Annotated in this window: 79 protein-coding genes, 2 tRNA genes, 3 rRNA genes and 1 pseudogene (1 of these 85 running past the window's edge); 41 read left to right on the top strand and 44 right to left on the bottom strand. The window is 41.7% G+C overall.

What is annotated here, in order from left to right; genetic code table 11:
• Positions 1–52: 52 nt before the first annotated feature.
• From rrf to F612_RS0111195, 21 genes are all read right to left on the bottom strand, one after another.
• Positions 53–167 (bottom strand): 5S ribosomal RNA (rrf, locus tag F612_RS0111290).
• A 205-nt stretch (positions 168–372) separates the two neighbouring features.
• Positions 373–3,241: ribosomal RNA gene (locus F612_RS0111285) — 23S ribosomal RNA — on the bottom strand.
• 468 nt (positions 3,242–3,709) lie between these two features.
• Positions 3,710–3,785: transfer RNA gene (locus F612_RS0111280), tRNA-Ala, on the bottom strand.
• Positions 3,786–3,789: 4 nt separating this feature from the next.
• A tRNA-Ile gene (locus F612_RS0111275) sits at positions 3,790–3,866 on the bottom strand.
• Positions 3,867–3,939: 73 nt separating this feature from the next.
• Positions 3,940–5,485 (bottom strand): 16S ribosomal RNA (locus F612_RS12700).
• Together the 16S, 23S and 5S rRNA genes with 2 tRNA genes alongside form the textbook arrangement of a ribosomal RNA operon.
• Before the next feature lie 697 nt (positions 5,486–6,182).
• Complete coding sequence (locus F612_RS0111265) at positions 6,183–7,568, bottom strand: TolC family protein (protein ID WP_019557880.1); 1,386 nt, start codon at positions 7,566–7,568, stop codon at positions 6,183–6,185.
• On the bottom strand, positions 7,565–10,747 hold the full coding sequence (locus F612_RS0111260; protein ID WP_019557879.1) for an efflux RND transporter permease subunit: 3,183 nt from the start codon (positions 10,745–10,747) through the stop codon (positions 7,565–7,567). The genes F612_RS0111265 and F612_RS0111260 overlap by 4 nt, the downstream gene beginning before the upstream one ends.
• An 8-nt stretch (positions 10,748–10,755) precedes the next feature.
• Positions 10,756–12,102, bottom strand: coding sequence for an efflux RND transporter periplasmic adaptor subunit (locus tag F612_RS0111255; protein ID WP_019557878.1), 1,347 nt, complete (start codon positions 12,100–12,102; stop codon positions 10,756–10,758).
• Positions 12,103–12,240: 138 nt separating this feature from the next.
• Positions 12,241–12,618, bottom strand: a complete 378-nt coding sequence (locus F612_RS12695; protein ID WP_157760551.1) for a hypothetical protein — start codon at positions 12,616–12,618, stop codon at positions 12,241–12,243.
• A gap of 93 nt (positions 12,619–12,711) precedes the next feature.
• Complete coding sequence (locus tag F612_RS0111250) at positions 12,712–13,323, bottom strand: YigZ family protein (RefSeq protein WP_019557876.1); 612 nt, start codon at positions 13,321–13,323, stop codon at positions 12,712–12,714.
• Positions 13,320–16,412 (bottom strand): efflux RND transporter permease subunit, encoded by a 3,093-nt coding sequence (locus F612_RS0111245; protein ID WP_019557875.1) that lies wholly within the window; start codon positions 16,410–16,412, stop codon positions 13,320–13,322. The genes F612_RS0111250 and F612_RS0111245 overlap by 4 nt, the downstream gene beginning before the upstream one ends.
• Positions 16,409–17,506, bottom strand: coding sequence for an efflux RND transporter periplasmic adaptor subunit (locus F612_RS0111240; RefSeq protein ID WP_019557874.1), 1,098 nt, complete (start codon positions 17,504–17,506; stop codon positions 16,409–16,411). The genes F612_RS0111245 and F612_RS0111240 overlap by 4 nt, the downstream gene beginning before the upstream one ends.
• Positions 17,507–17,539: 33 nt before the next feature.
• Complete coding sequence (locus tag F612_RS0111235; RefSeq protein WP_019557873.1) at positions 17,540–17,767, bottom strand: hypothetical protein; 228 nt, start codon at positions 17,765–17,767, stop codon at positions 17,540–17,542.
• 6 nt (positions 17,768–17,773) lie between these two features.
• Positions 17,774–19,684 carry a putative bifunctional diguanylate cyclase/phosphodiesterase gene (locus F612_RS12690; RefSeq protein WP_019557872.1) on the bottom strand — a complete coding sequence of 637 codons (1,911 nt, stop codon included), beginning with the start codon at positions 19,682–19,684 and terminating at the stop codon, positions 17,774–17,776.
• A gap of 27 nt (positions 19,685–19,711) precedes the next feature.
• The gene (locus tag F612_RS0111225; protein ID WP_019557871.1) at positions 19,712–20,530 is read right to left on the bottom strand and encodes a substrate-binding domain-containing protein; all 819 of its coding nucleotides are present in this window, start codon (positions 20,528–20,530) and stop codon (positions 19,712–19,714) included.
• A 277-nt stretch (positions 20,531–20,807) separates the two neighbouring features.
• A complete protein-coding gene (gene mnmE, locus F612_RS0111220) occupies positions 20,808–22,169 on the bottom strand; it encodes a tRNA uridine-5-carboxymethylaminomethyl(34) synthesis GTPase MnmE (RefSeq protein ID WP_019557870.1) in 1,362 nt (453 codons plus the stop codon).
• A gap of 85 nt (positions 22,170–22,254) precedes the next feature.
• Positions 22,255–22,581 carry a hypothetical protein gene (locus F612_RS0111215; RefSeq protein WP_019557869.1) on the bottom strand — a complete coding sequence of 109 codons (327 nt, stop codon included), beginning with the start codon at positions 22,579–22,581 and terminating at the stop codon, positions 22,255–22,257.
• Positions 22,582–22,592: 11 nt separating this feature from the next.
• A complete protein-coding gene (gene yidC, locus F612_RS0111210) occupies positions 22,593–24,314 on the bottom strand; it encodes a membrane protein insertase YidC (protein ID WP_019557868.1) in 1,722 nt (573 codons plus the stop codon).
• Positions 24,315–24,512: 198 nt separating this feature from the next.
• A complete protein-coding gene (gene rnpA / locus F612_RS12685) occupies positions 24,513–24,941 on the bottom strand; it encodes a ribonuclease P protein component (RefSeq protein WP_019557867.1) in 429 nt (142 codons plus the stop codon).
• A 57-nt stretch (positions 24,942–24,998) separates the two neighbouring features.
• Positions 24,999–25,151 carry a 50S ribosomal protein L34 gene (rpmH, locus tag F612_RS0111200; protein WP_019557866.1) on the bottom strand — a complete coding sequence of 51 codons (153 nt, stop codon included), beginning with the start codon at positions 25,149–25,151 and terminating at the stop codon, positions 24,999–25,001.
• Between the two features lie 364 nt (positions 25,152–25,515).
• Entirely contained in the window at positions 25,516–25,950 is a 435-nt protein-coding gene (locus F612_RS0111195; protein WP_019557865.1) for a YqaA family protein, read from the bottom strand.
• A gap of 157 nt (positions 25,951–26,107) precedes the next feature.
• Here F612_RS0111195 and F612_RS0111190 point away from each other — a divergent pair, with 157 nt between their 5' ends.
• The 6 genes from F612_RS0111190 to F612_RS0111165 all read left to right on the top strand — a co-directional run bounded on the left by F612_RS0111190 (position 26,108) and on the right by F612_RS0111165 (position 32,593).
• Positions 26,108–26,914 (top strand): sulfite exporter TauE/SafE family protein, encoded by an 807-nt coding sequence (locus F612_RS0111190; RefSeq protein ID WP_019557864.1) that lies wholly within the window; start codon positions 26,108–26,110, stop codon positions 26,912–26,914.
• A 308-nt stretch (positions 26,915–27,222) separates the two neighbouring features.
• Positions 27,223–28,608 carry a chromosomal replication initiator protein DnaA gene (dnaA, locus tag F612_RS0111185; protein WP_019557863.1) on the top strand — a complete coding sequence of 462 codons (1,386 nt, stop codon included), beginning with the start codon at positions 27,223–27,225 and terminating at the stop codon, positions 28,606–28,608.
• A 50-nt stretch (positions 28,609–28,658) separates the two neighbouring features.
• Complete coding sequence (gene dnaN / locus F612_RS0111180) at positions 28,659–29,768, top strand: DNA polymerase III subunit beta (RefSeq protein WP_019557862.1); 1,110 nt, start codon at positions 28,659–28,661, stop codon at positions 29,766–29,768.
• Between the two features lie 208 nt (positions 29,769–29,976).
• On the top strand, positions 29,977–30,870 hold the full coding sequence (locus F612_RS0111175; RefSeq protein ID WP_019557861.1) for a cation diffusion facilitator family transporter: 894 nt from the start codon (positions 29,977–29,979) through the stop codon (positions 30,868–30,870).
• 9 nt (positions 30,871–30,879) lie between these two features.
• Positions 30,880–31,977 (top strand): DNA replication/repair protein RecF, encoded by a 1,098-nt coding sequence (recF, locus tag F612_RS0111170; protein ID WP_019557860.1) that lies wholly within the window; start codon positions 30,880–30,882, stop codon positions 31,975–31,977.
• A 214-nt stretch (positions 31,978–32,191) separates the two neighbouring features.
• A complete protein-coding gene (locus tag F612_RS0111165) occupies positions 32,192–32,593 on the top strand; it encodes a DUF4870 family protein (protein ID WP_019557859.1) in 402 nt (133 codons plus the stop codon).
• A gap of 71 nt (positions 32,594–32,664) precedes the next feature.
• Here F612_RS0111165 and F612_RS12790 read toward each other — a convergent pair whose 3' ends face one another.
• Entirely contained in the window at positions 32,665–32,982 is a 318-nt protein-coding gene (locus F612_RS12790; protein ID WP_245539541.1) for an Hsp20/alpha crystallin family protein, read from the bottom strand.
• A gap of 482 nt (positions 32,983–33,464) precedes the next feature.
• Between F612_RS12790 and gyrB the strand changes: the two genes are divergently transcribed.
• Both gyrB and F612_RS0111150 read left to right on the top strand, forming a co-directional pair.
• Positions 33,465–35,891, top strand: a complete 2,427-nt coding sequence (gyrB, locus tag F612_RS0111155; protein WP_019557856.1) for a DNA topoisomerase (ATP-hydrolyzing) subunit B — start codon at positions 33,465–33,467, stop codon at positions 35,889–35,891.
• 131 nt (positions 35,892–36,022) lie between these two features.
• On the top strand, positions 36,023–36,955 hold the full coding sequence (locus tag F612_RS0111150) for a phosphoribulokinase (protein ID WP_019557855.1): 933 nt from the start codon (positions 36,023–36,025) through the stop codon (positions 36,953–36,955).
• 106 nt (positions 36,956–37,061) lie between these two features.
• Here F612_RS0111150 and F612_RS0111145 read toward each other — a convergent pair whose 3' ends face one another.
• The 4 genes from F612_RS0111145 to hemF all read right to left on the bottom strand — a co-directional run bounded on the left by F612_RS0111145 (position 37,062) and on the right by hemF (position 41,090).
• Positions 37,062–37,721 (bottom strand): hypothetical protein, encoded by a 660-nt coding sequence (locus tag F612_RS0111145; RefSeq protein ID WP_019557854.1) that lies wholly within the window; start codon positions 37,719–37,721, stop codon positions 37,062–37,064.
• Between the two features lie 48 nt (positions 37,722–37,769).
• Positions 37,770–39,644: a TIGR00341 family protein gene (locus F612_RS0111140; protein ID WP_019557853.1), complete on the bottom strand. Its 1,875-nt coding sequence runs from the start codon at positions 39,642–39,644 to the stop codon at positions 37,770–37,772.
• 111 nt (positions 39,645–39,755) lie between these two features.
• Complete coding sequence (locus F612_RS0111135; RefSeq protein ID WP_019557852.1) at positions 39,756–40,130, bottom strand: RNA-binding S4 domain-containing protein; 375 nt, start codon at positions 40,128–40,130, stop codon at positions 39,756–39,758.
• A gap of 3 nt (positions 40,131–40,133) precedes the next feature.
• Positions 40,134–41,090, bottom strand: a complete 957-nt coding sequence (gene hemF, locus F612_RS0111130) for an oxygen-dependent coproporphyrinogen oxidase (RefSeq protein WP_019557851.1) — start codon at positions 41,088–41,090, stop codon at positions 40,134–40,136.
• A 270-nt stretch (positions 41,091–41,360) separates the two neighbouring features.
• Here hemF and F612_RS0111125 point away from each other — a divergent pair, with 270 nt between their 5' ends.
• A complete protein-coding gene (locus F612_RS0111125; RefSeq protein WP_019557850.1) occupies positions 41,361–41,606 on the top strand; it encodes a DUF6868 family protein in 246 nt (81 codons plus the stop codon).
• A gap of 212 nt (positions 41,607–41,818) precedes the next feature.
• Positions 41,819–42,748, top strand: a complete 930-nt coding sequence (locus F612_RS0111120; protein WP_019557849.1) for a DMT family transporter — start codon at positions 41,819–41,821, stop codon at positions 42,746–42,748.
• 77 nt (positions 42,749–42,825) lie between these two features.
• On the opposite strand, the gene F612_RS0111115 is transcribed toward F612_RS0111120, so the two are convergent.
• Complete coding sequence (locus tag F612_RS0111115) at positions 42,826–43,335, bottom strand: phosphate-starvation-inducible PsiE family protein (RefSeq protein WP_019557848.1); 510 nt, start codon at positions 43,333–43,335, stop codon at positions 42,826–42,828.
• A gap of 222 nt (positions 43,336–43,557) precedes the next feature.
• On the opposite strand from F612_RS0111115, the gene F612_RS0111110 reads away from it, so the two are divergent.
• The 3 genes from F612_RS0111110 to F612_RS0111100 all read left to right on the top strand — a co-directional run bounded on the left by F612_RS0111110 (position 43,558) and on the right by F612_RS0111100 (position 46,129).
• Entirely contained in the window at positions 43,558–44,349 is a 792-nt protein-coding gene (locus F612_RS0111110) for a DUF4197 domain-containing protein (RefSeq protein WP_019557847.1), read from the top strand.
• A 48-nt stretch (positions 44,350–44,397) separates the two neighbouring features.
• Positions 44,398–45,240, top strand: coding sequence for a M48 family metallopeptidase (locus tag F612_RS0111105; protein WP_019557846.1), 843 nt, complete (start codon positions 44,398–44,400; stop codon positions 45,238–45,240).
• 163 nt (positions 45,241–45,403) lie between these two features.
• A complete protein-coding gene (locus F612_RS0111100) occupies positions 45,404–46,129 on the top strand; it encodes a DUF3581 family protein (protein ID WP_019557845.1) in 726 nt (241 codons plus the stop codon).
• A gap of 113 nt (positions 46,130–46,242) precedes the next feature.
• On the opposite strand, the gene F612_RS0111095 is transcribed toward F612_RS0111100, so the two are convergent.
• Positions 46,243–46,797: an L-threonylcarbamoyladenylate synthase gene (locus tag F612_RS0111095; protein ID WP_019557844.1), complete on the bottom strand. Its 555-nt coding sequence runs from the start codon at positions 46,795–46,797 to the stop codon at positions 46,243–46,245.
• A 314-nt stretch (positions 46,798–47,111) separates the two neighbouring features.
• On the opposite strand from F612_RS0111095, the gene F612_RS0111090 reads away from it, so the two are divergent.
• Both F612_RS0111090 and fghA read left to right on the top strand, forming a co-directional pair.
• A complete protein-coding gene (locus tag F612_RS0111090; protein ID WP_019557843.1) occupies positions 47,112–48,227 on the top strand; it encodes an S-(hydroxymethyl)glutathione dehydrogenase/class III alcohol dehydrogenase in 1,116 nt (371 codons plus the stop codon).
• A gap of 14 nt (positions 48,228–48,241) precedes the next feature.
• Positions 48,242–49,078, top strand: coding sequence for an S-formylglutathione hydrolase (gene fghA / locus F612_RS0111085; RefSeq protein WP_019557842.1), 837 nt, complete (start codon positions 48,242–48,244; stop codon positions 49,076–49,078).
• A 75-nt stretch (positions 49,079–49,153) separates the two neighbouring features.
• Here fghA and F612_RS12675 read toward each other — a convergent pair whose 3' ends face one another.
• Together F612_RS12675 and F612_RS0111075 are read right to left on the bottom strand one after the other, a co-directional pair.
• A complete protein-coding gene (locus F612_RS12675) occupies positions 49,154–50,569 on the bottom strand; it encodes a PepSY-associated TM helix domain-containing protein (RefSeq protein ID WP_019557841.1) in 1,416 nt (471 codons plus the stop codon).
• Between the two features lie 4 nt (positions 50,570–50,573).
• Positions 50,574–52,610 carry a TonB-dependent receptor gene (locus tag F612_RS0111075; protein WP_019557840.1) on the bottom strand — a complete coding sequence of 679 codons (2,037 nt, stop codon included), beginning with the start codon at positions 52,608–52,610 and terminating at the stop codon, positions 50,574–50,576.
• A 226-nt stretch (positions 52,611–52,836) separates the two neighbouring features.
• On the opposite strand from F612_RS0111075, the gene F612_RS0111070 reads away from it, so the two are divergent.
• From F612_RS0111070 to F612_RS13070, 7 genes are all read left to right on the top strand, one after another.
• Entirely contained in the window at positions 52,837–53,481 is a 645-nt protein-coding gene (locus F612_RS0111070) for a 2OG-Fe(II) oxygenase (RefSeq protein WP_019557839.1), read from the top strand.
• Between the two features lie 268 nt (positions 53,482–53,749).
• A complete protein-coding gene (locus F612_RS0111065) occupies positions 53,750–54,466 on the top strand; it encodes a VIT1/CCC1 transporter family protein (RefSeq protein WP_019557838.1) in 717 nt (238 codons plus the stop codon).
• A gap of 49 nt (positions 54,467–54,515) precedes the next feature.
• On the top strand, positions 54,516–55,511 hold the full coding sequence (locus F612_RS0111060) for an HPP family protein (protein ID WP_019557837.1): 996 nt from the start codon (positions 54,516–54,518) through the stop codon (positions 55,509–55,511).
• A gap of 383 nt (positions 55,512–55,894) precedes the next feature.
• Positions 55,895–56,113: a hypothetical protein gene (locus F612_RS0111055; RefSeq protein ID WP_019557836.1), complete on the top strand. Its 219-nt coding sequence runs from the start codon at positions 55,895–55,897 to the stop codon at positions 56,111–56,113.
• Positions 56,114–56,572: 459 nt separating this feature from the next.
• Entirely contained in the window at positions 56,573–57,553 is a 981-nt protein-coding gene (rluF, locus tag F612_RS0111050) for a 23S rRNA pseudouridine(2604) synthase RluF (protein WP_019557835.1), read from the top strand.
• A 65-nt stretch (positions 57,554–57,618) separates the two neighbouring features.
• Positions 57,619–58,824 carry an MFS transporter gene (locus tag F612_RS0111045; RefSeq protein WP_019557834.1) on the top strand — a complete coding sequence of 402 codons (1,206 nt, stop codon included), beginning with the start codon at positions 57,619–57,621 and terminating at the stop codon, positions 58,822–58,824.
• A gap of 299 nt (positions 58,825–59,123) precedes the next feature.
• Positions 59,124–61,358 carry a diguanylate cyclase domain-containing protein gene (locus F612_RS13070; protein ID WP_019557833.1) on the top strand — a complete coding sequence of 745 codons (2,235 nt, stop codon included), beginning with the start codon at positions 59,124–59,126 and terminating at the stop codon, positions 61,356–61,358.
• 73 nt (positions 61,359–61,431) lie between these two features.
• On the opposite strand, the gene F612_RS0111035 is transcribed toward F612_RS13070, so the two are convergent.
• The gene (locus tag F612_RS0111035) at positions 61,432–62,385 is read right to left on the bottom strand and encodes a homoserine kinase (protein ID WP_019557832.1); all 954 of its coding nucleotides are present in this window, start codon (positions 62,383–62,385) and stop codon (positions 61,432–61,434) included.
• A gap of 93 nt (positions 62,386–62,478) precedes the next feature.
• Between F612_RS0111035 and polA the strand changes: the two genes are divergently transcribed.
• The 8 genes from polA (at position 62,479) to F612_RS12665 (ending at position 76,443) form a co-directional block, all read left to right on the top strand.
• Complete coding sequence (polA, locus tag F612_RS0111030) at positions 62,479–65,313, top strand: DNA polymerase I (RefSeq protein ID WP_019557831.1); 2,835 nt, start codon at positions 62,479–62,481, stop codon at positions 65,311–65,313.
• A 175-nt stretch (positions 65,314–65,488) separates the two neighbouring features.
• A complete protein-coding gene (recQ, locus tag F612_RS0111025) occupies positions 65,489–67,321 on the top strand; it encodes a DNA helicase RecQ (RefSeq protein WP_019557830.1) in 1,833 nt (610 codons plus the stop codon).
• Positions 67,322–67,455: 134 nt separating this feature from the next.
• Complete coding sequence (locus F612_RS0111020) at positions 67,456–68,043, top strand: hypothetical protein (protein ID WP_019557829.1); 588 nt, start codon at positions 67,456–67,458, stop codon at positions 68,041–68,043.
• 109 nt (positions 68,044–68,152) lie between these two features.
• Entirely contained in the window at positions 68,153–68,887 is a 735-nt protein-coding gene (locus tag F612_RS0111015; protein ID WP_019557828.1) for a DUF3187 family protein, read from the top strand.
• Between the two features lie 32 nt (positions 68,888–68,919).
• Positions 68,920–69,756 carry a DUF6502 family protein gene (locus F612_RS0111010; RefSeq protein ID WP_019557827.1) on the top strand — a complete coding sequence of 279 codons (837 nt, stop codon included), beginning with the start codon at positions 68,920–68,922 and terminating at the stop codon, positions 69,754–69,756.
• A complete protein-coding gene (locus F612_RS0111005) occupies positions 69,753–70,814 on the top strand; it encodes a DUF5666 domain-containing protein (protein WP_019557826.1) in 1,062 nt (353 codons plus the stop codon). Before F612_RS0111010 ends, F612_RS0111005 begins: the two co-directional genes overlap by 4 nt.
• Before the next feature lie 682 nt (positions 70,815–71,496).
• Positions 71,497–74,460, top strand: coding sequence for a chemotaxis protein CheB (locus F612_RS0111000; protein ID WP_051080328.1), 2,964 nt, complete (start codon positions 71,497–71,499; stop codon positions 74,458–74,460).
• 24 nt (positions 74,461–74,484) lie between these two features.
• Positions 74,485–76,443: a putative bifunctional diguanylate cyclase/phosphodiesterase gene (locus F612_RS12665; protein WP_019557824.1), complete on the top strand. Its 1,959-nt coding sequence runs from the start codon at positions 74,485–74,487 to the stop codon at positions 76,441–76,443.
• A gap of 119 nt (positions 76,444–76,562) precedes the next feature.
• Here F612_RS12665 and yihA read toward each other — a convergent pair whose 3' ends face one another.
• Entirely contained in the window at positions 76,563–77,255 is a 693-nt protein-coding gene (yihA, locus tag F612_RS12660; protein WP_019557823.1) for a ribosome biogenesis GTP-binding protein YihA/YsxC, read from the bottom strand.
• Positions 77,256–77,422: 167 nt separating this feature from the next.
• Between yihA and F612_RS0110985 the strand changes: the two genes are divergently transcribed.
• The 5 genes from F612_RS0110985 to F612_RS0110965 all read left to right on the top strand — a co-directional run bounded on the left by F612_RS0110985 (position 77,423) and on the right by F612_RS0110965 (position 83,586).
• Complete coding sequence (locus F612_RS0110985) at positions 77,423–79,495, top strand: cytochrome c biogenesis protein ResB (RefSeq protein WP_019557822.1); 2,073 nt, start codon at positions 77,423–77,425, stop codon at positions 79,493–79,495.
• Between the two features lie 16 nt (positions 79,496–79,511).
• Positions 79,512–80,690, top strand: coding sequence for a c-type cytochrome biogenesis protein CcsB (gene ccsB / locus F612_RS0110980; RefSeq protein ID WP_019557821.1), 1,179 nt, complete (start codon positions 79,512–79,514; stop codon positions 80,688–80,690).
• Positions 80,691–80,707: 17 nt separating this feature from the next.
• Positions 80,708–81,340: a thiol:disulfide interchange protein DsbA/DsbL gene (locus F612_RS0110975; protein WP_019557820.1), complete on the top strand. Its 633-nt coding sequence runs from the start codon at positions 80,708–80,710 to the stop codon at positions 81,338–81,340.
• A 168-nt stretch (positions 81,341–81,508) separates the two neighbouring features.
• Positions 81,509–83,152, top strand: a complete 1,644-nt coding sequence (locus tag F612_RS0110970; protein ID WP_019557819.1) for an acetolactate synthase large subunit — start codon at positions 81,509–81,511, stop codon at positions 83,150–83,152.
• Between the two features lie 95 nt (positions 83,153–83,247).
• Positions 83,248–83,586 carry a hypothetical protein gene (locus F612_RS0110965; protein WP_019557818.1) on the top strand — a complete coding sequence of 113 codons (339 nt, stop codon included), beginning with the start codon at positions 83,248–83,250 and terminating at the stop codon, positions 83,584–83,586.
• Positions 83,587–83,640: 54 nt separating this feature from the next.
• On the opposite strand, the gene F612_RS0110960 is transcribed toward F612_RS0110965, so the two are convergent.
• A complete protein-coding gene (locus F612_RS0110960; RefSeq protein ID WP_033394703.1) occupies positions 83,641–84,246 on the bottom strand; it encodes a nitroreductase family protein in 606 nt (201 codons plus the stop codon).
• A gap of 383 nt (positions 84,247–84,629) precedes the next feature.
• Here F612_RS0110960 and F612_RS0110955 point away from each other — a divergent pair, with 383 nt between their 5' ends.
• Complete coding sequence (locus tag F612_RS0110955) at positions 84,630–85,574, top strand: hydrogen peroxide-inducible genes activator (RefSeq protein WP_019557816.1); 945 nt, start codon at positions 84,630–84,632, stop codon at positions 85,572–85,574.
• The gene (locus F612_RS0110950; RefSeq protein WP_019557815.1) at positions 85,571–86,332 is read left to right on the top strand and encodes an MlaA family lipoprotein; all 762 of its coding nucleotides are present in this window, start codon (positions 85,571–85,573) and stop codon (positions 86,330–86,332) included. Before F612_RS0110955 ends, F612_RS0110950 begins: the two co-directional genes overlap by 4 nt.
• Positions 86,333–86,419: 87 nt before the next feature.
• Here F612_RS0110950 and F612_RS0110945 read toward each other — a convergent pair whose 3' ends face one another.
• From F612_RS0110945 to F612_RS0110915, 7 genes are all read right to left on the bottom strand, one after another.
• Complete coding sequence (locus F612_RS0110945) at positions 86,420–86,725, bottom strand: Na+/H+ antiporter subunit G (protein ID WP_019557814.1); 306 nt, start codon at positions 86,723–86,725, stop codon at positions 86,420–86,422.
• Positions 86,726–86,783: 58 nt separating this feature from the next.
• Entirely contained in the window at positions 86,784–87,053 is a 270-nt protein-coding gene (locus F612_RS0110940; protein WP_019557813.1) for a K+/H+ antiporter subunit F, read from the bottom strand.
• The gene (locus F612_RS0110935; RefSeq protein WP_019557812.1) at positions 87,047–87,541 is read right to left on the bottom strand and encodes a Na+/H+ antiporter subunit E; all 495 of its coding nucleotides are present in this window, start codon (positions 87,539–87,541) and stop codon (positions 87,047–87,049) included. Before F612_RS0110935 ends, F612_RS0110940 begins: the two co-directional genes overlap by 7 nt.
• Positions 87,542–87,548: 7 nt before the next feature.
• Entirely contained in the window at positions 87,549–89,075 is a 1,527-nt protein-coding gene (locus F612_RS0110930; RefSeq protein WP_019557811.1) for a monovalent cation/H+ antiporter subunit D, read from the bottom strand.
• The gene (locus F612_RS0110925) at positions 89,072–89,440 is read right to left on the bottom strand and encodes a Na+/H+ antiporter subunit C (protein ID WP_019557810.1); all 369 of its coding nucleotides are present in this window, start codon (positions 89,438–89,440) and stop codon (positions 89,072–89,074) included. Before F612_RS0110925 ends, F612_RS0110930 begins: the two co-directional genes overlap by 4 nt.
• A gap of 3 nt (positions 89,441–89,443) precedes the next feature.
• Positions 89,444–92,263 (bottom strand): monovalent cation/H+ antiporter subunit A, encoded by a 2,820-nt coding sequence (locus F612_RS0110920; RefSeq protein WP_019557809.1) that lies wholly within the window; start codon positions 92,261–92,263, stop codon positions 89,444–89,446.
• 271 nt (positions 92,264–92,534) lie between these two features.
• On the bottom strand, positions 92,535–92,738 hold the full coding sequence (locus tag F612_RS0110915) for a hypothetical protein (protein WP_019557808.1): 204 nt from the start codon (positions 92,736–92,738) through the stop codon (positions 92,535–92,537).
• Positions 92,739–92,899: 161 nt separating this feature from the next.
• Here F612_RS0110915 and F612_RS0110910 point away from each other — a divergent pair, with 161 nt between their 5' ends.
• A complete protein-coding gene (locus F612_RS0110910; RefSeq protein WP_019557807.1) occupies positions 92,900–93,169 on the top strand; it encodes a hypothetical protein in 270 nt (89 codons plus the stop codon).
• An 82-nt stretch (positions 93,170–93,251) separates the two neighbouring features.
• Here F612_RS0110910 and F612_RS0110905 read toward each other — a convergent pair whose 3' ends face one another.
• The gene (locus F612_RS0110905) at positions 93,252–94,745 is read right to left on the bottom strand and encodes a 7TM domain-containing protein (protein WP_019557806.1); all 1,494 of its coding nucleotides are present in this window, start codon (positions 94,743–94,745) and stop codon (positions 93,252–93,254) included.
• Between F612_RS0110905 and F612_RS12655 the strand changes: the two genes are divergently transcribed.
• The 3 genes from F612_RS12655 (at position 94,744) to F612_RS0110890 (ending at position 96,330) form a co-directional block, all read left to right on the top strand.
• Complete coding sequence (locus F612_RS12655; protein WP_019557805.1) at positions 94,744–95,232, top strand: ATP-dependent zinc protease family protein; 489 nt, start codon at positions 94,744–94,746, stop codon at positions 95,230–95,232. The two genes, F612_RS0110905 and F612_RS12655, sit on opposite strands and share 2 nt — an antisense overlap.
• Before the next feature lie 87 nt (positions 95,233–95,319).
• Positions 95,320–95,526: a lipopolysaccharide assembly protein LapA domain-containing protein gene (locus F612_RS0110895; protein ID WP_019557804.1), complete on the top strand. Its 207-nt coding sequence runs from the start codon at positions 95,320–95,322 to the stop codon at positions 95,524–95,526.
• 309 nt (positions 95,527–95,835) lie between these two features.
• The gene (locus tag F612_RS0110890) at positions 95,836–96,330 is read left to right on the top strand and encodes a hypothetical protein (RefSeq protein ID WP_019557803.1); all 495 of its coding nucleotides are present in this window, start codon (positions 95,836–95,838) and stop codon (positions 96,328–96,330) included.
• 97 nt (positions 96,331–96,427) lie between these two features.
• Here the strand turns inward: F612_RS0110890 and F612_RS0110885 are convergent, their stop codons facing one another.
• The 3 genes and pseudogenes from F612_RS0110885 to F612_RS0110875 all read right to left on the bottom strand — a co-directional run.
• Positions 96,428–96,889: an MBL fold metallo-hydrolase gene (locus F612_RS0110885; RefSeq protein ID WP_157760550.1), complete on the bottom strand. Its 462-nt coding sequence runs from the start codon at positions 96,887–96,889 to the stop codon at positions 96,428–96,430.
• 394 nt (positions 96,890–97,283) lie between these two features.
• Positions 97,284–97,664, bottom strand: a pseudogene (locus tag F612_RS12650) (response regulator); the annotation flags it as partial.
• Positions 97,665–97,781: 117 nt separating this feature from the next.
• Positions 97,782–98,218, bottom strand: partial view of an Lrp/AsnC family transcriptional regulator gene (locus tag F612_RS0110875; RefSeq protein ID WP_019557800.1) — the 3' portion only. It continues 46 nt past the right edge of the window; 437 of the gene's 483 nt are visible here — the last part of the coding sequence; its start codon lies off the right edge, out of view; the stop codon is at positions 97,782–97,784.

Below are 98,218 nucleotides of genomic sequence, written 5' to 3'. Positions count from 1 at the left end.
ACCCAAAAAAAAACCCGCGAAGCCTAAGGCAACACGGGTTTTTAGAATATAAGCTTGGCAATGACCTACTCTCACATGGGAACTCCCACACTACCATCGGCGCTAAGACGTTTCACTACTGAGTTCGGAATGGGATCAGGTGGTTCCATCTCGCTATTGTCACCAAGCAATTTGGTACTAAGAGCGCAATCAGATTAATAAATCATCCACTCTCAATGTTCTTTTCAAGCGGCGTATCTTAAGACACGTCGCTCTCATTTGCAATAGATCTTATCGCTTTGTATATAGGTTATACACTCTTATATATCGATACACTCAAGGTATATCATGACTTACTTTTAGTCACGTACTCAAAAGTTACTTTTGAGTTGTATAGTTAAGCCTCACGGGTAATTAGTACAAGTTAGCTTCAAACATTACTGCTCTTCCACACCTTGCCTATCAACGTCATAGTCTCTAACGGCCCTTCAGAAGACTTAAAGTCTAGGGAAATCTAATCTTGGGGCAGGTTTCCCGCTTAGATGCTTTCAGCGGTTATCCTTTCCGAACGTAGCTACCGGGCAATGCCATTGGCATGACAACCCGAACACCAGCGGTTCGTCCACTCCGGTCCTCTCGTACTAGGAGCAGCCCCCCTCAAATTTCCAACGCCCACGGCAGATAGGGACCGAACTGTCTCACGACGTTCTAAACCCAGCTCGCGTACCACTTTAAATGGCGAACAGCCATACCCTTGGGACCGACTTCAGCCCCAGGATGTGATGAGCCGACATCGAGGTGCCAAACACCGCCGTCGATATGAACTCTTGGGCGGTATCAGCCTGTTATCCCCGGAGTACCTTTTATCCGTTGAGCGATGGCCCTTCCACACAGAACCACCGGATCACTAGAACCTGCTTTCGCACCTGCTCGACGTGTCAGTCTCGCAGTCAAGCACCCTTTTACTCTTGCGCTCATTGCACGATGTCCGACCGTGCTGAGGGTACCTTCGCGCTCCTCCGTTACTCTTTAGGAGGAGACCGCCCCAGTCAAACTACCCACCATACACTGTCCCTGACCAGGATTCACTGGCCTAGGTTAGAACCTCAATAATATCAGGGTGGTATTTCAAGATTGGCTCCACTCTAACTAGCGTTAAAGTTTCATAGCCTCCCACCTATCCTACACAGATAGTATCAAAGTCCAGTGCAAAGCTGTAGTAAAGGTTCACGGGGTCTTTCCGTCTAGCCGCGGGTACGCAGCATCTTAACTGCGATTTCAATTTCGCTGAGTCTCGGGTGGAGACAGTGTGGCCATCATTACGCCATTCGTGCAGGTCGGAACTTACCCGACAAGGAATTTCGCTACCTTAGGACCGTTATAGTTACGGCCGCCGTTTACCGGGGCTTCGATCAAGAGCTTCGCCGAAGCTAACCCCATCAATTAACCTTCCGGCACCGGGCAGGCGTCACACCGTATACGTCATCTTTCGATTTTGCACAGTGCTATGTTTTTAGTAAACAGTTGCAGCCACCATTTTATTGCAACCCCTCCTAGCTTAGAGAGCAAGTCTCATCACCGAGCGGGGCGTACCTTCTCCCGAAGTTACGGTACCATTTTGCCTAGTTCCTTCACCCGAGTTCTCTCAAGCGCCTTAGAATTCTCATCCCGACCACCTGTGTTGGTTTGGGGTACGATTATTTATTACCTGAAGCTTAGAAGCTTTTCTTGGAAGCATGGCATCAATCACTTCACCCAAAAAAGGGCTCGTCATCAATTCTCAGCATTAACAAGAGACCGGATTTGCCTAATCTCTCTGCCTACAATCTTAAACCTGGACAACCATCGCCAGGCTGATTTAGCCTACTCCGTCCCTCCATCGCAGTAATAAATAGTGCAGGAATATTAACCTGCTTCCCATCGACTACGCCTCTCGGCCTCGTCTTAGGGGTCGACTAACCCTACGTCGATTAACGTTGCGTAGGAAACCTTGGTCTTTCGGCGAGGGAGCTTTTCACTCCCTTTATCGCTACTCATGTCAGCATTCGCACTCGTGATACCTCCAGGACACCTTACAGTGCCCCTTCGCAGGCTTACACGACGCTCCTCTACCATGCACTATGTGCATCCGCATCTTCGGTATATTACTTAGCCCCGTTAAATCTTCGGCGCAGGCCGACTCGATCAGTGAGCTATTACGCTTTCTTTAAAGGGTGGCTGCTTCTAAGCCAACCTCCTGACTGTCTGAGCCTTCCCACATCCTTTCCCACTGAGTAATATTTAGGGACCTTAGATGGCGGTCTGGGTTGTTTCCCTCTTGACAACGGACGTTAGCACCCGCAGTCTGTCTCCCATGATTGCACTTCTAGGTATTCGGAGTTTGCAATGGGCTGCTAATCCTTGACGGACCGCTAGACCATAACAGTGCTCTACCCCCTAGAGTGATACATGAGGCACTACCTAAATAGTTTTCGAGGAGAACCAGCTATCTCCGGGCTTGATTAGCCTTTCACTCCGATCCACAGCTCATCTCCGCATTTTTCAACATACGTGAGTTCGGTCCTCCAGTACCTGTTACGGCACCTTCAACCTGGCCATGGATAGATCGCCCGGTTTCGGGTCTACACCATGCAACTAAATCGCCCATTTAAGACTCGGTTTCCCTACGGCTCCCCTATTCGGTTAACCTCGCTACATAATGTAAGTCGCTGACCCATTATACAAAAGGTACGCAGTCACAGAACAAGTCTGCTCCTACTGCTTGTACGTACACGGTTTCAGGTTCTATTTCACTCCCCTTCAGGGGTTCTTTTCGCCTTTCCCTCACGGTACTGGTTCACTATCGGTCAGAAGAGAGTATTTAGCCTTGGAGGGTGGTCCCCCCATGTTCAAACAGGATTTCTCGTGTCCCGTCCTACTCGATTTCACTGATAAAAGAATTTCGCATACAGGACTATCACCTTGTATCGTTGGACTTTCCAGACCATTCTACTATTCTTATACCAGCTTAAGGGCTGGTCCCCGTTCGCTCGCCGCTACTTAGGGAATCTCGGTTGATTTCTTTTCCTCCGGGTACTTAGATGTTTCAGTTCCCCGGGTTAGCCTCCCACTAGGGGATATCCATAATTGGATGGGTTTTCCCATTCGGAAATCCAGGGATCAATGCATGTTTACTGACTCCCCCTGGCTTATCGCAAGTTACTACGTCCTTCATCGCCTTCTTCTGCCTAGGCATCCACCGTGTACGCTTAGTCACTTAACTATACAACTCAAAAATAACCTTGTGCCTTTTGATTACAAAGTCTATTGAGTGTACGTAACTAAAAGTTTCGCTGTCATGATATACGCTTGAGTGTTCTCAATATATATATATGTATTTACCTATACTTTCTAGCATCATCATTCTTTTAAAGTACGGTTTAAATACCTTTAAAGAACTCCACTAGAAGCTTTGGCCACATGCCATTGGAAGGTGGCATGTGACACCTGAGTCGACAAAAGTCGGCGTCGTCTCAGGCTCTTCAACGATCGTCTAATAATTAACACATTTAAAAATGATTAATCTAGATAATCGCTAAGATCTATTCCAAATTTTTAAAGAACTTTCAGTTATTCCGGCTATCTATGACTTGCAAAGCAAGCGAAAAATAACCATCAATACAACTGTTAATCAACTCTCAACCTGTCTCTAACTAAGTAGAGAAGGTAAAAAACAGATTAACAGTAATATTGGTGGAGCTATGCGGGATCGAACCGCAGACCTCCTGCGTGCAAGGCAGGCGCTCTCCCAGCTGAGCTATAGCCCCAATATGGTGGGTCTGGGTGGATTTGAACCACCGACCTCACCCTTATCAGGGGTGCGCTCTAACCAACTGAGCTACAGACCCGGGTCGTTCATTTCATGATAATTCAGAGACAATTTATGTGAAAACTCACTCAAGCTCGCGACTTTTTCGTCTTAAAGGAGGTGATCCAGCCCCAGCTTCCGCTAGGGCTACCTTGTTACGACTTCACCCCAGTCATGAACCACAAAGTGGTAAGCGCCCTCCCGAAGGTTAAGCTACCTACTTCTTTTGCAATCCACTCCCATGGTGTGACGGGCGGTGTGTACAAGGCCCGGGAACGTATTCACCGCGGCATTCTGATCCACGATTACTAGCGATTCCGACTTCACGGAGTCGAGTTGCAGACTCCGATCCGGACTACGAGAGGTTTTTTGAGATTCGCTCACTATTGCTAGTTGGCAGCTCTTTGTACCCCCCATTGTAGCACGTGTGTAGCCCATCCCATAAGGGCCATGATGACTTGACGTCGTCCCCACCTTCCTCCGGTTTATCACCGGCAGTCTCATTAGAGTTCTCAACTAAATGTTAGCAACTAATGATAAGGGTTGCGCTCGTTGCGGGACTTAACCCAACATCTCACGACACGAGCTGACGACAGCCATGCAGCACCTGTCACTGCGTTCCCGAAGGCACCAATCTATCTCTAGAAAGTTCGCAGGATGTCAAGGGATGGTAAGGTTCTTCGCGTTGCATCGAATTAAACCACATGCTCCACCGCTTGTGCGGGCCCCCGTCAATTCCTTTGAGTTTTAATCTTGCGACCGTACTCCCCAGGCGGTCAACTTATCGCGTTAGCTTCGTTACTAATCCTTTTAATAGGACCAACAACTAGTTGACATCGTTTACGGCGTGGACTACCGGGGTATCTAATCCCGTTCGCTACCCACGCTTTCGCACCTCAGCGTCAGTTTTAGGCCAGGAAGTCGCCTTCGCCACTGATGTTCCTCCAGATATCTACGCATTTCACTGCTACACCTGGAATTCCACTTCCCTCTCCTAAACTCTAGATTACCAGTATCAGATGCAGTTCCTAGGTTGAGCCCAGGGCTTTCACAACTGACTTAATAATCCGCCTACGCGCGCTTTACGCCCAGTAATTCCGAATAACGCTTGCACCCTCTGTATTACCGCGGCTGCTGGCACAGAGTTAGCCGGTGCTTCTTCTAAAGTTAACGTCAAACTAAGCAGGTATTAACTACTTAATCTTCCTCACAATTGAAAGTGCTTTACAACCCTCGGGCCTTCTTCACACACGCGGTATGGCTGCATCAGACTTTCGTCCATTGTGCAATATTCCCCACTGCTGCCTCCCGTAGGAGTCTGGGCCGTGTCTCAGTCCCAGTGTGGCTGATCATCCTCTCAAACCAGCTAGAGATCGTCGCCTTGGTGAGCCATTACCTCACCAACTAGCTAATCTCACGCGGGCTCATCCTATAGCGAAACCTTTCAAGAAGAGGGCTCCTTTACTCCGTAGAGCATATTCGGTATTAGCGTACGTTTCCATACGTTGTCCCCAACTATAGGGTAGATTCCCACGCGTTACTCACCCGTCCGCCACTCGACGCCTAGAAAAGCAAGCTTCTCTATCGTTTCCGTCCGACTTGCATGTGTTAAGCCTACCGCCAGCGTTCATTCTGAGCCAGGATCAAACTCTTCAGTTTAATCTTGCTTAGTATATTTATAACGAGCACTTCTGCTCTAACACTCGGAATTGACAAGATTTTGCATGGAAGGATTACTCCTACCTGATATTTGCATATCTACATAATTTTGTCGTTTTCGAGATTTTTTATATCGTCACTCACTTAAGGAGTTTCCACATAAATTATCTCTGAATTACCTGATTTTTAAAGAACTTAGGTCTCTTCGGGAAAGTGAAGCAACTACGTTGCTTTTCTCCCCGGTAAGCCGCTTATTATAAGGGGGTTTGAACTTCTTTGTCAATTATTATTTTCAAAGATTTTAAACCCGATCCGAAGATCTCTCATAACAAACGGGCCGGAACAAACGACTTAAAAGTGTGTTTGCTTCGGAACGGGGCGTATTCTATCGAATCTCGCAAACTACGCAAGTCTTTTTTGATTCTTTTTACTATTTTTTTACTTTTTAATGACATTTGAACTAAACACGCCACCGAGACCATCGGTCATAGACATTTTATCCACAGCTTTATTGACAAAATGATACGTTTACTTACTATGCGTTCAGTACTCTGAAACTCATTCAAAACTAAACCCTATCTCTACGACTAATAATAATGATGACCTATATTGTTTCAAAATTAATTGTATTGATCTTTATAAATCTGCTGCGGGATTGGCAAGAGTCAGTTGAGATGAAAAACCAAAACCCTCTAAACTACTGTGCTTGGGCAAGATGACCTGTCACCCATTGCAGTTGCCACCAATATTGCCATAACTTAGCTTTTAATATTGGAATGGTTTTTTCAGCTGTATGCAGATCACTGTATGCTTTTAGAAGATCCATCATATTTCTATTGCCAGTACTCATGCCGCTTTCAATCGCTTGAATGGCTTGCTTATTTGATTCAATGGCTTTCTGCAACAATGACAACTGCTGTATACCTAGGTCATATGAGACCTGAGCTTGTTGAGCAACCCTAATAATTTTATTTATCAGTATGTCTTTTTTCGTTTCGATCTGTTGCTTACTCGCTTTAGTTTTAGATATTTTGGCTTCGGTTCTCCCTGAAAGGTAAATTGGTATTCTAATTTGCACCCCCCCTTTTAAACCTTGCATATCATCATAATAATGTCCATTACTGTCATTGTAGATATAAGACGTAAACAACTCTACCTGCGGACCATCACTCAACTTTTCAACTTTAACTTGCTTACCGATCAGACTAATTTGATTATCAGCTTCCATAATGGCGGGATTATGACTGATTAAATCTGTCCAGGCCTGATCATTCTTACTGATGTTTTTACTCGGTAAATGAGTGAACCTTTTTGGTAAGGTATTCCGTCTAGTAAATCCACTCATATCAAATGAACTATTCACCAACTCCGTTAGTTTAAAATACACGTTCTCCATCTTCTGTTGAACTGCAATTTGGCGTGCTCTTATGTTGTCTATTTTGGCCTGTATTTCAGTCAGGTCATTTAAGTCTTGATAACCTAACTGAAAACGGCTTTTGGACTGTTCAAGTAGACCCAAATAGGTCTGTCGCTCCTTTCCTAAAAAATCCCACTCTGCTTGCTGTTGCCAGTATTCATAATACTGCATTGCAATCTCAAGCAGAATGTCTTGTTGGCTAATTTTAACGGCTTGTTTTGCAACTTCCAAAGCCTGTTTGGACACGTCAGTACGCGCTTTTATCTCCGGTTGATAGAGAGGATAACTTGCTCTAAGTTGATTAGCCGTTCGTCCAAACTCTTTTTCTTTGCCCCAAGAGTAACTTAATTCAGAAATAAGCTGTACGGTTGGACCCCCTTCACTTCGTGAAAGGTCGAATTGATACCCGTTTATATCAATGTCCGATTTAGCCATTTCTATATTAGGGTTGTGCGCAAGTGCGAGTGTAAAAAGCTCTTTCAGCTGAGGATCTATCGAGGACTCAGTCTCAGCCATTCCAAGCGCGGGAATGGCTAGAAAAGTCGCGAAACTTAATGCCCAAACCCCCTTTAAGAAAGAGCGACTATTGAGTATCGATCTCAATAAACATTGCTTTTTTGAATGACTCATCAACGTGTGTGTTGAACTATTGGCTAATTCCTTCATGATTTAACTCCTGCACTGTTTTCAGTTGGAACATTTTTGTTTGCCTTTGAAAATAGACGCCTGCTATAGACCAAGTAAATGAGGACGGGGATTAACACCATAGAGACAATAGGCGCAGTAATCATACCGCCAATCATTGGCACGGCAATGCGTTGCATGACTTCTGAACCTGTTCCTGAACCATACATAATAGGCAGTAAACCCACGACAATGACCAAGACGGTCATAGCCTTAGGGCGTACTCGTTGTACCGCTCCTTGCATAATGGCGGCTTTCAATTGCGTTTTAGTATTTAATCGATTTTCTTTCATTGCCAGTTGAATGGCTTGTTTTAAATACAGCATCATGACCACACCAAATTCGGCCGCTACACCGCCCAGAGCAATCATACCGACTGCCACAGCAACAGAGTAATCATAATTTAGCCACCAAATAGACCAAACCGAACCTAATAAGGCAAACGGTACCACGCCCAATATCAATATTGATTCCGTCACATCTTTAAATATCAAATACAGCAATACAAAAATAATCAACAAGGCAAACGGCACTATCTTTTGTAAGGTAGCCTGCGCTTTTAGAAGATACTCATACTGTCCCGTCCAATTGACGCTCACCCCAGGTGGAAAATCGATTTTATCTAACACAACTTGTTGTGCCGATTCGACATAACCTCCAAGATCAACGTTCGGTTTTAAATCGACAAATGTCCAACCATTTAAGCGGGCATTTTCTGATTTGATCATCGGCGGGCCCATCACGATAGAGACATCGGCAACTTGACCTAATTGAAGTTGTGTACCCTGTAGGGTCACAATCGGCAATAATTTGAGTTGCTGCACCGAATCACGCCACGTTTGCGGATAACGCAAGTTCATCGTGTAACGTTCTCGACCTTCAAGCGTGGTTTGCAAAACCTTCCCGCCCACAGAGGTGGAAATGACATCCGCTAATTCGCCCATATTCATGCCATAGCGTGCCATTTGATTACGATTTGGCACAATATCAATATAACGCCCACCTTTCGCTCTATCAGAATAGACAGAGGCTGTACCAGGGAGTTTCTTTAAAACCCCTTCAATATCTTGACCAACCTGTTGAATCTGGGCCAAGTTATCACCCGATACTTTAATGCCAATTGGCGTCTTTATCCCCGTAGACAACATATCAATACGTGTTTTAATTGGCTGGACCCAAGCATTAGTGAGTCCTGGAAAGTGTACCTTTTTGTCTAATTCGGCTATCACTTTTTCTAAGGTCATTCCAGGACGCCACTCGGATTTATCTTTAAATTGGATTGTGGTTTCAATCATGGTTAAAGGGGCTGGGTCCGTCGCGGTATCAGCATGTCCAATCTTGCCAAAAACAGATTTCACTTCAGGTAAGGTTTTAATCAGAGCATCCGTTTGTTGTAACAAAACTTGGGCTTGACCGATGGACAGGCCTGGTAGTGTGGTTGGCATATACAATAAATCACCCTCTTCCAACTCAGGCATAAACTCACTGCCTATCTGCTGCCAGGGATAAACAATAGTGACAAGCAACAACACAGCAAACAACAACACCATTTTGGGCCAATTTAAAAGCCGGCTCAATATCGGTTTATACCCAGCAATCAATACTCTGTTAATCGGGTTAGAAGACTCTTTTGGCAACTTACCTCTCACAAAGTAACCGATTAAAACGGGCACTAAACTAATCGCCAAACCCGCCGCCACTGCCATGGCTAAGGTTTTAGTCAAAGCCAACGGCGTGAAGAGACGACCGGCCTGCTCTTGCAGGGCAAAAATAGGCATAAAACTCACGGCAATGATTAACAGCGATAAAAACAGTGGCAAACCCACCTCTTTGGCTGAATTCAGGACTAAAGTCCAGTGCTCTTCACCTTGCGCGTATTTTCCCGTTTGTCGAAAGTGGGCTTCTAAATGTTTGTGCGCGTTCTCAATCATCACAATAGAGGCATCCACCATTGTTCCAATCGCGATAGCAATTCCACCTAAACTCATAATATTGGCCGAGACACCCATCTGTTCAATAATTATGAATGCCCCTAAAATGCCTAAAGGTAAGGAGATAACTGCAACCAGTGCAGAGCGTAAATGCATTAAAAACAGTAAAGAGATCAAAGCGACCACTAACATCTCTTCCATTAATTTACTGGTGAGCGTATCCACTGAACGATTGATTAAACCTGCACGATTATAGACCTCAACTAACTCGACACCTTTAGGCAGGCCAGGTTTTAAGAGCGCGATTTTTTGTTTTACGGCTTCAATCACCTTCAAAGCATTTTCACCGGAACGCATTACGACGATTCCGCCAACCACCTCTCCTTCACCATTCAAGTCAGCAATCCCACGCCTGGGTTTACTGCCTAACTTTACCGAGGCAATGTCTTTTAACAAAACAGGTGTAAGATTATCAGACATCAATCCCACGGGAACCGCTTGCAAATCCTCAATACTCGAGACATAACCTTTTAAAGCTACCATATACTCCGCTTCGGCTTGTTCAATGACCGAAGCACCCATTTCAATCGAGCTATTTTTAATTGCATTCTGAATCTGCTGTAACGGTAGGTTATATGCTCTTAATTTATTAGGATCCACCACGACTTGGTATTGCTTAACCATGCCACCGACAGACGCGACTTCCGACACACCAGGCACAGACTGCAATTCATACTTTAAAAACCAATCTTGCAGTGTTCTCAATTGTGCTAAATCTGTGTGGCCAGTACTGTCCTTCAATGCATATTGATATACCCACCCGACACCAGAAGCATCTGGCCCCAAGGTTGGTAACACCCCTGCCGGCAAATCGGCGGTTACTTGACTTAGATATTCCAATACTCTTGATCGAGCCCAATACGGATCGGTGCCGTCTTCAAATAAGACGTACACATAAGAGTCGCCAAAAAATGAGTACCCACGTACCGCTTTAGACTTAGGCACCGACATCATTAAATTGGAGATGGGGTACGTTACCTGATCTTCAATAACTTGCGGAGTTTGCCCTGCGAACGAAGTTTTAATAATGACTTGAACGTCCGATAAATCTGGAATGGCATCTAAAGGCGTCTTTTGAAAAGCCATCCAACCCCAAATGGCAATGGCAAGGCTCATCAATAAAATCAACACTCGGTTACGGATTGAGTAGGTTATTATGTGATTAATCATATGATCTCCTACTCTTTTTCGTCAGTTGAAAGCAGACGTCTTAAATTACTCTGTATCTGACTCTCAGAATCAATTAAAAACTGTCCCGACAAGACAATAGTTTGGCCGGCGTTTAAACCCGAGCTGACTTCTACGATATTATCACTTTGCATGCCAGTAGTAATTTCCACCGATTTAAAGGAACCAGAATCCGTTTTAACAACCACCCGTTTGTTCTTGCCATCGTCAATAATCGCCTCTAAAGGAATCGCCAGTACATTATGTTTTGGACCGGCATAAAGCTCAACATCCATAAACTGATTTGGTTTTAATAGTTGATCCTCATTAATAACAGGTAAACGAACGGTAAGCGCTTGTGTTTTTAGGTCAGTTTCAGGATAGATGTAACTAACCGCACTTTCCCAGCGACGTCCTGGTTGGGCATCTGTCGTTAGGTTAGAAGTCACTCCTGTTTTTATCCAGGCCTGCTGTAACGGCAAGATTTCTGCTTCGACCCAAACAGTGGAGAGATCGACAATACTCATTAATCTAGTGTTGGGCTGTATATACATTCCCTCTTGCACCGATAGACCGGTGATAATACCGGACTGAGGTGCGTAAATAGGGACTTTGTGAATAACCTTTCGCTGGCGTTTAATTTGTTGAATCACCGTTGCATTCAAACCCAGTAGTTCTAATCGTATCTTAGCTGATTTAATTAAAGTGGCTGCAGAATTGCCTAAACGCTTTCGACTCTGAATAACCTGCAAAAAATCTTGCTGTGCAGAGACGATTTCAGGAGAGTACAAACGGTAAAGCAAAGCCCCCTTCTCAATCGATTCACCATTGGCTCTCACCTGCAAATCACTCATCCAACCCGATGCACGTGGGTGAATATGAATTAATTTAGATTCATCCATAACGACTTTTCCGAACGTCGGAATGAATTTCCAGAGTGTGGTTTTTTGAACTTCCGTGGTACGAATGGCTAAACCTAAAGATAAGCCTTTAACGCCAGAAGCGGAATTAGAAATACTGATTTTCGGTGCGCCGCTCGACTGTTTAAACGTTTGCTTGACTAAGTCCATACCACAAATAGGGCAAACGCCTTCGTGGTCGCGAATAATCTGCGGATGCATCGGACAGACATACTTAAACTGAGCTGGCGCAGAGTCTATTGTGGATGCCTCCAGGCCGGGTAATTGAGCCGTTTCTTCTGTCGCAATAGGAGCATGTCCATCGTCTGCACTGTGAACCACCTCCTCAGCCGCGACCACTGGAGAAACAATAGATGAGAGCACAACCGTAGCCACGCTTATAAATAATACCAACAACAAAGCGGTTAAACGCTTTGGAACAAAAACAGAATACTGCATCGTAAATCCTTATAAATCTGCTGACTTCTTACTACTGGCTTTAGACTATAAACCAAAGCATTATTGAGAAGACAAATCAGTTTAAAACACACAAAAACACACAAGAGGCATTAATAAAAATACCTTACAAATAGGGCGTTAAAGGATTTTGGGAGGACGTTGCTCTTGCGCGAGAATAGCGCTGGTCAGGATAACGGACTTAACCGCGATAGACTGGCTGTGATGAATGGGAACCACAGTATTTGAATGGGGTAACATAGCGACTGAAAGGTGCATGTTGGCGCAGTGTCCATTATCACAATGACAATCACCAAAACAGTAGGGACAATAAGCGTGGTTAACAGCAGCTTGTGAAGCCTTAGGGGACAAAGAAGGACAGCACTCATGTGATGCCATCGTATGCATCATAGGGCTACCTAGTTCAGCAGGAATGGTATTTGAAACAGGCGTGACACCCGCCCACGCAGTCGCGAGGGAGGAAAACAGTAGAATGAGTGCCATTGAATAAAATTTCATAGTTATTATTATGGGCTTTTTGTAAAAACTTTGCAAGCTAACGACTCTTCAGTACCATGCCCAACCATCATACTCTTAGAGTTTTGAAGATTGCTATTCGTGAACTAACTTAAAAGAACACTGAATTGACTCAAGTTGTTCAATGAAATTTTGGGTTTTATCCTGCGGTATGCGTAGCTGCATCTGTACTTTTTGGGTGTAATTCACTTCATTTACGCTCCCTTCTACCTGGGTAGTCCAATGACGAACCTGCTGTTCTAAGGCAAAATCACATTCAATATGAATACCCTCCATTAGGACTTGTTGCTCTGTAGGCAAAATTTCCATCACCGCCTGCGCGGCTTGACTATAAGCTCGGGTTAATCCGCCCGCGCCTAACTTAATCCCCCCAAAATAACGCACTACGATAATCATGACATCCAAAATTCCCTTGTGATTAAGCACATTCAAGATTGGTTTACCGGCAGTACCCGATGGTTCGCCATCATCCCCCATACCAGCATTGGTGGCGCAATGGGGATGACCGACCATATAAGCCCAGCAGTGATGCCGAGCATCCGGGTATTCGGTCTTGATTTGCGTCAACCAAATCATGCCTGCTTCACGTGAAACGATATGCCGAGCATATGCAATGAAACGACTTTTTTTGATCATGATTTCAGTAAAAGCTTGTTCAGTGGGTACCGGATAGTTCATCTGGCTCATTGAGGCAGTTTCACTTTAAACCAAAGAGAATAGAGCGCGGGTAAAAACAGCAGCGTTAAAATGGTGCCCACACCGATACCCCCAATCAATACAAAGGCCATCGGCCCCCAGAAAGTCGAGGTTGTCAGTGGTATAAACGCTAACATCGCTGCAATGGCTGTTAAAAGGACTGGTCGAGCACGCCGAATAGTGGCATCAATTACCGCCTCACTTGGCTTAAAGCCTTGCTTTAGATGATCATCAATCTGCCCGGTAAGAATCAGCGTATTACGCATTAAAATGCCCGCTAAACCGATTAAGCCCAAGTTGGCCACAAACCCAAATGGTTGATTAAACAGGGTCATTGCCAATACCGCACCGATCAAACCTAAAGGCGCGGTGACAATCACCATAAAGAGGCTGCTAAAAGACTTCACCAATAACATAATGAGCAGAGTCATTCCCAAAATCATCAAGGGTACCTTTGCTTTAATCGAATCTTGTGCCTTGCTCGACTCTTCAACTGAACCTCCCACATCAACGCGGTAACCATAGGGCAAGGCATCCAGTAACGGCTGCATTTGCGCTTGAATCAATTGTGTTGCCACAGGCGGTTGCATCCCTGGAATGACATTGCTATTGACGGCAATAAACAGCTCTCGATTTCTGCGTTCAAGCAGGGGTTCTTCGTAAACGACATCAAGCTTGGCAACCTGTTCTAATGGTAAGCTTTTACCAAGCTTAGTCTTAATCAACAAGTTCCCTAACTCATCGACATTAAAACGACTGGCTTTATCGGCTCGCATGACCACACTCACCGTACGAATTTGCTCACGTACTTGTACAACTGGCACACCTTGTAACTGAGCTTGCAGTTGCCCAGTGACATCCTGTAGGGTTAAACCCAATTGCATCAAACGTGTTCTATCGACGTTCAGATTTATAGTTGGGACACGATCTCCCCATTGCAAGTGCGGATCAAGTGCAAAGTCCTGCTGGCCAATCAGCGTTTTTAATTGGTTGGCAATACGACGTAACTCATTGGCATCGGGTCCCACCACTCTAAAGGTAACAGGCCAAACGACGGGCGGTCCGAACAGTAATGAATGCACTCTGACACGTGCTTCAGGGAACATGCCTTCCTGCACCTGTTGTTGTAACTTAACCTGTAAACGATCACGAGCTGCCGCATCTTGGGTGACAATGATAATTTTGGCGAAGGCTGGATTCGGTAGCTCAGGGTTTAATGCTAAGAAGAATCGGGGAGCGCCGCGTCCTACATAAGATGAGAGCGACTTAACCTCTTTCTGCCCATTAATCAGTGCTTCAAACCGTTTGGTGACCGCATCGGTGACGTTAATGCCTGTGCCTTCAGGAAGATAGATATCGACCATCAGTTCAGGACGGTCTGAACTTGGAAAGAACTGTTTCACCACCACCTTATTCATGCCGATGACAGATATAATGAAAACGGCCAACGTTAACAAAACGACGAGCAATTTATGGCGAACACATCCCGTAATGACTTTTCTTAAAAAACGATAAAACCGTGTGTCATAAATGCTCGCAGCTGCCACTGAACTCTCAGACGTATTGTCAGCGGATTTGTGCGAGATGTTCTTCAATAACTTAACGCCAAGATAAGGCGTAAAGTAGACGGCAACAACCCAAGAGGAGATGAGCGCAATCCCTAAGACCCAAAAAATATTACCGGCATATTCGCCAACGCGAGATTCTGCTAAACCAATTGGCACAAACCCGACGACGGTGACTAAAGTACCGACTAACATCGGTGCAGCTGTCACGGTCCAAGAGTAAGCAGCGGCTTTGACTTTATCCATGCCCTCTTCCATTTTGACGAGCATCATCTCTATTGCAATAATCGCATCATCCACCAGTAAACCTAGGGAAATAATCAAGGCACCTAAGGTAATTCGGTCAAAGTTCAAACCTTGCAGGTACATAAACAGAAAAGTCATCGCTAACGTCAACGGCACGGCTAAAGCCACGATTAAACCGGCACGTAACCCCAGGGCGATAAGACTGACAAACAGTACCACAGCCAAAGCCGTGACAAACTTTACCTGAAAGGTGCTGACAGCACCATGAATGGCATCGGCCTGATTGGTAATCTTGTCTAAGGTCACACCCAAAGGCAGTTGATGTTGATAATCGGCTTCAAAAGCGATTAAATTTTTCTCTAATTCGAGACCATCAGTTGAGGGTGACATCACGACCCCTAAAATCAGTGCTTCTTGACCTTTATCTCTAACGAGAAAGCTTGGTGGGCTTTCATAACCGCGCGTCACTTTCGCCAGCTCTTGTAGAGCAACCACCTGGCCCCCCAGTAGAATTGGCAGTGTTTTAATGTGTTCAACAGTATCGGCAGAAAGCGATGATTCTCGTTTAGTGCGCAGATACAAACGCGGTCCTGCGGTTTCAATAAAACCTGCATCGGTCACACTTAATTGTGCGTTAATTGCTTTCTGAACACTTGCCAGGTCAAATCCTTGTAAAGCAAGGGAGTCTTGATTGATATCAATATAGATACGTTGTGGCCGTTCACCAATCAAAGTGACTTTTTTAACACCCTGTACCTGACGCAAAGCGATCTGCATTTTGTCCGCTTCCAGTACCAATTTTTCTTGCGGCCACTCGGGTGCGGTCAAACTATAAAGCGTAAAGAAAACATCTTCAAAATCGTCATTAAAGATGGGGCCTTGTACACCTTTTGGTAGAGACAAAGCCGCGTCACCTAAACGCTTACGCACTTGGTAATACAACTCTTGAGAGATACCTTTGGGTGTGTTTTCAGCAAAACTGACAATCATGTCTACTTGGCCCGCACGTGACTTGGTTTCTACGCGGTCAAAGTAGAGAATTTCTTCGAGTTTTTTCTCTAATGGGTCGGCGACTTGATCTTGCATTTCTTGCGCAGTCGCACCGGGCCAACTCGCACTGACTAGCATGGTATTTAAATTAAACGTTGGGTCTTCCGCACGTCCCATACTCAAAAAGGCATAGATGCCTGCAATGGCAATAATTAAAATAAAATACAGTGTCAAAGAACGTTCTTTCACCGCATAGGCAGAGACATTCCAACGATTCATTCTGCTGACTCCCGTACCCGCTGTCCTTCACTCAAAAGGTGCACGCCTAACGTAACAATGCTTTTCACCTTGCTAAAATCACCGTCCACGGCACTTATCCAAGCGAAAGATTCGGATAAAGAACTCACTTTAACGGCTTTTCTATAAACTTTACCTTGCTTGACGATCCAGACAGAGACAAAATCGCCCTGCTCATACAGTGCGCTGTTTGGCACTTTGACTAAATTAGATAACTCAGAAAAGGTAAGTTTGGCCGTCTGCCCCAAACTTAAATCGTCAATTCCCGATGAAGTTTTCATCGTGGCATCTTCAACAATAGAGTGCAATGTGTATCGAGCCTCCCAAGTACGACTCAGCGGATCAGCTTCCAGCGCCAACTCTCTTAACGTTGCCGTGAATGGTTGCGTTGAACCTGACACACTGACCTCTGCTTTTTCAGGCACATTCTGCAGACGACTCTCTGGAATCTGCACACTCACTTCACGATGCCCTGTCAATGCAATTTTGGCAACCGGTTGACCGGCTGCGACCACTTCACCGACTTCTGTTTGAATGCTTAATACCTTACCCAGGCCTGGTGACTTTAAAACGGTGTAATTCAATTGGTTTTGCGCTTGTTGAACTTGTAAACGTAGTGTACTTAATTTTGCCTCTAACACGGTCACCTGATTTTCGGCCTGATCAACCGCTTGCTGAGAGGTTAAGTGTCGTTTAATGAGTTTTTTGAGCCGGGAGAGTTCAGATATAGCGAATGCTATATCTGATTGAGTCGACTTTACATTCGTCATCGCGACATGACGTGTCAATTCAAAGTCGCGTGGCTCCAAACGATAGAGCACTTGATTCTTGGTGATGGTATCACCAAGATTAATCTCTCTTTGAATGACTTTACCATTCACTTGAAAGGCCAATTCAGATAAATAGCGTGCCGTTATCGTGCCGGTTAATTGCCATTGCTGTTGTTGCTCGGCCGTGGATAAGACCATTGTTTTGACAATCGGCACAATAGACGAGGATTCAGTAGGCGTTTTTTCACACCCTGTTAGGAGTACGCTCAGGAGAATTACTCCTGCTAACAACTGATCTAGCCTCATACCTCACCCCTTGTTTCTTTAAATGAACACTCTTCAATAAGCTTGAAGTATATAAGCAAGTTCTAAAATATCAAACTCTTTAGCGACGATTAAAGGTTTTGAAGCGAACCAGGCCTGGTCACTTTTATTTGAGAGATAGAAATCCAGACAAGCTGATTGACACTTATTTGAACTATGTTTAGCTAAAGAATCATGAAGAGGTTTTGGGAAGTCCATCAATAGGTTCAACTCTTGACAGAATTCATTTTGTTGTAAAGCCACACTGAATCAGGGTGATGGGTTCTCTTGTAGATCAAATTGTTGGAGCCAATCAAATATTGAATCACCCTTCATAGGCCTGCAGATATAATAACCCTGTCCATATTCACACCCTAGCGCTTGTAACAAGGTGATTACCTCAGCGACCTCAATCCCTTCCGCAACCACTTCCATTCCTAAACTATGCGCAAGATTAATGGTAGATTCGACAATGATTTTATCATCTGGTTCCGTCAGCATATTCATCGTAAACGAACGATCAATCTTCACTTGATCCACTGCAAGACGTTTCAAATAAGAGAGAGAAGAATAGCCTGTGCCAAAATCATCAATTGCAATTTTAATCCCTAAATCACTTAACCCCTGAATGACCAGGCGTGACTGCTCTGGGTCTTGCATCATCATCGTTTCTGTAATTTCTAACGTTAAAAATTCAGGGGCAATATCATATTCTGTTAATTTTTGTATCAACCCTGTAGAGAGGGTTGCATCTTGTAAATTTTTAGCGGAAATATTTACCGCCATTGACATCGATTCACTGTAAGTGCCGTGCCACTCTTTGAGTTGTTTTAATGCCGTCTCTATTAACCAAGTTGTCAAAGAGTTAATTAAGTTACTCTGTTCTGCCATCGGAATAAATACATCCGGCGCGATCATGCCAAACTCTGGATGTTGCCAACGCGCTAACGCCTCCATTGAGACTATTTTATGGGTTTTTAGACATAATTTTGGCTGGTAATGTAAAGTCAACTGCTGGTTTTCTAACGCAAAACGTAAGTCGGACACTAATCTGAGACGATCAGGGGTACTGACATCAAATTTTTGTTCATAGATTGACCAACTTAAGCCATGCGTCTTCGCATGGTACATAGCGATATCTGCATGCCGAACCAACTTTTCTCGGGTTGAGCCGTGCTTAGGATAACAAGACACCCCAACACTAGCATCAACCGACAAATGAAAGCCCTCAAGGTTGAAATGGAATTTCAACGCACTAAAAATACGTTCGAGCTGATCATTCAAACACCCTGCATCACAACGTCGGGTTAAGATGGCATACTCATCCCCTCCTAGCCGGGCAATTAATTCGGCTTCCGGCAAGACTTCGGTTAAACGATTTGCTAACTCGATAAGCACCAAATCCCCCAACTGATGTCCAAGTGAATCATTGATCTCTTTAAAGCGATCCAAATCAAGCAACATAACGCAAAAACGCTGTGCTTTAGAGCGTTGGTCATAATGCAATAACGCCCTCACCTTCTGATTAAACAACTTACGATTAGGCAACTTTGTAAGTGAGTCATGCAGCGATTGATACTCCATTTGTTCACTAATAAGTTGCTGTGCATTTAATGCAAGTTTTTTGGCTTCGACCTCTTCTCTGAGCAATTTGCGTGAATCGGACAGTTGCAGCATGGCCTTTTCTAAGTGTGCAAACGGTAACATACGTAACACATAATAAAGAGCACTGGCCGCGATTAACGCCACTAATGCCACCAAGAGTGTTTGCATAATGAGCGGGACCAAATCAAAGGAGATGGATAATGTGCCGACGGCATTGATACCATCGCTTAATTCAGCACTGACACTGTATAACCATGAATGACTCTGGATGACCGTTGTTTGGAGCACTTCTGCACCCGAACTATCTTGAACCTGATAATAGAGGGGGGTTGAATGGTATGCAGTATGATTTAAAATGTATTCGATATTATGGCTTCTATACTGCCAAGATTCAGGTGCAGTATAAATCAACTCAGAGAGTCGACTCGAAAGTGACTCCACCATATAAGTTAACCATTCAACTTTTTGATTAAAGGCTGTAATAAAATAGATAGCGGGAATGACAAACAATATAACCGCCGATACGGAATAGGCGGTCAGCGACGTAATTCTTTTTAAACGCAGGATCTCTTGCAATGTATTTACCTTAATTTCATGCCTCGTTTATTGTACCGATAAATGCCCAGTTTCCAATAAAATTCTCTGGGCAGTATCTGATTTCATGAACTCTATAAAGTGTTTTACATGCTCAGATGGATTAGTAGAAAAGACGAAATAAAGCGATTTTTTGAATTTATAACGTCCACTTTTCAAATTCTCCACACTGGGTTCAATGCCCTCAATCATCAACGGCATCAAATTCCTCTTTTCAGCTTTGATCAAACTTAAGCTGCTGGTTGTTACAGCACCAGACATGCGTTCCGCATAATCAGCGGCTTCTTGATCGGTAAAAGCAATAATTTTACCCTTTCTTTGATAGGCTTTTTGCAGCACGTTGGCGAAACCCTCTATGGAGTTTTTCAAAACTTTAATATCAGAATCACTAGAGGGTCGCAGTACAATTCGAGCCGCTCGGCCGTCCGGCCAGTAAGGAGATGAAGCATCGTAAATATTTTTCAGATTGATGAGCGAAACATTTTGCCTTGCATAATCAGGCGTAGCGACAAATATGAAAGGGGTGTAAGCATATAATTTGGATTGAATATTAGGTCGCTTTTCTTTGGGCTTTAAGTCTCGTGAGGTCAGAGCGATATCTAACCTAGAGGCGCCTAAGGCCTTAATGCCACCACTACTCCCCAAGGAAGGGAATATTTTTACCGTCACATCTGGGTAGCGTTTCGAAAAGGCCAGACCAATCTGTTGCATGGTGCCTAAATCCGTTCCTGAGCCTCCCATATAAAAATCTGTCGCGGCTTTCGCAGGCAACCATATAAGACATAAAGTAAAACCAAGCGCTTTTATACCCAATTTTTTTTTATTCACCAAAGTAATCCCAAAACATAAAATCTAGCATAGACACCAGAATACCCTACATAATCGTAGAGTCAATATGCATTAATAACGGCTTATAATTATGAGTAATACCTATTTAATTAGCACAACTTTGCATCAAAAATTAAGTTAGAATCCATCTCAAAACTGAGCGCATAACCCTTTTTAACTAAGCTGCTTAACAGCTAGTGCTTTATTAGAAGTTATCTGAGGATTGGGGTCTTCGATTTATGCAATAAGCGACCAGGCCTGGTCGCTTGGGATAAGATTATTTACCAATGCAAAAAGAGGTAAAGATACGGCCTAATAAGTCATCTGAAGTGAAACGACCTGTGATTTCAGATAAGGCTTGCTGCGCCAAGCGTAAATCTTCCGCCAGCAATTCACCTGCCGCAAAACCTTCTAGCTGTTGCTGACCATTTAAGGTCCAAGACAAGGCTAACTCTAATGCATCCAAATGGCGTTTACGTGCCATAAAGACTCCTTCGCCCGTTTGCTTATAGCCCATCTCGGTTTTGAGGTGGTTTCTTAATAACTCAAGACCTAATGCCTGTTTAGCCGACATCCACACGACGGTACGTTGAGTTTCTGACTCAATCTCCACCATCGGTGCATGATTGATTAAATCAATTTTATTGCGAATCAAGGTGACGGGGATATGGGCGGGTAGTCTATCGAGGATAATTTGGTCTTCAGCATGAATTGCTTCACCCGCTTGCAGCATCACCAATACGCGATCAGCACTGTCTAAAGCTTGCCAAGCGCGTTCAATACCGATTTGTTCGACTTGATCGGTCGCTTCGCGCACACCCGCGGTATCTAAGATATGTAATGGCATGCCGTCAATATTAATTTCTTCTTTGACAATGTCACGTGTGGTACCGGCAATATCGGTGACAATCGCACTCTCTCTACCTGACAACGCATTCAGTAAACTGGATTTACCCGCATTGGGACGTCCTAAAATCACCACCGACATACCTTCACGTAGTAAAGCACCCTGTTTGGCCGAAGCAAAAACAGAGTGCAATCTATCTAAAATGCCCTGTAGATCGCTTGCGACTTTTCCGTCCGAGAGGAAATCGATCTCTTCTTCCGGAAAATCAATGGCCGCTTCGACATAGATACGCAACCGAATAGTGGCCTCGACCAAGGCATTAACCTCACGTGAAAACTCTCCCTGTAACGAACGTAAGGCAGAACGTGCGGCTTGTTCCGATGAAGAGTCGATAAGATCTGCTATGGCCTCGGCTTGCGCTAAATCAAGTTTGTCGTTCATAAAGGCTTGTTTGGAAAATTCACCCGGCTCGGCTAACCGTGCGCCGAGCTCAACCACGCGATCCAATAACCATTGCAAAACGACGGAGCCACCGTGCGCTTGTAGCTCTAAGACATCCTCACCGGTAAAAGAGTGGGGGTTAGGGAAATATAAAGCGATGCCTTTGTCTAATACCTCACCTTCTTTACCCAGAAAATCACCATAAACGGCATAACGTGGTTTGGGCAGTTGTCCTAAGACGGCTTCGGTTATCTCCACTACTTTTTTGCCCGAGACCCTTACAATGCCAACCCCTCCTCTACCTGGGGCGGTGGCAATGGCTGCAATGGTATCTATATTGTCGTATTCCATTTTGAGTCTCGCTTAAGAAAGAATGAATGCAAAGGTATAAACAAAAAACGCCCATTAAAGGGCGTTTTTCAAAAGGTGATTTGGGTTAGACCACGGTTTTATAAGTGGTGGTTTTCAAATCGGTGATAAACGCTTTCTGTCCATAAAGTTCAAGGGTTCTATCCAGAGTCTTCTTGGACGTAAAGCTCATCTCTTCAGCTTCACCATTGACTTTAAAAGACAAGATATAAAGTGGTTTAGTGACCACCTCAGCCTTGGCTGCGATTAAAGCGGCACCAGGTGATGCCGCCTCTAAAGGAATATAGCCGTCTTTAGTTTTATAGCAGATTGGCTTCATCCCATCTGCTACCAAAAACTCTACTTTACCGAACATTGGGTGATCTTGCCCTAATTTTTGATAAGTTAACTGCATGCTATTATTCCTTACGCTTTACTTTTTTCAGGTGTATCATCGCCCGCTTCAATCTTCTTCGTGATATACCACTGCTGAGCAACGGATAGCATATTGTTGACGACCCAGTATAGAACCAATCCGGCAGGGAACCATAAGAAGAAGATGGTGAAAATAAACGGTAATAATTTCATCACTTTTTGCTGCATAGGGTCCATCATCGCTGAAGGGTTTAGCTTCTGCTGAATGAACATGGTAATCCCCATAATCACCGGTAAGATGAAATATGGATCTTGTGCAGATAGATCATCTATCCAGAGCATAAATGGCGCTTGGCGCATCTCCACTGAGTATAACAAGACCCAATAAAGTGAGATAAAGACCGGCATCTGAATGAAGATGGGCAAACAGCCACCCAGCGGATTAATCTTCTCCTCTTTATACAGTTTCATCATCTTCTGTTGGAAGAGCACTTTATCGTCACCATAGTTCTCTTTTAGTTGCTTCAGCTTAGGCTGAAACTTCTTCAAGCGTGCCATAGAACGGTAGCCCGCTTCTGATAACTTATAGAACAATAATTTTATCAAAACGGTTAACAGGATAATGGCCAGACCCCAGTTACCCACCACGCTGTGAATATGTTCAAGCAACCAGAAAAGCGGCTCTGCAATAATGGTTAAGATACCGTAATCGATGGTACGCTCAAGGCCCGGCGCAATATCAGACAAAAGATCTTGCTTCAAAGGGCCCATATAGATACTTGAGCTTAATAGACCTGATTGACCTGGCGCGACCTCAACCATAGGCTCCACCACGCCAACCGCATATCGACCTTCGGTTAAGGGTTTTGCATAATAGCTGTTCTGTGCATTTTGACTTGGAATCAATGCCGTTAAAAAGTACTGCTGGATCATGGCCGCCCAGCCACCCGTTACGGCTTTACCCGAAATCGCTTGGGTATCTAAATCCGTAAACTTATGCTTAACGTATTTATCCTCTGCATTACCATCATAAAGTACAGGCCCCGTGTAGGTGTACATCATGAAGTTATCATCAGGATTAAACGCATTGCGTACTAACTGAGAGTAAAGACTTCCTGACCAGGCCTTGTCCGTTGTGTTTTCAACTTTATAATTTACAGCAACCAGATACTTACCCTTTGTAAAGGTATAAGATTTGGTCACTGTGATACCATCTTGTGACCAAGTTAGCGGCACCGTCAAGGTATCTCCAGTCATTTTATAGTATGACTGAGATGACTGATAAACCGTCTTATGGGTGGGTGCGGGTAAAGCGGCATCTGCTTGGGTGGCAATCCCGTTTTGAGCCATATAGATCAAAGGCCCAGAGTCACTCATTAACTGATAAGGCTGAGAATGATCTGCTGACGCACCGTATTGCAATAAGTTCGCCACACGAATATCACCACCGACCGTGTCAATAACCAGATCCAATGTATCGGTTTTCACCGTAATACGTTGACCTTGAGAGATATCGTTTTGCAATATCGGCACCGCGCTATGACTGACGCTACCGGCATTTGCACCTGGCACATCTGCGGCACCGGTGTTTGCATTAGCCGCTGCCGAAACAGCTGCGCTCGCAGCTGTCGTACTATTTGCAACAGGCACCTCATGTACAGCACTGGCTGCCGCAGTGGACTCTACTTTAAGCGCAGTAAACTGTGTCCATTCAAGCCACATCCACGTTAGCGTAAACGCCAGCGCTAACCACCAAAACGATCTCATATTCATTGTGAAAACCTTTTAAAGCTATCTGAGACCATTGCACGAAATCATAAACGGATAAAAATGGCTAAAATATCACTGCTTTTCGTTGAAAAACTTGTCAATAGCTAGCTATTAACTTCATTTCCCCCCTTAATCAGTAAAATTTTATCTAATTTTTCTCACGTCCCTGACTCGTACAAAGGTCTCTATTCTTCAAACTAATTAAGCGCGATCTTTCAGATCACTCTTTTGAATTTTTCGTATCAGGTGTAAAAAACTCTTATGCAATGTCTCATTATCGATATCTTGCAGACCTTTTCGCCCTAAAACGACAATATCATACCCATTTAACTCTTTCTTATGTAAACGAAATGCTTCACGAGCCAGTCTTTTTACACGATTTCGCCATACGGCTCTCTGTAATTGCTTTTTTGCAATGGCTAAACCCAATCTTGGATAAGATTCGTTATTCGGACGAACAATAAAGGTCCAATTGCGATTGCCAAACTTTTCAGCTTTTGCAAATACGTGTTGAAAGTCTTTAGGAGCGAGAATACGAAGGGATTTCGAAAAACCAAGGTCTGGCTTTTGGAGAGCAAGAGAAGAAGAGGGGGATTCTGAGTGAGTTGATAACTCGTTATTGGAATTCATTAACTCACCAGAATTTTGGAATCAAGCATACTAGACAGCACGCTTAAAACTATAAAGTTAACCGACGATCTGGTCGCTGACTGTTAGGTTTTTACGACCTTTAGCACGACGTGCAGCTAAAATATTACGGCCGTTTTTTGTCGCCATACGAGCACGGAAACCGTGAGTACGAGCACGTTTAATAACGCTAGGTTGGAATGTACGTTTCATTTCAATGTTCCTTAAAAAATTCTATTCCGACATCCGGAAAAACGGGGATTATATAGAGTTATCAATAAGAAAACAACAATTCTGCGAAATTAAATTCTACGGAAAACTAAAACAGTAACGCCTTTCCACGACATAACATACTTTATTCAAACGATAACTTGTGCTGTCGACAACCTTATCTACTACAAATAGTATTTCAGGGTAATGAATCATTTCATTCTAGCCTTGTTATCAGCTTTAAATTGATGGCATTATGGTGACAACCTAATAATGATAAATGAAAACTTTTTACTTATGCAAGAGAATAAGCAGAATAACCTGGCCGGATCATCCTGCTTTTGACGTCTCAAAAATCAACCGATACTTACCCTAAAGTCACATAGGTTACGACCATATAACGACCTAACTTACCGATGGTCACCAATACAAAAAACACGAACAGATTGATTCGTAGCGCTCCAGCAATCAGTGTCAAAGGATCACCAATCACGGGCACCCAAGCAAAGAGCAAACTCCAAACACCATATTTTTTAAAGCGGTGTTTAGAGGATTTGAACTTCTCCTCTGACACTTTCAAGAGTTTGCGCACCACAAAAACACTGCCCCAAAAGCCAATGGCGTAATTCACAAAAGAACCGAGAACATTACCGACTGTCGCAACGGCCACCAATAGGTTTGGATTTAAGCCATTGACTAATAATAGCGTCAAAACCAGCTCGGAACTCAACGGTAAAATCGTGGCCGCTAAAAATGCCGATAAAAACAAGCCAATGTAACCTAACTCTGTAAAATATTCCATGGAAGCCACTTTAAGGCTTTTTGCAGCTCATTCATAGCCCACCTTACCCGCTTTAGCGAAAGCGTTAACTGTCATCTTTTCAGCTCCCATTAAAAACCGTAATGAAATATAATGTGGTCTAAAATACTGACACTTTATTTATAGGCCTCTAATACACATGACTGAACTCAGTTTTCTTTATGAATTTTTGACCTATCTTATTACAGGTGCCGTGGTCGGGGTTGCAGCCGGATTGCTCGGGATTGGTGGGGGACTGTTAATTGTGCCCGTACTTTCGACGGTGTTTTTGATTTTCTTAGACATCCAAGAAGTGGTTCACCTGGCAATTGGAACCTCTTTGGCGACCATATTAGTCACCTCCTACGCCTCAGTTAAAGCACACCACCAACATGCAGCCGTGCGTTGGGACATCTTTAAACTGTTGACCGGTGGCGTATTAATCGGTGCATTTGTTGGGGGGTGGAGTTCACAATTCATAGCATCAAATTGGTTAGCGAAGCTGTTTGGAATATTAGAGTTACTGATTGCGATTAATATGCTTTTGGCCCTTAAACCCAATCCACATCGACAGTTACCAGGCCTGGTCGGAAATACCAGTGCAGGTGTCATCATTGGCTGGTTCTCTTCATTAGTCGGCATTGGTGGCGGGACATTAACCACACCTTACTTGCAATGGAATAACATCAGTATGCATCAAGCCATCGCCACCTCCGCAGCGGTGAGTTTGCCCGTTGCTTTGGCGGGAACGATTGGTTTCCTCATCGCTGGCTTGGATGCGAGTAACTTACCTCGCTATGCAACCGGTTATATTTATTGGCCCGCGTTTTTTGGTATTGTCTTAGCCAGTTACTTTACGGCTCCTATTGGCGCACGCTGGGCACATCAACTGCCAGTCAAAACCCTTAAACGTTTTTTTGGCGTTTTCTTGATATTATTAGCCATAAAAATGCTATTTTTTATCTAACAATCCACAACCGCAAAATATTTAATGTTAACAATAACTTAGATAAAGGATAAAAGCAGTTATCCACACGTTTTATCCACACAGTTATCCACAGGCGACCCTCTTGTTTTAAAGTTATTCACAGGTATACTTGGCCTTATCAAACGAACCCGTACCAAGATAAAGCCATCATTGACGTTCTCCCTGAGACCTTACATTGACTCATGTGGAAGCAGCTCTCTATACGCGAAAATAAAATTGTAAAGGTAAACAAGTTTCTCTAACGACTTTCAAATTACCCAACTTTGCTACTTTTAAGGATATCTAATTTGTCAACACTCTGGGCCCAAAGTCTCAAGCATCTGGAAAATGATCTTAACGATCAGCAATTCTATACTTGGATCCTTCCTCTTCAAGCCATAGAAGAAGAAGCCGTTATTCGTCTATTAGCACCCTCCACTTTTATTCTGGACTGGGTGAATAAAAAACTGATGGGCAATATACGCCTAGCAGTCTCGATGGCGGCGCCAACCAATACGCCAGAAGTACGTTTAGAGATCGGAGACTACACCCGAGAAGCATTAGTAGAGCCAGAGCCAACCATTCCACAACCTTTGCAAGCCAGTCATAACAGAATAAAATCACCTGACAATCGCACCATTAAAGCCGCTGACAACACAAAAAAATCAGGCATCAAACACAACTTAAACACAAGTTTTACCTTTGACACCTTTGTGGAAGGTAAAGCCAACCAACTCGCGGCCGCGGCCGCACGTCAAGTTGCTGAAAATCCAGGCGGTAGTTACAATCCTTTCTTTATCTATGGGGGCGTGGGTTTAGGTAAAACACATTTAATGCATGCCATCGGTAATCAGTTAATGAAAGACAATCCGGACGCACGAGTGGTCTATTTGCATTCTGAGCGTTTTGTAGCCGATATGGTCAATGCCTTACGCCATAATAAAATTGATGAATTCAAACGTTTTTACCGCTCTTTAGATGCTTTATTAATTGATGATATCCAGTTCTTTGCGAATAAAGAGCAGTCCCAAGAAGAATTTTTTCATACGTTTAACACCTTGCTCGAAGGTAATAAGCAGGTCATTCTGACCAGTGATCGTTTTCCAAAAGAGGTGGACGGTCTAGAAGATCGTTTAAAGTCTCGTTTTGGCTGGGGATTGACGATTGGCGTTGAACCCCCTGAATTTGAAATGCGGGTCGCGATTTTGCTTAAAAAAGCCTCTGAATTTGGTGTCGCCTTACCCGATGAAGTGGCCTTTTTCATCGCTAAACGTTTACGTGGCAATGTACGTGACTTAGAGGGTGCGCTGAAGCGTGTCGGTGCTTATGCACAATTCACTCAGCAACTACTAACCGTTGAAGTCGTTAAAGATGCCTTAAAAGATTTGTTGGCATTGCAACAAAAAATGGTTACTTTAGATAATATTCAAAAAACGGTTGCCGACTATTACAAATTACGGGTTGCTGACCTTTTATCTAAAAGACGCACCCGTAACATTGCCCGACCAAGACAAATGGCGATGGGCATTGCAAAAGAACTGACCAACCACAGCTTGCCTGAAATTGGCGATGCTTTTGGAGGTCGTGATCATACAACCGTATTACACGCTGTACGAAAAATTAAAGAATTACGTGAAACGGATCACCATATTGATGATGACTTTAACAGCCTAATTCGTATCATTACCAATTAATTTACTTTACTCAAAATCCATTAAATTTAGAGATTAAAAAGGCGCTTGGCATGAAAATCACTTTAACCCGTGAAAACCTTTTAAAAGTACTACAAACTGTCGGTGGTGTCGTTGAAAAACGTCAAACCATGCCGATTTTAGGCAATATTTTATTTCAAGTCTCTGAAAACACTCTCACGGTGACCGCTTCCGATTTAGAGATCGAGACACGCGCTCAGACCGAGCTAGAATCTTCAGAACAGGGTCAATTCGCCATTACTTTACCGGCGATGAAATTAATTAATATTGTGCGTTCATTGCCAGACGGACTCACTATTGTGCTCGACTTTGATGGTTCACGCTGTACGCTGTCTGCCGGGCGTTCTCGCTTTAAATTATCAACCTTACCGGCTGACGATTTCCCGACCATCGATTTAACCCAATCTGATATCTCATTTTCATTATCGCAACATCAGCTAAAGCAGTTAATTCAACACTCTGCTTTTGCGATGGCGAGCCAAGATGTACGTTTCTATTTGAACGGCATGTTGTTCGATATCAGCAACCAGACATTGCGAGTGGTTGCCACTGACGGTCACCGTCTATCAACCTGTTCAACGGAGTTAGCGATTGAAGGCCTTGAACCGACTCAAGCTATTTTGCCAAGAAAAGGGGTGTTAGAGCTATCGAAACTGATGGGCGATGCAGATACCTTAATTGAGTTCTCTTTGGCGAAAAATTACCTGACCGTTCAGTTAGAAGAGACTGTTTTTACCTGTAAGTTAGTCGATGGCCGCTTCCCGGATTATCGTCGTGTTATTCCGACGAGTAACGACCAATTTATCCAAACTGATAAAGAGATGCTGCGCAGCTTGTTACAGCGTGCCTCAATTTTATCAAATGATAAATTCAAAGGTATTCGTCTGGTATTAAGCAATAATCTATTAGCGGTCAATGCCTCTAACAGTGAGCAAGATGAATCGCATGAAGACATGGCGATAGATTACAGCGGCTCCGCAATGGAAATCGGTTTTAACGTCAATTACATTATCGATGTGCTGAACTCGATGAATGAAGATTGCGTGACTCTCATCTTGAAAGACGCCAATAGCAGTTGCCTGATTGAAGCACAAACCGATGTGTGTCACTGTCAACACGTTATTATGCCAATGCGCCTCTAGATACGGATTATTTTGCCCATAGGGCAGGCCATTTCTGCGTTAGAAACGCTCGTGTACGATTTGTACATTCACTTTTTCTGCCTTGAACTGACCCACCCTATGAACAAACTAATCTCGTTCTAGTTTTTTCTTTCTGTTCAATATTTTTTATACTTTCTTGCCTTGCTACTTTAGGCCTTTCTCTTGACTCTACTTAGCCTGTTTTCTTATGAATAAAGCCAAACTTGTTCGCTTAGCCACCTATGCTTCGGTGTTTATCGCAACGACATTGTTTATCTTAAAAGTGATTGCCTGGTGGCAGACTGGCTCGCTAAGTATTTTGGCCTCGTTACTCGACTCTTTTGTTGATATTATCGCTTCGGTCATGATTGCGATTGCCGTGCAAATCGCGCAGACTCCTGCTGATACTGAACATCGTTTTGGACACGGTAAAGCCGAGCCTCTAGCGGCCTTAGCGCAGAGTGTATTTATCGTAGGTTCAGCAGGTTATTTAGTCCTTTATGCCCTCGACAGAATGCTGCACCCACAAGCGACTTTGGAGGTTGAAACGGGCTTAATCATTATGAGTTTTTCACTGTTGATGACACTGGGACTCATCGCATTTCAATACTATGTGATTAGGCACACTAATTCGACCGCTATTCGAGCTGACTCCCTCCATTATGTTTCTGATCTGTTGGCAAATATCCTGGTTATTTTGGGGTTATGGTTAAGTCACATTCAATGGCTTGATCCTTTACTGGCACTTGCGATTGCCCTATGGATATTTCGCAGTGCTGTACTCATTGCCAAAGAGGCCGCGAATCAACTGTTAGACCGTGAGCTACCTGATGAAATGCGTTTACAAATTCAGGCGATTATTTTGGAAACCCCCAATGTTAGAGGCTTTAACGATTTGCGTACTTACCAATCAGGGCCGAACCGTTTTATCCAGTTTGATTTAGAACTCGATGACGAACTGACTTTAGCAGAAAGCCATGAAATTACTGAACAAGTCACCTTGGCGCTTAAAGCCAGTTTTGAGCATATTGATGTGATGATCCATCAAGAACCGATTAGTTTAAAACATGTCGAAGCCCACCATACTTGGGGCCGTAGCTAAGGTCCTCCGATGACTCAAATTAACCAAATTTCCATTCAGAATTTTCGTAACTGTGGCCATCTTCACTGTGATCTCAGTGCGGGTCTGAATTTAATTATCGGTGATAATGCGGCTGGTAAAACCTCATTGATTGAAGCTATTTGGGTCCTCGCCACAGGTCGTTCTTTTAGAACAGCCAAAAGTCAGCATTTGATTCAGCGAGATTTTGAATCTTCCACCCTTTTTGCCGAAGTGACTTCCAGTCACTCTCGTCATAAAATGCACCGTTTAGGATTACAAAAAAGCCTGACGCAAACGTTATTACGTTTAGATGGTGAAACGCTTAAATCACAAGCGGCACTGGCGCAACTCCTCCCGGTACAACTGCTCACCCCTGAAAGTCATAAATTGCTAGAAGAGGGCCCAAAAGCCCGTCGTCAATTTATGGACTGGGGCTGCTTCCATCAGTCCCCAGAATTTATGCCCTTATGGCGTCATTATCAACGAGGCCTTAAACAGCGGAATTATGCGCTTAAAAGGCACTTGCCAAAAGTGCAAGTGCAACTGTGGGATCAAACCCTGGTTGAGAATGCCCTTAAGATTGATCTCATTCGTCAACGCTATCTGGAAAGGCTAACCCCATACTTAATCACGTTTTGCCAAGCCTTAATGCCCGAGATTAAAGAAGAGGTGGTGTGCCAATATCGTGCAGGCTGGCCAAAAGCCACCGAAGATTTGCTGGCATTATATGCCGACAGCTATCAAAAAGAGTCGCATTTAGGTCACACGCAATATGGCGCCCATCGTGCTGATATTCGCTTTAAGTTTGGAACACAAGAGGCTCTGAATACCTTGTCCCGCGGCCAGCAAAAATTATTTGTCTGTGCCTTACTGCTCGCCCAAGCTAGTTTGCATGAAAAGGTATTACAAGAACCGGTCATTATGTTGATTGACGACCTGCCTGCCGAGTTGGATGAAACCCATCGTCGAAAACTATTAGAACTGTTACAGATTCTCAATATCCAACACGTCATCACCAGCACCTCAGCGTCCTTAATTCCGATACTCAATCCTGAGACCACCAGAGTCTGGACGATTGATTCAGGCCAACTTAGCTTACAGTCCTAAAATCAGTTTTATCAACTGACCAGGCCTTGCATGCCCTGTGGCTTTATAAAATTATGTGAGCGCAGGGTCAGTTGATGAAATTTGATTCAATATCAATAATTTTGATGCGCGGGATGTACCTGATTCGCTATACTCATAAGCATTAGATTAAAAATCATGTTTCATTTTATTAAAAACAGATCTATCGCAACAAATACGATAATAGAGGATCGCTATGTCAGACCCAATAGAAAGTACACATCCACTACAACCATCACAAGCAGAGCCAGTAAAGCCAAGCGCACCCAAAGTTTCGACCACAGCTGCCACCATTATTTATGTCTTGTACCTACTGAACTTTATTATTCCATTTGGTGCTTTAATCGGCCTGATTATGGCTTATATCAATAAAAATGAAGAAGATAACTTTCTACAATCACACTATCAGTTCCAAATCCGTACCTTCTGGATTGGCTTGCTGTATATGTTCATTGGTGGGTTATTAACCATAATTTTAATTGGTTGGTTGATGATTTTATTCTATATCATTTGGTTGATTATTCGCTGTGTCAAAGGCTTGAAGTATCTGAATAAAAAACAACCAGTGCCTAATCCGACCAGTTGGATGTTTGGATAAACAACTGATTGATTACTCCCAATAAAAAAGACCGCAATGTAGCTTTTTTTATTGGGAATAATGAACATTATTTATGTCACTTTAATCTGCTTAGATTTCTTATTTTTATCCATCATCAGTTTGGGTAGAGTCACTTCTAAAACACCCTCTTCACAACTGGCTTTAACATTTTCACTGTCCACCCCTTCAGGTAAAGCAAAACCCCGTTCAAACTTGCCATAGCTGCTTTCTGAGCGATAATACCCCACCTCTTTAACCTCTTTTTTAGATTTACGCTCTCCAGAAATCATAAGACGATTATCTTTAACTTCCACATTGATATCTTTTTTCTGCACACCCGGTAAATCCACCTCAACATGATAGGCATAATCCCCTTCTCGTGTGTTCACCAAGGGTGAAAATCCTGCTACATTCGTCTCAAAAAAAACCATATATCAGGATATAAATATTGGAATTTTTTTTCCATCTCTCTTAGCTCTTTAAGCACCTCGACCGTCTTCATTAACATACCCATTTTGACTCTTCCTTTATGCCGTTATTTGGACATGTGCCCCCACACTTAAATTTTGAATACATGCCTCATCGCATTTTGATGTCATTAATTATCCTAATTCAGTATATCTTCGTACCTTATAAAACCTCTTATTTTAATTGAATTTTTATAAGTAAAAACAACACCCTTAAGCTGCCAAATCAACTGCTCTAAAAGCTGAGATTTTTAAGGCCTAGCCAAAAATTAAATAACACGGTTTTTTATGAATGTAACTATATGATTTAACAGGGTTATATTGTCTATATTTAGGACGTACATTTACCGTTAAATTATGGTAAAATCATCGGACTAATTTTGTAACTAAAAGAAACTAAATTTATGTCTGAAGAATCAACCTACGACTCCTCCTCCATCAAGGTTTTAAAAGGCCTGGATGCTGTTCGCAAACGCCCTGGTATGTACATTGGGGATACTGATGATGGTTCAGGTCTACACCACATGGTTTTCGAGGTGGTAGACAATGGTATCGATGAAGCTCTAGCCGGTCACTGTGACAAAGTGGTTGTCACAATCCATACTGACGGTTCTGTTTCTGTCACGGATAACGGCCGTGGTATTCCGGTCGGAATCCATGAAGAGGAAGGCGTTTCCGCGGCAGAAGTCATCATGACGGTACTGCATGCCGGCGGTAAGTTTGATGATAACTCGTATAAGGTTTCTGGTGGTTTACACGGTGTGGGGGTTTCAGTTGTTAATGCCCTCTCTTCCAAGCTTGATTTAATCATCAAACGTGAAGGCCATGTTTGGAAGCAGTCCTACACCCATGGTGTACCAGATGCGCCAATGCTCGCGGTAGAAGATACCGATGAAACCGGAACAGAAATTCGCTTCTTGCCGAGTACTGATACGTTTACTCAAGTTGAATTCAGTTTTGATTACCTGCTAAAGCGTTTAAGAGAGCTCTCTTTCTTGAACTCTGGCGTGCATATTGAATTAAACGATAAACGCGACGGTCGTAGTGAGACCTTCCAGTTTGAGGGTGGAATTAAAGCGTTCGTTGACTATATCAATACCAATAAGCCATTGATTCATGAAAAAGCCTTCTATTTCTCGACAGTGAAAGACGATATTACCGTTGAAGTAGCGATGCAATGGTCTGAAGCTTATAAAGAATCTATCTTCTGTTTTACCAATAATATTCCACAGCGTGATGGCGGAACTCATATGTCAGGTTTCCGTGCGGCTTTAACGCGCTCGATGAATGCCTATGCTGAAAGTTCTGGGTTGGCTAAAAAGTACAAAATCAATGTTTCCGGTGATGATGCGCGTGAAGGGTTAGCGGCCGTTATCTCCGTTAAAGTACCTGATCCTAAATTCTCTTCACAGACCAAAGATAAGTTGGTCTCATCTGAAGTGAAAACGGCGGTTGAAACCGCCATGAATGAGAAACTTTCGGAGTTCTTATTAGAAAACCCGAAAGATGCGCAAGCGGTTTTTGCAAAAATTGTTGATGCGGCACGTGCCCGTGAAGCAGCGCGTAAAGCCCGTGAAATGACACGTCGTAAAGGCGCTTTGGACATTGCAGGTCTGCCAGGTAAATTGGCGGATTGCCAAGAAAAAGATCCCGCGCTATCTGAACTGTACCTGGTGGAGGGTGACTCTGCGGGGGGCTCGGCCAAGCAGGGTCGTGATCGTCGCACACAGGCAATTTTGCCCTTAAAAGGTAAGATCCTCAACGTTGAAAAAGCTCGTTTTGATAAGATGCTAGCGTCTGCAGAAGTCGGTACTTTAATTACCGCTTTAGGGTGCGGAATTGCAGAAGAATATAATATTGAAAAACTACGTTACCATCGCATCATTATCATGACCGATGCCGATGTCGATGGTTCGCACATTCGTACGTTACTATTGACCTTCTTTTACCGTCAATACCCTGAACTCGTTGAAAAAGGCTATATCTACATTGCTCAACCGCCTTTATACAAAGTCAAAAAAGGCAAACAAGAAACCTATCTAAAGGATGATTCAGAATTAGAGAGTTATTTGCTACAAAGTGCCATTGATGGTGCAGCCTTGTGGACGGAAGATGGCGCACCTAGTATTCAAGGTGTCGCTTTAGAAAACCTTTCTAAAGATCACTTTAAAACTCAGCATGTCTTACGTCGATTGAGTCGTCGTTATAACCCAACTTTCTTAGAGATGATGATTGATCATCCTCCTATTACGCTTGAGTTATTGAATGATATTGATGGCTTAAATGCTTGGATCAAAGACTTTATGCCGCAACTTAATGCGCATGGTGAATTGCATAAAATTGAGTATCAATTAACAGCAGAACCTGCGGCGGAATTGGACAGTAAAGGTAAATTTCAAATTCGTCTACAACAACGTGAACATGGCACCTTAAGCGCTAAAGTGTTTGATGCAGATTTCTTTGAATCTAAAGATTTTGCACAAATCGCTTCTTTTGGCCAATCACTGCTCGGTTTATTAACTGCTTCTTCAGCGATTCAACGTGGCGAAAAAAGACAATCCGTTTCAACCTTTAAAGAAGCCATTGAGTGGTTATTTGGTGAAGCCAAACGCGGTCAAAATATTCAGCGTTATAAAGGTCTTGGGGAAATGAACCCAGAGCAACTCTGGGAAACCACGATGAATGCTGAAGCACGTCGTCTATTACAAGTGACGATTCGTGATGCGATTACCGCCGACCAAGTCTTCACCACTTTGATGGGAGATGAGGTTGAACCACGTCGTAACTTTATTGAATCGAATGCGCTGCAAGTAGAAAACCTAGACGTATAAATCACGGTTCTCACAACAAATTTTGAATTTTGGATGGTTTTAGTTTCTAATACCGTCCATTAAAACGTTTATTAAATTTAAATTATGAAAATGACCAGGCCTGGTTGTTTTAAAATTATTAGGAGACATTTATGTCAGTACAACACCCTATTGTTACCGTAACGGGCTCTTCTGGTGCCGGAACATCTTTTGTAAAACGTGCCGTAGAAAAAATCTTCGAGCGTGAAAACTTAAATGTTGCGATCGTTGAAGGGGATAGCTATCACAAGTACAGTCGTACAGAAATGAAAGCAAAAGTAGCCGCTTCTAAAGAAAACGGTGGCGCTGCACTGACTCATTTCTCTGAATACGCGAATGAATTTGATCAACTACAAGCTTTATTCAAAGAATATAAAGAAAAAGCTACCGGTAAACAACGTTATTACATCCATAGTGATGAAGAAGCTGATGAGCATAACGCTCGTTTAGGTACTAACTTCACTTCTGGTGAGTTCACGCCTTGGGAGCCTATTCCTGAAGGAACAGACGTTCTTTTCTACGAAGGTCTACACGGCATGGTTAAGCGTATGGATCACGGTCCAGCCGAAGGTATGCATAACGTTGCACAATATGTTGATTTAGGTATCGGTGTCGCCCCATCCATCAACATCGAGTGGATGCAAAAAATCTACCGTGATACTTCTGAACGCCCTTATTCAGTGCAGCAAGTTCGCGATACGATTCTTGAGCGTATGCCTGACTATATTGAAACCATCGTGCCTCAGTTCCACCGTACACACATCAACTTCCACCGTGTACCGTTAATTGATACCTCTGATCCGTTTTCAACGATGTCTGAAGATGCGCCTATGGGTCCTGCACCAGAAGATTCATTAATCATCTGTCATGTTCGTCACCAGGACGTTGACATGGAAGCCGTCAAAGCAAAAATTCCAGGGGCTTTCTTACAAAGACCTGATACTTTAGTTTGTGGTGGAGAACATATGGTAGAAGTAATGGATCTAATGATGACACCAATCATTCAAGCTCTCATTACTAAAAAACGTACAGCAATGGCGGAATAAGCCTTGTTTTGAAGGGATGAATATCCCATAAAAAAGCCCGCAATTGCGGGCTTTTTTATGTCTGTAAATCACGATGTTAAGTAACATCGTGATTTACAATCCTTCCTTAAAAACGGTAAGTCACACCCGCTTGTAAGACTGGCAGGAAATTGTAATTACCGACATCCTTTTCCAGTATGGCTTTTTCATCTTTCAAAGCGGCATCCAAACGATCATTTTGTCCGCCATTATAGGTACCGCTTAATGAGACTTTCGCCGTACCGGTGAAAATAGCGCCCACTTCAAACATCGCACCCCAACCTTCAGCCGGTGAGTTGCCCCAACCTAAAGACAACATCGGTGCGCTCTCCCACTCCATTGCCCCATTAACCTTTACTGTGCCCGCAAAGGTATCATTACCCACCTGAATTACGCCTGTTTTAGAGCCATTCGCTTTCAATTTAAAGTCATTAAAAGCATAACCTGCAGACATAAAGAAAGTCCCTGCAAATGGATGATAATCCATACTCAAACGGTGAATTCCACCATCGGCTTTAACATCATAAATAATGTCCGTATTGCTACTGGTTTCAGAAAGCCCCATGCCTCCTGATAAAGCGCCACGTATTTGAAACAAGTCGTTGATTGGGTAAGTCAGCTCTACAGCCGGTCCAGAAATCAAACCATAATTCACTGCAATGCCAACACCTTCAGCAGAACTTGCTAAAGCGATGGATGGCCCTGCCACCACTGATCCAATAATGGTTGATAAGACTAGTTTTTTCATATTGCGTTCTCTCATTGGTTATAGTTAAATTTGTTAATGTGTGCGATTTTACCTAACAACCACCGTCGTGGCTTCAAGGCGTATATTTTGACCGAGCAAGGTTTCCATCTGATGTTTGACTTGATCAATCTGTTCCGTCTGTAACGAAATATTTGAGAGCAGCTTAACGGAGACATAAGTGGGAGTGCCGCTACGGATTTTGACATCTTTAATCTCAATACCATTGGTTTTCCACCCTTCCAGTGTATGCACGATACGCTGTTCATCGACCATACTGGTAAAGGCCAAGACCAAAGGAATACTGACCACAAGTACAAAGGCTGTCGACAACACCATCCCCTTTTTGGCTAAGTGAAAAGGACTGAACCCCATGACCAGAAAAGTAGCAGAAGCGGCTAGGATGATACCAACCAAGTTGGTCATGAACAGGAGGAAAGCGCCTGAAAACACTTCCCAATCCAACCAGCCAATGCCCATGCCGGACACGGCCAACGGCGGGACCAATGCCACCGCAATTGCGACACCCGCTAAGCTTTTAGCCACTTCTGAACGAGCACTGGCATAAGCACCCGCAACCCCAGAAATAATCGCGACCCCTAGGTCTAAAATGGTCGGGCTGAGTCGAGCCCCAATCTCATGGTTAATGCTTTGCAGAGGGATCATTAAAGTGAGTAGCGTCCCAAAGAAAAGTGCCAAGGCAATGCCGATGACCAAGGTTTTACTACTTTGAGTCACAAGTTCACTGTTTTGTCGCAATACCCCCATAGAGAGTGAAATAATCGGTGCCATTAAGGGGGCTAAAATCATTGCGCCAATAATCACTGGTGCAGAATTAGCAAACAGACCAACCGTAGCCAGCAAGGTCGACAATACCATTAATACTAAATAGGCTTCTGAAGCACGTGCATTCTCTTTTAAAATAACAAATGTCTCTTTCACCTCATCTTGATCAGCATGATGAATCCATCGTAAGGGTCGGTTAATTAATTCATCAATCGCTTGACCTTTAGGCAAGCCAGTCACTCTCACCGATTCCTTCTGATCCTGACTACTGAGCTTTTCTGGTAAGCCACTGCTTAACACAAGTAATGAATTTTCTTTAATTAAAATCTGAATCTGTTCAGCACTTAAATGCCTTCCATCAATACTATAATCAAGGGCTGTTGGACCACTAATGATCACCTGTTCTGTTTTGAGATGACCTAAATAATCAGGTAATGAATTACTTGATGGCTTTTGCGGGAAAATGCTAGCGAATAAAAAGCGCGCAACCTCTACGATGCTTCGCGGCGCGAAAATGATCGTATGCAAACTCGCTTCATCTTGTTTGGATTCGGCCACAACCCGTCTTGTAAATTCACTACTGCTCGGACGATAAACAACAGAAATACCCAAAGCGGCGGTATTGATCACAGTTTGCTTAGCTGTTTCTATGCGATAAGGCGATAAATGTGATTTACTTAAATTTATGGCTAAGGAACCAAAATGTTTTAGTTTGTTCCAGATACTTTCTTCAATACGGGCTGCTGGCGCCATTATATTAGGGTTACCGAACATGACGGAGCCGAGCACCAGTTCCTCATTGCAATACATCAAATCGACTGAAACAGGATTTTCAACCGCCATACAATCTGCGATGGCATCTTGCATTTTTTTAGGCACAAAAAAAGCCTTAGTGGCACGCTTCATTTCTGAATGGGGAATGAGACCTATATGCCATTTATGTTCAGCCGCTTTTGGCAGGAGATGGTAGAGATCTTCATCTGCTAACCATGTCAAAACGTCACTATTTTCAGCTAAACTCGGTAAAGATTGGGGGTCATAAGCGATGAAGTCACACTCACAATCCTGCAGCAATGGCTTTAGTTCCGATTCAAAAATATCCGCTTGCTGCGAATCATAAATAATGCTGTATTGCCTCATACCAACTCCTTAAGCAGCTTAGATGAACATATTGACGTATTGTGATGTTAATTACTGAACGCGACCATAACGTATGCGACGCGCTCGTGCTCGAGTTGGACAAAAAGCAAATTATTCAAAATCAGAAAATTGGTGGATTTTACGTCGATCTCGTTTAGTGGGGCGGCCTGCACCTTTTTCGCGATAGCCTACGAGCGTCATATCGGCTGTCGGTTTCGTCTGATTTAAGACTTCACTGTCTAACCGATAGAGCGTTTGCGCGTGCTCGGCAGAGCCACGTTTATCACTGACGATTAACACCGTGACGTCACTTTTGCGATGCACTTGAGTGATTTTAAGCTTATCACCCACCATTAAGGTCTTGCTCGGTTTTGGTTTAGAGCCATTCAACTCAATTTTTCCACCTTTAATAGCATCCAAAGCCACACCGCGTGTCCTAAAGAAACGCGCGGCCCACAACCACTTATCAACCCGTAATTTATCCATCAATTAGCCTAACTCGGTCAACCAGTCTTTAGGGGTAAGAAAACCATAGATTTCAGACTCTTCTGTGCCGGGTTCTGGCTGATAATCATACTTCCACGTCACGACGGGCGGCATCGACATTAAGATAGACTCAGTACGCCCTCCAGTTTGTAACCCAAAAATGGTCCCACGATCAAACGCCAGGTTAAATTCTGCATAACGACCTCGACGATAGAGTTGAAACTCTTTTTGGCGTTCGCCATATTCCATGGTTTTACGACGCGCAACAATTGGGCGATAGGCTTCAATAAAATGGTCACCAACCGATTGCATAAAGCTAAAGCATTTATCAAAATCCCAACCGAATGTCTCTGCGTTTAAATCATCGTAAAACAAACCGCCGACACCACGCGTTTCATCGCGATGCTTTAGATAAAAATATTCATCGCACCATTTTTTATATTTTGGATAAATGGTTTCTCCAAAAGGTGCGCAAGCGCTTTTGGATTGTAAATGCCAGTGTACAACATCATCGTCAAATGGGTAATAAGGGGTTAAATCAAATCCGCCGCCAAACCACCAAACCGGTGCTTCACCCTCTTTTTCAGCTATAAAAAGACGGACATTAGCATGAGAGGTCGGTACGTAAGGGTTACGAGGATGAATGACCAGAGAAACCCCTAAGGCTTGGAAGGAACGTCCGGCCAATTCAGGACGATGCGCCGTTGCAGAAGGCGGTAAGTTTTGGCCTCTCACATGCGAGAAGTTAACCCCGCCCTTTTCAATAACCTCTCCGCCTTCCATCACTCGGGTACGACCACCGCCTGTTAGGCGCATAACACCCTCTTCACCTGCTCGCTGCCACTCGTCAACGATAAACTCCATTGAGCCATCTTCTTCAGCCAATTGACGGCAAATATCCTCTTGCAAGGTCAGTAAATAATCCTTTACGGCTTGAACATTAACAGCGGTGTCTGACATGGTATATCCTTCTCAAATGGTTAGGGGTATTTTAGACCTTATTTAAGCATTTTGCATGGTTCAAACAATTGGCTTACAATCGGTCGTCAGAGCTTAACCCGAATTTTCGAGTTTTACAGGTTATAGAATATCGGTAAACACCCGAAATCAACAATCAACCTTCAATTGATTATGGATAATAACTTTTTAAGTTACAACGAGTTAAAATACATGTCGTGCCATATGATAATTTATGGAATTTTCCTATAGAACTGAATCAAAGGCGATAATATGGAATTACAAACACTTACCCAATTCTTTATGTGGAGCAGCATTCTCAATGGTAGCATCCTCATCTTATGGACGGGCTTATTTATGTTTGCGCCAAATTTAGTCTATCGTCTTCAGAGCTTCTGGTTCCCAATTCCAAGAGAGAAATTCACCGTGGTTATGTACAGTTTTCTCGGTGTGTTTAAATTACTTTTTATCATCTTCAATATCACACCTTATCTCGCATTACTTATTATCGCGGGATAGAGCAAGGCATGTATTTAATTATTGATGCTCATAGGCTAGAAATATAGGGAGAACGAGCTAAAACTCTCCCAATAAATTCTCCTTTAACAACCCTCTGTATCCTCATCAAAAATGCTAGAATTGTCACTACAAAACACTTTATTTATTCTACCGCTCGTCCCAAATAGACAAGCATTTTGCAGTCAATTCCTCCGTCACCTTATTGGACTTTTATGACCCCCGCGCTGTTGGCCCAAACCACCCTATTAACCTTAATGGCGATGATCGCTTTTGCCACCAATGCCATTCTATGTCGCTGGGCATTAGATGGTGGCTGGATTGATCCCGTCAGTTTCACCAATTTGCGACTTGCCTCTGGCGCAGCCATGCTATTTCTAGTGATGAGCTGGATGGGTTGGCAAAAGAGACTTCTTCAGCGCAAAATAGGCAACCCAAATATGGAGGTCAATAGTGAGAGTAAAGGCAGCTGGAAGGCGGCGTTTATTTTGTTTGTTTACGCCATCACCTTCTCTTACGGTTATGTCGAAATAAGCACCGCCACGGGTGCTCTACTCTTGGCGTCGGTGGTGCAATTGACCATGATTGGTTATGCACTACGTAATGGCGAGAAATTGCACGGTGCTGAGTGGTTCGGGGCCGCTTTGGCCTTACTTGGGCTCTTATATTTAGTCTACCCTAAGCTGACGACCCCTTCTTGGTGGGGTTTGCTGATGGTAGTCATCTCTGCCTATACTTGGGCGCTTTACAGCTTGAATGGTCGACGTTCGCTGAGCCCGTTGAGAGATACCGCCTATAATTTTTACCGCACCTTACCGATGGTCGCTTTAGCCAGTCTGCTAAGCCTAATGTTTATCGAGCACATACATTTAACCGCGACGGGAATCGGTATGGCCATCTTCTCTGGAGGCATCACCTCCTCTTTGGGTTATATTCTTTGGTATAAAGCCCTGCCCAGAATCTCTTCCAGTTTAGCGTCAGCCGCTCAACTATTAGTGCCTTTATTAGCTGCTTTTGGTGCCGTTTGGTTAATAGATGAACCCATTACACTGCGCTTTATGATTGCCGCTGCACTGATGATCGGTGGCTTGGGCTTGGTGCTTTTGGGGCGTAATCAGCATCGTAAGGCAGACTTAAAAACTTAAGATCGTTTTTGGAATCCAACCAGGCCTGACCGTTATGCACAGGTTCGATTTTATGTTTCCAGTCCTGTTAAAACTCGCTATTCAGGCTTATTATGTGACTCATGACAATCTGGCGAATATTTACTCGTGACGATTCTCAAGGCGACTAACACGGTAATCACAAAGACACTCAAGAGTATGGCTGTTAAATCAAAATCACGATACCAAAAACTAATCAACTCCCCAATCAGCACCACCAATGCGACATCAATGATAAAGGTAACCTTGACTCTACCTATTGTTAGATAGGATTGCAGTACTCGGATCAACTCCAGAGAAGCCAGTATGATGACCACATCTTTAATCATCTGTTCAGCGCCATGTGCCCAACCGTCTACATACGCATGGTAAAGCGATATCACCAGCTCTACCAGACCAACGGATATCCATAAATAGATAGCGATCATAAGTATGCCTGCAAGAAGACCAACCACTTTTGCATGCCACTCATTACTAAGTAAAAATGAATTTTTAGGAGAGTGATTGGAGAGAGGCTTAGTTTCTGATTTATCGTGCATAGTACCACCGTATTGAGTTAAGGACGCCATGCTAACTCAGTGGTGTGACAGTGATATGACCTCTTAAAGAAAAAGAGAAGATCGTTCATTAATTTGCTGTAAATCAAAAATGGCTGTGCAATGAATCAGATGACTTTATGCAATGTTGGTTGCTTATAAAGCTTTAAATAAAGTATTCTATTCAAATAGAAATAATACTAACCAATTTTCAACAAGCGTGCTTTAAGCACTCTACCGAATATGAGGCTTCCCATGAACAAATTCTCTAAAAACACCTTTATCGTGCCGATTCTCATCAGCTTTTCAGGGATTATTGGTCTTAGCAGTGTCAGTGTGAGCGCTCAAGCCAGTTGGTGGGATCAAGGTGCTGACCTATTGAAAAATATTCCGGGGGTCTCTGAAGCCGTTAAAACTCCGACAACGACACTTCCCAATAATCTGTCGGTCGACGAACTACAAAAAGCTTTTAAACAAGCTCTCACCAAAGGTTCAGAAACCGTTGTCAGTAAACTCAGTCTTAAAGACGGTTTTAATACTGATCCTAAAATTCATATTCCGTTACCGAGCTCATTAAAAACCGTGCAGTCAACTTTAAATCAGTTTGGTATGGGCCGTTATATGGATGATTTAGAACTTAAAATAAACCGCGCCGCCGAAGCGGCCACACCGCAAGCAGAAGCGCTGTTTTTACAAGCCATCCAAGCGATGAGTTTTGATGATGTGAAGAAAATCTATAAAGGGCCTAAGGATTCAGCAACCCAGTATTTAAAGTCTAAAACCGCACCGAGTTTAAAAACTAAAATGGCACCAATTGTTGAAAAGTCTCTGAATGAGGTCGGTGCAATCACGGCATATGACACAGCCATATCCAAATACAAAGATCTACCATTTGTGCCTAATGTTAAAGCCGACCTACTCGACCATGTCGTCAATCAAGGGATGGAAGGGATATTTTATTATCTCGCTCAGGAAGAAGCCAGTATTCGTAAAGATCCAGTGAAACAGTCGACTGAACTGTTGAAAAAAGTCTTTGGGAAAAACTAATTATTCTCTATTGACCATTTATCCCGACCATCCAACACTGAGATTTTTATGACAAATAAAATCTATTTTAACGTTATTCTCCCCGGCATCCTCATAACCATCCTAATGGGGTTAACCGCGTGTACTTCGACCAGTACTAAAAAAGGGACGGTTGGTATTGAGCGCCAGCAATTGTTATTAGTGTCTGAAGCGGAAATGGTCAATGGTGGCAGGCTAGCTTATGCCTCTGTGTTAAAGGAAGCCGCACAGACCAAAACACTGAACACCAACTCTGTCTTGGTTCAACGTGTGCGCCGCATCGCTAATCGTCTTATTCCGCAAACAGCCGTATTTAGAAACGATGCGCCAAATTGGGACTGGGAAGTCAATGTCATTCAATCCGACCAACTTAATGCGTGGTGTATGCCCGGTGGAAAAATTGCTTTTTATACCGGTATTATTGAGAAACTCAAGCTTACCGATGCAGAGATCGCTGCAATTATGGGACATGAGATGGCACATGCTTTACGCGAGCATGGTCGAGAGAGAGCTTCTGAGCAAACCCTCACTCAAGTTGGGCTCACAGCCTTAAGTATCTTTACCGGCGTTCAAGGGCCAGCACTGGACGCGGCCGCCATGGCATTACAAGTCACCTTAACTCTACCGAATAGCCGAACCCATGAAGTTGAAGCTGATAGAATGGGGGTCGAACTTGCCGCGAGAGCCGGCTATAACCCCTATGCGGCGATTCAAGTTTGGCAGAAAATGGATCAAGCTTCGAAAGGCGGTAGAACTCCTGAACTGTTAAGCACTCACCCCTCTCATAGTAGTCGCATCAAAGATTTAAACACATACGCCAAACGCGTTGAACCGTTGTTTAATGCGACCTTAAAAACATCAAGACAACGCTAAACATGATTGCTTAAGGCATTCAAGACACTGAAAGGAATCAATGCCGACTAACGAAATTCATACTCATCTTGAGCAGATTATATAAAATACAGCATCTTAGCCCTTTGCAGATTTCGAATCAGCATCAAAACTGCAAAAGCGCATTAAACTTTCAGGACACCTTATGCCGTTAAACACCTCTTACCTTGAACCCTTTTTTCAAGAGACTGATGACTTTATTAGCATCACATCTGTGCAAGCAAGCACTTTTGCAAAAGAAGTCGCTCGCGATTTTAATCCCTTGCATAATCCAGACACCAAACGATTTTTAGTACCCGGTGATCTTCTGTTTGCACTGGTATTATCGCGCACAGGTCTGTCACAAGAAATGAAGTTTAACTATACAGGCATGATGGGCAATGGTGTTTTATTGAAGTTCCCAAAACAGCCCGGGAACACTTTTGCAATTGTCGATAATCAAGATAAACACTATCTGGAGGTTAGCCGTAATGGTGATATCTCAACCGACATGCCATTGATTGAAGCCTTTACCCGTGCTTATGTTGCTTTTTCAGGTCATAGTTTTCCGCATATTCTGGTGCCGTTGATGAAACAGCATCAAGTCATGATTAACCCAGATCGCCCGATGGTTATTTATGAAAGCATGTCTTTCAAGCTCGATCACTTAGACATTCAGTCACCGACACTCGAACTTATTGATAGCAGCTTAGAGGTGCAAGGTAAACGGGGCACTGTACACTTACAATTCCAGGTATTTGAGAAGGGTGAACCAGTCGGTAACGGTTATAAAACACTGGTATTAAGCAGTTTACGCCAATACGATGAAGCCAAAGTACAAGCCTTAGTCGAAGGTTATGAATTGATTAAAGCCGATTATAAGGTATCTTAAACAACTCTCCAGGCCTGGTTAAATTCGCTGAATAAGCCAGGTTAGAAACCTTCACCATGATGTTTTATCTTTTGTGACTCAGCATTTAAAAATCTGACATTTTAAACTTAAGGCTAACGCAGAATCTGACCGCTTGATGCCTCTTTGATTTGCGTCGGTTGCATTAAATCACCTAATTCTCCTTCTAAACACCAGACTGAATCTTCAAAGACCTGCTTGATTTCTGCACATGAAGAGGCCGGTGTTTGATTGCTAAGATTAGCACTGGTTGAAACAATCGGCTGACCGAATGCGCGACATAAGGCTTGTACTGTCGGATGGGCAGAGACTCGGATTGCAACCGTATTTCGTCCCCCAGTAATCCAATCAGGTAAATTAGCGGTCGTTTTGATAGGTAATACCCAAGTCATCGGCCCTGGCCAAGAGGCCAATACCTCACCTTCCCAAGATCTGCCTTGCAGTTCGACATAAGTTGAGATCTGTTCAACAGAAGCGGCGACTAATATCACACCTTTTTCGACAGGGCGTTGTTTCACGTGAAACAGCTTTTCAACCGCTTGTAAATTAAACGGGTCACAACCTAATCCATAAACCGCCTCGGTTGGATAGGCAATCACCCCGCCCGCTTGCAGAATATTAACAGCCTGTTTTATACTTGTTTCAGTCACTTTTATCGCTTCTTTATTCGAACCATCAGTAAGATATATGATACCCAGAAACAGAGGGTTTTATTAGTCTATAAATCAAGCCATTTCAGTTTGACCAGGCCTGGTTGTTATTACAGTACATTATCTATTCAATAGAGCTACACAATAGGTTGATGCTCTGTTAGATGATTTAACCCGAAAAAACGTCTTAAACTAGCAAAAAACACTCAATAGACTCTCTATTATCAATAAATTTTTGAGTTAGAATGGGCGAATAATTTTGTAAAAACAAACCCTACACGTAGAAGCACCCCCCCTCAACCTGGAGTAATCTTATGAAATGCAAAGCCGCTGTCGCCTGGGCGCCAAAACAACCTTTAGAAATTGAAGACGTTGAAGTTGATGGCCCTAAAGAGGGTGAAGTATTACTCAAGGTCATCGCTTCAGGGGTCTGCCATACCGATGCTTTCACGTTATCGGGCGAGGATCCAGAAGGGGTTTTCCCAGCTATTCTAGGACATGAAGGGGGGTGTGAAGTGGTTGAATGTGGACCCGGTGTCAAAGACCTGAAACCGGGCGATCATGTTATTCCGTTATATATTCCGGAATGTGGTGAGTGTGAATATTGTAACTCCACCAAAACCAACCTTTGTCAGTCCATTGCCAGCACGGTGTGGACCGGCTTTATGCCGGATGGCACACGTCGTTTTTCAATGAATGGTAAACCGATCTATCATTACATGGGCTGTTCAACGTTCTCTGAATATACGGTCGTGCCGGAAATCGCATTGGCCAAAATCAATAAAGCGGCCCCTTTAGACAAGGTTTGCTTACTCGGTTGTGGTGTGACCACGGGGATTGGCGCCGTTCTTAATACGGCTAAAGTTGAGCCCGGCTCTACCGTGGCGGTATTTGGTTTGGGTGGTATTGGTCTATCTTGTATTCAAGGTGCCGTGATGGCAAAGGCTTCACGCATTATCGCCGTTGACATTAATCCCGGGAAATGGGAGATGGCTAAAGCGCTCGGGGCGACTGATTTTGTTAACCCGAATGCCATCGGTGGCAATGGCAGTATCAGCGACTACATCATTGAGATGACCAAGGGCGGCGTGGATTACTCGTTTGAGTGTATCGGCAACGTTCATGTGATGCGCGATGCATTAGAGTGTACTCATATGGGATGGGGCGTTTCTACGGTGATTGGTGTTGCGGGTGGCGGCCAAGAAATTTCGACTCGTCCCTTTAATTTAGTGGTGGGTCGTACTTGGAAAGGCAGCGCTTTTGGCGGCGTTAAAGGCCGCAGCGAACTACCGGGTTATGTTGAACGTTATATGAGCGGTGAGATCGAACTCGATAAGATGGTCACCCACACCATGGGCTTAGAGGACATCAATAAAGCCTTCGACTTGATGCACAGTGGCGAAAGTATTCGTTCTGTTATTATTTTTTAAGGGAGTCGCATCAGATGAAACTCATAGAAAGTATTAAAGAGTTTGGCGGTTTTCTAAATCGTTATACCCACGATTCGGCGGTTTGCCAGTGTGAAATGACCTTTTCGGTCTATCTGCCGCCACAAGCAGCCATCCAATCGGTACCTGCCCTCTACTGGTTATCGGGCTTAACCTGTACGGATGATAATGTTCGAACCAAAGCAGGTGCACAACGTTATGCGGCGGAATTTGGCTTGGCCTTTATTATGCCGGATACCAGTCCACGTGGAGAGAATGTGCCTGATGAGCCTGCACGTTATGACTTAGGCAAAGGCGCAGGGTTTTACGTCAATGCCACCCAAGCACCTTGGAATGAGCATTATCAAATGTACGATTATGTTACCCGCGAACTGCCAGAGCTACTGGAGGCTAATCTACCGCTAATCGCGGGCAAAAAATCGATTAGCGGACACTCTATGGGTGGGCATGGTGCTTTGATTTGTGCACTTAAGAATCCCGGCGCTTATCAATCCGTTTCGGCCTTTTCACCCATCTGTCATCCTATCGAATGTGCTTGGGGTCAAGGTTGTTTTACCGCTTATCTTGGTGAGAACCAAAAGTCTTGGCAGGCTTATGATGCGGTGGCTCTGATTGAAGCTGGGGCGAGTCTCGCGGACATCCTGATTGACCAAGGCACCGATGATGAGTTTTTAACAGCAGGTCAACTGTTACCAGAAGCCTTAGAAACCGCTTGCCAAAACGCGCGGATTCCTTTGCAGTTACGCCGCCAAGCAGGTTATGACCACAGCTACCATTTTATCGCCAGTTTCATCGGTGAACACATGGCTTATCATGCTAAAGCGCTACGTTAACTGAACGTAACCATTTTATGTTTTAGTACGGCTCTAAATGAACAGGCCTGGTCATTTAGAGTATCTTTACTTTTCCTACTCTTTGATTTGGCGTTTTAAAAGACGTTTAAAACCAGAGGGCTTTTTCTGCCAACGCATCAAGCCGGTCACCAATAAAATAATCAATAATACCGAAGCAAAATCATTGATCCATACCCACCAACTGGCAAAGAAAGTGCCATCATGCAACGTCAGCATAATACTGTAGAAAGAGCTGTCCGTGAGATTAGGAACTTGCTGATCTGATTTTCCATGTCCTTTAAAATAGACCGCTTGATAGTTCTTTTGATAAACATCGCGGAACATGTGGGGTGCTTTAATATCCAACCAACCGGTATAGTCGGTGTAAATTCTGGCAGGCGATCCCATGCCACTGACATATAACGTATCGGTCAAACGTGTCATGCGGTACGCGAAACCATCAGAAACTTTACGCCAGTTGCTTAAATCGGCACTCTCATAAACACCAAAACGGTTACCCACACGGTAAGTGACCGCTTGCTGTTGATCTTCTTTTGCATCTACCTTTACATCAACACTCCAAATATCTTCTTGCAAACTTCGATAGACAGGTGGCAAGGTTTCAATCGGCAAGACTACCTGCTTCAGCGGTTTATTGAAAAACTGACTATGATCTAAGGCAATACCCGTCAGTGCAAATAACAGCAGAAATGGGATGGCTAATAACACCAAACCATGACTGTGTACTCCCATGACTTTTTTAATCCATTTAACGAGCCCTTTGGATTCCTGTTGTCGTTTTTTAGCTCGGCGTAATGACCACCATATCCAACTGCCGCTTAAGGCTGAAAACACCAGTATCCAAGCCGTTATATCGTTAAGTAATAGCGACCAACCATTATCGAAAAGACCTCGGCCATAATGGAAGTCTCGCACAAAGCGAGATAACGTAATGTTTTTCGCCAATTGATCTTCTGGCAAGGTCACCGTGGTTTCTGATAATATTTCTGCTTGCGGCGTTAACAACACTAAATGACTTTTATCGACCGAAGCCAGCAGTTTGTCACCATCGGCTGCTAAAGCATTAACCCATCGGCCGGACAATGCAAAGGCCTGCCAAGTTAAGCCATAATCCTTTGAACGCAAAATACCGTCTTCTGTCGCGCCATAAAGAACATTATTCAACCAACGTAAGGCATAAAATTGATGCTTTGAAGTTTGCTGATAATTAACTCCACCATCCAACGAGACAAACACTCCACGCATGCCACCGACAATCTGCCACTGAACGTCTTCAGGATGAATAACCTTGGATTGAAACAGCGATTTTTCAGCCTTAGCCACCGAATCCGGCAGTACAGAATTCGGTAGCGTCCACTGGTATTGAAAATTCCACTGGTCATGATTTAAGAAAAAACCAGTCAGGCTTAAGATAAGCAAAAAAAGGCCAGCAAAAATGCCCGCCTTTTTATGAAGTTTACGTGTGTTCATAGGATTACCAAGTTAACTCTGTTCCGACAAATAACTGACGAGGTGCGCCCGGCGTATAACGTTCAGAGCCATAAGCATAAGAGGCGGATTCCGCATAAGATTCATCGGTAACGTTATCCAGTTTAGCAAACACACGCCAGGCTTTATTCACTTGATAATTCGCTTTTAAGTTCAAGATTTTATACCCTGCATAACTGACATCATGCGCATTGTTCATCCAATACTCACTAGTATAGATTCCTTCTGCCATGATTAATAAACCATCAACGCCACTTGGACGGTAGAAGGCTCTTAAATTCAATAGATGGTTTGGTGCGCTCGCCATTTCATTGTCATTATAAACAGCATCATTTTCAAAATTATGGACGCTATAGCTATAAGCGACTTTGGTTGACCATTGGGGGCTGAACTCATGCTTTAAGCTCAACTCTAGACCTTTATGAATTGTAGTCCCCCCATTGTAATAATAGGTTCTATCATCTGAGCGGGTAATGGTATCTGCCAAATCCATATAGTACAGCGCCACTTTCACATCCGTCGATTGGCCGTCAACTTTATACCCAATTTCATAAGTATTAGAGGTTTCTGGGTCTAAACTAAAGTCGATATTGCTGGTTGATAAACTATATAGTCGCGAAGCTGAAGGTACCCTGAAAGCATTTGCATAACGTCCATAAACCATCGCTTTGGGTGAGAGCGCATAGGTTAAAGCCAATTTAGGACTTAAATGACTGTAATCGTCATTGCGGTCTGCAGGGCGAGCATAACTTGAAGTCGCATACTGACCATCCGCTGTATTGTTGGTGTATTGGTATTGGTTGATGTCATAACGTAACCCTGCCGATAAACTTAAGGAATCCGCTAATTTGATATCAGAATGAAGGTAAGGTGAAATAGCTAAGTAATCCACGTTATAGTCGTAAATCGTTCCGGTATCAACTGAACTACCCCAACCCGTCGGCACGTAATCAAACTGTTGTGTATACAGCGTTGTACCGTGAGTGACTTCGCCATCAATCCCATAAATAAAACGTCCCCAGCTTGGATTCATGACCCCTTTATGCATCACTCCTAAGGTGTTTTGTTGGCTGTCATTCTGTGGCAGGTTATTTTCCCAGGTGGCGGTATATTGATTACGGGTATTGCGGATATACGCGATGGTGCTCAAATCGAGCCCTTTAATCCGATAGCTGTCCCACTGCAAACTGACCCGATTATGGTCAAACTGGCGCATGGCATCCACAAGACCTAATTTATCCAGAAACTTTTTGTCTCCAGCCACTTCAGGGTTGTTTTTTAAACCCTCTAAACTCGTGACATAACTGGCTTGTTGCGCACGTGAATAGTTCGAGATAAAAGAGACTTTGAAATCATCTTTTCCGTGACTGAAATTATACTGCCCACTGAGTTCATGGCGTTGCATATTGGTATGATCACGCCACCCATCATTATCTGTTATAGAGCCAGAAAGTCGATATGAACGATCATCCTCTAAAGTATTACTGACGGAAAAACCGCCCTGTTTAAAGCCATCACTGCCACCGTAAACATTGAGTTTTCGTTCTAACTCAATACTCGGTGGCGCACTTTGAATATTGATCGTGGCGGCCACTGAATCGGAACCATATAAAGCCGTTCCGGCCCCTTTTAATATCTCAACGCTTTGGGCGGTTTGAAAATTGGTATAGGCCATGGCATTGTGGTTAAAAAATCCAGAGGACTGCACGGGCACATTGTCTTGTAGATAAAGATAGTACGGCGAGGTCGAATCTGGCATACGCACAGCAATGGTGTGGCCTATGACCGAACCGGTTTGTTTAACCGAAACACCTGCTATAGAGTTCAATACATCCTTTTGAAAAATGGCTTGATCTAACTTTACCTCTTCAGTACCTTTTTTAGCGATTGAAAGTGCCTGTTTAGAAACCTCTTCTGCTGAACGAGTCGCCGTCACGGTTACAGAGTCTAATTCCGTTGAGGCTTGGATTTGAGAAGAACATAGGGCTGTGAGAATCGCCAAACAGAGTTTTGATTTTTGCACGTTTATAATTCCATTATATTTGCAAGGGATTATAGAGTCATACTACGATGATTTCATTGAGACTCTATTAAGAGAAGCTTAATAGATCCTAAACAAAGGATTAACAAAGTCTTGATTTGCACTTAAATTAATCTAGCCAAGCAATAAATACACTTTAAAATCAATTTTTATTGCCAAGTTAACCACTTAAGAACATACTCCGAACTCCCTTCATGAGTTGCATCGTATGCCGCTAGACCTTACTCCAAAAATATTAGATCAACTCCTTGATTCACTCGTTGAAAATGGCTGGTTTGAATGGCCAAATGCTATCACAGATGAGTTGTCTCAAAGCCTTCTCACCGAAGTTGAAAAATATGATCTCGAAGGGGAATTACAACGTGCAGGCATTGGTCGTGGAAAGACACGCCAAATTCATCAAGGGGTACGTCAGGATTCCATCTACTGGTTGAATGGCAAGAGTTCTGCTCAACAAACCTATTTAAAGCAGATGGCCGAGATGCAATATCAGCTTAATTACGCGCTTTTCTTAGGTTTATTAGAGTATGAATCTCACTTTGCCTTATATAGAGCTGGCGGTTTCTATAAAAAACACCGAGACAGTTTTCGCGGTAATGCCAACCGCGTGGTGACCACAGTACTGTATCTAAACCCAAATTGGCAGAACGATTGGGGCGGAGAATTGGTCATTTATAATGAAGAATCTACAAAAAAATTGGCCATCATCACACCAGAGATGGGCAAACTGGTTGTCTTTATGAGTGAGCAAATTCCGCACGAAGTCTTGCCAACGAAACACCCTAGAGTCAGTGTCACAGGCTGGTTCCGATGTAACGCTAGCATTGCGGGAAATATAGATCCTGCACTTTAAATAAAGTAGCCTGGGCATATGTCCTGCGGCCATTTATAATAATCTAGACGTAGGCATCTTTATCGATAAGCATGGTTTTGAATAAATAATGCACACCCACAACCTCTATGTCCGGCGCAGCTCAAATCAACCTAATCGTAAATTGACCCATTTTTAATTATAGTGTTAGAATTTAAAATTAAATTTAAAGCTCTTAAAATTCTTTTAAAGGTCTAGTGACCTGGGATTTTTTCAGCGCCGATTCAAGCATCCCAAACAGGTAAAAACCATGGCGAACTTTACGCAAGATATGCTAGATACTCATCTTAGCAATGATCACTTCAGTCACCGGATGGGTTGGTTGAGAGCGGCCGTATTAGGTGCCAATGATGGCATTATTTCTGTCGTCAGTTTACTGGTAGGGGTCATCGCATCAGGTGCCGATAGAGAACATATATTATTAGTTGCCGTCGCCGCTTTAGTGGCAGGTGCTCTGTCTATGGCAGCAGGTGAATATGTCTCTGTCAGCTCACAATCCGATACCGAAAAAGCCGATCTGGAGATTGAGAAAAAAGCCCTTGAAGACGACTGGGAGACCGAACACGCCGAACTGGCGCTGATTTACCGCCAACGCGGTGTCAGTGAAGAGACGGCCCATAAAGTGGCCACCGAATTAATGGACCATGATGCTTTAGGTGCCCATGCACGTGATGAGTTAGGTCATACTGAAACCCACAGTGCCAAACCATTACAAGCAGCCTTAGCATCTGCTGCTTCATTTATTTCCGGCGCAGCCATTCCTGTGTTATTGATTGCCTTTTTACCGATGGAAAATATCGGTTATATTATCGCCGGCACTTCATTGCTTTTATTGGCTTCTTTAGGTGCTTTGGCAGCAAAAACCGGTGGTGCTAATATGCTGAAAGGTGCGTTGCGAATGTTTATTTGGGGCAGTTTGGCCATGGCTTTAACGACTTATGTTGGTTTGGTGTTTGGCGCAGCTTAATTCAGCATAAACTCTATACAAACTCGCACATTACAAAAAAGTGTCTTCCATGAAAGAACCATTTTCTACCTTAAAACAATTCCTCGGCATTACCCAAGCACCGGTCAGTCACAGCGAAAAAATCCTCTCAGCATTGGGGGGGTTTATTGCTATTTTCTTACTGATTGTCATCAACCAAATCTTTTTAGATCTGCCCTCGAGCTGGGCTTTAGTTGCCTCCATGGGGGCTTCAGCCGTATTACTATTTGCCGTTCCTCACGGTGCTTTATCACAGCCTTGGCCTCTGTTGGGCGGCAATCTTTCGGCGGCCTTTATTGGCGTGAGTTGTGCTCTTTTTATTGATGAACCGATTCTGGCGGCCAGTTGCGCAGTCGGCCTAAGCATTTTAGCCATGTACTATCTAAAATGCATTCACCCTCCAGGAGGCGCAACCGCCTTAACAGCAGTGATCGGTGGAGAATCTATTCATGAATTGGGTTATCAGTTTTTAATCACCCCCGTGTTACTTAACGTTTTAGCTATTTTTGCTGTGGCAATGATGTTCAACTTCATCTTCCACTGGCGTCGTTATCCAGCGTATCTCAACCACTACGATCTGTTCAGTCCGCACTCTCAATTATCGGCACAAGAGACCACTCAAACACCCGCAAGCATTTCACACGAAGACTTTATTGAGGCTTTAAAACAGATCGACTCATTCGTAGGTGTCAATGAAGACGAAGTTAAACGTATTTTTGAGTTGGCAAATTACAATGCCGCGCACTCGCATCTTACTGCGCAAGACATTCATTTAGGAAGTGTTTACAGTAACGGCCATGTGAGCAAAGAGTGGTCAATGCGTCAAATCATTGATGAATCCCCTAGTACCGATCCACAAAAAGACTTTGTCATCTTTAAACAAATTGCAGGACAACAAGCAACTCGTAGTGATTGCATTACACGCAGTGAATTCGCCCAATGGGCAAAATACCCGATGGTAAAAGATGGTGATGATTGGAAACGCCAAGAGATTCAGGAAATTCGCCAAGAACACAATCATCGCTAAACAATCAAAAATACCCTGCAAATTTAATGAATAACTCCTGCCTATTCCTTTACAAAAAATCTGAACGATGCTCGATTAAGGTCGTTTTGGTTAACCCCCTTCATTTTTAAAAAACAAAAGCGGCGGTACTCAACGGCTGTAACCGCCTATGATGGCTTACTCTTAAGGACAACTGTGTAGCCTTAAACAAACCCATGTTATATGACAACCCTGCAATAAAAGCGTCACACCACCATCACATTAAAGTTCACTAATAAACAGATAATTGTAAACAGAAACTCGACCGTTTCTTGAACCCTATATCAGTACGGATAGGACATGATTGTAGGTCTCAAAGTCTACAAAAAACAGAGTTTATGATTATAAATATTGGAGTATTGATTATGTTAACGATGAACACCAAATTTGCGAGTGTAGCTGTCTTTTTATTATTGTGGAGTCTATTGAGTGGGTTATTCTCTTTATGGGAAAACTCTTCTCCAAGCTTGCTACTGTTGGCAATCGTGACCCTGCCTTTTGCGAGTTATATAACGGCATTGATGTTTGTTTATTTAGCAAGCATCAAGCCTTCTGAAGCACCACAAATTGGGCTTTCTGCTTAAGTTCTCAATTTAGAGTTGGTTGCTAAGGCCTGTGGCAGGCCCTTTCAAAAGGATGTTCCTCATCCGTTAAAGCAACCAACCAGAAGGTACATACCGCCTACTTAATCTCCCCATACTTGCCTTGTAGACAATCATCCTGAATCGATTTATCTGCGATAGCAATACTTTTAAATACCCTTAAATATCTATTATTCAATGACGAAATCCATGGCTTTAAAGTGGCTTGCGATCATAATCTAAATTTACAATCATTTTTTCGCTGTTCAAACGCTACACCAAGTAACGATAATACGGGAAATGGGTCTCTTTAAGGTATCACGATCACTCTCAGACTTCCCCAAATAATCAGCACTCCAGTCAACACCCTCATTGCTCACAAAGTGATCTTCAGCCTTAATTAACTTTGTCTTATGCCTTTGATTTGCTACACTTTCGCAAACTCAAACAATTGGAATGCCTGTGAGCACCAGCACCCCCATCGAAAAGCGTCTCAATAAATTTATCAGTGAATCAGGTTTTTGTTCGCGCCGTGAGGCCGATCGGCTCGTGGAGCAAAAACGGGTCACCATTAACGGTAAATTACCAGAACTCGGCACGAAGGTAGTGCCTGGGGATGATGTCAGGGTAAACGGCCAATCCATTATGGCGATGCCAGAAGATAAAACTGATCGTGTCTATATCGCTTACAACAAACCGATCGGTATTACCTGCACGACAGAGTCCCAAGTCAAAGGCAATATCATCGATGCGATTGGTCATCCACAACGTATTTTTCCGATTGGTCGACTCGATAAACCCTCTGAAGGCCTGATTTTTCTCACCAGTGATGGCGATATCGTTAATAAGATTTTACGCGCTGAAAATGCTCATGATAAAGAGTATGTGGTCACCGTCGATAAGCCTCTAACAGATGATTTTATACGCAAGATGTCGAGTGGTGTGCCTATTTTAGATACCGTCACCAAACCGTGCGCGGCCTCCATCAACAGTCGGTTTGTATTTACCATTATCTTAACCCAAGGACTTAACCGACAGATTCGTCGCATGGCAGAATACCTGGGTTACACCGTCACCAAACTAAAACGTAGCCGAATTATGAACGTCCACCTGGGTAACCTACAAGTCGGCCAGTGGCGTAACCTAACCTCGCAAGAGATGGATGAAATCAACGACGCTGTTCTTGGATCGAGCAAAACCTCAAGTATCAAGGGGAAGCCGAATGCAATACATCTGAAATTCACACAGCATGCAAATGATGAAAGCACAGCACATAAAGTCCCTCAAGATGCCGAGTCATATCGCCAGAAAACCGACCGACACTCTAAAAACCCACGTAAAAACAACCATACGGTTTCAAACAACACAAAATCTCATCACAAAGAGCCTACCTCAAAGACCAAGCGTGGCTCTAGCTTAACAGGCAAATATAATAAAAAGTAATGGCTTAAAATCTGTTTTACAAAATGACCAGGCCTGGTAAGCTACTTTGAAATAAAGAGGTGGTTATGCTTAAAATATCTCCAAATATTTTTGCACTTGGATGGGTCAGTTTTTTCACCGATATGGCCTCTGCAATGGTCAAGCCACTTATTCCTATCTATGTGGTCATTGTTCTCAATCAAGGCATGGATAAACTAGGGTACGTATTAGCCATTACCACCCTCGTCTCTTATTTACTTCGTTGGGTCGGTGGTTATCTGAGTGATAAATTTCAAATCACCAAACCACTTTTACTGATCGGTTATAGTTTATCCGCCATTACGAAACCTCTGTTAGCCTATACAAGTACCTGGGTGAGCGTTGCCGCCATCAGTGCCACAGAACGTTTAGGTAAAGCCATTCGCAGCGCTCCCAAAGATATGCTGATCTCTGCATCTGCACAGCAACAAAACCAGGGAAAGGCATTTGGTCTCCATAAAACATTAGATATTGCAGGCGAAACCATAGGTGGAATCATCGCCTTTTTATTGTTGAGCTGGTTAGGTCAATCTGCAGATTTGATACGTACCATGTTTGAATTAACGATCATTCCTGGCATCATCGGCGTGCTGATCTTAATTTTCTTTGTCAAAGACACCGTTAAACATTCACAAAAAAAATCAACCAAGGCACCCCATCATTCACCGTCCAATGAAAGCTGGTCTCATTTTGATCCCTCATTATGGTCATGGTTTACTGTATATTTTTTAGCGGTCTTTTTTATGTTGAATGATGCATTTATGGTGATGAGGGGCAGTGAAATCGGTATTGGCACTCACTGGCTTCCATTATTAATGGTCGTTTCAGCACTGACTCAAACCCTCATTAGCTACCGGATAGGGAAACGCTTAGATGCCCAAGGAGCACAATGGTTACTGCGCTTGAGCTTATGGGCCGGTGTTTTATCCACTTTATTACTGTTCTTTCACAGTCCAACGGCCATTATTCTAGCCTTCATTTTTCAAGGTATCTTTGTGGTTGGAGGATTTAATGCTTTACGCAGTCGTATCGGACAAACAACACAGAATAAAGGCAAAGCGTATGGTCTTTTTTATTTGGGCACCGCCATTGCGATGGCATTAGGAAATCTTCTGATCGGGCTACCCTGGGAACAAGTCAGTGTTTACGCGGTATTAAGCTTATCTGCGATTGGATTAATTGGATTACTCGTAGTCGTGACAGGTATGAAAGGATGGCTCGCTAATTCTTCCGTACACAATGCTGGAATTTAATCAATCATCAGTCAGTGTATAATAAGGGTTTTAGTTTTAACTTTTGTAAACCCAATTTTTTGAGAAACTCATTGTAATTTTGCGTTCGGTGAACCTAAAAAAGACGACTTACAGGCAAAAAGTACCGGATACATTCAGCTTATGGATCTCAACAAATAATCAATAAAAAATTTGACCCAATCCGCCTATACTTACAACCCTGAATTCACCCTCGGTTTCATTACACTGGTTACTCGTTAAATTAGGCAAACAACTCCCTAACCTTATTTTTAGTTTTGTATCTTCAAAAGGCACCGCACATGCTTTCCAATTTAAAATTAGCGACCTTTACTTGGATTCTAGCCTTCCTCACGGGCTTCATAACGGTGGTGATTATCGTCAGCTCTTACTTTGTCGAAAAAAATATTGTGGTCATTGATAATGCTTGGCAACTGTATCAAACAGATCTGAGTGAAAAGGCACGGCTAGAAGGTGCCTTGAGAGCAGCCATTGGTTATGGAGGTATGATTCATAATTTCAAGAACTATCTTCTGCGCGATAGTGAAGAGTACAAAAGCCAGGTTGAATCAAACATCGGTGCGATTAAAGCTTTTTTGAAACAGTATTCTGCTTTGGAGCTGACCACCACGGAAACTCTTGCCATTAAAGATATACTCGCCGTGGTCACAGCGTATAAAAATGCATTGCGAAAAGCGCAAACGATGAAAGCAGAAGAGTACAGCCTATCAGAAATTGACCAAGCTATAGCAGTGGACGATCATCCCGCATTACGAGGGCTAAAAGCCCTTCGTCAAGCGACCTTCTCAAAACAAACCAATAATAACCCCATCAATAAGACCCGTATCATCGCAGATTTGCGTGCCGCGCTCGGTTATGGTGGCGTAATCCATAAGTTCAAAAACTATATTCTTCGTCATAAAATGACCCATGAAGACACCTTGCAAGACACCCACCTAATAAATGAAATCAAAATCAATATCCAGCTCGTTGAAGCTTCAATTCGCCAGTATCGACAACTGCCTCTGAAAGACTCTGAAAAATTGGCACTCAAGGAGATTGAGTCAATGCTAATGCAATATTCTAAAAATTTAGACAAAATACCTGAATTAATCGCGCTGGGTGAATCTATTAAAGAGATTGATCGTGATGTTTATGTCAATGATGTTCCAGCTTTACGCAGTTTTCAAATTCTCGAACAAGAAGTTAATCGTCAAATTTCTACTCACTCTATCAATGTCTCTAAAGCGCTTGAAGCCGTTAATAAAGCAATACCTCTGGGTAGATGGGCCAGTGTTTTTACCATTGTTTTTCTAATTTTCATTGTTATTCTCCTTATTCGATTCTATATCATTCAGCCTATTCTTAAGCTGACAAAAAACATGGTGCGACTGGCAGACAATCAACTTGATATTGAAATTACTGGGCACCAAGCCAAAAATGAAATTGGCCAAATGGTGCGGGCGGTGAAAGTGTTTAAAACCAATGTCATAAAACGATTCGAATCAGAAGAAACCCTAGTACAAGTCAATAAAGCGCTAAAACAGAAACTTGAAGAAAACAAGCAGTTGCATCAACGTTCTGAAGAAGAAGCCCATAAAGCGATGCTTATGACAGAACAGATGATCTCGGCACGTAAGGCTGCCGAAAAAGATCAATTGCTCGTCAGTTCAATATTAAACACTGTCAGAGATGGCATTATCACGATTAACGCCAAAGGGATAATCGAAACCTTTAACCCTGGCTCGGAAAAAATATTTGGCTACAAAGCCGATGAAATCATCGGTAAAAACATCTCTTTATTGATGCATGAACCGATTAAAAGTGCCCATGATGGTTATCTAAAAGCATTTTCAGAAGGGAAGTCGACTCGTGATCAAAGCAACTCTTTAGACCAAACAGCTCAGAGAAAAAATGGAGAAATTTTTCCGGTTGAAATCACTCTCAATACCATAAGAGTTGCGAATGAACTTAGGTTCACCGGTTTGGTGCGCGATATTACCGAACGTAAAGAGAAGGATGCACAGATAGAAAAACTTGCCATGACAGACTCTCTAACAGGCTTGGCAAATAGATATCAATTTAATCAACGCCTGCTTGAGATGCAACAACAGGCTAAGCGTTTCAAGACACAATTTTGTCTAATGAGTATCGACCTTGATAAGTTCAAACCAGTGAACGACACTTATGGTCATTATGTGGGGGATGTCTTGCTGCAAAGAGTAGCTGACGTTCTGATTTATTGCTGCCGTGAAATTGATATTATCGCAAGACTGGGGGGTGATGAATTTTCCATTATCCTTAACGGTATTCATGACCCAAAAGAGGTGGCAATATTGGCTGAAAGAATCCTAAATAAGTTAAAAACCCAATTTCTCATCGAAAATCACCCTATTCAAATCGGTGCCAGCATCGGTATTAGCTGTTATCCTAAAGATACGGTGGATATTAAGTCGCTTCAAAAAATGGCTGATGAAGCACTTTACCTGTCTAAAAACGAGGGACGAAATACTTATCGTTATTATCACAAAATTTAACCACTCAGCAAGATGCAGAGTTGCCTATCCATCGCTGAAATTCTAACAATTGGCCAGTCTGGTAAGTATATATTTAAAGCGTATTCTGGTGAATTTGTAATACTTTTTTAAAGACATCAGGGTTTTTAATCTGCGTCATTTCACCTTCACGTGGCATACACTTGTCTTGTAAACGCGATAAAAAGAAACGTAACGCGGCCAACCGTAATGCGGCTGGCCAAGCCTGTTGCTCTGCTTCGGTCAATGGACGTTGTTGTTGGTAGGCAAACACCATAGTGGCGATCTTGGACTCATCAAAATGAATGTCTGCTGGGTTTTCAGTATTCATTCGACACCAGTCATTTACCATTACAGCAAGATCGTACAAAAAGGCTGCATTACAAGCATAGTAGAGGTCAATAATCCCCGTCAATTCATCCCCATCAAACAAGGCATTATCACAAAACAAATCAGCATGAATCACACCCTGTGGCAGATGCGCCCAATCAATTTGGTTTTGGTACGCCAGTTCAGCGGTAATCAAATCGCGCTCTTCAATCGTTAAATGGGTATTTATCTCATCAAAGGTCGATTGCATCCAATCAATACCTCGATCATTCGCACGGCATTGCTCATACTCTAAACCGGCCTGGTGAAAAGACGCCAACTGCTTACCCATCACGCCACACTGTATAACAGAAGGATGATCGACTCCACCGCCTGTTAAGCGGGTTACCAAAGAGGCAGGTTTACCACACAGCTCTTTTAAATACCCCTCTGAATGAGTCGGCATCGGATGTGCGGTGGGGATTTTATGCTCCGCCATAAACGCCATAATATTCAAGAAGTACGGTAACTCTTCAAAATCATGATGTTCAAAAATCGTTAAAACAAACTGTTTCAGTTGACCATTATGCCGAGTGTTGACGAAATAATTGGTATTTTCAATTCCGGCACTGATCCCTTCAAAGCTCTCTAAAAATCCTACGTCATACTCTTCTAAAAAGGTGATTAACTGGTTTTCTTCAACGACTGTATAGACAGACATAAAGTAAAGTCTCTTAATTTTGGTTAGGGATAATTAAATCCATGCTAACTAAGGTAAAATAATGCGACAAATTTTACCATATCAGGCGACAAAATGACTGAATCGAATTCTGAATCAACTCCACAAATTATCACCAATCCAGAAAGCCCCTTTATTTTGGTGGATGGCTCCTCTTATCTGTTTAGAGCATTCCATGCCATGCCTTCTTTGACTTCCAGTAAAGGCCAGGCCACTGGGGCGATTTATGGCGTGATCAATATGCTCGGTAAGTTGCTCGAAAAGTATCAGCCTGAAAAAATGGCGGTCATTTTTGATGCCAAAGGGCCGACCTTTCGTAATGAAATGTATTCAGAATATAAAGCCCATCGTCCACCGATGCCAGATGAACTGCGCAGTCAGATTGAACCGATTCATGAAATCGTTAAGGCGTTAGGTTTGCCGTTACTAGTGATTGATGGCGTCGAAGCCGATGATGTCATGGGTACCTTTGCTTTTCAGGCTACGGAAGCCCAACACGACACCTTGATCTCTACCGGTGATAAAGATTTAGCGCAGTTGGTTAATGAGCATGTCACCTTAATCAATACCATGACGAATACATACTCTACCCCTGACTATGTACAGGAAAAGTTTGGCGTGCGTCCCAACCAAATTATTGATTATTTGGCCTTGGTTGGCGACAGTTCCGATAATATTCCCGGTATTCCCAAGTGTGGACCGAAAACCGCGGTGAAGTGGTTAACCGCTTTTGGAAATATTGATAATCTGGTGGCCAATGCGCCGATGATTGGCGGCAAAATTGGCGAATATTTACGTGACAACCTGGAGCAACTCGCTTTATCGCGTAAATTAACTGAGATTAAATTAGATTGCGATCTGCCGGTGCATTTAGAAGATATCCAACGCCATCCGGCCGATATGGAACGTCTGCAAGAACTGTTTGCCGAATATGAATTGAATACCTGGTTAAAACAGATCCAGAATGGCCAAGTGCCTTTCACCAAAACCAATGGCACTCGAGCACCTGCACCCCTTGTAACCAAATCAGCCCCAACTGATGGTGTTACGGCCACTTCAACAGAAAGCCCTGCGAGTAGCAGTGCTGGGGTTTACGAAACCATTTATATGCCCGCTCAGTTTGAACGTTGGATAGAGCGTATTGAAAATGCCGACTTGTTTGCGATTGATACCGAAACCACCTCTTTAAATACCCAGCAAGCCAAGGTGGTCGGCATCTGTTTAGCGGTTAAAAATCTAAACGATGATAATAACCTCGCTTGCTATATTCCATTAGGACACGATTACGAAGGCGCACCTGATCAATTGGATTTGGAGATGGTTTTAGCACGGTTAAAACCAATTCTAGAAGATGAAGCGGTTGCTAAATGTGGTCAAAACCTTAAATATGACTGGCATGTGCTGCAAAATCACGGCATCACCTTAAGAGGTATCCAGTTTGACACCATGATTGAGTCCTACTGTTTAAACAGTATTGCAACCCGTCATAATATGGATGATTTGGCGCTGAAGTATCTAAATCATCGCACCATTCATTTTGAAGATATTGCTGGTAAAGGAAAAAAACAGCTGACGTTTAATCAAATCGAGATTAAAACCGCCAGCCCTTATGCTGCCGAAGATGCCGATATCACCTTACAGCTCCATCAAACACTTTGGAAACAATTAGAAGCAGAACCCAGCTTAAAGAAGGTATTTACCGACATAGAAATGCCATTAGTTCCCGTGTTAGCGCATATGGAACGTAATGGGGTCTTATTAGACACTGAGATGTTAGCAAAACAGAGTGTCGAAATTACTGCGAAACTGGCTGAACTCGAACAAAAAGCGCATTTAATTGCAGGAGAAGCTTTTAACCTGAACTCATCAAAACAGTTACAAGTCATTCTGTTTGAAAATTTGGAACTGCCGGTTCTCAAAAAAACGCCAAAAGGCCAAGCCTCTACGGCTGAACCGGTATTAGCCGAATTGGCTGAACAGGGCCATGAAATGCCTATTTTGATTTTAGAGTATCGCAGCTTAGCCAAACTGAAATCGACCTATACTGACTCGTTACCGAAGCAAATTGACCCAGGCACTGGACGTATTCATACTTCTTATATGCAAGCGGTTGCGTCAACGGGTCGCTTGTCTTCCACAGAACCAAACCTGCAAAACATTCCAATTCGTTCTGCAGAAGGTCGTCGTATTCGTCAAGCCTTTATTACTCGTCCTGGTTACACCATGGTGGCGGCCGATTACTCACAAATCGAGTTACGCATCATGGCCCATTTGTCGGATGATGATAGTCTACTCAATGCTTTTGCTCAAGGTCGAGATATTCACCAGGCCACCGCCGCCGAAATATTTGGTATTGATTTACAAGACGTCACCACCGAACAACGTCGTAGCGCTAAAGCGGTGAACTTCGGTTTGATTTATGGGATGTCTGCATTTGGGCTTGCCAAGCAACTCAATGTTTCACGTGGCCTAGCGCAAGAGTACATTAATTTGTATTTTGCTCGCTATCCAGGTGTATTGACCTATATGGAAAACACTAAACAGCAAGCCAAAGCGACCGGCTATGTTGAAACCTTAAAGGGCCGCCGCCTTTATCTTCCAGACATTAATGCATCTAACGGTCAACTGCGCCAGTATGCAGAACGTACTGCGATCAATGCACCGATGCAAGGCACTGCGGCCGACATTATTAAGATTGCCATGATCAAAATGGAAGCTTGGTTGAAAACCGCGCCTTACGACCTCATCATGCTGATGCAGGTACACGATGAATTAGTATTTGAGGTCGCAGATAAAGACTTAGAGGGTGCTAAAGCGGAAATCAGAGCCATTATGGAATCGGCTTTAACTTTAAAAGTCCCACTGATTGTCGAAGTTGGACAGGGTAAAAACTGGGACGAAGCGCACTAGAGACGCTAAAGGCCTTAACCCTCCTTAAACATTATTTTTTCATCTATGGTCATACCCTCTTACAGGCATGAATTCAAAGCTACCAGGCCTGGTAGCTTTGGTAATGTGTCTGTAAAGTCCCAGAAAAAATCGACACATCTCTTAAAAACACATTAAAACAACTTAAAAGACCACTATGACTCCAACTCCAACACAAACCCTAGCCTTAGAAGTTTTAAAAGATATTTTTGGCTATGAGTCATTCCGTAATCAGCAGGCTGAAATTATTGAGGATGCCATTCAAGGTCATGATAGTTTTGTACTGATGCCGACCGGTGGAGGTAAATCGGCTTGTTATCAAATTCCAGCGCTGATTCGTAACGGCACTACGATTGTCGTCTCACCTTTAATTGCATTGATGCAGGATCAGGTTTCAGCCCTTAAGGCTTATGGCATTCGCGCAGAGTACTATAATTCAAGTTTAGATCCAGACACTGAGCACCAAGTGATGCGCCAACTGCATATGGGGGAATTAGATCTGCTTTATGTCTCTCCTGAACGACTGATGCAACCCAACTTTATCAATCAACTGCAAAGCCTACCCATTTCTCTCTTCGCGATTGATGAAGCGCACTGTATCTCACAGTGGGGACATAATTTTCGTCCAGAATATGCACAAATGGGGTCATTAAGAGCCTTGTTTCCGCAAGTACCCTTTATTGCTTTAACGGCCACCGCCGACCATGCCACCCGCCAGGATATTCTCGACAAATTGCACCTGCATCAGCCTAAAGTCTATGTCAGCAGTTTTGATCGGCCCAATATTCGTTATCACGTCTTAGAAAAACGTCAACCTGCTAAACAGTTAATGACCTTTATGGAAGATCATAAGGATGAATGTGGAATTGTCTATGCTTTAAGCCGTAAAAAAGTCGAAGAAGTTGCCGAAAATCTTAAAGCCATGGGTTTTAAAGCCAAGGCTTACCATGCGGGTTTATCGGCTTTAATTCGTCAAACAGTACATCAGGAATTTTTACGCGATGAAATCGATATCGTGGTCGCTACTGTGGCGTTTGGCATGGGAATTGATAAACCCAATGTGCGTTTTGTAGTGCATTACGACCTGCCAAAAAATATTGAAGGTTATTATCAAGAAACCGGGCGAGCTGGACGTGATGGTTTAGATTCAGAAGCTCTATTGCTGTTTAGTATGCAGGACGTCGCCACCGCCAAGTTTTTTGTCGAACAAGTTCCGGATGAAGAGCAACGCCGCATTGAGAACTTCAAACTTTCAAGCATGGTCAACTTTGCCGAAGCGCAAAACTGTCGCCGAATTGTGCTCCTCAATTATTTTGGTGAACCCAGCCATAAAGCGTGTGGTAACTGCGATGTTTGCCTTAATCCACCGACCCTATTTGACGGTAAAATTGCGGCCCAAAAAGCCTTGTCCTGCGTCTATCGTTTAGACCAATCATTTGGGGCGAAACATATCATTGATGTATTACGCGGCATGGATAATGAACGTATCCGTTCACTTAATCATGCAGCACTCAGCACCTATGGGATTGGTAAAGAGTATTCAACACATGAGTGGAACAGTATTTTGCGACAGTTAATTCATTTAGGCTACCTCTTTCAAGACATTCAGAACTATTCGGTGCTTAAATTTACTGAAAGTTCAGGTGAACTGCTCAAAGGCAAAATAGACTTAGAGCTGGCTTTCCCTAAAAAAGAAGTTAAAGCCGCTAAAAGCAGCCGTGTCTCATCGGGCAAAAAATCTTCTAAAGACAGTTTATTGGACAAAGATCGCGCTTTATTTGAAGAGCTACGCATATTACGTAAAGAGATCGCTGACAGCGAAGACATTCCCGCGTACCAAGTATTCGGTGATGCCGCCCTAGTGGAGATGGCGCAACAACGTCCGCAAGATGACTCCGAATTTCTTAGAATCAGTGGCGTTGGTGAAACCAAACTGGCGCGTTTTGGTTTTGAATTTTTAAACTGTCTTCGACATAATTTGGAACGGTAATATCGATTAAAAACAATCACACACATAATTAATGTAAATATTTTACATTTTATTTGACTTTATGGAAAAAACCCCTAATATAGGAAATGTAAGTTATTTACATTTAATCTAAATTTCCTAAAAGGATAATTAAAATGAAAACATTAATCATTAAATCTACATTAAAAGCTTGTTTTGTTTCTTCTGTCATGATGATACCAATGGCCGCACATGCTGCATTCGATCCAAGTACGGTTCAAACACAGCAAGAACAAGCGCAACAAGTACAAGAAAATATGGCGCAAATGTCAAACAACATAGAGCGCTCGCAAGCCATGCAAGAAAACACGGAACAGATGACAAGCAACATGGAACGTGCACAAGCCATGCAAGAAAACTCAGAACAGATGTCAAGCAACATGGAACGTGCACAATCCATGCAAGAAAACTCAGAACAGATGTCAAGCAACATGGAACGTGCTCAATCCATGCAAGAAAACTCAGAACAGATGTCTGGTAATATGGAAAAATCTCACTCCATGCAAGAAAATATGGAACAGATGTCTGGAAACTCAGAAAGATCTGCTTCTATGCAAGATAATATTCGTGGAAACGGAATGGAAGTTCGTGGAAATGAAAATGAAGTTCGTCTAAATGGAAATGAAACTCGTGGAAATGAATTTGAAGCTGAACAGCCTGTAACTTCAAAAGAAGTGACAGATCCTAATGACTTATTGAATTAGTCAAAAAATTGATTAACCATAGATAAAGCACTGCTTTATAGGATTTTTGATAGAATCTTAGATCAAACTTGTGAAGTAGTGACCATAGATTAATTTTATAGGAATAACCATGCAAAAACATTTACTAAAATTCTCATTGTTAGCTACTTTACTACTAGGAAATCTTATACAAGTCGCACAAGCGTCTGATGAGACAACGTCTAGCACAATAACCACTAAACTTTCCACTGGTGTCTTTTATTCCTATGGACAAAGTCAAACCATTAACGCTTCGGATACAACAACAACCTCAATTCCTTTAATGCTTTCAATCAAAGGCGGAGCTTTTACTTTTGGAGTTGCCAGCTCTTATTTATCGATTGATAGCGCATCTTTTAAAGCTCAAGGCATGGGAGATACTACGGTCTCAATGGCCTATGACTTAACGAGTAATCCTTGGGTAGCACTTAAAGTAAAGCATAAATTTGCAACTGGAGATGCCGCTAAAGCTTTGAGCACCGGTAAAGAGGACACTTCAGTGCAATTGGATTATTTTTACCCTATACTTAGCAATACTTCTGTATTTGCTAATATTGGCCATAAATTTGTTGGTAAAGTCAAAGGCGCAAATATGCAAGATACCAATTATGGTTCTATAGGCACAGGTTATAATTTTGCAAATAAAACGAGTCTTGGTCTTTCACTTGATTATCGTCAATCTATCTTTAAAAGTGTAGAAGCACAAAAAGGGGCTTCTGTATTTCTGAGTACACCACTTACTGAAACGTTCAGTGCATCCGCTTTTGTAGGGTACGACAGCACCCAGACCAGCAATGCTGGTGCGACAATTACGTCTAAATTTTGAACTTACTCACTTAAACTTGTGCCTCAAAACAGATGAATAATTCACCTTCCAAAGAGATCGTTTTCGCTAAGGCTTTAAGTAAAATCTTAAAGCCTTTAGTGCGTTTACTCATCCGTCAAAATATTACCTACACTGGATTGTTAAACCTCGTGAAATCAATCTATATTGAGGTGGCTGAAGAGTCGTTTCAAATCAGTGGGAAACGCCTGACGGATAGTCGAGTAAGTCTATTAACGGGGGTAAGTCGTGGAGATGTAAAACGTATTCGTAATGAGCATTTAACGCAACCCACCGAGAAAGAGATAAAAGCCAGCTTAAGTGCTCAAATGATGTCTGTTTGGGCTGGCCATCAAGCCTACCTAAACGCCAGTGGCGAACCCATTCCTCTGTACCGAAATGCTCTAGATGGAAGCCCCTCTTTTGAAGAGCTCGTCTTCTCTATTTCTAAAGATAAACATCCTCGTTCTATTTTAGATGAGTGGTTAGATCAAGGGTTGATAAAAATTGAAGAAAAGCAGAATAAAGAGTTCGTTATTTTATTGGAAAAAGGATATATACCAAAAGAAGATTTTGAAGAAAAATTCTTTTTTGCAGGTAAAAATATTGGTGACCACCTATCTATCGTCACCCACAATTTAGAAAATAAAACTCCGCCTATGTTTGATCGCGCGGTCTATTACAACCAGCTAACTGAAGCATCTATCAAAACCATTGAAGAAACTTCGAAAGTTAAACTGATGATAACTTTAAGTGAAATAAACCAGTTAGCCAATGAACTCCAAACCAAAGATAAACAATCGAATAATGCTGTACACAGTATGCACGTAGGTGCTTATTTCTACCATAAATTAAAGGGCTGTATTAAGTGAACTTTCTATTGAATTTGTTCCAAAAAACCAAACAACATCGTGATGCCTTCATAACAGTTTTTGCGGTCGCTTTAATGATGACCGCTTGTCAGTCAAATACCGTTTTACAAACCGCTTCTGATTCTGGATTTGGTGGTACGGGACATTCTTCTCAAGGATTTGGTGATACAGGGATCATTGGAACCATTACTAAATTTGGGAGTATTTGGGTAAATGGCATTGAAATAAGCTATGGAGATTCAACAGAAATCACTTCCGATTTAATCCCTAATGACCACCTAAAGGTTGGCCAACAAGTTATTTTAGAGACGCTTTCTGGAGAACATAAAACACTCACCCAAAAAATTCATATTTATTACCCTCTTGCAGGAAAAATTACACAAATAACTGAAAATGATCTGGTTATTAATCATTTAAACCATATCCAAATGACCAATAAAACGCTATTTGATGATGCTTTAAGTTTAAAAAAAGGATCCTATGTCTCGGTAAATGGATATCAAACAGATCTTAATAACTGGACCGCAACCCGTATAGGTCAAAACCCAGAGAATAAAAACTTCAGCCATCCGTATCCAACCGTAGCGTTTTCAAAAGCAATTAAGAAGGTTGTCATTGAAACCAGCTCTAGACAGCTGTCTAAATGGAAAAGCTTATTGAAAAATAATGAAACTGCAGGCCATTTAACGACAAAAACCGATCAACATATTGTGTTGCAGGGTAAGTATGAAAAAGGGAGAGTTACTTTTGTAAAAATAACGCCTTATTCAGACTTTATTATTAATCAAGCGGAAAAAAACGCATTAATGAAGCCTAAAGAGACTCCAGAAGAAGTGAACAATTTAAAACAAGATCAGAATGAGATGATTAAATTGCAGCAAGAACAGTATGAGATGATTCAGTTACAACAAGAACAAAATGAAATGATGCAGTTGCAACGCGATCAAAAAGATACTCTTCAAGATCAAGTGCAACAAGTTCAGCAGTTACAAGAACTTAAAGATCAATTTGATCAGCTTCAGGGCATCAATAATCAGATGGGAAGACCCACATATTAATGCTTTAGGTTAAGAGGGTGTGAATTTCAGCATATATAATTGACAGGTTTTTTAGCAGCTTATTTTTAAAATTAAGGGCCTGTAATATAATTTGATGTAATCACACCCTAGGCAAAATTTAGAACAGATTCAGTGCGGAACTCTCATTTATTATCGGCATTTTCAACTATGTCGATTCAATCACACGATATACCCTCGTAAATTCCAAATGACCATAACAAAAAACCTTTCTTCACATAACACTTTTAAGAATTCCTGAATTTAAAGCCACTCCACTAATTGTGATGAAAATCGCTTGTCTAACCAGCATACAAAACACGCACTCGGTTTAAAGATTATCCTAGCTTTGATGCAATCATTTAGTATTGCGTCTGCCTAAGCTATACTAGGTTTAATAAGACGTTATATTAGATAATTTACTGATCAACTAGTTGCTCATAAAAACTAAACTCGTGTACTTTGGTTCTAAATTTAAAGCCCTTTACGTAATGATAAAATCGATAACTAGAAACTCTGCTATTTAATACAAAGTCCAAAAACAGGCATTAACGTAGTCTTATACTCGCATTAATGAGTCGTTACTTTTGCCCTTTACTGATCTTAAAGGAATCTCGACCTAAATTCGCAAATGCCTGCATCCATTTATTCATAAGAGTATGCTTTGTTAAAACGAGAGAAAGCAATGTCTAAAAACGTTAAATCATCCGAGAAAAACAAAAAAAATACATTTCCGATTGTTGGCATAGGAGCTTCAGCGGGTGGCCTCTCTGCATTTCTAGCGTTTTTTAATGCCATGCCCCCTACCAGTGAGTCCGGCATGGCATTTGTCTTGGTGCAACATCTCGCACCAAACCATAGCAGTATGCTTGTCGAACTGATTCAACGTCATACTAAAATGCACGTATTACAGGTTGAGGACGGGGTGGAGGTGCAACCAAACTGTGTCTATATCATTCCACCCGCCCATGATATGGCTTTAATGAATGGTATCCTTCAGTTGTTTGAACCTGGATCCCCCCATGGTCAACGCTTACCTATCGATTTTTTCTTTAACTCTCTCGCGCAAGACCAACAAAATCATGCTATTGGTATAATTCTGTCTGGTACTGGCAGCGATGGCAGTCAAGGCATAAAAGCCATCAAAGAAGCCGGTGGAATGGTCATTGTTCAATCCCCAGAAACAGCAGAATATGATGGCATGCCAAGCATTGCTATCGCAACAGGGCTCAATGATTACATTCTCTCTCCAGCAGAAATGCCAAAACAGCTTATTGGCTACACGGCTCATACTTTCGGTAACTTAACACGCCAGGAATTCAGAACAACGTCTAAGCCACGCAATACATTAAACAAAATTTTTGTATTACTACGCGTTCAAAGCGGACACGATTTTTCGCAATATAAACCAAATACTATTCAACGACGTATTCAAAGACGAATGGCTATTCACCAAATTGAGCAGATTGATGGGTATCTCACATACTTACAGAGATTCCCCTCGGAAATAGAAGCCCTTTTTCATGATCTACTCATTGGTGTCACTAACTTTTTTAGAGACCCTGAGGTATTTACCACTTTAAAAACACAAGTTCTGCCAAAACTTTTTAACCGTAAAGGTTTACAAAACACTATCCGTATCTGGAGTGTCGGTTGTTCTTCTGGTGAAGAAGCGTATTCTCTTGCCATTCTACTCAAAGAGTATATGACAGAAACGTCACTCCACTACACAGTCCAAATATTTGCCACCGACATTGATGCCCAAGCCATCGCATCAGCCCGGAGAGGTATTTACCCAACAACGATTTCAGAAAATATTTCAGTAAAACGATTAAGGCAATTTTTTACGATAGAAAGAAATGGCCAATACCGCATTCACAAAAGTATCCGCGATATGTTGATCTTTTCTGAGCAAAATATTATCAAAGATCCTTCATTTTCCAAACTTGACCTAATCAGCTGCCGAAACCTACTTATTTATTTAAACCTAGACGTACAAAAACAGATTATTCCGCTCTTTCACTATTCACTTAACCCTGGTGGGGTTCTACTGTTAGGTTCTTCAGAAAGTATAGGAGAGTTTGGCGACTTATTTGACGTACTGGATCAAAAATCCAAAATTTATCAAAGCAAACGCAACCTAAACATTGTGCTCCATGAAAATCTAATTAATAGAGCCCCTTCAATGACAAAAACGAATCCACACCATGCGATCTATGAAAAAAACCAACCAACCGAGAAACTGACCTTTCGAGCCCTCATGGAGCAGCTATTACTGCAAAAAATAGGGCTTTCTGCTGCACTTGTTGATAAACAAGGGGACATCCTTTATTTGCATGGCCGGACCGGAATGTATCTCGAATTGCCGCCAGGCGAAGCAGGCCCAATTAATATACTCAATATGGCACATGAAGGCATACATAAAAATTTAACGATGGCATTTCATAAAGCTCTTAAAACTAAGAAATCGGTTTATTGTCCTTTACTAACAATCTCAAAAAACGCCCAGTTATTCACCATTAACCTGACGGTGCAACCCATTCCCTCAGAAGCCTTTAGTGACGAAAATAACCCTTTGTATCTCATCATCTTTGAAACCCTGCCAGAGAGTGCTTTAAAAACGATTACGCCTCTTGTAAACACCTCTCTCAAAAGGACAGGTGATAAATCGGATGACAGTATGCGTATTGCAGCCCTTGAAAAAGAGTTATATGAACAAAAAGTCTTTCTACAGATTTCGAACCATAAACTTGAAAATTCTAACGAGGAACTCAAATCCTTTAATGAAGAAATGCAATCATTAAACGAAGAGATGCAATCTACCAACGAAGAGTTGGAGACATCTAAAGAAGAGTTACAATCCGTCAATGAAGAGCTCTCTACCGTCAATACAGAGCTTCAAACCAAAGTTATAGATTTATCACGTGCTAATAATGATATGAATAATCTGTTGGCAGGAACCAATATTGGAACCGTCTTTGTTGATCATAAATTGCATGTAATGCGCTTCACACCTTCCATTACTACAATCATAAATTTTATTCACAGTGATGTAGGTCGACCCTTACGCGATATCGTCTCCAATCTAATCAACTATACGAATTTAGTCCCCGATATCCAACATGTTTTAAATACCTTAATTCCGAAAGAAATAGAGATTCAGACTCTGGATAGGTGCTGGTATGCTATGAGTATTCAACCCTATCGCACTTTAGAAAATGTCATTGAAGGGGCCGTTATCTCTTTTATAGATATAACTGAAATAATCGAAATGCGTAACCATTTGCTAGAGAAAACACGCGAACTTGAGCGTCTGGCGATCATTGTTAGAGATGCCAACGATGCCATCACCGTTCAAGACTTAACAGGTTCAATTAAAGCTTGGAACCCGGCGGCCGATAGAATGTATGGTTGGAGTGAAACAGAAGCACTTCAGTTACACCTCCAAGATCGAATTCCACAAGATCATTACTCTCATGAGATGTCCAACATAGATAAACTTATCAATTTAGAGACATTACCACCCTATAAATCATATCGTCTCACTCAATCAGGTTTGACTGTAAAAGTTTGGATAACGGCTACGGCCTTAATCAACGCCGAGAATAAAGTTTATTCGATTGCGACCACCGAACGCCTGATACCCTAGACAGAAAGCTTAAAGAGAAAAATAATGGAGAAAAACATAGACAAAAAAGAACCCATACAGGGAAAAAATAAAGACTCTAATGAGAAAGATTCGGTGTTATTGAATGCTCAATCATTACGTAATAAAGCCGAGTTTATTCTAGATCAAAAAAATACCAATCGATCTAAGCGTATTGACATTCTGAGCAATGAAGAAATCCTTAAAGTTATCCATGAACTTCAAGTACATCAAATTGAACTGGAGATGCAGAATGAAGAACTTCAAAGAACCCAACAAACATTAACGGTAGAAAAGCAGCGTTATTTTGATCTCTATAATTCTGCACCTGTAGGTTATTGCACGCTCTCGGCTGAAAATTTAATCACAAAAGCCAACCCTATGGCGGCTACCTTACTTGGAATAAACCAAAACGAATTGGTAGAACAGCCCCTCTCACACTTTATTCACCCAGAAGACCAAGATATCTATTATCTTTGTCGTAAAAAATTACTGGATACTCAAAAACAACAGCATTTTGAGTTACGCTTACAAATCAAAAATAGCGCTGAATTATGGGTATATGTGGTCGCTTCTATCGAAAAAATTGCAAAAGACTCCTATGAGCTTCGATTGGTATTGACGGATATCTCTGATCGAAAAATATATGAAAATGAATTACACCGAATTGCGAAATACGATGCCTTAACCAATCTACCCAATCGTACTCTACTATCTGATCGCCTTTATCAAGCCATCGCTATGTCACTTCGGCATAATCAGCCATTGGCCATCTTATGTATTGGTCTAGATGGTTTCAAGGACATTAATGATCGATATGGTCATGAGGTAGGAGATCGGGTGTTGATTCTGCTTGCTGAAAGAATGAAAAATATTATGGGTCATGAAGACACCCTTTCTCGATTTGGAGGAGATGAATTTGTCGCCATCTTACTCAATTTATCCAGTATAGAATATGCCATCCCCAAAATTAACCACCTCACCGAAGTCATTAATCAGCCCATTAACATCAATGACATGACTATCCAAGTAACAGCCAGTATTGGAGTTTCTCTATACCCCCAACAGGAGCATGTTGACTCCGACATACTGTTGCGACAAGCCAATCAAGCAATGTATCATGCCAAACTTTCTGGGAAAGACAAATACCATATTTTTAATACCCATAACGATGACACTTTACGCTATAAATATAAGTTTATCGCAGGCATGGATGATGCCTTAGAGGCATCTGAATTTCACCTCTATTACCAACCCATGGTAAATATGAAAACCGGTAAAGTGATTGGTGTAGAAGCGCTAATTCGCTGGCACCACCCAACAAAAGGTTTATTAACACCTAAAGAGTTTTTACCAATTATTGTTGGTAATAAATTAACTGTAAAGCTTGGAAATTGGGTCATTAAAACCGCTCTAGCTCAAATGGAACATTGGTTGGCTCATGATGTTGTTCTCAATGTCAGCGTCAATATCGATGTTCTGCAACTTAAAGAAAACAACTTTGTTGTCAATTTACAAAAGATGCTGGAAACTCACCCAAGCATAAATCCAGAAAATCTAGTCTTAGAAATCATAGAAACCGGTCAAATCCATGACTTAGAAATAGTTTCAAAAGTTATAAAGCAGTGCCAAATACTAGGTTTTTCATTCGCTCTAGATGACTTTGGTACAGGTTATTCCTCATTAACTTACCTCCAAAAACTGCCTGTAAGTTGCCTTAAAATGGACAGAAGTTTTATTAAAAATTTACAGAATAATCCAGATAACATACTCACTTTAAAAGGCATTATAAGCTTGGCAAGCGCTTTTAGGTTGGACATAATAGCGGAAGGTATAGACACCATAGAACATGGCGAAATATTAATTGAAATGGGTTGCGAGCAAGCACAAGGGAATGCAATTTCCTATCCAATGCCGGCAGATGAGCTACCCGGGTGGTTAGAAACTTGGAAGGCCCCTTCATCCTGGAAAAATGCAATGCCTTAGAAAAAATGCCCTCTAATGGATGGAGGGCAACATTTACAGAAGAGATTTTAACAGACTCACTCAAAGGTCAAACTAAGGGTCTTTTACCTTAATTTCATCTCAAACTGAGTAAACCCCTTTTAAAATGTTCTATAGCCTTTTTTCTTTGGCTTTGCTTTCTTAGGAACCTTATTAACCGTCTCTTCAAGGACCGGCTTTTCTTTAATGGGGCGTTCATACTCCATCCACTCATCAAGCTTGTCCCAAACGGTATTCAAACCATCACGTTTTAAGGAAGAGAATAGCTGTGCTGTAGCGCTTGGGTACTCTTCTCTAAGCATCGCCTGTAATTTTAGAAGGCTGGCTTGCGCAGGGCCTTTTTTAAGCTTATCTGACTTAGTCAATAAAACATGGATGGGTAAACCAAGAGATTCACACCAATCCAACATCTGTAAATCAATTTCCGTAGGTGGCATTCTGCAATCCATCAATAAAATTAAGCCTTTCAAGCCCTTACTTTTTTCAATGTATTCAGTAAGGCCAGCTTCCCATGCACGTTTAATTTTTACATTAACTTTGGCAAAACCGTATCCTGGCAAATCAACCAGAGCACGCGTCTCATCCACCAGGAAAAAGTTAATTAACTGGGTACGTCCGGGAGTTTTACTGATTCGAGCTAAACCTTTTTGCGATGTAATGACATTTAAAGCACTGGATTTACCTGAGTTGGAGCGACCGGCAAAGGCTACCTCATGCGTTAAATCATCAGGACAAAGCGCTAATGTTGGTACGCTTTTAAGATAGGTTGCTTGTTGGTATAAAGGATGTTGCATAATTAAGAGTTTTCCAAAACGTTAATACTTTATCAATGGTGTGCAACAGTATATACTTTATCCTATTTTTTAACGACTCAAACCGTGCAAAACCCTCTAAAATCAAAGGGAATTGCAGTTCAATACGAACTTAAGCGGACCATTGAAAACCAAATAATAGATGCCTAATGACTGAATCAAAAACACCCACAAGCGCAAACGCGGTTCCAAAATCGATGAAAAAAAAGCAACCTAATCAAATCTTGAACTTTTTTGGTTCAATGAATTTAGCGGTGACTTTACTAATGATGCTCTCAATTGCATCGGTTATCGGCACAGTCTTAAAACAAGACGAAAGCACGCAAAATTACATGATTCAATTTGGGCCTTTTTGGGCCGAAGTTTTCAATAGTTTAGGCTTGTTTCATGTCTATGGCGCGGCCTGGTTTATTCTCGTTCTACTCTTTTTACTGCTTTCAACCAGTATTTGTGTAACCCGCAATACTCCAAGCTTTTTAAAAGACATGAAGCAGTATAGCGAAAAGTTGTCACGCGCCGCACTACAGCACCAGCCTAATAACACGACCTTTGAGGGTACTGTTAGTCTTGAAAGACAACAAGAACATGCTGTCGCTTTGCTCAAGCATAAAGGGTATAAAACCAAAACGCATATTCGTGATGATGGCAGTGTGACTGTCGCGGGCTTAAAGGGTAAATGGAATCGATTAGGCTATTTCCTGACGCATATCTCCATTATCGTTATTTGTATAGGAGCGTTATTAGACAGCAATTTACTTTTAAAATATCGTGAACTCACAGGCTCTTTGGAGGCTGAAACCCGTACCGTCGGTTTAGATGAAATCAACAAAAACTCTTGGTTAGGTCCTGAAAACTTGTCGTTTAGAGGTTCCGTAAATGTCGCTGATGGAGGTAAAACCGATGTCCTGTTTTTGCCTTATGAAGATGGTTATTTAGCACAAAAATTGCCTTTTACTATCGTCAATAAACAATTTAGAATCAAATATTACGATACCGGAATGCCTAAGTCTTTTGAAAGTGATTTGATTCTCACAGCACCGGACCTCGATGAGCCAATTGTTGCGACGATTGCTGTTAATCACCCACTTCATTATAAAAATTACGCTATTTTTCAATCCTCATTTGCGGATGGTGGAACAACCTTAAAACTTAAAGTACATCCTTTACTTTCTCCTATCTCTAACCCGTTAGAGTTGGATTCTGCGATCAATAAAGTCGAGCCTTTAAAAACGCCTATGGGTAAATTTAAAGTCGAATTTAATGACTTTAAAATGCACAATATCATTCCTGCAACAGATGAAGAGAAAGCTTTAACGGGTCATAAAATGCATAACAATGGCCCAACTATTATCTTTAAGGTTCGTAATGATCAAGGTAAAGCTTGGGAGTATGAAAACTACATCATGCCGAGTCTGCAAGAAGATCGTCTCTTCTTTATGACGGGTGTGCGTGAGAGTCAGGCCGAACCGTTCCGTTACCTCTTTATACCTGCAGATGCGAACCGTAAAAAGGACCGTTTCTTCAAGTTCTTAACCTTGCTCAATAATCCTATAAAATTTATGGATCTCTTTACCACTCAATTTCCTAGAACGCCGGATGTTTCTGAGAAAACCTATCAGTTACAAACGAAACTCATTCAGCAATTATTAGCTCTGTTTCGTTCCAAAGGCTTTAATGGCATTACTGAATTTGTGAAGAGCAATGTACCAGAGGCGGATCGCAAGCAAGTGTCTGATTACTACTTTGGTCAAACCAGTTTTGCTTTACAAACCTTATACCTGGAAGTGCTGAAAGAAGAAGGGGTTATTAAAACCCACAGTGATGAAATATCAGAATTTGATAAAACTTGGTTTGAAGATGCCTTAAATACTGTTGCGGGCCTAAGTGCTTATGGTCCACCCATGTATTTTGAGGTGGCCAGTTTTAAACAAATCCAAGCCACTGGGTTACAAATTACCAAATCTCCCGGTAAAAATGTCGTGTTTTTTGGCAGTGCGATGCTTATAACTGGCGTATTCTTCCTCTTTTATGTACGCCAACGTCGAGTGTGGATTCACATCAAACCCAACGCGCATACAGATTTAGAGTCAGATTCAACAACATCTAGCTCCGAAATCACTATCGCGGCCAAAGATAATAGAGACTTACCTGAAACAACCACCGAATTTAACGGTCTTGTTAACCGGGTAAAAAAATTCAATAATAACAACAATCACGCATAATTATGGGGCGATAAACATGCAAACTGAAACCTATCTAGAAGAATTTAAAAACGAAGGAAAGAAGCCGTTCACCCTTAGGGATGTGGCTTGGATTGCTTTCGTCATACTTGGCAGTTTTTACGCATGGACGCAATATGGCGGACTGATGGATCAGTATGAGATTGGAATTTTAGGCGGAACAACCGTTGGTCTCATATTATTAGGACGTTTATGGCCGAGTTTACAGACGCTAACCGTTTCGGTGAGTTTAATGGTGATGCTCGCCTTATGGACCTACAATAGCCACGGCAACGTGATTACTGCCAATGAAGAAGCCTTCTTTTTGAAGTTTTTACTGTCTAGTCAATCGGCTATTATGTGGATGAGTGCGCTGTTTGTTATGGCCACTGCAACTTACTTCTTAGCATTATATAATAAATCGGACTTCACCTATAAAACGGCTAATTTCATGGTGTGGGCTGCAGCCACCTTTGGTTTAGTGGGCATGATGGTCCGCTGGCGCGAATCTTATATCATCAACTTCAATTACGGCCACATTCCAGTCAGTAGTTTGTATGAAGTATTTATCCTATTTGTAGTACTCACCTCTTTAATGTATCTGTTCTATGAGCAACGTTATAAAACCCGAGCTTTAGGCGGATTTGTTATGTTGGTGATCAGTGCAGCGGTTGGTTTTCTGCTTTGGTATACCTTTGGAAAAGACGCCCATGTCATTCAACCTTTAGTCCCTGCTTTAAAAAGTTATTGGATGAAAATCCATGTCCCCGCAAACTTTGTCGGTTATGGTTCCTTCTCTATTGCGGCCATGGTTGGGGTGGCTTATCTATTAACTGAACGCGCTTTAAAGAAAAACCCTGAAAGCAGTTTTGCCAGTAGAATGCCTGCTTTAGAAGCTATGGATGATTTGATGTATAAAGTCATCTCACTTGGCTTTGCATTCTTTACCATTGCAACTGTATTAGGCGCCGCCTGGGCCGCAGAAGCTTGGGGTGGTTATTGGTCTTGGGATCCAAAAGAGACGTGGGCGCTGATTGTTTGGTTGAACTATGCCGCTTGGTTGCATATGCGTATGTCTAAAGGTTGGCGCGGAGCACCGATGGCATGGTGGGCCTTTATCGGTCTATTAATCACTACTTTTGCTTTCCTTGGTGTGAATATGTTCCTATCCGGTTTGCACTCTTACGGTGAACTGTAAAATACTGAGGTTAACTTATGTTACGTAGAAAATTATTAACAACCGTGGTCGCCCTTTTAGTGACCAGTGGTCTATCCTTCTCTGCAACAAGTGCAGAGAGTAGGACATTAATGCCAGGCGTTGAATATAAGAAGATCCCGACGCCGCATGTCATTGCCCCCTATACTAAAACCGTGGTAGAAGTATTTGGTTACAGCTGTCCACACTGTTATCACTTAGAGCCAAGTCTTAACCATTGGTTAAAAGATAAGCCTGCTGATGTGCATTTTGAACGTATGCCTGTGGTATTTAATAATCCTAATTGGATATTTATGGCTAAGGTCTTCTATACCGCTCAAGAGCTCGGAGTTCTTGAGCAATCACATGAGGCTTTTTTTAATGCCTTACACCGCGATAAAAAAGAGCTTTACACCGTTGAAAAAATTGCTGAATTTTTCACTCAATTTGGTGTAAAAGAGGCTGATTTTATTGGTACTTTCAAAGGCTTTAAGGTTGATCAATTGGTACGAAAAGCACAGCAATTAACTCGTAGTTATGGCATTGAAGGTGTTCCTTCGATTGTCGTTAATGGTAAATATTTAACAGATGTGCCAATGACCGGTAGTCGAGATAAACTTTGGAAAACAGTCGATACTTTGACCGATCAATAATATTCAGTAAATCAGTCCTTAATAAAGACAAATGTACAAATAACAGGGGCTTTTAGCCCTTTTTTTAGTTTTAATCCCTTTGAAAACCAATTAATTAATGACCAGGCCTGGTCATTTGTTTTTTAACACTTCATAATCCTAATTCATGTACCGAAAAGAGCCCTAAAAATGAAAGCCGCCAAACTGTTTGTGAAATGTTTAGAAAATGAAAATGTAGAGTTCATTTTTGGAATTCCAGGTGAAGAAAACCTGGATATTATGGATGCGTTACTCGATTCTGACATTAAATTCATCACGACTCGTCACGAACAAGGTGCAGCGTATATGGCAGATGTCTATGGACGTCTAACCGGTAAATCTGGCGTTTGTTTATCCACTTTAGGTCCTGGTGCCACAAATCTAGTCACGGGCGTGGCGGATGCCAATATGGACAATGCTCCTTTAGTGGCTATTTCAGGTCAGGCAGCAACCACACGGCTGCACAAAGAGTCACATCAAGTGGTTGATCTCGTCAGTATGTTTAAGCCTATTACCAAATATGCTACTCAAGTCTTAGCACCTGAAACGATTCCAGAAGTGGTGCGTAAAGCATTTAAATTGGCCGAGGCGGAAAAACCAGGCGCCACCTTTATTGATTTGCCTGAAAACATTGTTGAAATGGAAACCAATGAAGCGCCTTTACCCGTGAGTGTTAATCGACTGACTTTTGCTGATAATGGACTCTTAAAAGATGCGGCTGTTTTAATTGAAAAGGCTAAAAACCCACTCATTCTCGTCGGTAACGGCGCCGTTCGATCTCGTGCCAGTGACCATATTTTGGCCTTTCTAAAAACTCATAAAATTCCAGTGGTAAACACCTTTATGGCCAAAGGCATCATCCCTTTTTCACATGAAATGGCCATGGGAACAGCGGGTTTGCAAAAAGGCGATTATGAAAATGGCGGTTTTGCTAAAGCCGATTTGGTCATCTGCGTTGGGTTTGATATGGTCGAATATCACCCACATTTATGGAATCCAACCCGTAAACATACCATTATTCATATCGATACTAAAAAATCTGAAGTCGATAACAGCTATATTCCTGAAATAGAGCTTATTGGTAATATCGGCAAAAATTTAGCCGGTCTCGGTGAGATGATTGAAAAACCTATCAAATCCACTCAAATTGATTTCCGCTTGCGTAAAGCGATGGTCGATGAAATGAACCGTTGTCATAAAAGTGATGCCTGGCCAATGCTACCGCAAAAAATTATTTGGGATTTACGTACGGCGATGAAGTCTACCGATATTGCGGTGAGTGATGTCGGCTCCCATAAAATGTGGATGGCGCGCATGTTTCGCTGCGATCTCCCTAATACGTGTATTATTTCCAATGGATTTGCCGGCATGGGTATCGCAGTACCGGGCGCAATCGCTGCAAAATTAGCTTATCCAGAAAAGGGTATCGTTGCCGTTACTGGCGATGCTGGTTTTATGATGAACTCGCAAGAAATTGAAACGGCGCTGCGTTGCAATGCCCCTATTGTTATTTTAGTTTGGAACGATTGCCAATACGGACTGATTGAGTGGAAACAGCAACGCCGTTTTGGACGTTCAGCCTATATAGATTTTAAAAACCCTGACTTTGTACAGTACGCACACTCTTTCGGTGCTACTGGTGTGCGTATCGAATCTGCAGACCAATTACTCCCCGCTTTACAAGCGGCCTTAGAAAATCCAACCGTCACCATTATTGATTGTCCGGTCGATTACTCTCAAAATGATCGTTTGACGGCGTTATTGGGAAATGTGGTATCTGAAATAGGGGATTAGTAATCCTTCGTTTTAGTAAACGGTTTGTCTCTAAAAATTCAACTCCCCTACTTTGACAGGTAAAATGAGTATGACTCAGCCATAAAGGAAATATCATGATTTATATTGAACGAAATGCTTTGGGTGAAATAGATAATATAGAATTTACGCCAGCGAAAAATCGTGAAGAAATCAGTTTACATGATCCACAATTAACCGAGTTCATTAAAAAATCAGCTGACAGTGAAGCTATTATGCAATCTGTTTTGGACCGTCTAGATTTGGATATGGTACGTGTCATTGAAGATCTTATCGACATTATGATAGAGCGAGATCTAATACGCTTTACCGACCTTCCCCAACCGGTACAAAACAAGCTCTTATTTAAGCGAAAAATTCGTAATATGGGTAATGAAATATCCATTATTGATGATAATGAACTGTTAAATCTATAGTGCTAATCCATTTAACCAGGCCTGGTCAAAATTAGATTAGGCTTTATACAAGCCTTAATCTAAATAGACCGTGACTTCATCAATCGACTTTCTTTTAGGGTTTTGACTCAACTGATTCATCCGGTTTTCTGTGTCTACTTTACCCATATACAGAGCGGCTATCAATGTGATCTTTTCTGATTCAATATCCAACACCTCATAACTGCGAACATCGGTTAGGATCGGTCCTGTGCTCCACTGCACTCCTATGGACTGTTGCCAAGCCATCAGTTGAAAATTTTGAATGGCACAAGCACAAGCGGCGTAATCTTCTTTCGCCGTGAACTCATCTTGGGTTAAGATTTGCCCCACTAGAATAATTTGTGGGATGGCCATAAATTTTTCAACGGCTTTTGTATATAAGCTCTGGTACGCTGAAGAGCCACAATCAGCCTTTTTAGAAGCTCTATTATCAGCATAGACAACCGCTAATGTTTGTTGCTTATTTTTGCCAAGCACCCAAAAACGCCAAGGTTGGGTTAATTTATGATTAGGCGCCCATATTGCAGCTTCTAAACATTTTTTTATTTCTAAATCCGTCAGAACATGAGTTTCTTGTGATCGAAATTGATAGCACGTTCGTCTTGCTTGAATGAGGGCTAATAATTGTGATGTTTGCATAATGACTTCTGTAATTTTTGTTTTTTTGAATACCATTTATTATGCCGTATAATCATTTAAATAACCCCTAAATAATTCCATATAAGGGCTTGGGATAACTTGTGTTAAATTGTGGATAAAATCCAATAATAAGCATTTTGTTATTTTTATCCACAAAACACCCACACTTACACACACGCTTTGTCAGATACTATACCCACATCTTTCTCACAAGATAACGTATTGAAATCCATGTTAAAAATGAGTTTATCGACAGATGTTAGCTTCACCAAGAGTAATAAGAAGAGGTTATATATACTAAAAGAATACATTTAAGTAATGAAAAGTTATCGCCTCTTTTTCTAATTTAAGATAAAAACCTTTAATCAAAAGACATCTAATTTATGACCCTTAACGAACTGAAATATATTGTTGCTGTCGCAAAAGAAAAGCATTTTAGAAAAGCTGCAGAAAGTTGCTTTGTCAGTCAACCTACTTTAAGTATTGCAATTAAAAAATTAGAAGAAGAGTTAGGGGTCATTTTATTTGAAAGACGAAAACAGGATGTTTTGATTACACCCGTTGGTAACCAAATTATTAAATTGGCGGAAGATATACTTGAAAGCAGTAAACATATCAAAACCATTGCAAAAGAATCTCGAAGTGACCTTTCTACAGAATTAAGGATAGGTGCTATTTATACGATAGCGCCCTATTTGCTGCCTAAACTGATTCCTAGATTTCATCAATTAGCCCCTAAAATCCCCTTAATCATCGAAGAAAATTACACGCACGTATTAGCAGAGAAGCTACAAACGGGTGAAATTGATATTGCCATTTTGTCACTGCCGTTTGATGAACCCAACATTGAAACGCTTGCACTCTATCAAGAACCTTTTAAAGCGATTGTTCCAAAAGAACATCCTTTTGCAGAAACAGATATTTCTATTTCGTTGCAATCGATTAAAAATGAAACCATTCTCTTATTGGGGGCAGGCCATTGTTTTAGAGATCAGGTCGTAGAGGCTTTTCCAAATCTATTACATTTGAATTATCAAAGTAATCGACTACAGAAGACATTTGAGGCCAGTTCACTCGAAACTATTCGTTACATGGTATCTTCAGGGGCAGGAATCTCTATTTTTCCCTGTAGTTCGCTCTCAGAACGCGATGAGAGTCTTTTTACAGTTAAAACGATAACTGATACACCTCCTAGTAGAATCGTTGCTCTAGCATGGCGTAAATCATTTCCTAGGATGAATGTTTTAGAATTATTTAAACAAGCGATTGATGAAGTGAACATACCTTGTACAATACCGTTAAAGATTCAGAAATTAGAAAATTTATGATATTAAAAAAAACCTTACCGATTTTATTATTGAATATTTTATGGATCAGTCCATCGATCCAAGCCGATGAAATCACGAATGATCCTAAAACTCAGTTACCCCCCATGAGTTTAGAAGATCCTTATGAAGCTTTTAATCGTCCTGTATTTAATTTCAATATGAAGTTTAATGACACGGTAGGAGAGCCATTAGCGAACGCCTATAACGGGATTTTACCTCAGCCCGTGCGTATGGGTATCGATAATGTTTTTAGTAACCTTGCTGTCCCTTTATCGGCCATTAATAGTTTTTTACAAGGTAAGGTTGAAGATGGTTTATCGGGGATTATGCGTTTTACCATTAACAGTACGTTTGGCTTATTCGGTCTACTCGATATTGCGACGCCGGCAGGCTTAGAGGCTAAAAAAGAAGATTTAGGGCAAACGTTTTATCACTGGGGACTCTGGAATGAAACCCATTATCTGGTATTACCGTTTGTGGGTTCTTATACTTTGCGTGAATTAGTCGGTAGTGCTGTTGATTCTACTTATGATCCTGTTTATCCCTATGTGATTGATACGGATCTAAACGGTCGCACGATGATTTTTATAGGGGGTAAATTTGTAGACTACTCCAAAATTGCTGGCCTGATAGCGGATCTGAAAAATCAACCCGATCCTTATGTCTTTTCCAGAGAGAGTTATATGCAATATCGCACTAACTTGATCTATGATGGCAAAGCACCCAAAGCCAATTTAGACGACTTTAATTTTGATTAGATCGTTATTTTCACCAGGCCTGGTGAAACAAGGTTTAAAAGAGGCTAATGAACAGAGTTATCTATTAGCAAGTTTTTATAGGATTAATTAGTTTGTAGAATCTTTCTCTTTTATCTTGATATGTAGAGCGGCTTTAGCCATTAAGTGGGCACTTACAGGGGCTGTGATAAATAAAAATACTGTTATGAGTATTTCATGTGTACTTACTGAGTCTGTCTTAGATGAAAAATAGATGGCAGAAGCAATAAGGATAGATCCTACCCCTAACGTAGACGCTTTAGTGGGGCCGTGTAAACGCATATAAAAATCGGGTAATTTATATAGACCAATAGAACCAATTAAGGTAAAAATAGCCCCTACGACAATCAAAATTGCGACAATTGATTCAAACATAATATGTCCTTAAAAACGATTTAACTAAGGGTTTCTATCAACCCTATTCCAGCGAAACTTACTCTACAATATCACCACGAAGTAGATATTTACTCAAAGCGATAGTACCTACAAAACCCATTAATGCAATTAACAGTGCAGATTCAAAATACAGTGCACTTTCTAAATGTATGCCCAATAAAACAAGTAATGCGATTGAGTTTATATAAAGGGTATCTAAGGCTAAGATTCTATCAGGCACTGAAGGACCTTTTATTAACCTTATGGTGCTTAATACAAATGCAATGGATATAAATACAAATGCGATTGGAATTGCGATCTCTAGCATGCTGTAAATACCTCAATTATAGGTTTTTCATATCTTTGTTTGATTTCATCGATAATCTGCTGTGCATCTTCAATATGCAACGCATGCACTAATAGCGATTGTCGGTCCATAGAAAGGTCACAAGAAACGGTACCGGGTGTTAAAGAGATCACATTGGCTAACACACTGATTCCAAGTGGGGTTTTAACGTCTAATTCAATGGTGATAAAACCAGGTTTTAAGTTGGCACGTTTACCTAAAATAAGAACAGCGACTTTAAGGTTGGCAACCAGAATATCCCAAAGGACGAGCAATAAAAATTTCAACAATGTAAAAGGCTTTTTTATACAGTTGCGTTCCGGCCAATAAGCGGAAGTTAGCCAAGGAATTAAAATAGCCAATACTAATCCTAAAACGATATGACCAGTAGCGATCGTATTGTTTAAAAACAACCAAACGATTAATAAAACAACAGTTAAAATTGGATGGGGAAAAATTCTCTTTAGCATTATGTATTTACTCTGTTATGGCCGTTGCACTCAATACCGCTTGAATATAATTAGATGAATTAAATTGCTGTTGCGCGATCTGTTGGGTGTAGTCGGTAATAGGGTTGGCAAAAACCACTAATATAACGGCCGCCGATAATAAACCGACCACAGACATTAATGCCGATTTATTTAAAGGTTTACCCGTTTGAGTCGTCTCTGTCGTGACAGTTTGAGTATTATAGAACAGTAAAGAACCTGAACGTGCCATTGCGATAATTAACAGCAAACTTGAAATTAAAATGACGGCAAAAACAACGCCAAACCAAGCATGATCTAAAGCGGCTGATAAAATAAGTAACTTACCTAAAAATCCTGAGAAGGGCGGCATCCCAGTCATTGCTATTGCTGCGAATATAAAAATAGAACCGACTAAAATCGCGCTTGGCATACTGGGTGCCGAGATAAATTTGTCTTCTAAAGAACCGCGGCCTCTTGCGATTATATCGGCTAATAAGAACATTGCACCGGCAATCAATGTGGAATGAATTAAATAATAGAAGGTGGCTGATAAAGCAGCTGGACTGTTTAGACCGATACCAATTAAAAGTGTCGCAACAGAGGCTAATACAAGATACGCCACTTGCTCACGCAAGCCACGTGCTGCCATTACCCCTAAAGAAGCCAGTACCAGTGTAATTAAGCCTAAGGCTAATATCCAAGGTAAATAATAGAAGGCTAATTCACCCGCATCTTCGTTAAAGAGGGTGCCGTGTACACGAATAATCGAATAGATTCCAACTTTGGTCATAATGGCAAACAAAGCCGCCACCGGAGCTGATGTATTGGCATAAGCGGCTGGTAACCATAGATAGAGTGGGAACATAGCGGCTTTAATACCAAAGACAACGAGTAACAATAAACCTGCTGCGGCCACGACGGCTTGATTTTCTACGGGTAGTATCGCAATTTTGTTGGCTAAATCCGCTATATTTAATGTGCCTAATATGCCGTACAGTGCACCCACTGCAAACAAGAAAAGAGTTGAACCAATGAGGTTAATGATCACATAATGCAAACTGGCCTTGGTACGTTGTGCGCCACTACCATGCAAAATTAATCCGTAAGAAGCCAGCAGTAGAACCTCAAAAAACACGAAGAGGTTAAACAGGTCTCCTGTCATAAATGCGCCATTTAAGCCAAATAACTGCAGTTGAAACAGCACGTGAAAATGACTGCCATTTTCATCAATTTTAGTCTTAATGGCATACCATAATGCCCCTAAAGCTAAAATAGAGGTTATTAGCAGCATCATGGCTGACAACTGGTCTAACACCAAGACAATACCAAAAGGCGCTTGCCAATTACCTAATAAATAGATCTGGTACTCACCTGTTAAGCTGTTATTAACCAATACTGAACTGACAATGATTAATAAAGTAACCACTATTAAGTTAAGAACGCGTTGCAGTTGAATACCTTGCATACGAGCCAGTAATAAAATAAAGCTCATGACTAAAGGTATTAAGAGCGGTACTGCGGTCAATGACATCATGAATTAGTCCCTTTCAAGCGAGTCACTTCCTCATCTGAATCTACAGTAAGTCCATCCACATGGTCGTTGCCTAATTCACCACTGGATTTTAGGGCTAAAACAATCAGAAATGCCGTTATTGCAAAGGCAATTACAATCGCCGTTAACACTAACGCCTGAGGTAAAGGGTCGGCATAACCGAGTGCTTCGGCATCAATCACACCGGGTTGCCCGATGGTGAGACGCCCCATAGCGAATAGAAACACATTAACGGCATACGCCAGTAAAGTTAGTCCAACCACGACAGGAAAAGTACGGGCACGTAACGTTAAATAAACCCCCGCTGTGGTTAAGGTACCAATCGTAATTGCAATGAGCCATTCCATCTTTTAGTCTCCTTTTTGTTCGGTGATATGTGAGTTGGCACTCATTTTACCCAGTTGGGCAATAATCATGACTGTGGTGCCCACCACCACCAAAAACACTCCTAAATCGAACGCAATGGCACTGGCAACTTCAAATTTACCGACAATTGGCCAGTTTAAATAAGTAAATGTGGAGGTTAAGAAGGGGTAGCCTAATGCGATTGCAATCAACCCAGTAAAGGTTGCTATTAACAGTCCAGAACCAATTACAAAGTGCATATTGAGTTTTAAGCGTTCGGTAATCCAATCGGTTCCATTGGCTAGGTATTGCACAATCAAGGCCACGGCCGCAATCAGTCCAGCAATGAATCCACCACCGGGCATATTGTGTCCTCTTAAAAAGATAAATACAGCCACCATAATCATCAGCGGAAATAGCACGCGCGTTAGGGTTTGCATAATCAACGGATGCGGATCATTACTCAAACCGTGAATAAAACTTTGTTTACAAGGTTCCGGCAATTTTAAATATTCCAACATGGCATAAATACCCAAACCAGATAAAGCCAATACCACAATCTCACCCAAGGTATCAAAACCACGGAAATCGACCAAAATAACATTCACCACGTTAGTACCACCGCCACCTGGAACACTGTTGCTTAAGAAAAAGTGCGAGATTGGATCATATTCACGTGTTAATACCGCCATCGTAAAGAGGGTGACTCCTACACCGGATAAAATCGAAAGTACCAAATCTCTGGAGATACGGGTTTTACCAATCTCTTTTGGACTTGTTTGTGGCAAAAAGTAAAGCGCCAGTAACAGTAATACCACGGTCACAACCTCAACCGATAACTGGGTTAGAGCCAGGTCGGGGGCAGAGAACTTAACAAAACCTAGAGAGACAATTAAGCCGATAATCCCCATCATAAGAAGAGATATTAAATGTTGTTTATGATAATAAACCGTAAAAAAGGTAGCTAAAATCAACAGACCAATAATTACAAACGTGATGGGATCGATTGGTAATAACTCACGAGTACCTAATAACGGCGCAGAGAGGGACATAAAACCGATCAAACCTGCTATTAGTGAGGTTAAAACAACCCAAAATACTGAGTTTTGCAGCGAGCCTTTATCAAAGGAACGCGTAAAATAAACCGCAAATTTTTGTAACTGGATTAATAGATAATCAAAGATTTTTTTACCGTCTAAGTGATCTAAATAACGATCATGAAAGGTTCTAAAGATATGCCGTTTGAAGTAGATTAAGACGCCCAAACCAAGTGCTAAAAAGCTCATGAGTAAAGGTATATTCAAACCATGCCAAACCGCTAAACTGTACTCAGGCGGGGTAGTTTGTAGCGTGTCGGCGACGGCCACCGCTAAAATAGGCGCCACTGTAAACATAGGGAGTATGCCGACGGCCAAACAGACAATTACTAGAATATCGACCGGTATTCTCATAATACGACCCGGTTCATGCGGCGTTTTGGGTAAGTCGACAGGCTCACCATTAAAAAACACATCGTGAATAAATCGTAATGAATATGCGACAGAGAAGGCCGCGGCAACGGTTACTAAAATGGGCACCATCCATGAAATAAACAGCGTATTGGAAGCTGTTAATGCTTGCTCAAAAAACATCTCTTTACTTAAGAAGCCGTTTAATAAAGGCACCCCGGCCATTGCCGAAGCCGCAATCATGGCTAAAATTGCGGTATGTGGCATATATTTTAAGAGACCATTCAATTTACGCATATCACGCGTACCGGTTTCATGGTCGATAATGCCCGCCACCATAAACAGTGCCGCTTTAAAGGTCGCATGGTTAATAATGTGGAAAATGGCGGCAACGGCGGCTAATTTAGTACCAAATCCGAACAAGAGGGTGATCAGACCTAAATGACTTAAGGTTGAATAGGCCAACAGTCCTTTTAAATCATCTTTAAACAATGCGGTATAAGCGCCAATAATGAAGGTTAACATCCCAGCTGTGCCGACAATCCACGTCCACTCAGGCGTGCCTGATAGAACAGGGAAGAAACGAGCCAGTAAAAAGATACCCGCTTTAACCATGGTTGCCGAGTGTAAATAAGCCGATACAGGGGTGGGCGCACCCATGGCGTGTGGTAACCAAAAGTGGAATGGGAACTGGGCTGATTTGGTGAAAACACCCAACAGGACTAGCAAGAGTATTGGGATATAAAGGTCATGCTGACGTATCAAATCACCGGACGCTAATACATCCGTAAGGTTATAACTGCCGACTACATTACCAATTAATAAAACGCCTGCTAATAGAGCTAAACCACCGGCACCGGTAATCGCCAATGCCATACGCGCACCTTGTCGTGCGTAATCTCGATCTTGCCAGTAACTGATCAGTAAGAAAGACGTTAATGAAGTTAACTCCCAAAAAACCACCATTTGTAAGAGGTTTTCAGAAAGTACAATCCCAAGCATTGAGCCCATAAACATCAATAAATAGGCAAAAAACCGGCCCATAGAATCTTTTGATGATAAGTAATAACGTGCATATATGATGACTAATAAGCCAATGATCAAAATTAGCAATGCAAACAGCAGCGCTAAACCATCAAGACGAAAGGCAAACTCTAATCCAATTGCGGGAATCCAAGACCATGACTGAACAATTGTTTCACCACCAAAAATAACTGAGAGATTTGGGTATAAAAAGAGCAATGCTAATACCGTAATACCTGCTGCAGACCAAGCCGAAGCGTAACGATTAAATTTGGCGACCCAAGCAACAAAAATAGCCCCAAAAAAAGGCAGTAAGGCAATAATAGGGAGGTTAATATCAAGGAGTGAAGACATAATTAGCGCAATTTTAGAATTAACTATAGTTAAAACCGTAAGGTTACCATATTAATAACAGTTTATATAAGTAAGTAGTAAAGTTTAACGAGCCCTTTAATTAACTTTTAGCCCCTATAATTAAACTATGTAGACGCACACAGATACCTTTGTACAAAATTATGTTGGTTTAAGGTTTTCTCCCTAAAAAGGACTCTTTCAAAAGTTAAAAAGCGGCTTGGATAAAATCCTCAGCCGCTTTTTTATTGCCGTTGAAAATGTCAAAGACAGATTATTTAACGGCTTTTTTTACCGCTTTTTTAGCGGCTGATTTGGCTTTGCTTTTGCTTGAAAGTTCTTTTTTCATAACGCTTTTAGTTGCGGATTTAATCACACTTTTAGCATTTTTCTTTTTAACGTCATTTTTAGAAACGGCTTTCATTGTTGCTTTAGTAGCGGCTTTTTTTACAACGTTCTTTTTAACGGCTTTTGCCATGATGTTCCCCTTGGTTTAAGTATAAAGATGAATATTAGTATATATAAATTACCAATGGTAATAAATTATTACTAATAGTAACTTTTTTATGAGATAAATGACAATAGAATTTATCTATTCTATATAATCAGCAAACATTTTAAGCGTGGAGTAACGCCTTTATGACATTTATAGAATTTAAAAAACACTTATTAGATGCAGATATTTCGCTGCCTAAATTTAGTAAATTAATTAAGGTCAGTGAAAAAAACATACAGTCTTATAAAAAGAAAGGTGAAGTGCCTAACACGATTGCCGTCATCGTGGTCTGCTTCGTTCAAATGACAAAATATGGATTAAATTACAGAGAGATTATTGATGGATTAGAGCTTGAGGCTAAAACCAAAAAAGGCGCGGGATTTGCTAAAAAGATAGAGACTACTTCAAAATAATATCCAGTAAACAGCCTATAAACTCAAACAATAAACTTTAAAGATCTCTCAGATGTCTTTTTAATTGAACTCAAGATTAAGCTCACTCAATTTTATGTTCAGGAAGGGTGTCTTCTTTTTTATCATAAGGTTTACATAACAGTATGGCTAACGCAATGGTGACAAAATGGAGCTCTGGATGTGCTAATAACCAATCACCAACGATAGAAAACTGTAAAACGACAATCACAATAAAAGAGAGAAAGAGAGTATTTAACATTTTTATATTGGATTGATGAACCCCTTGCTTTTTGAGGTTTATGAAATATTTATCAATCAATAATGCAAGTATTACAACCGGTAGCAGAGCATCCACAGGGTTTTCTAACCAGTCCATCATATCCGCAATGGTTATGATTAGAATTAGGGTTAAAATTAAGAATGTTAATGTGACGGTATGCTCTACAATTTTATTTTTATTACTGACTATTTTTCTGACAAAAATAGTAGGAATAAATAATAGAAACATAATGGTTAAACTGACTAAAAGTTCGTTAAAAGCCAGTGCAAAACCTAATAGGGCAGGAGTGAGGTTGCCATAAGCTTCAATACGAAAAATAGTTTTCAAGTAGGCGATAATTAAAATGGCAAATGGCAGAGTCAGTAGCGTTTTAAGCAACGATTGCATTTCTAAAGGCAATAAATGTAAGTTATAAAGTTTCTCAAAATTAAACGTTCCATCAGATTCATATTGAACTTCATCAAATTGAATGCTCTCAAGGAGATTAGAACCATTTTTAAGCGTAATATAGTCTAAATTATCTTTTGATAAAGCGAACAACTTTATATTATGTTCAGGCCATAAATCCAAAGGTTTCCAGTAACCTTCATGGTGTATTTGTAACCAACCTCGTTTATAACTTTTACCCTGAATATCTACACCAATTCCACATACCAAACGTGCTGGGATGCCGATACTTCGTAGGGCAATTTTGAGATTTTTATGAACGTTTAACCAATCAGCACAAGTTTTATTTTTGAGGGTTTTATAAGCCGGAAATTTGCCCCAATATTTTTGATAAGCCGTTAAAAATTCAGTGATGTCTAAAGTAGGCTTACTCCCTTGTGATCGGTATTTATCTAAAAAATCTTTAAATTTAAGCATTCTATTTTGCTCAGAAACGCTTAAGGCCGTAAATTTCTCATATTTGTCTGGTAAGAGGGCTTTTGGTGAATAAATCGATTGATTTTGGTGGCTAAAGAAATACTCTAATTGAATAATGCCCGGTTTATCATCAATTGCTTTAAAAGTAATGCCTCTTTCTTCACTGTCTTTATCGTTTCTTTTAACAATACGCCAACCGTTATAATTTAAAGATTGTGAAATGACCCGGTTTTCTTGAGTAGAATAAGGAATTGGTAGTTGTATTTCAGTTTGTTGATTAATGGTTTTTTTGACTTCATACTGTAGCAATAATTTACTTTTTAAATGGGATTGAGTCTCTGACGTCGGTAACCAAATAAGCTTCAATATGAAGATTAACGTGGCGATGCCAATTAATCCAATAACGACTTTTTTATTAGATGGGTGCAACATGAAATTACTGATTACCTTTTTCATTAGTGTAAGTTTTGCTTTATATTTGCCGGTCTCATATGCCCAAATAACGCTTGGTTGGCTAGAACCTGTAACGATTATCCTTGATTCAAGAGAATTGTCTATTCAGGCAAAAATAGACAGTGGTGCTGATAACTCTTCTATTCATGCTATCAAGATTAAACGTTTCGAAAAAAACGATGAACCTTGGGTGAAATTTACCACAGTTAATGGATTTGTAATAGAAACGCCGATTGTTCGTGAAACTAAAATTAAAACTAAGTTAGTCGGTTTTAATAAGCGACCGGTGATTCTGATGGATATTTGTTTAGGGGGCATTGCAAAAAAAATTGAGGTTAATTTAATCAATAGAGAGCATTTTACCAAACCTTTTTTAATCGGTCGTTCAGCACTTTCTGGCTTTGTTATTGATCCAACCCAAACCCAATTAACGCGTGATATGAGTTGTCAGCCAAAGAAAAATTGAGATTATCTTTTAAAAAATTGGAGTGTAATAGTTGATAAAAAGAGGTCCGTTACAATTAATTTTAAACAAAAAATAAGGAATTCTTAAATGAATGTAAAGCTTGTTTCCATTTCGATTTTGGTCGGTTTAGTCGTTTTATTTATTTTGCAAAATGTTGTTGTGGCAGAGATTCAATTTCTTTTTTGGTCGATCCAAATGCCACGTTCTGTACTGATGTTTGTTCTATTGGTGATTGGAATCATTATCGGTTGGTTTCTTCACAGTCATTTTAAAATTAAACGAATAGAATCATAATGGTGATAAGCGTACGGTAGGTTATTATGTTATTTCCTAATCCTAACTCGAGCCTATTAATACGAAAGAGATGGCTAGGGTATAACACTTATTTTGGCCTTTAACGTCTGCCTAAGAGACTTTTAAAAGAGAGTCGTTTTAAATAAATAACTTAATTTTAGATAGGCATAGTAATAGCATAATTGTTACTAATTTCAGCACCCGTTACTCTCGTCATTGCACACGTTATTAGGATGGCCTTTAAAGCTCCAATCTTAAGCCTAACGTTCATGTAATCGCTAAATAATTTTTTAAAATAAAGGGACATTTATGAGAAAGGTTTTTGGATTAATTACCTCAATGAGTTATCTGTTTTCAGCAATCATTCTTTTTGGAATGGCTTTAATGATTATGGTGTGGTCTGTTTATGAAGTGGTGATGCACTTCAACAGAGGCAGTTTAGCTGAGGGAGAGTTTATTGCCATCATGTTGCAGTCCGTCGGTGCTATTGTGATTGCCGTCGCCATTATCGATGTTGCCAAATATATGATTGAAGAGGAAGTTTATCGAAATAAAGAACTTCGTTCAGCCGTTGAAGCTCGACAAACCATGACTAAAATTATTGTCATTATTTCTATAGCAGTGGGTATTGAAGGGTTGGTTTATATCTTTAAGGCAGGTATGCAAGATATTACCTTATTGCTTTATCCAGCCGCACTATTGTTGGTTTCAGTTTTATTAATTGTGGGCTTGGGGCTTTTTCAGAAATTGAGCCTTTCAGTGGAAAATTCTGAAGAACCTTCAAAAAAAGAAAATACCCCTTAAATATAATTAATAGCGTTCAACCATCAGGCCGGTTAGTTTTTGAATAGATACACTCCTCACAAAGACGATGAGTTGACCCATATTACAAAGGGTTTTATTACTTATTTTTTTGAGCCATTAACGCTTTGTAGATGTGCCGAACATTGGCATTAGCCGGCTGGTTAAAAACAGGCCGATTTTTGTGTTTTGACTGGTCTATACCATCGACTTCTTCTATTGTTCCGCTCCGAGCAACGATGACTTCAACGGCATTGATTAAATCTACAAAATAATCATAAGTTTGTCGTTTTGAAGTGGCTAAATTAGTAGGTGTACCATGACCTGGAATCACGGTGATATCGACCGGGACACTGGCAACCATTTTATCAAATGAGGTAATCCACTCTCTAAAATTACTGTCATGTAATAAACCTGGAAGGCGCTCATTAAAGCCTAAATAACCTGTAAACAGTAGATTAAGAGAGGGGATATACATTCCTGTCATGGAAGGGGTGCGTCCGCCGCCAAAGTTAATGAGATGTACCAATTCCCACAGTGGAACTTTGTTTATTTTTAGCAAAAATACGGTGCCAATTGTCAGTTGATGACGTTTAAGTTTGAAATACCATTGTTTCGATATGCCTGAGCTGGTGATGGATTGACTTAAATTTAGGCTGTCGTGACTGTGGAAATAGAGGCAGGAATAACGTACTGATCAAGCGGATGGTTTGAATATGGATAAAATCACCAGAGTAGTTGAATTGACTCCAGTGATAATGGATTCCTGACGGTCAAAAGAAGACGGGCTTAGGTTAACCTGTGTACTGCTCACGTTTTAATTTAGCAAGATAGGCCGCACGTTTTTCAGGCGGCATTGAGGCTAACATTTGCTGTAATTTAGCTTTCTGTTGTGCGGCAAACTCTTGGCTACTCTTGTTTGGCGCCAACTTTACACCGCGTTTTTCTAAGCTTTTGCGCTCGGCAATTTTATCGATTTTTTCTTTCATGGTTGCCGCGGTAAAAGGTTTAACGATATAACCATCAACGCCAGCTTGTGCTGCCGCTAAGATTTGACTCCGCTTCTGTTCGGCGGTGATTAGCATAAAGGGCATATCTTTCAAATTTGGATCGGCACGCACCAATTTTAGTAATTCAATTCCAGTCATTTCTGGCATATTCCAGTCACTGACAATAAAGTCATATTTTCCAGTTTGAATCATCGGCCATGCTTTTGAACCATCCAAAGCGCTGTCAATATTCAAGAAACCAAGTTCTTTCAGTAAGTTGGTAACAATTCGAATCATGGTGGAAAAATCGTCTACCACTAAAATATTTATATCTTTATCAATAGCCATTTTTATTTGCCAATTTATTTAAGTGAATTTGTTCATTATAAATTTACAGTCTAATAAAAGGAAAGAATTACCTCTAATTTTTTGAAATAACCCGTTGAGTAAACCTAACGTTTCCTATTAGAGAATAGGAAACGATGTTTTATCGACCACCTTTCTGAGCACAAAACTCGTATGCACCCCGCTTACTCCAGCAATTTGAGTGACATGATTTAGGAGCAAGTCTTGATAAGCGTCCAAATCTTTGACCACTACTTTTAATTGATAGTCAGCGGACTGACCTGTTAGCAATAAACATTCCAACACATTAGGAAGAGCTTCCACACTTGATTCAAACTCTTGAAAACGTTCCTTGGTGTGCTTGTCCATAGAGATATGGATCAGCGCCATCAAGTCTAAGCCTAATTGCTTTGCATCCAACAGTGTGCGATACCCTAAAATGACACCAGAGGTTTCTAATGCTTTAAATCGACGTAAGCAGGCTGAAGGCGATAGACCTATTTTATCGGCAATTTCTAAATTACTTAAACGACCATTGTTCTGCAAGGTATTTAATA

The organism is Thiomicrorhabdus arctica DSM 13458 (genome assembly GCF_000381085.1).
Taxonomy (GTDB): Bacteria; Pseudomonadota; Gammaproteobacteria; order Thiomicrospirales; family Thiomicrospiraceae; genus Thiomicrorhabdus; species Thiomicrorhabdus arctica.
The sequence above is the reverse complement of the archived record's forward strand: the minus strand, read 5'-3'. Positions and strand labels throughout refer to the sequence as shown.

What these genes read in the sequence shown, in the direction of transcription:
- F612_RS0111265 (WP_019557880.1), bottom strand. Translation starts at nt 7,568, where the DNA reads ATGAAGGAATTAGCCAATAGTTCAACACACACGTTGATGAGTCATTCA.
- F612_RS0111260 (WP_019557879.1), bottom strand. Translation starts at nt 10,747, where the DNA reads ATGATTAATCACATAATAACCTACTCAATCCGTAACCGAGTGTTGATT.
- F612_RS0111255 (WP_019557878.1), bottom strand. Translation starts at nt 12,102, where the DNA reads ATGCAGTATTCTGTTTTTGTTCCAAAGCGTTTAACCGCTTTGTTGTTG.
- F612_RS12695 (WP_157760551.1), bottom strand. Translation starts at nt 12,618, where the DNA reads ATGAAATTTTATTCAATGGCACTCATTCTACTGTTTTCCTCCCTCGCG.
- F612_RS0111250 (WP_019557876.1), bottom strand. Translation starts at nt 13,323, where the DNA reads ATGAGCCAGATGAACTATCCGGTACCCACTGAACAAGCTTTTACTGAA.
- F612_RS0111245 (WP_019557875.1), bottom strand. Translation starts at nt 16,412, where the DNA reads ATGAATCGTTGGAATGTCTCTGCCTATGCGGTGAAAGAACGTTCTTTG.
- F612_RS0111240 (WP_019557874.1), bottom strand. Translation starts at nt 17,506, where the DNA reads ATGAGGCTAGATCAGTTGTTAGCAGGAGTAATTCTCCTGAGCGTACTC.
- mnmE (WP_019557870.1), bottom strand. Translation starts at nt 22,169, where the DNA reads ATGGAATACGACAATATAGATACCATTGCAGCCATTGCCACCGCCCCA.
- F612_RS0111215 (WP_019557869.1), bottom strand. Translation starts at nt 22,581, where the DNA reads ATGCAGTTAACTTATCAAAAATTAGGGCAAGATCACCCAATGTTCGGT.
- yidC (WP_019557868.1), bottom strand. Translation starts at nt 24,314, where the DNA reads ATGAATATGAGATCGTTTTGGTGGTTAGCGCTGGCGTTTACGCTAACG.
- rnpA (WP_019557867.1), bottom strand. Translation starts at nt 24,941, where the DNA reads ATGAATTCCAATAACGAGTTATCAACTCACTCAGAATCCCCCTCTTCT.
- rpmH (WP_019557866.1), bottom strand. Translation starts at nt 25,151, where the DNA reads ATGAAACGTACATTCCAACCTAGCGTTATTAAACGTGCTCGTACTCAC.
- F612_RS0111195 (WP_019557865.1), bottom strand. Translation starts at nt 25,950, where the DNA reads ATGGAATATTTTACAGAGTTAGGTTACATTGGCTTGTTTTTATCGGCA.
- F612_RS0111190 (WP_019557864.1), top strand. Translation starts at nt 26,108, where the DNA reads ATGACTGAACTCAGTTTTCTTTATGAATTTTTGACCTATCTTATTACA.
- dnaN (WP_019557862.1), top strand. Translation starts at nt 28,659, where the DNA reads ATGAAAATCACTTTAACCCGTGAAAACCTTTTAAAAGTACTACAAACT.
- F612_RS0111175 (WP_019557861.1), top strand. Translation starts at nt 29,977, where the DNA reads ATGAATAAAGCCAAACTTGTTCGCTTAGCCACCTATGCTTCGGTGTTT.
- recF (WP_019557860.1), top strand. Translation starts at nt 30,880, where the DNA reads ATGACTCAAATTAACCAAATTTCCATTCAGAATTTTCGTAACTGTGGC.
- F612_RS0111165 (WP_019557859.1), top strand. Translation starts at nt 32,192, where the DNA reads ATGTCAGACCCAATAGAAAGTACACATCCACTACAACCATCACAAGCA.
- gyrB (WP_019557856.1), top strand. Translation starts at nt 33,465, where the DNA reads ATGTCTGAAGAATCAACCTACGACTCCTCCTCCATCAAGGTTTTAAAA.
- F612_RS0111150 (WP_019557855.1), top strand. Translation starts at nt 36,023, where the DNA reads ATGTCAGTACAACACCCTATTGTTACCGTAACGGGCTCTTCTGGTGCC.
- F612_RS0111145 (WP_019557854.1), bottom strand. Translation starts at nt 37,721, where the DNA reads ATGAAAAAACTAGTCTTATCAACCATTATTGGATCAGTGGTGGCAGGG.
- F612_RS0111140 (WP_019557853.1), bottom strand. Translation starts at nt 39,644, where the DNA reads ATGAGGCAATACAGCATTATTTATGATTCGCAGCAAGCGGATATTTTT.
- F612_RS0111135 (WP_019557852.1), bottom strand. Translation starts at nt 40,130, where the DNA reads ATGGATAAATTACGGGTTGATAAGTGGTTGTGGGCCGCGCGTTTCTTT.
- hemF (WP_019557851.1), bottom strand. Translation starts at nt 41,090, where the DNA reads ATGTCAGACACCGCTGTTAATGTTCAAGCCGTAAAGGATTATTTACTG.
- F612_RS0111125 (WP_019557850.1), top strand. Translation starts at nt 41,361, where the DNA reads ATGGAATTACAAACACTTACCCAATTCTTTATGTGGAGCAGCATTCTC.
- F612_RS0111120 (WP_019557849.1), top strand. Translation starts at nt 41,819, where the DNA reads ATGACCCCCGCGCTGTTGGCCCAAACCACCCTATTAACCTTAATGGCG.
- F612_RS0111115 (WP_019557848.1), bottom strand. Translation starts at nt 43,335, where the DNA reads ATGGCGTCCTTAACTCAATACGGTGGTACTATGCACGATAAATCAGAA.
- F612_RS0111110 (WP_019557847.1), top strand. Translation starts at nt 43,558, where the DNA reads ATGAACAAATTCTCTAAAAACACCTTTATCGTGCCGATTCTCATCAGC.
- F612_RS0111105 (WP_019557846.1), top strand. Translation starts at nt 44,398, where the DNA reads ATGACAAATAAAATCTATTTTAACGTTATTCTCCCCGGCATCCTCATA.
- F612_RS0111100 (WP_019557845.1), top strand. Translation starts at nt 45,404, where the DNA reads ATGCCGTTAAACACCTCTTACCTTGAACCCTTTTTTCAAGAGACTGAT.
- F612_RS0111090 (WP_019557843.1), top strand. Translation starts at nt 47,112, where the DNA reads ATGAAATGCAAAGCCGCTGTCGCCTGGGCGCCAAAACAACCTTTAGAA.
- fghA (WP_019557842.1), top strand. Translation starts at nt 48,242, where the DNA reads ATGAAACTCATAGAAAGTATTAAAGAGTTTGGCGGTTTTCTAAATCGT.
- F612_RS12675 (WP_019557841.1), bottom strand. Translation starts at nt 50,569, where the DNA reads ATGAACACACGTAAACTTCATAAAAAGGCGGGCATTTTTGCTGGCCTT.
- F612_RS0111070 (WP_019557839.1), top strand. Translation starts at nt 52,837, where the DNA reads ATGCCGCTAGACCTTACTCCAAAAATATTAGATCAACTCCTTGATTCA.
- F612_RS0111065 (WP_019557838.1), top strand. Translation starts at nt 53,750, where the DNA reads ATGGCGAACTTTACGCAAGATATGCTAGATACTCATCTTAGCAATGAT.
- F612_RS0111060 (WP_019557837.1), top strand. Translation starts at nt 54,516, where the DNA reads ATGAAAGAACCATTTTCTACCTTAAAACAATTCCTCGGCATTACCCAA.
- F612_RS0111055 (WP_019557836.1), top strand. Translation starts at nt 55,895, where the DNA reads ATGTTAACGATGAACACCAAATTTGCGAGTGTAGCTGTCTTTTTATTA.
- F612_RS0111045 (WP_019557834.1), top strand. Translation starts at nt 57,619, where the DNA reads ATGCTTAAAATATCTCCAAATATTTTTGCACTTGGATGGGTCAGTTTT.
- F612_RS13070 (WP_019557833.1), top strand. Translation starts at nt 59,124, where the DNA reads ATGCTTTCCAATTTAAAATTAGCGACCTTTACTTGGATTCTAGCCTTC.
- F612_RS0111035 (WP_019557832.1), bottom strand. Translation starts at nt 62,385, where the DNA reads ATGTCTGTCTATACAGTCGTTGAAGAAAACCAGTTAATCACCTTTTTA.
- polA (WP_019557831.1), top strand. Translation starts at nt 62,479, where the DNA reads ATGACTGAATCGAATTCTGAATCAACTCCACAAATTATCACCAATCCA.
- recQ (WP_019557830.1), top strand. Translation starts at nt 65,489, where the DNA reads ATGACTCCAACTCCAACACAAACCCTAGCCTTAGAAGTTTTAAAAGAT.
- F612_RS0111020 (WP_019557829.1), top strand. Translation starts at nt 67,456, where the DNA reads ATGAAAACATTAATCATTAAATCTACATTAAAAGCTTGTTTTGTTTCT.
- F612_RS0111015 (WP_019557828.1), top strand. Translation starts at nt 68,153, where the DNA reads ATGCAAAAACATTTACTAAAATTCTCATTGTTAGCTACTTTACTACTA.
- F612_RS0111010 (WP_019557827.1), top strand. Translation starts at nt 68,920, where the DNA reads ATGAATAATTCACCTTCCAAAGAGATCGTTTTCGCTAAGGCTTTAAGT.
- F612_RS0111000 (WP_051080328.1), top strand. Translation starts at nt 71,497, where the DNA reads ATGTCTAAAAACGTTAAATCATCCGAGAAAAACAAAAAAAATACATTT.
- F612_RS12665 (WP_019557824.1), top strand. Translation starts at nt 74,485, where the DNA reads ATGGAGAAAAACATAGACAAAAAAGAACCCATACAGGGAAAAAATAAA.
- yihA (WP_019557823.1), bottom strand. Translation starts at nt 77,255, where the DNA reads ATGCAACATCCTTTATACCAACAAGCAACCTATCTTAAAAGCGTACCA.
- F612_RS0110985 (WP_019557822.1), top strand. Translation starts at nt 77,423, where the DNA reads ATGACTGAATCAAAAACACCCACAAGCGCAAACGCGGTTCCAAAATCG.
- ccsB (WP_019557821.1), top strand. Translation starts at nt 79,512, where the DNA reads ATGCAAACTGAAACCTATCTAGAAGAATTTAAAAACGAAGGAAAGAAG.
- F612_RS0110975 (WP_019557820.1), top strand. Translation starts at nt 80,708, where the DNA reads ATGTTACGTAGAAAATTATTAACAACCGTGGTCGCCCTTTTAGTGACC.
- F612_RS0110970 (WP_019557819.1), top strand. Translation starts at nt 81,509, where the DNA reads ATGAAAGCCGCCAAACTGTTTGTGAAATGTTTAGAAAATGAAAATGTA.
- F612_RS0110965 (WP_019557818.1), top strand. Translation starts at nt 83,248, where the DNA reads ATGATTTATATTGAACGAAATGCTTTGGGTGAAATAGATAATATAGAA.
- F612_RS0110960 (WP_033394703.1), bottom strand. Translation starts at nt 84,246, where the DNA reads ATGCAAACATCACAATTATTAGCCCTCATTCAAGCAAGACGAACGTGC.
- F612_RS0110955 (WP_019557816.1), top strand. Translation starts at nt 84,630, where the DNA reads ATGACCCTTAACGAACTGAAATATATTGTTGCTGTCGCAAAAGAAAAG.
- F612_RS0110950 (WP_019557815.1), top strand. Translation starts at nt 85,571, where the DNA reads ATGATATTAAAAAAAACCTTACCGATTTTATTATTGAATATTTTATGG.
- F612_RS0110945 (WP_019557814.1), bottom strand. Translation starts at nt 86,725, where the DNA reads ATGTTTGAATCAATTGTCGCAATTTTGATTGTCGTAGGGGCTATTTTT.
- F612_RS0110940 (WP_019557813.1), bottom strand. Translation starts at nt 87,053, where the DNA reads ATGCTAGAGATCGCAATTCCAATCGCATTTGTATTTATATCCATTGCA.
- F612_RS0110935 (WP_019557812.1), bottom strand. Translation starts at nt 87,541, where the DNA reads ATGCTAAAGAGAATTTTTCCCCATCCAATTTTAACTGTTGTTTTATTA.
- F612_RS0110930 (WP_019557811.1), bottom strand. Translation starts at nt 89,075, where the DNA reads ATGATGTCATTGACCGCAGTACCGCTCTTAATACCTTTAGTCATGAGC.
- F612_RS0110925 (WP_019557810.1), bottom strand. Translation starts at nt 89,440, where the DNA reads ATGGAATGGCTCATTGCAATTACGATTGGTACCTTAACCACAGCGGGG.
- F612_RS0110920 (WP_019557809.1), bottom strand. Translation starts at nt 92,263, where the DNA reads ATGTCTTCACTCCTTGATATTAACCTCCCTATTATTGCCTTACTGCCT.
- F612_RS0110915 (WP_019557808.1), bottom strand. Translation starts at nt 92,738, where the DNA reads ATGGCAAAAGCCGTTAAAAAGAACGTTGTAAAAAAAGCCGCTACTAAA.
- F612_RS0110910 (WP_019557807.1), top strand. Translation starts at nt 92,900, where the DNA reads ATGACATTTATAGAATTTAAAAAACACTTATTAGATGCAGATATTTCG.
- F612_RS12655 (WP_019557805.1), top strand. Translation starts at nt 94,744, where the DNA reads ATGAAATTACTGATTACCTTTTTCATTAGTGTAAGTTTTGCTTTATAT.
- F612_RS0110905 (WP_019557806.1), bottom strand. Translation starts at nt 94,745, where the DNA reads ATGTTGCACCCATCTAATAAAAAAGTCGTTATTGGATTAATTGGCATC.
- F612_RS0110895 (WP_019557804.1), top strand. Translation starts at nt 95,320, where the DNA reads ATGAATGTAAAGCTTGTTTCCATTTCGATTTTGGTCGGTTTAGTCGTT.
- F612_RS0110890 (WP_019557803.1), top strand. Translation starts at nt 95,836, where the DNA reads ATGAGAAAGGTTTTTGGATTAATTACCTCAATGAGTTATCTGTTTTCA.